This window comes from Rhodoferax sp. ZS1R8 (assembly GCF_056521325.1).
Window position 1 is genome coordinate 624,202 of sequence record NZ_JBWMBA010000002.1, and the last position, 114,126, is coordinate 738,327.

99 protein-coding genes and 4 tRNA genes (2 of these 103 cut by a window edge) are annotated in these 114,126 nt (G+C 61.4%); 64 read left to right on the forward strand and 39 right to left on the reverse strand.

Going from position 1 to position 114,126, the window contains the following annotated elements; genetic code table 11:
* Positions 1–470, forward strand: partial view of a DEAD/DEAH box helicase family protein gene (locus AC097P_RS08910; protein WP_479610038.1) — the 3' end only. Its footprint begins 2,164 nt before the window's first position; the window shows 470 of its 2,634 coding nt (coding positions 2,165–2,634); the start codon falls outside the window, past its left edge; it ends in the stop codon at positions 468–470.
* A gap of 69 nt (positions 471–539) precedes the next feature.
* On the opposite strand, the gene argG is transcribed toward AC097P_RS08910, so the two are convergent.
* The 3 genes from argG to AC097P_RS08925 all read right to left on the reverse strand — a co-directional run bounded on the left by argG (position 540) and on the right by AC097P_RS08925 (position 2,736).
* Complete coding sequence (gene argG / locus AC097P_RS08915) at positions 540–1,871, reverse strand: argininosuccinate synthase (RefSeq protein WP_479610039.1); 1,332 nt, start codon at positions 1,869–1,871, stop codon at positions 540–542.
* Between the two features lie 80 nt (positions 1,872–1,951).
* Positions 1,952–2,281, reverse strand: a complete 330-nt coding sequence (ppnP, locus tag AC097P_RS08920; protein WP_479610040.1) for a pyrimidine/purine nucleoside phosphorylase — start codon at positions 2,279–2,281, stop codon at positions 1,952–1,954.
* A gap of 104 nt (positions 2,282–2,385) precedes the next feature.
* Positions 2,386–2,736, reverse strand: coding sequence for an ArsC family reductase (locus AC097P_RS08925; protein WP_479610041.1), 351 nt, complete (start codon positions 2,734–2,736; stop codon positions 2,386–2,388).
* 183 nt (positions 2,737–2,919) lie between these two features.
* Here AC097P_RS08925 and AC097P_RS08930 point away from each other — a divergent pair, with 183 nt between their 5' ends.
* From AC097P_RS08930 to AC097P_RS08995, 14 genes are all read left to right on the forward strand, one after another.
* Positions 2,920–3,324 carry a GntR family transcriptional regulator gene (locus tag AC097P_RS08930; RefSeq protein ID WP_479610042.1) on the forward strand — a complete coding sequence of 135 codons (405 nt, stop codon included), beginning with the start codon at positions 2,920–2,922 and terminating at the stop codon, positions 3,322–3,324.
* Between the two features lie 25 nt (positions 3,325–3,349).
* Positions 3,350–4,255 carry an ABC transporter ATP-binding protein gene (locus AC097P_RS08935; RefSeq protein WP_479610043.1) on the forward strand — a complete coding sequence of 302 codons (906 nt, stop codon included), beginning with the start codon at positions 3,350–3,352 and terminating at the stop codon, positions 4,253–4,255.
* Positions 4,256–4,746: 491 nt separating this feature from the next.
* Positions 4,747–5,634 carry a hypothetical protein gene (locus AC097P_RS08940; protein WP_479610044.1) on the forward strand — a complete coding sequence of 296 codons (888 nt, stop codon included), beginning with the start codon at positions 4,747–4,749 and terminating at the stop codon, positions 5,632–5,634.
* A gap of 121 nt (positions 5,635–5,755) precedes the next feature.
* The gene (locus AC097P_RS08945; RefSeq protein ID WP_479610045.1) at positions 5,756–7,135 is read left to right on the forward strand and encodes a TldD/PmbA family protein; all 1,380 of its coding nucleotides are present in this window, start codon (positions 5,756–5,758) and stop codon (positions 7,133–7,135) included.
* A gap of 30 nt (positions 7,136–7,165) precedes the next feature.
* Positions 7,166–8,470: a metallopeptidase TldD-related protein gene (locus tag AC097P_RS08950; RefSeq protein ID WP_479610046.1), complete on the forward strand. Its 1,305-nt coding sequence runs from the start codon at positions 7,166–7,168 to the stop codon at positions 8,468–8,470.
* A 337-nt stretch (positions 8,471–8,807) separates the two neighbouring features.
* Positions 8,808–10,118, forward strand: coding sequence for a bifunctional tetrahydrofolate synthase/dihydrofolate synthase (gene folC, locus AC097P_RS08955; protein WP_479610047.1), 1,311 nt, complete (start codon positions 8,808–8,810; stop codon positions 10,116–10,118).
* 14 nt (positions 10,119–10,132) lie between these two features.
* Positions 10,133–10,960, forward strand: a complete 828-nt coding sequence (locus tag AC097P_RS08960; RefSeq protein WP_479610048.1) for an SPOR domain-containing protein — start codon at positions 10,133–10,135, stop codon at positions 10,958–10,960.
* Positions 10,961–10,990: 30 nt separating this feature from the next.
* Positions 10,991–11,476: a CvpA family protein gene (locus AC097P_RS08965; protein WP_479610429.1), complete on the forward strand. Its 486-nt coding sequence runs from the start codon at positions 10,991–10,993 to the stop codon at positions 11,474–11,476.
* Positions 11,477–11,492: 16 nt separating this feature from the next.
* The gene (gene purF, locus AC097P_RS08970) at positions 11,493–12,992 is read left to right on the forward strand and encodes an amidophosphoribosyltransferase (RefSeq protein WP_479610049.1); all 1,500 of its coding nucleotides are present in this window, start codon (positions 11,493–11,495) and stop codon (positions 12,990–12,992) included.
* A 15-nt stretch (positions 12,993–13,007) separates the two neighbouring features.
* Complete coding sequence (locus AC097P_RS08975) at positions 13,008–14,222, forward strand: O-succinylhomoserine sulfhydrylase (RefSeq protein ID WP_479610050.1); 1,215 nt, start codon at positions 13,008–13,010, stop codon at positions 14,220–14,222.
* Entirely contained in the window at positions 14,219–15,625 is a 1,407-nt protein-coding gene (gene gltX / locus AC097P_RS08980) for a glutamate--tRNA ligase (protein WP_479610051.1), read from the forward strand. Before AC097P_RS08975 ends, gltX begins: the two co-directional genes overlap by 4 nt.
* A 96-nt stretch (positions 15,626–15,721) precedes the next feature.
* Positions 15,722–15,797, forward strand: a tRNA-Ala gene (locus tag AC097P_RS08985).
* A 33-nt stretch (positions 15,798–15,830) separates the two neighbouring features.
* Positions 15,831–15,906, forward strand: a tRNA-Glu gene (locus AC097P_RS08990).
* 104 nt (positions 15,907–16,010) lie between these two features.
* Positions 16,011–16,087 (forward strand) — tRNA-Asp (locus tag AC097P_RS08995).
* Positions 16,088–16,165: 78 nt separating this feature from the next.
* Here the strand turns inward: AC097P_RS08995 and AC097P_RS09000 are convergent.
* A complete protein-coding gene (locus AC097P_RS09000) occupies positions 16,166–17,425 on the reverse strand; it encodes a methyltransferase (RefSeq protein ID WP_479610052.1) in 1,260 nt (419 codons plus the stop codon).
* Positions 17,426–17,526: 101 nt separating this feature from the next.
* Between AC097P_RS09000 and AC097P_RS09005 the strand changes: the two genes are divergently transcribed.
* From AC097P_RS09005 to AC097P_RS09025, 5 genes are all read left to right on the forward strand, one after another.
* Complete coding sequence (locus AC097P_RS09005; RefSeq protein ID WP_479610053.1) at positions 17,527–18,843, forward strand: replication-associated recombination protein A; 1,317 nt, start codon at positions 17,527–17,529, stop codon at positions 18,841–18,843.
* A gap of 274 nt (positions 18,844–19,117) precedes the next feature.
* Positions 19,118–20,047 carry a branched-chain amino acid ABC transporter permease gene (locus AC097P_RS09010; RefSeq protein ID WP_479610054.1) on the forward strand — a complete coding sequence of 310 codons (930 nt, stop codon included), beginning with the start codon at positions 19,118–19,120 and terminating at the stop codon, positions 20,045–20,047.
* A 13-nt stretch (positions 20,048–20,060) separates the two neighbouring features.
* Positions 20,061–21,146: a branched-chain amino acid ABC transporter permease gene (locus tag AC097P_RS09015; protein ID WP_479610055.1), complete on the forward strand. Its 1,086-nt coding sequence runs from the start codon at positions 20,061–20,063 to the stop codon at positions 21,144–21,146.
* Between the two features lie 14 nt (positions 21,147–21,160).
* Entirely contained in the window at positions 21,161–21,931 is a 771-nt protein-coding gene (locus AC097P_RS09020; protein ID WP_479610056.1) for an ABC transporter ATP-binding protein, read from the forward strand.
* A gap of 22 nt (positions 21,932–21,953) precedes the next feature.
* Entirely contained in the window at positions 21,954–22,679 is a 726-nt protein-coding gene (locus tag AC097P_RS09025) for an ABC transporter ATP-binding protein (RefSeq protein ID WP_479610057.1), read from the forward strand.
* A gap of 50 nt (positions 22,680–22,729) precedes the next feature.
* On the opposite strand, the gene AC097P_RS09030 is transcribed toward AC097P_RS09025, so the two are convergent.
* The gene (locus AC097P_RS09030; protein ID WP_479610058.1) at positions 22,730–23,782 is read right to left on the reverse strand and encodes a CDP-6-deoxy-delta-3,4-glucoseen reductase; all 1,053 of its coding nucleotides are present in this window, start codon (positions 23,780–23,782) and stop codon (positions 22,730–22,732) included.
* A 46-nt stretch (positions 23,783–23,828) separates the two neighbouring features.
* Between AC097P_RS09030 and AC097P_RS09035 the strand changes: the two genes are divergently transcribed.
* Positions 23,829–24,740 carry an NAD-dependent epimerase/dehydratase family protein gene (locus AC097P_RS09035; RefSeq protein ID WP_479610059.1) on the forward strand — a complete coding sequence of 304 codons (912 nt, stop codon included), beginning with the start codon at positions 23,829–23,831 and terminating at the stop codon, positions 24,738–24,740.
* Here the strand turns inward: AC097P_RS09035 and AC097P_RS09040 are convergent.
* Both AC097P_RS09040 and AC097P_RS09045 read right to left on the reverse strand, forming a co-directional pair.
* Positions 24,737–26,281, reverse strand: coding sequence for a DUF3369 domain-containing protein (locus AC097P_RS09040; RefSeq protein WP_479610060.1), 1,545 nt, complete (start codon positions 26,279–26,281; stop codon positions 24,737–24,739). The two genes, AC097P_RS09035 and AC097P_RS09040, sit on opposite strands and share 4 nt — an antisense overlap.
* Before the next feature lie 78 nt (positions 26,282–26,359).
* Positions 26,360–27,052, reverse strand: a complete 693-nt coding sequence (locus AC097P_RS09045; protein WP_479610061.1) for a phosphatase PAP2 family protein — start codon at positions 27,050–27,052, stop codon at positions 26,360–26,362.
* 157 nt (positions 27,053–27,209) lie between these two features.
* Between AC097P_RS09045 and rfbB the strand changes: the two genes are divergently transcribed.
* Genes rfbB through AC097P_RS09070 form a run of 5 tightly spaced genes read left to right on the forward strand, consistent with a single transcriptional unit; the run spans position 27,210 to position 31,149 of the window.
* A complete protein-coding gene (rfbB, locus tag AC097P_RS09050) occupies positions 27,210–28,286 on the forward strand; it encodes a dTDP-glucose 4,6-dehydratase (protein ID WP_479610062.1) in 1,077 nt (358 codons plus the stop codon).
* Complete coding sequence (gene rfbD, locus AC097P_RS09055) at positions 28,283–29,209, forward strand: dTDP-4-dehydrorhamnose reductase (protein ID WP_479610063.1); 927 nt, start codon at positions 28,283–28,285, stop codon at positions 29,207–29,209. The genes rfbB and rfbD overlap by 4 nt, the downstream gene beginning before the upstream one ends.
* A complete protein-coding gene (rfbA, locus tag AC097P_RS09060; RefSeq protein ID WP_479610064.1) occupies positions 29,196–30,104 on the forward strand; it encodes a glucose-1-phosphate thymidylyltransferase RfbA in 909 nt (302 codons plus the stop codon). The genes rfbD and rfbA overlap by 14 nt, the downstream gene beginning before the upstream one ends.
* Positions 30,101–30,649: a dTDP-4-dehydrorhamnose 3,5-epimerase gene (gene rfbC, locus AC097P_RS09065; RefSeq protein WP_479610065.1), complete on the forward strand. Its 549-nt coding sequence runs from the start codon at positions 30,101–30,103 to the stop codon at positions 30,647–30,649. Before rfbA ends, rfbC begins: the two co-directional genes overlap by 4 nt.
* 14 nt (positions 30,650–30,663) lie before the next feature.
* Positions 30,664–31,149 carry an META domain-containing protein gene (locus tag AC097P_RS09070; RefSeq protein WP_479610066.1) on the forward strand — a complete coding sequence of 162 codons (486 nt, stop codon included), beginning with the start codon at positions 30,664–30,666 and terminating at the stop codon, positions 31,147–31,149.
* Positions 31,150–31,260: 111 nt separating this feature from the next.
* Here the strand turns inward: AC097P_RS09070 and AC097P_RS09075 are convergent.
* Positions 31,261–31,345 (reverse strand) — tRNA-Leu (locus AC097P_RS09075).
* 41 nt (positions 31,346–31,386) lie between these two features.
* Here AC097P_RS09075 and cysM point away from each other — a divergent pair.
* The 3 genes from cysM to AC097P_RS09090 are packed head-to-tail and all read left to right on the forward strand — an operon-like array spanning position 31,387 to position 33,059.
* A complete protein-coding gene (cysM, locus tag AC097P_RS09080; protein WP_479610067.1) occupies positions 31,387–32,289 on the forward strand; it encodes a cysteine synthase CysM in 903 nt (300 codons plus the stop codon).
* Positions 32,286–32,822, forward strand: a complete 537-nt coding sequence (locus tag AC097P_RS09085; RefSeq protein WP_479610068.1) for an NUDIX domain-containing protein — start codon at positions 32,286–32,288, stop codon at positions 32,820–32,822. The genes cysM and AC097P_RS09085 overlap by 4 nt, the downstream gene beginning before the upstream one ends.
* A gap of 9 nt (positions 32,823–32,831) precedes the next feature.
* Positions 32,832–33,059, forward strand: coding sequence for a sulfurtransferase TusA family protein (locus AC097P_RS09090; RefSeq protein ID WP_479610069.1), 228 nt, complete (start codon positions 32,832–32,834; stop codon positions 33,057–33,059).
* 143 nt (positions 33,060–33,202) lie between these two features.
* Here AC097P_RS09090 and AC097P_RS09095 read toward each other — a convergent pair whose 3' ends face one another.
* Positions 33,203–36,406, reverse strand: a complete 3,204-nt coding sequence (locus AC097P_RS09095; RefSeq protein WP_479610070.1) for a valine--tRNA ligase — start codon at positions 36,404–36,406, stop codon at positions 33,203–33,205.
* A gap of 89 nt (positions 36,407–36,495) precedes the next feature.
* Here AC097P_RS09095 and AC097P_RS09100 point away from each other — a divergent pair, with 89 nt between their 5' ends.
* From AC097P_RS09100 to AC097P_RS09115, 4 genes are read left to right on the forward strand one after another with little or no spacing between them, the layout of a single operon-like run.
* Entirely contained in the window at positions 36,496–37,026 is a 531-nt protein-coding gene (locus tag AC097P_RS09100) for a GNAT family N-acetyltransferase (protein WP_479610071.1), read from the forward strand.
* Complete coding sequence (locus AC097P_RS09105; protein ID WP_479610072.1) at positions 37,023–37,694, forward strand: ABC transporter ATP-binding protein; 672 nt, start codon at positions 37,023–37,025, stop codon at positions 37,692–37,694. The genes AC097P_RS09100 and AC097P_RS09105 overlap by 4 nt, the downstream gene beginning before the upstream one ends.
* Positions 37,691–38,908: an ABC transporter permease gene (locus AC097P_RS09110; protein WP_479610073.1), complete on the forward strand. Its 1,218-nt coding sequence runs from the start codon at positions 37,691–37,693 to the stop codon at positions 38,906–38,908. Before AC097P_RS09105 ends, AC097P_RS09110 begins: the two co-directional genes overlap by 4 nt.
* Before the next feature lie 32 nt (positions 38,909–38,940).
* Complete coding sequence (locus AC097P_RS09115) at positions 38,941–39,507, forward strand: DUF3299 domain-containing protein (RefSeq protein WP_479610074.1); 567 nt, start codon at positions 38,941–38,943, stop codon at positions 39,505–39,507.
* Between the two features lie 19 nt (positions 39,508–39,526).
* Here the strand turns inward: AC097P_RS09115 and AC097P_RS09120 are convergent, their stop codons facing one another.
* From AC097P_RS09120 to AC097P_RS09130, 3 genes are all read right to left on the reverse strand, one after another.
* Positions 39,527–39,778 (reverse strand): hypothetical protein, encoded by a 252-nt coding sequence (locus tag AC097P_RS09120; protein ID WP_479610075.1) that lies wholly within the window; start codon positions 39,776–39,778, stop codon positions 39,527–39,529.
* Between the two features lie 152 nt (positions 39,779–39,930).
* A complete protein-coding gene (gene pdxH / locus AC097P_RS09125) occupies positions 39,931–40,569 on the reverse strand; it encodes a pyridoxamine 5'-phosphate oxidase (protein WP_479610076.1) in 639 nt (212 codons plus the stop codon).
* A 47-nt stretch (positions 40,570–40,616) separates the two neighbouring features.
* Positions 40,617–41,210, reverse strand: a complete 594-nt coding sequence (locus AC097P_RS09130; protein WP_479610077.1) for a bactofilin family protein — start codon at positions 41,208–41,210, stop codon at positions 40,617–40,619.
* 224 nt (positions 41,211–41,434) lie between these two features.
* Here AC097P_RS09130 and AC097P_RS09135 point away from each other — a divergent pair, with 224 nt between their 5' ends.
* The 4 genes from AC097P_RS09135 (at position 41,435) to AC097P_RS09150 (ending at position 46,731) form a co-directional block, all read left to right on the forward strand.
* Positions 41,435–43,366, forward strand: a complete 1,932-nt coding sequence (locus tag AC097P_RS09135; protein WP_479610078.1) for a dihydroxy-acid dehydratase domain-containing protein — start codon at positions 41,435–41,437, stop codon at positions 43,364–43,366.
* A gap of 40 nt (positions 43,367–43,406) precedes the next feature.
* Entirely contained in the window at positions 43,407–44,051 is a 645-nt protein-coding gene (locus AC097P_RS09140; RefSeq protein ID WP_479610079.1) for a bifunctional 4-hydroxy-2-oxoglutarate aldolase/2-dehydro-3-deoxy-phosphogluconate aldolase, read from the forward strand.
* A gap of 427 nt (positions 44,052–44,478) precedes the next feature.
* Entirely contained in the window at positions 44,479–45,534 is a 1,056-nt protein-coding gene (locus AC097P_RS09145; RefSeq protein WP_479610080.1) for a pectate lyase family protein, read from the forward strand.
* 24 nt (positions 45,535–45,558) lie between these two features.
* Positions 45,559–46,731: a hypothetical protein gene (locus tag AC097P_RS09150; RefSeq protein WP_479610081.1), complete on the forward strand. Its 1,173-nt coding sequence runs from the start codon at positions 45,559–45,561 to the stop codon at positions 46,729–46,731.
* 143 nt (positions 46,732–46,874) lie between these two features.
* Here the strand turns inward: AC097P_RS09150 and gloA are convergent, their stop codons facing one another.
* From gloA to AC097P_RS09165, 3 genes are all read right to left on the reverse strand, one after another.
* Complete coding sequence (gene gloA / locus AC097P_RS09155) at positions 46,875–47,273, reverse strand: lactoylglutathione lyase (RefSeq protein ID WP_479610082.1); 399 nt, start codon at positions 47,271–47,273, stop codon at positions 46,875–46,877.
* 82 nt (positions 47,274–47,355) lie between these two features.
* On the reverse strand, positions 47,356–48,612 hold the full coding sequence (fabF, locus tag AC097P_RS09160; RefSeq protein ID WP_479610083.1) for a beta-ketoacyl-ACP synthase II: 1,257 nt from the start codon (positions 48,610–48,612) through the stop codon (positions 47,356–47,358).
* Entirely contained in the window at positions 48,609–49,160 is a 552-nt protein-coding gene (locus AC097P_RS09165) for a PaaI family thioesterase (RefSeq protein ID WP_479610084.1), read from the reverse strand. Before AC097P_RS09165 ends, fabF begins: the two co-directional genes overlap by 4 nt.
* A 72-nt stretch (positions 49,161–49,232) precedes the next feature.
* On the opposite strand from AC097P_RS09165, the gene AC097P_RS09170 reads away from it, so the two are divergent.
* The 3 genes from AC097P_RS09170 to AC097P_RS09180 are packed head-to-tail and all read left to right on the forward strand — an operon-like array spanning position 49,233 to position 51,389.
* Positions 49,233–49,730 (forward strand): MarR family winged helix-turn-helix transcriptional regulator, encoded by a 498-nt coding sequence (locus AC097P_RS09170; protein ID WP_479610085.1) that lies wholly within the window; start codon positions 49,233–49,235, stop codon positions 49,728–49,730.
* A complete protein-coding gene (locus AC097P_RS09175; protein WP_479610086.1) occupies positions 49,723–51,009 on the forward strand; it encodes an MFS transporter in 1,287 nt (428 codons plus the stop codon). Before AC097P_RS09170 ends, AC097P_RS09175 begins: the two co-directional genes overlap by 8 nt.
* A complete protein-coding gene (locus AC097P_RS09180; protein WP_479610087.1) occupies positions 51,006–51,389 on the forward strand; it encodes a cupin domain-containing protein in 384 nt (127 codons plus the stop codon). Before AC097P_RS09175 ends, AC097P_RS09180 begins: the two co-directional genes overlap by 4 nt.
* On the opposite strand, the gene AC097P_RS09185 is transcribed toward AC097P_RS09180, so the two are convergent.
* Positions 51,386–51,934, reverse strand: a complete 549-nt coding sequence (locus AC097P_RS09185; RefSeq protein ID WP_479610088.1) for a Rossmann-fold NAD(P)-binding domain-containing protein — start codon at positions 51,932–51,934, stop codon at positions 51,386–51,388. The two genes, AC097P_RS09180 and AC097P_RS09185, sit on opposite strands and share 4 nt — an antisense overlap.
* A 22-nt stretch (positions 51,935–51,956) precedes the next feature.
* Positions 51,957–53,762: a DEAD/DEAH box helicase gene (locus tag AC097P_RS09190; RefSeq protein ID WP_479610089.1), complete on the reverse strand. Its 1,806-nt coding sequence runs from the start codon at positions 53,760–53,762 to the stop codon at positions 51,957–51,959.
* A gap of 293 nt (positions 53,763–54,055) precedes the next feature.
* On the opposite strand from AC097P_RS09190, the gene AC097P_RS09195 reads away from it, so the two are divergent.
* The 3 genes from AC097P_RS09195 to AC097P_RS09205 all read left to right on the forward strand — a co-directional run bounded on the left by AC097P_RS09195 (position 54,056) and on the right by AC097P_RS09205 (position 60,561).
* On the forward strand, positions 54,056–56,290 hold the full coding sequence (locus AC097P_RS09195; RefSeq protein WP_479610090.1) for a DUF1631 family protein: 2,235 nt from the start codon (positions 54,056–54,058) through the stop codon (positions 56,288–56,290).
* Between the two features lie 162 nt (positions 56,291–56,452).
* Complete coding sequence (ettA, locus tag AC097P_RS09200) at positions 56,453–58,114, forward strand: energy-dependent translational throttle protein EttA (protein WP_479610091.1); 1,662 nt, start codon at positions 56,453–56,455, stop codon at positions 58,112–58,114.
* 17 nt (positions 58,115–58,131) lie between these two features.
* Entirely contained in the window at positions 58,132–60,561 is a 2,430-nt protein-coding gene (locus AC097P_RS09205) for a DUF1631 family protein (RefSeq protein ID WP_479610092.1), read from the forward strand.
* 101 nt (positions 60,562–60,662) lie between these two features.
* On the opposite strand, the gene AC097P_RS09210 is transcribed toward AC097P_RS09205, so the two are convergent.
* On the reverse strand, positions 60,663–61,181 hold the full coding sequence (locus AC097P_RS09210; protein ID WP_479610093.1) for a flavin reductase family protein: 519 nt from the start codon (positions 61,179–61,181) through the stop codon (positions 60,663–60,665).
* Positions 61,182–61,269: 88 nt separating this feature from the next.
* Here AC097P_RS09210 and AC097P_RS09215 point away from each other — a divergent pair, with 88 nt between their 5' ends.
* On the forward strand, positions 61,270–62,142 hold the full coding sequence (locus tag AC097P_RS09215) for a M14 family murein peptide amidase A (protein ID WP_479610094.1): 873 nt from the start codon (positions 61,270–61,272) through the stop codon (positions 62,140–62,142).
* Between the two features lie 79 nt (positions 62,143–62,221).
* On the opposite strand, the gene AC097P_RS09220 is transcribed toward AC097P_RS09215, so the two are convergent.
* The 10 genes from AC097P_RS09220 to AC097P_RS09265 all read right to left on the reverse strand — a co-directional run bounded on the left by AC097P_RS09220 (position 62,222) and on the right by AC097P_RS09265 (position 73,907).
* The gene (locus tag AC097P_RS09220) at positions 62,222–64,615 is read right to left on the reverse strand and encodes an ATP-binding protein (protein WP_479610095.1); all 2,394 of its coding nucleotides are present in this window, start codon (positions 64,613–64,615) and stop codon (positions 62,222–62,224) included.
* Positions 64,616–64,810: 195 nt separating this feature from the next.
* A complete protein-coding gene (locus AC097P_RS09225) occupies positions 64,811–65,554 on the reverse strand; it encodes an amino acid ABC transporter ATP-binding protein (RefSeq protein ID WP_479610096.1) in 744 nt (247 codons plus the stop codon).
* A gap of 18 nt (positions 65,555–65,572) precedes the next feature.
* Positions 65,573–66,685 carry an amino acid ABC transporter permease gene (locus AC097P_RS09230; protein WP_479610097.1) on the reverse strand — a complete coding sequence of 371 codons (1,113 nt, stop codon included), beginning with the start codon at positions 66,683–66,685 and terminating at the stop codon, positions 65,573–65,575.
* A 6-nt stretch (positions 66,686–66,691) separates the two neighbouring features.
* Entirely contained in the window at positions 66,692–67,867 is a 1,176-nt protein-coding gene (locus tag AC097P_RS09235; protein ID WP_479610098.1) for an amino acid ABC transporter permease, read from the reverse strand.
* Between the two features lie 3 nt (positions 67,868–67,870).
* Positions 67,871–68,902 carry an amino acid ABC transporter substrate-binding protein gene (locus AC097P_RS09240; RefSeq protein ID WP_479610099.1) on the reverse strand — a complete coding sequence of 344 codons (1,032 nt, stop codon included), beginning with the start codon at positions 68,900–68,902 and terminating at the stop codon, positions 67,871–67,873.
* 123 nt (positions 68,903–69,025) lie between these two features.
* A complete protein-coding gene (locus tag AC097P_RS09245; protein ID WP_479610100.1) occupies positions 69,026–70,666 on the reverse strand; it encodes a methyl-accepting chemotaxis protein in 1,641 nt (546 codons plus the stop codon).
* 26 nt (positions 70,667–70,692) lie between these two features.
* Complete coding sequence (locus tag AC097P_RS09250) at positions 70,693–71,430, reverse strand: amino acid ABC transporter ATP-binding protein (protein WP_479610101.1); 738 nt, start codon at positions 71,428–71,430, stop codon at positions 70,693–70,695.
* Positions 71,431–71,472: 42 nt separating this feature from the next.
* Entirely contained in the window at positions 71,473–72,162 is a 690-nt protein-coding gene (locus AC097P_RS09255) for an amino acid ABC transporter permease (RefSeq protein WP_479610102.1), read from the reverse strand.
* Position 72,163: 1 nt separating this feature from the next.
* On the reverse strand, positions 72,164–72,886 hold the full coding sequence (locus AC097P_RS09260) for an amino acid ABC transporter permease (protein WP_479610103.1): 723 nt from the start codon (positions 72,884–72,886) through the stop codon (positions 72,164–72,166).
* A gap of 109 nt (positions 72,887–72,995) precedes the next feature.
* Entirely contained in the window at positions 72,996–73,907 is a 912-nt protein-coding gene (locus AC097P_RS09265; protein WP_479610104.1) for an amino acid ABC transporter substrate-binding protein, read from the reverse strand.
* Between the two features lie 311 nt (positions 73,908–74,218).
* On the opposite strand from AC097P_RS09265, the gene AC097P_RS09270 reads away from it, so the two are divergent.
* The 3 genes from AC097P_RS09270 (at position 74,219) to AC097P_RS09280 (ending at position 78,300) form a co-directional block, all read left to right on the forward strand.
* Positions 74,219–75,907 carry a long-chain fatty acid--CoA ligase gene (locus AC097P_RS09270; protein ID WP_479610105.1) on the forward strand — a complete coding sequence of 563 codons (1,689 nt, stop codon included), beginning with the start codon at positions 74,219–74,221 and terminating at the stop codon, positions 75,905–75,907.
* Positions 75,908–76,054: 147 nt separating this feature from the next.
* Positions 76,055–77,092: a methionine synthase gene (locus tag AC097P_RS09275; protein ID WP_479610106.1), complete on the forward strand. Its 1,038-nt coding sequence runs from the start codon at positions 76,055–76,057 to the stop codon at positions 77,090–77,092.
* Entirely contained in the window at positions 77,089–78,300 is a 1,212-nt protein-coding gene (locus AC097P_RS09280; RefSeq protein ID WP_479610107.1) for a serine hydrolase domain-containing protein, read from the forward strand. Before AC097P_RS09275 ends, AC097P_RS09280 begins: the two co-directional genes overlap by 4 nt.
* 71 nt (positions 78,301–78,371) lie before the next feature.
* On the opposite strand, the gene AC097P_RS09285 is transcribed toward AC097P_RS09280, so the two are convergent.
* Genes AC097P_RS09285 through AC097P_RS09295 form a run of 3 tightly spaced genes read right to left on the reverse strand, consistent with a single transcriptional unit; the run spans position 78,372 to position 80,938 of the window.
* Positions 78,372–79,244: an alpha/beta hydrolase family protein gene (locus tag AC097P_RS09285; RefSeq protein WP_479610108.1), complete on the reverse strand. Its 873-nt coding sequence runs from the start codon at positions 79,242–79,244 to the stop codon at positions 78,372–78,374.
* 3 nt (positions 79,245–79,247) lie between these two features.
* Positions 79,248–80,147, reverse strand: a complete 900-nt coding sequence (locus tag AC097P_RS09290) for an RNA polymerase sigma factor (protein ID WP_479610109.1) — start codon at positions 80,145–80,147, stop codon at positions 79,248–79,250.
* Positions 80,144–80,938 (reverse strand): YdhR family protein, encoded by a 795-nt coding sequence (locus tag AC097P_RS09295; protein WP_479610110.1) that lies wholly within the window; start codon positions 80,936–80,938, stop codon positions 80,144–80,146. Before AC097P_RS09295 ends, AC097P_RS09290 begins: the two co-directional genes overlap by 4 nt.
* An 845-nt stretch (positions 80,939–81,783) precedes the next feature.
* On the opposite strand from AC097P_RS09295, the gene AC097P_RS09300 reads away from it, so the two are divergent.
* Positions 81,784–83,040 (forward strand): HipA domain-containing protein, encoded by a 1,257-nt coding sequence (locus tag AC097P_RS09300; protein ID WP_479610111.1) that lies wholly within the window; start codon positions 81,784–81,786, stop codon positions 83,038–83,040.
* Positions 83,041–83,236: 196 nt separating this feature from the next.
* On the opposite strand, the gene AC097P_RS09305 is transcribed toward AC097P_RS09300, so the two are convergent.
* Complete coding sequence (locus AC097P_RS09305; protein WP_479610112.1) at positions 83,237–84,280, reverse strand: NADP-dependent oxidoreductase; 1,044 nt, start codon at positions 84,278–84,280, stop codon at positions 83,237–83,239.
* A 181-nt stretch (positions 84,281–84,461) separates the two neighbouring features.
* On the opposite strand from AC097P_RS09305, the gene AC097P_RS09310 reads away from it, so the two are divergent.
* From AC097P_RS09310 to AC097P_RS09325, 4 genes are read left to right on the forward strand one after another with little or no spacing between them, the layout of a single operon-like run.
* On the forward strand, positions 84,462–85,700 hold the full coding sequence (locus AC097P_RS09310) for a saccharopine dehydrogenase family protein (RefSeq protein ID WP_479610113.1): 1,239 nt from the start codon (positions 84,462–84,464) through the stop codon (positions 85,698–85,700).
* Positions 85,701–85,733: 33 nt separating this feature from the next.
* Positions 85,734–86,552: an SDR family NAD(P)-dependent oxidoreductase gene (locus tag AC097P_RS09315; protein WP_479610114.1), complete on the forward strand. Its 819-nt coding sequence runs from the start codon at positions 85,734–85,736 to the stop codon at positions 86,550–86,552.
* A 30-nt stretch (positions 86,553–86,582) separates the two neighbouring features.
* Entirely contained in the window at positions 86,583–87,350 is a 768-nt protein-coding gene (locus tag AC097P_RS09320; RefSeq protein ID WP_479610115.1) for a 2OG-Fe dioxygenase family protein, read from the forward strand.
* 20 nt (positions 87,351–87,370) lie between these two features.
* A complete protein-coding gene (locus tag AC097P_RS09325) occupies positions 87,371–88,972 on the forward strand; it encodes a GGDEF domain-containing response regulator (RefSeq protein ID WP_479610116.1) in 1,602 nt (533 codons plus the stop codon).
* A gap of 61 nt (positions 88,973–89,033) precedes the next feature.
* Here AC097P_RS09325 and bktB read toward each other — a convergent pair whose 3' ends face one another.
* Positions 89,034–90,218: a beta-ketothiolase BktB gene (gene bktB / locus AC097P_RS09330; protein WP_479610117.1), complete on the reverse strand. Its 1,185-nt coding sequence runs from the start codon at positions 90,216–90,218 to the stop codon at positions 89,034–89,036.
* A 201-nt stretch (positions 90,219–90,419) separates the two neighbouring features.
* On the opposite strand from bktB, the gene ppk2 reads away from it, so the two are divergent.
* A complete protein-coding gene (ppk2, locus tag AC097P_RS09335; protein WP_479610430.1) occupies positions 90,420–91,268 on the forward strand; it encodes a polyphosphate kinase 2 in 849 nt (282 codons plus the stop codon).
* Between the two features lie 102 nt (positions 91,269–91,370).
* Here ppk2 and recJ read toward each other — a convergent pair whose 3' ends face one another.
* Together recJ and AC097P_RS09345 are read right to left on the reverse strand one after the other, a co-directional pair.
* A complete protein-coding gene (gene recJ / locus AC097P_RS09340) occupies positions 91,371–93,080 on the reverse strand; it encodes a single-stranded-DNA-specific exonuclease RecJ (RefSeq protein ID WP_479610118.1) in 1,710 nt (569 codons plus the stop codon).
* Positions 93,077–94,039: a hypothetical protein gene (locus tag AC097P_RS09345; protein ID WP_479610119.1), complete on the reverse strand. Its 963-nt coding sequence runs from the start codon at positions 94,037–94,039 to the stop codon at positions 93,077–93,079. The genes recJ and AC097P_RS09345 overlap by 4 nt, the downstream gene beginning before the upstream one ends.
* Before the next feature lie 18 nt (positions 94,040–94,057).
* On the opposite strand from AC097P_RS09345, the gene AC097P_RS09350 reads away from it, so the two are divergent.
* The 7 genes from AC097P_RS09350 (at position 94,058) to tfpB (ending at position 100,162) form a co-directional block, all read left to right on the forward strand.
* Complete coding sequence (locus tag AC097P_RS09350; protein WP_479610120.1) at positions 94,058–95,317, forward strand: lipoprotein-releasing ABC transporter permease subunit; 1,260 nt, start codon at positions 94,058–94,060, stop codon at positions 95,315–95,317.
* Positions 95,318–95,360: 43 nt separating this feature from the next.
* Positions 95,361–96,089, forward strand: coding sequence for a lipoprotein-releasing ABC transporter ATP-binding protein LolD (lolD, locus tag AC097P_RS09355; protein ID WP_479610431.1), 729 nt, complete (start codon positions 95,361–95,363; stop codon positions 96,087–96,089).
* A 22-nt stretch (positions 96,090–96,111) separates the two neighbouring features.
* Positions 96,112–96,960 (forward strand): TatD family hydrolase, encoded by an 849-nt coding sequence (locus AC097P_RS09360; RefSeq protein WP_479610121.1) that lies wholly within the window; start codon positions 96,112–96,114, stop codon positions 96,958–96,960.
* 67 nt (positions 96,961–97,027) lie between these two features.
* Positions 97,028–97,300, forward strand: coding sequence for a type II toxin-antitoxin system ParD family antitoxin (locus AC097P_RS09365; RefSeq protein WP_479610122.1), 273 nt, complete (start codon positions 97,028–97,030; stop codon positions 97,298–97,300).
* A complete protein-coding gene (locus AC097P_RS09370; protein ID WP_479610123.1) occupies positions 97,300–97,605 on the forward strand; it encodes a type II toxin-antitoxin system RelE/ParE family toxin in 306 nt (101 codons plus the stop codon). Before AC097P_RS09365 ends, AC097P_RS09370 begins: the two co-directional genes overlap by 1 nt.
* A gap of 14 nt (positions 97,606–97,619) precedes the next feature.
* A complete protein-coding gene (locus tag AC097P_RS09375; RefSeq protein ID WP_479610124.1) occupies positions 97,620–98,378 on the forward strand; it encodes a class I SAM-dependent methyltransferase in 759 nt (252 codons plus the stop codon).
* Positions 98,375–100,162 (forward strand): type IV pilus assembly ATPase TfpB, encoded by a 1,788-nt coding sequence (gene tfpB / locus AC097P_RS09380; RefSeq protein ID WP_479610125.1) that lies wholly within the window; start codon positions 98,375–98,377, stop codon positions 100,160–100,162. The genes AC097P_RS09375 and tfpB overlap by 4 nt, the downstream gene beginning before the upstream one ends.
* 12 nt (positions 100,163–100,174) lie before the next feature.
* Here the strand turns inward: tfpB and AC097P_RS09385 are convergent, their stop codons facing one another.
* Complete coding sequence (locus tag AC097P_RS09385; protein ID WP_479610126.1) at positions 100,175–100,621, reverse strand: FKBP-type peptidyl-prolyl cis-trans isomerase; 447 nt, start codon at positions 100,619–100,621, stop codon at positions 100,175–100,177.
* 418 nt (positions 100,622–101,039) lie between these two features.
* Here AC097P_RS09385 and AC097P_RS09390 point away from each other — a divergent pair, with 418 nt between their 5' ends.
* The 3 genes from AC097P_RS09390 to AC097P_RS09400 all read left to right on the forward strand — a co-directional run bounded on the left by AC097P_RS09390 (position 101,040) and on the right by AC097P_RS09400 (position 105,111).
* The gene (locus tag AC097P_RS09390; protein WP_479610127.1) at positions 101,040–102,317 is read left to right on the forward strand and encodes an NRAMP family divalent metal transporter; all 1,278 of its coding nucleotides are present in this window, start codon (positions 101,040–101,042) and stop codon (positions 102,315–102,317) included.
* A 17-nt stretch (positions 102,318–102,334) separates the two neighbouring features.
* Positions 102,335–102,940, forward strand: coding sequence for a DUF4337 domain-containing protein (locus AC097P_RS09395; protein ID WP_479610128.1), 606 nt, complete (start codon positions 102,335–102,337; stop codon positions 102,938–102,940).
* Positions 102,941–103,149: 209 nt separating this feature from the next.
* Complete coding sequence (locus tag AC097P_RS09400; protein ID WP_479610129.1) at positions 103,150–105,111, forward strand: methyl-accepting chemotaxis protein; 1,962 nt, start codon at positions 103,150–103,152, stop codon at positions 105,109–105,111.
* Positions 105,112–105,209: 98 nt separating this feature from the next.
* Here AC097P_RS09400 and AC097P_RS09405 read toward each other — a convergent pair whose 3' ends face one another.
* The 3 genes from AC097P_RS09405 to AC097P_RS09415 all read right to left on the reverse strand — a co-directional run bounded on the left by AC097P_RS09405 (position 105,210) and on the right by AC097P_RS09415 (position 112,084).
* Positions 105,210–109,136 (reverse strand): translocation/assembly module TamB domain-containing protein, encoded by a 3,927-nt coding sequence (locus AC097P_RS09405; protein ID WP_479610130.1) that lies wholly within the window; start codon positions 109,134–109,136, stop codon positions 105,210–105,212.
* A gap of 14 nt (positions 109,137–109,150) precedes the next feature.
* Positions 109,151–110,851 carry an autotransporter assembly complex protein TamA gene (locus tag AC097P_RS09410; RefSeq protein WP_479610131.1) on the reverse strand — a complete coding sequence of 567 codons (1,701 nt, stop codon included), beginning with the start codon at positions 110,849–110,851 and terminating at the stop codon, positions 109,151–109,153.
* A gap of 345 nt (positions 110,852–111,196) precedes the next feature.
* Positions 111,197–112,084, reverse strand: coding sequence for an adenylate/guanylate cyclase domain-containing protein (locus AC097P_RS09415; RefSeq protein ID WP_479610132.1), 888 nt, complete (start codon positions 112,082–112,084; stop codon positions 111,197–111,199).
* 197 nt (positions 112,085–112,281) lie between these two features.
* On the opposite strand from AC097P_RS09415, the gene AC097P_RS09420 reads away from it, so the two are divergent.
* Positions 112,282–114,126 carry the 5' portion of a serine/threonine-protein kinase gene (locus AC097P_RS09420; RefSeq protein ID WP_479610133.1) on the forward strand. Its footprint extends 96 nt past the window's final position, so 1,845 of the gene's 1,941 nt are visible here — the first part of the coding sequence; the start codon lies at positions 112,282–112,284; its stop codon lies off the right edge, out of view.

Consider the following 114,126-nt stretch of genomic DNA (forward strand, 5'->3'; position numbering starts at 1 on the left):
CTGCCGAAGGCTCCGCCTATCACATGGACCTGGGGCAACACGACTGGTATGTTTTCGACGACTGCTTCGGTACGTCCGAGGAAAAGTTGCTCATCCAGTACGTGCAAAAGCGCCACAAGGAACTGGCTACTTCATACGCTCACGTGTACTTGGTGCGCAATGAAAAGCACTTCAAGGTTTATACCTTCAGTGATGGAAGGGCCTTGGAGCCTGACTTTGTGCTCTTCTTGATCGGCAAGGAGGCCGCGAACACGCGGCACTGGCAGGTGTTCGTGGAGCCCAAGGGACAACATCTGTTGCGCATGGACGAGTGGAAGGAGCGCTTCCTGTGCGCACTGAAAGACGAAGGGCGCATCGAGCAGTTGATGGAAAACCGTCAGTACATCGTATGGGGTCTGCCTTTCTTCAATCAGGCGGCAAGGTTGCCAGAGTTTGAAGCTGGACTCACCGAACTATTGAATATGAATTGAGAAATTGAAACGACAAAGCCCGCCAAGCTTACACTCGGCGGGCTTTGTCGTTGGGGCTCTAACCGGGGCTTACTTGCCTAGTTTCAAAAAGTCATCCCCCTTACCCAACTCCAGCATCCCAGCATTGGAATAAATCCCCAGCTTGGCCCGCGTATCCGTAATGTCCAGATTGCGCATAGTCAACTGACCAATCCGATCCAGTGGCGAGAACGGCGCATCTTCCACCTTCTCCATGCTCAAGCGCTCAGGCGCATACGTCAGGTTCGGCGACTCGGTGTTCAACAACGAGTAATCATTCCCCCGACGCAGCTCCACCGTCACCGTGCCGGTTATCGCACTGGCGATCCAGCGTTGCGCAGTCTCACGCAACATGATGGCTTGCGAATCAAACCAGCGGCCCTGGTATAGCAGGCGGCCCAGCTTGCGGCCGTTGTCGCGGTATTGCTCAATCGTGTCTTCGTTGTGGATGCCGGTGACCAAACGCTCGTAGGCGATGAACAGCAGGGCCAGGCCGGGGGCTTCGTAGATGCCGCGACTCTTGGCTTCGATGATGCGGTTCTCGATCTGGTCGCTCATGCCCAGGCCGTGGCGGCCGCCGATTTCGTTGGCCTTCAGGATCAGGCTGACCAGGTCGGGGTATTGCACGCCGTTCAGCGCGACCGGGCGGCCTTCTTCAAAAGTGATGCTCACTTCTTCGGCCTTGACGACGCAGTCGTCCTTCCAGAACGGCACGCCCATGATGGGGTTCACGATCTTCATGCCGCTGTTCAAGAACTCCAGGTCTTTGGCTTCGTGCGTGGCGCCCAGCATGTTGCTGTCGGTGCTGTAGGCCTTTTCGGCGCTCATCTTGTAGCCAAAGCCGTTGGCGGTGATGAAGGCGCTCATCTCGGAGCGGCCACCCAGCTCATCAATGAATGCCTGGTCCAGCCAGGGCTTGTAGATCTTCAGCGCGGGGTTGGTCAGCAGGCCGTAGCGGTAGAAGCGCTCGATGTCGTTGCCCTTGAAGGTGCTGCCGTCGCCCCAGATGTTCACATCGTCCTGCTTCATGGCGCTTACCAGCATGGTGCCAGTCACGGCGCGGCCCAGCGGCGTCGTGTTGAAGTAGGTCTGGCCGGCGGTGGTGATGTGGAAGGCGCCGCTTTGCAGCGCGGCAATGCCTTCGGCGGCCAGCTGCGGGCGGCAGTCCACCAGGCGGGCCTTGATGGCGCCGTATTCCATGGCCTTCTTGGGGATCTCGTCGTAGTCCGCTTCGTCGGGCTGGCCCAGGTTGGCGGTGTAGGCGTAGGGCAGGGCGCCCTTTTGCTTCATCCACAACAGCGCGGCGCTGGTGTCCAGGCCGCCAGAGAATGCGATGCCGACCTTTTGACCGACGGGGATGTTTTGCAGGATAGTGTTTGACATATTTGGCCTCTAGCCCCCGCCGGATGTGCGTGAGCAGCTATTAAAAATGTAGCGATGTTGAAGTGATGGGGGGGCCAGGATCAGCCGAAATGGCAGATGTAGTGGTAGGCGTCAAAGCCTTCGGTCACGCGGATGTCGAACTTGGCATTGCCCGGCACGCTGAATTTTTCACCGGCAGATGACTTGACCCACGCATCGGTGCCCGCCAGCTTGTATTCGCAGCTGCCGGCCACGCATTCCATGATCTCGGGCGCACCGGTGTTGAATGTCAGTGTGGACGGCAGGATCACGCCGACCGACTTCTTGCTGCCATCGGCAAAGGTGATGCCGTGGCTCACGCATTTGCCGTCAAAGTACACATTGGCCTGGGTGGTGACGGTCACATTCGGGATCTGGGTGGTCGTGGTCATGGTCGTTGCTGCGGTCTGAGAGGGAGAAGGGGGAAGGGGTGGGGTAGTCAGCCTGCGATTTTAGGCGAACCCCGTCCGGCGGCCGGATGGCCCGGCGATGCAGATCAGCCCAGGCGCTCGGCAAACGCCTCGGGCTTGAAGCCCACGGTCACCGTGCCATCCGCCCACACCACCACCGGGCGTTTGACGACGCTGGGCGCGTTCAGCACCACAGCGCGTGCGCTGGCCGCGTCCACCACCGATGCCTTGGTGGCGTCATCCAGCCCGCGCCACATCGTGCCCTTGCGGTTGACCACTGTTTCCCAGCCCACCGTTTTGAGCCAGTGGTCGAGCTGGCTTTCAGGCACGCCCTGTTTCTTGAAGTCGTGGAAGGTGTAGTCCACGCCGTGGTCCGTCAGCCAGGTGCGGGCTTTTTTGACGGTGTCGCAATTGGGGATGCCGTAGAGGGTGATCATGGGCCGATTCTGCCACGAATCCTTAAGCCAAATCGGGCTGCAGCCCCCGTGCAGAGAGCGTAAGCCGCTATGAATTTCATAGTCACATCGGCGCAGAGGCTGCATGGTGATCTACCCTGCATGCGCGCACAACACCTTAGTTTCAAGCGGTAGTGTATTATTGTAGTGATACACTAATGCGCAATGAATATAGACATCCTTCCGACCTCCACAACGCCGATCTACCGCCAGATCGTCGAGCAGGTCAATCGGCTTGTCGCCAGCGGTCAGCTTGCGGTGGGGGTGGATTTGCCATCCGTGCGCGCGGTGGCTGCGCAGCACGCGATTAACCCCATGACCGTCAGCAAGGCATATAGCCTGTTGGAGGCACAGGGTGTGCTGGAGAGGCGCCGCGGGGTTGGCATGGTTGTCGCGCGCCAAGGCGAGGGCGCTGATCAGGCCCGCGGAAGGATTGCCCTGCTCAAGCCAGCGCTGGCCCAGGCCGCCCAGATCGCTCAGCAGCTTGGGGTTGACAACGTCGCTGCTCTTGCGGCTTTCGAGCAAGCCCTGAATGACGCATCGCCTGCGGACAGTGCCGCAACTCCGTAACTCCTATCCGCTAATCAATACTGATATGACTCCCCAAACTGCACCGGACGCCGACATCGCAGTCTGCGCTAAAGGCCTGACCGTACACCGCGACGGCGTCACCATCCTTAAAGACCTTTCGTTGTCGCTTCCCGCTGGCTCGGTAGTTGGACTGGTTGGACGCAACGGGGCTGGCAAGTCGACGTTGTTGCGATGCCTGGCCGGTCTGGTCGAGCCCAGTAGCGGTAGCTGTGAGCTGCTGACTTGCCCCTCCTCTGGCCTTACGGACGCCATACGCGAACGACTGGGGTTTGTCGCCCAAACACCCGATCTCTTCGAATGGATGGAAGTGTTTGAGATGGTCAGGACCATCGGCCGCGCCTACCCACGGTGGGACGAGGCGCGCGCATTGGCGCTGGCACTGCAATTGGACTTGCCGTTGGGTGGCTCCGTGCGCAATTTGTCGGGTGGCGACCAACAAAAGTTGTCGGTGGTGCTAGCCCTGGCGCACGACCCCGACTTGCTGCTGCTGGATGAGCCGGTCTCCAGTCTGGACCCTCTGAGCCGGCGGGCGTTCATGCTGGCGCTGTTTGCCAGCCCCCTGCGGGCCGATAACAACGAGAGCGCGCCGATTCGTGAACGCACGGTGCTGATCTCCAGCCACTTGCTGGCAGATCTGGAGCGGGTCGTAACCCACGTTGCGTTCATCCGCGAAGGGCGCTTGCAGCTGTTCGACGCGTGGGACGCGATGCAAGAACATCTGCGACTGGTGCCACCGGTTGCAGCTGGTCACCAAAGCGGTCATCAGAGCGGCCCGGGGGCATCGCCATCTGTGGTGTGGACCCATCGCCAATCCGGCTACCGGGTGGTCGACACCCGTCTGGACCCGGCATGGGCGGGCGTCGGGCGCGCGCTGTTGCTCGACGAATTGTTTGTGGAACTGAACGCATGAGCACGACCAAACCTTGGCGCAGAGTGCGAGGCAAACCTGTCACGCCTCCGCTGACGATTGCAACTTGGGCACTGGGTTTGTTGTGGTTGTTCCTTGCGCCAGCGCGCTATGTGTTGCCAACCTCACTTCTGCACGTCATCGCGCCGGTGGCTCTGTTCTTCTTTGCCGCCGTCTGTTACTTGGCGGCATGGCAGGCCAACACACTGGTCGATTCCCTTGCATCCTGGGTCAAGGTGTTGGGGCAGCGACAAGTGCCAATGCGACTCTGGCGCCAACGGTTGCAGTGGGGTCTGACAGACGCGCTGAAACTGTGGGCGTTGTTGGGGCTTGCGGTCGCCACGGTGTCGTGGGCAGGGCCTACCCCCTGGCACTGGCTGACGGGCTTCGCTTTGGTTTCTGTGGTGCTTGGGGTGGCTGCCGCTGCTGCGCTTGCGACCGGGGGGTTGGTTCCCTACTATTGGCGTTGGGGACCGGCTATCGGAGTTGTGTGCGTGCTGATTGCTGGCAAACATGGTTTTTCAGACTCATTGCAGTGGATCAATACCTGGCCCGTCGCCGTACTCGTTGGTCTGGGGGTGCTTTGGCCATCGCTGAGCTGGGTACTGTGGTGTCAATGGTTGGAGCGCATGCCTGACACCCAAACGGTTGCTGCTATGCCGTCCGCCATCCTGTGGGTTTGGGGCAAAAAATATGTGCGTCGTTACGTTCCCTTGGCGATTTCGACGCGCTTTACGTTTGTCCCGCCTGGTCGGACACGCCGAACGGTCTGGCAGGCCGCTTATCCGCTCGCTTGGGTGCTGGTGAACCCGAGCATGTTCGGCTCGCAATGGGGCGGCGGGGTTGGCTGGGTGAAGCTCTGGACTCTTGGAATTTTTGCGTTGATTGCCGGGATGATGTTGGTCTGCAAAGACTTGCACTGGCGCATGTTATTGGCCCCGGCGGGCCTGCATCGGGGGCGATTGGCTTGGCATATTGCTTTTAGTACCGCGACGTTTTGGGCGTTGGCGTTGTTGTCTATAGCTACCGGTGCTGTCGCTGTGGCTTGGGGATTTTTGGACATTCCTTGGGTGAAGGTACTGGGCTACCTTTCCAATTTCTCCATGTTGCCGGTGCAGTTGATCTTTGCTATTTCGGTCGCGACCCTGTTGCGCGGTCTCTTCCAATCGATGTTGTGGTTTGTGTTGCTCGCAGTCTTGGTAGTGGGTTGGCCGGTGTCTCTGTATGTAGTCCTCCGAGAGTCAGCCCCGCCCTTCTCGTCGGCACTTTTCTATTGGGGCTGGGACAGCTTCGGCGTGATGCTGGCGCTAAGTGGCGTTGCCTTGTGGGCAGCCAATCGCGTGTGGACCGTAGACAAATTGATGCAATGTGCTCCTAAGTGAGTCTGCCCATCCCTTGGGGGTGGGTGGCACCACCCGAGCCCACACGGCTAATCGGGCGTGCTGCGTGTTTCACCAGGCGCTCGTCCCTAGAATGTCCGTTCACAACAAACGGGAGACCCACATGCCACAGACCGTAACAACGGCCAGCACCACCACCGATTATTTGGAGACCCGCCGCCACGAGCTGCGCAAGATGCGCATGCTGATGGTGGACGGCAACCTGACCACCAACCTGCGCAGCACCGAGGGCGGTGTCAGCGCACGTGCGCACCACGGCGGCTACTGGGGCTTCTCGGCCGTGCCGGGTGCTGGCGGCCCGGACCAGATCGCCCAGGTCGTGCAGCAAGCGCGCAGCAATGCCCAGGCCATGGGCCGCTTCGGCACCCGCTCCACGCTGGCGCTGCCGGGTGAGAGTTATGTGGGCCAGCACAGCTTCAAAGGCAAGCCCGAGCTGACCCCCGCCGAATGCAACGAGCGGCTGCGGGCCCTGCACAGCTTTTGTAAACAGCGTTACCCAGATGTGCGCAGCACGCGTTTTTTGCTGGCCGACGAGCACCACAGCAAGTGGCTCACCACCAGCCGCGGCGGCGATTCGCTGTCCAGCATCCAGCGCGCGATGTGTTACGTCACGCTGATGAGCAACAACGCCGAGGACGGCAGCCCCATTGAACTGGGTCTGCCTCTCTCCTGGAAGGGCAGCGCTGCCGATGGCTATCTGTCGCCCGAACACCTGGCCCCGCAGATCGACCAGCTCTACCAGCACCTGCAGGCCAAGCGCCACGCCGTGCCGGCCCGCGGCGGCATGCAGACCGTGGTGCTGGCGCCTGCGCTGGCCGGCATGCTGGCACACGAGGCCATGGGCCACCCTTGCGAGGGCGACATCGTGCTGGGCGGTGCAGTGACCGCCAACCTGTTGGGTCAGCGTGTGGCCAGCGAGCTGGTCAGCATGGTGGACGTCGCCCACACCTGGCAGGGCCAGGAGGCGCTGATGCCGGTATATGTGGACGACGAAGGCACGCCCGCGCGTGACGCTGTGCTGATTGACAAGGGTATTTTGAACGGCTTCATGCACAGCCGCGAGACCGCCGAGCGCCTGGGCCAGGCCCCCACCGGCAGCGCCCGCGCCTACGCGCCGGGCGACGAGCCGCTGGTGCGCATGCGCAACACCGTCATCCTGCCCGGCTCGTCCAAGCTGGAGGACATGATTGCCGGTGTGGACGACGGCTACCTGCTGGCCAAGACCGGCAACGGCCAGGCCGATAGCACCACCGAATTCATGTTCAGCGTCACGCTGGCGTATGAGATCAAAAACGGCAAACTGGGCTCCGCGATCCGCGACACCACCGTGTCCGGCTCGGCCATCAAGGTGCTGCAAAGTGTGGATGCCGTGTCCGACGACATGCATTGGGAGGCCGGTGGCTACTGCGGCAAGAAGCAGGTGATGGTTGTGTCCTCGGGCGGCCCCGCGCTGCGTGCGCGTGCGCACATGGGTGGTGAGTAAGCACGGACCATCTCAGGAAAGACCCACAACATGAACCTGCAACACATTGCCGAACAAGCCCTGGCCGCGCTCAAGAGCGAAGGCGCAGACGCATCACAAGCCACCGTCAACACCAGCGCGCTGACGGAGCTCAACATCAACCATAGCGAGCCCAGCCTGCTGCGCAGCACGCAGAGCCATAAGCTCAGCCTCGTCGGCATCTGGGATGGCCGCAAGGCCAGCACAGACTTGTCCGACCTGTCGCCAGAAAGCCTGACCGCCGCCGCCCGCGCCTTGCGGGGCGATGCCGCCGCCGCACCGCAAGACACGGCCCACGCCGTATCCAGCGGCCAGCACACGGCTATCACCCGCGGCCCGATGGCCGCAGATCTGACAGCCTTGGCCGACGCGGCGCACGACGTGCTGGATTTCCGCGCCAAGGCCACACCCACGATGAACATCGAAGAGGGCGCCGTCAGCCACACCCGGGCCGACACCCAGATGCTGACCAGCGGCGGCAGCCATCTGCAGAGCACGCTGGGTTGGTACGGCGTCAGCATATTCGGCACGGCACGTGGCCCAGGCCCGGACGGCCAGGTGCGCACCAGCTCCTTCAACGACGCAGGCGGCCAGACCGAAGACCTGCGGGGCGATCCGGCCCACAGCCGCTTTGGCATTGCCAACATGATGCGCGAGCTGACCCGCTCGGTCGTCACCCACGGTGTGGCGGATTGTTTTGGTGGCAAGTTTGTTGGCGATGTGGTGTTGACACCCGGTGCCGTAGCCACGCTGCTGGGCTGGCTGCACGGCCAGGTGGGCGACATGGCGCTGATCTCGGGCAGCTCTATGTATCGCGACAAAGTGGGCGATGTCGTGGCATCACCGCTGCTGAACCTGGCCAGCCGCTTCGACGCACCGGGCATCGCCGCATTGTCGGGCGACGCCTTTGTAGCGCCACCATTGCAGCTGCTGCAAGCCGGGCGTTTGCAAGCGCTAACCCCCAGCCTCTACGGCAGCCGCAAGACCGGCCTGACCCACGTGCCCACCGCAGCAGGCGGCTGGGAGCTGGCGGGTGGCACCACACCGCTGGCTGACATGCTGCGCGGCGTGCCGCGCGGTGCGGTGGTAGGGCGCCTGTCCATGGGCAACCCGGCGGCCAATGGCGACTTCTCCGGCGTCATCAAAAACAGCTTCGCCATCGACGGTGGCGTGGTCGGCACGGCTTTGTCGGAGACCATGATCAATGGCAACGTGGCCCAGATGCTGCGCGACGTGGTGGCCGTCAGCCTGGAGCGCATTGACACCGGCGGCTGGTGCATGCCGTGGGTCCGCGTGTCGGGGTTGCACTTTTCTTAAGCCAAATCAGGCTGCAGCCCCCGTACAGAGCGCGTAGGCCGCTACTGATTTTGTAGCGGTTTTAAAGCACTACGCGGACCACAGCCCCGGGATGGGATGCCTAGGGCGTTCTGCGCAGGTAAAGGAGGAGGCCGCAGGCCGGGGGACACGGAGCAGAACGCCCTAGGCATCCCATCCAGCGCATACCAAGGACGGACCAGATGGCCCGGACATTTTGCTCCGTGTCCCCCGCGCTGCGCGCTCCTCCTTTACCTGCGCAAAATGCCCGGGCCATCTGGTCCTACCGGAAGCCACACGCACACTGCCTGCGACGGGCTCAGCGACAATCAGTCCCGCTATGGAAACCCCAAACACACTAGAAGCCTGGCTCGCCCACTGCGAGCGCCTGCACCCCACCGCCATCGACATGGGCCTGGAGCGCGTGCGCACCGTCGCCCAGCGTATGGGCATCCGCTTCGACTGCCCGGTCATCACCGTGGCCGGCACCAATGGCAAGGGCTCTACCTGCGCCATGCTGGAGTCGATTTTGGGCCAGGCCGGCTACCGCACTGGCGTCTTCACCTCACCCCACCTCGTCCACTTTGAAGAGCGCCTGCGTTTGCAAGGACAGCCCGTGGATGCTACTAACCTGATAGCAGGCTTTGCAGCAGTGGAGAGGGCTAGAGCACTAAATGGCGAAGTGGTGTCGCTCAGTTACTTCGAATTCTCGATGCTCGCCATCTTCGAAGTGATGACGCGCAGCAACCTGGACGTGGTCATCCTCGAAGTCGGCCTGGGCGGCAGGCTGGACTCCACCAACATCATCGACACCGACTGCGCGATCATCACCAGCATCGACCTGGACCACATGGAAATTTTGGGCCCGGACCGAGAAAGCATCGGCCGCGAGAAGGCCGGCATCATGCGCACCGGCCGCCCGGTCATCGTCAGCGACCCGGTTCCGCCCCAAAGCGTGCTGGACCATGCGCTGGAAATCGGTGCCGACCTCTGGCGCGTGGGTGAAGACTTCAACGTGTCCGGCGACAAACAGCAGTGGGGCTGGGCGGGGCGCGGACGGCGTTACAGCGGCATGGCCTACCCGGCACTGCGCGGCGCAAACCAGTTGGTCAATGCCGCGGGCGTGTTGGCGGCGCTGACCGCGCTGCGCGAACGCCTGCCCGTCACTGCCCAAGCCGTGCGCAATGGTTTTGCGTTTGTCGAGCTGCCGGGTCGTTTCCAGATCGTTCCGGGTCAGCCCACGCTGGTGCTGGACGTGGCGCACAACCCCCACTCGGTGGCGGCGCTGGCGGCCAATCTGGATGCCATGGGGTTCTTCCCGACAACACACGCCGTGTTTGGCGCCATGGCCGACAAGGACCTTGCCAGCATGTTCAGCAAGCTGCTGCCGCTGCTGGACCGCTGGTATTTCACCGATTTGCCACTGCCACGGGCCGCAAAGGGTGTCGATCTGATGGCGCAATGGCAGGCCCTGAACACCCGCAAAGACACCCAGGCCGCGGCCTTTGCCGACCCCATGGGGGCATTGCAGGCGGCCATAGCTGTGGCAGACCCCGCTGATAGAATCGTCGTCTTTGGATCGTTCCACACCGTGGGCGGCGTGCTCGCAAACGGCGTGCCCCGGCTGCAGGCCAAACACCTGAATTCCTGAGAACACCCTCATCCATGGCTTTTTTCAAATTTCGCAAGGGTGGTGACGAGCATGCCACCCCCGCTCCCGCCACTGAGAGCGTAGAGGCCATGCGCACCCGCGCCCGCCACCGGCTCATTGGCGCGTCGGTGCTGGTGCTGCTGGGGGTCATAGGCTTCCCGCTGCTGTTTGACAGCCAGCCACGGCCGATTTCGGTTGATATCCCCATCGAAATCCCGGACAAGAACACCGTCAAACCGCTGGGCACTGCGGTAGCTGTCAAACCGGCGACCGATGTCGTTGTTGAGTCCGATGCCGGCAAAGAGCATGTCGTTGCTGCCGCCAAGCCTGCGGTAGTGCCCGCCGTGGTGCCTGCCGTTGTCGCCCCTGCGGCCGCGGCATCGCGCACGTCTGCAGGCACAGTGTCTGCCACTGCAACTCCCGCACCGCCCGCTCCGGTCAAGCCAGCCGCCAAGCCGGAGGTGAAGCCCGAAGCCACCAAGCCTGCCGAAAAACCAGCGGACAAGCCGCCCGCGCGCAACGACGACGGCGCGAAGGCCCAGGCCCTGCTGGAAGGCAAAGACACTACCGTGCAGAAGCCCGCATCCGCCCCCGCGGCCGCTGCGGCTGCCAGCAGCCGCTTTGTGGTGCAGATCGGTGCGTTCTCCGATGCGGTCAAGGCGCATGAGGCCCGCGTCAAGCTCGAAAAGGCCGGTATGAAGACCTATACCCAAGTTGTAAACCCCCAAGAGGGCAAACGCATCCGTGTGCGTGTGGGGCCGTTTGGATCCAAGGGTGACGCGGACAAGACCGCCGACAAGATCCGCAAGCTGGACTTGCCTGCCTCGGTGCTGGAGCTGTAAGCAGCAAGCGAAGCGCAAACCGTGGCCGCTATGCCCGTGTTGGATTGGATTTTTATCGCCGTATTGGTGATCTCGCTGGTCGTGGGCGCCTGGCGTGGTTTGGTGTACGAGTTGCTGTCGTTGGCCAATTGGATCGCAGCCTTTGTACTGGCCCAATGGTTTGCGCCGGACGTGGCGCACTATTTGCCGTTCAGTAACGCCACCGAAGTAGTGCGCTACGCGGCCGGGTTTGTTGTGGTGTTTATCGCGGCACTGTTTGCCGGCGGGCTGATCGCCTTTCTCGTGCGCAAGTTGGTGGCAGCCGTTGGTTTGCGTCCGGTGGATCGGGTGCTAGGTGCAGCGTTTGGCGTGGTGCGTGGCGTGGTGGTATTGCTGGCCTTGACGGTTGTGGCCGGCATGACGCCGGTGGTCAAGAGCCCGTGGTGGCAAGAGTCCACTGGCGCCGATGTTGCAATCGTGGTCTTGAAGGGCCTCAAGCCCGTGCTGCCGGAAGAGTTCGGAAAGTATTTACCTTAGAAATGAGAAACACACTATGTGCGGAATCGTTGGCGTTGTCAGCCATGCACCGGTTAATCAACTGATCTATGACGCCTTGCTGCTTTTGCAGCACCGCGGCCAGGATGCTGCAGGCATCGTCACGCAGCAAGAGCGCAAGTTCTTCATGCACAAGGCCAAGGGCATGGTGCGCGACGTGTTTCGCACGCGCAATATGCGCTCGCTGCCCGGCAACTGCGGCCTGGGCCAGGTGCGCTATCCCACCGCCGGCAATGCGTATAGCGAAGAAGAGGCGCAGCCCTTTTACGTGAATGCGCCATTTGGCATCGTGCTGGTGCACAACGGCAACCTGACGAACGCACACGCGTTGAAAAGCGAGTTGTTTATCACCGATCACCGCCACATCAACACCGAGAGCGATTCCGAAGTGCTGCTCAATGTGTTGGCGCATGAGATCGAGAAAACCACACGCGGCCTGCCACTGCAGCCGCTGGACATCTTTGCCGCCGTGCGCAATGTGCACAAGCGGGTCAAGGGCTCATACGCCGTCATCGCTTTGATTGCCGGCCATGGCGTGCTGGCTTTCCGTGATCCGTTTGGCATCCGCCCACTCTGTATCGGCAAGGGCCCTGAGGGCACTATTGTGGCCAGCGAATCGGTTGCGCTGGAAGGCACAGGCTTTCAGTTTGAGCGCAATGTAGATCCGGGTGAGGCTGTGTTCATCGCGCTGGACGGTACGGTGCACGCACAGCAGTGTGCGGACAACCCACAGCTAAACCCCTGCATTTTTGAGTTCGTTTATTTGGCCCGCCCCGACTCGGTGATGGACAACATCTCCGTCTACCAGGCGCGTCTGAACCTGGGCGAATCGCTGGCCAAGCGTGTGATTTCCACCGTGCCGCCGAACGAGATCGACGTCGTCATTCCCATCCCCGAATCCAGCCGACCCAGCGCGGCACAATTGGCGCATCTGCTGGGCCTGCCGTACCGCGAGGGGTTTGTGAAGAACCGTTATGTGGGCCGCACCTTCATCATGCCGGGCCAATCGGTGCGCAAGAAGTCCGTGCGCCAAAAGCTCAACGCCATTGCCAGCGAATTCAAAGGTCGCAATGTGTTGCTGGTGGACGATTCCATCGTGCGCGGCACCACGTCCAAAGAGATCGTGCAAATGGCCCGTGACGCCGGTGCCCGCAAGGTCTACCTGGCCAGCGCCGCGCCACCCGTACGCTTTCCCAATGTGTATGGCATTGATATGCCCACCAGCAGCGAGCTGGTTGCGCATGGCCGCAGCGTGGAAGAGATCCGCCAGATCATTGGCTGCGATGCGCTGATTTACCAGGACGTGGACGGCATGAAGAAAGCGATTGGTTCGCTCAATGCCAAGGTCAAGGGATTTGATGCCTCGTGTTTTGACGGTGTGTATGTCACAGGTGACATCACGTCGGACGACATCAATCGCCTGAACGAAAACCGCGTGGGTGGCGAAGAGACGCAAGAAGACACGTCCCGTCTGGCACTGCCCAACCACAACGACTAAGGGTTCGCCAGCACCATGATCCAAAGAAAGCTACCGGAGGGCCTGCACCCGGACACGCTGGCCATTCGCGAGGCCACAGAGCGCAGCCAATACGGAGAAAACTCCGAGGCCCTGTACCTGACCAGTGGCTACGTGCAGCCTACAGCCGAGGCCGCGGCACGCCGCTTTGCCGGTGAAGAAGAAGGCTTTACCTACGGCCGCTATGGCAATCCCACCGTGGCCAGCTTCGAGCAACGCCTGGCGAGCATGGAAGGCACCGAGGCCGCCATGTCTACCGCGTCCGGTATGTCCGCCATCTTGATGATGTGCATGGGCCTGCTGCAATCGGGTGACCACGTGGTGTGCTCGCAGTCCATGTTTGGCTCCACGATCAAGCTCATTGGTTCGGACTTGGCCAAGTTTGGCGTGCAGTCCACATTTGTGTCGCAGACCGATGTGGATGCGTGGCGCGCAGCCGTGCGGCCCAACACCAAGCTGCTGTTTGCCGAGACGCCCACCAACCCGTTGACCGAAGTGTGTGACATTGCCGCGTTGGCCGACATTGCACACAAGGCGGGTGCGCTGCTGGCAGTGGACAACTGCTTTGCGACCCCCGCGCTGCAGCGGCCGGTGGAGATGGGTGCCGACATCATCATGCACTCGGGCACCAAGTTTTTGGATGGCCAGGGCCGCGTCATGGCGGGCGCCTTGTGCGCCAGCCAGCAACTGGTGACTGAGAAATTTTTGCCCATACTCAAGAGTGGTGGCATGACCCTGGCGCCGTTCAATGCGTGGGTTGTGCTCAAAGGGCTTGAGACGCTCGGTATCCGCATGCGGGCGCAGTCGGCACAGGCATTGGCGTTGGGCCAGTGGCTGGAGTCCCATCCTGCGGTCGACCGCGTTTTTTACCCCGGGCTCGCCAGCCATCCGCAACATCGTTTGGCGATGGCGCAGCAGGGCGGCTTGGGTGGCGCGGTGCTGTCGTTCGCCGTCAAGGCCAGCCATGCAGACGAAGCGCGCAAGCGGGCCTTCCACGTGCTGGACTCCATGCAAGTCTTGTCACTGGCCACCAACCTGGGTGACACCAAGACCATGTGCGCCCACCCGGCTAGCACCTCACACGGCCGCATGACCGAGGCGCAGCGCCAGGCGGCTGGCATTGGCCAAGGCCTGGTCCGCGTGGCTGTGGGCCTGGAACATATTGAAGACATCAAGACCGACCTCGCGCGCGGCCTGGACACCCTGACATGACATCACGAAAAATTCGCACCCGCATCGCGCCATCGCCTACCGGCTTTTTGCACCTGGGCACTGCCCGCACGGCTTTGTATTCCTGGGCCTATGCCCGCCACTTCGGCGGCGAGTTTGTGCTGCGTATTGAGGACACCGATGTGGCCCGCTCCACGCAGGACTCGGTGGACCAGATATTGGCGTCCATGCAGTGGCTGGGCCTGGACTACGACGAAGGCCCGATCTACCAGATGCAGCGGCTGGACCGCTACAAGGCGGTCATTGACCAGCTGATCGCCGAGGGCAAGGCCTACTATTGCTACAGCACGCCTGAGGAGTTGGACGCCGTGCGCGAGGCCAAGAAGGCGCGTGGCGAGAAGGCCTTGTACGACGGCCGCTGGCGCCCCGCGCCGGGCAAGACGCTGCCGCCCATTCCCGCCGGTGTGCCACCAGTGGTGCGCTTCTGCAATCCGCCCGATGGCGACGTGACCTGGAACGATCTGGTCAAAGGCCCGATCACGATCAGCAACCGCGAGATCGATGACCTGATCATCGCCCGCACCGACGGTGTCCCGACCTACAACTTCGCCGTGGTCGTCGACGACTGGGACATGGAGATTAGCCATGTATTCCGTGGCGATGAGCACATCAACAATACACCGTGGCAGATCAATATCTTCCACGCGCTGGGCGCACCGTTGCCGCAGTTTGGCCATTGCCCGGTGATTTTGGGTGACGATGGTCAAAAGCTGTCCAAGCGCCGTGGCGCGGTCAGCGTGACGGCTTACGAGGAGGGCGGTTATCTGCCCGAAGCAATGCTCAATTACCTGGCCCGCCTGGGTTGGAGCCATGGCGATGAAGAGTTGTTCACCAGCGAACAACTGGTGGCCTGGTTTGATGGATCGCATTTGAACAAGAGTCCCGCGCAGTGGGACCCTGTCAAGCTGCTGTGGGTTAACGCGCAGTACATCAAGCAGGCGGATAACAAACGTCTGGCCGGCCTGGTTGCCGCGCAATTGGCCAAGCAGGGTATCGCGCTGGATGCGTCCACCATCGAGAATCATCTGCCGCAGGTCTGCGCACTGCTCAAAGACCGATGCGACACGACGGTGACCCTGGCCACCTGGGCGGCCAAGTTTTACAGCGACATCACGCCCGATGCGGCTGAACTGGCGCAACACGTGACCGACGCCGTGCGCCCCGCAGTTGCGATGCTGGCCGAAAAGTTGGCCACCTGCGCGTGGGACAAGGCTTCCATTGCAACCGTCATCAAAGAGGTGCTAACTGCCAACGCGTTGAAGATGCCACAACTGGCCATGCCGGTGCGCGTGCTGGTCGTGGGCACGGCGCAAACGCCATCACTGGATTCGGTGCTGGAAATGTGCGGAAGAGAAAAAGTAATTGCGAGACTTGCGAAAGCCTGATTTCTAGGGTTATAATTTGAGGCTCGGAAATTGAGATTACTTCAAAGAAGTTTTCTCAGGTTGCTACAGAGAAATCGGTAGTAACCTCAAGGTTTAGGGGGTATAGCTCAGCTGGGAGAGCGCTTGCATGGCATGCAAGAGGTCAGCGGTTCGATCCCGCTTACCTCCACCAAAGTTTTCGAGAGCGGAATTAGTCCAAGGTTTTGACCCCATCGTCTAGAGGCCTAGGACATCACCCTTTCACGGTGAGTACCGGGGTTCGAATCCCCGTGGGGTCGCCAAGTTTTTGCAGCAGTGCAAAACGGCACAAGTTGGTAACGGCTTTCGTAAGAAGGCGACTTGGCTCAACAGTTGAAAGACTTAGAGTAAATGGTTACCGCTACCAGGAGTGGTAGTTCAGTTGGTTAGAATACCGGCCTGTCACGCCGGGGGTCGCGGGTTCGAGTCCCGTCCACTCCGCCAAATTGGAAAGCCACCAGTCGCAAGATTGGTGGCTTTTTCTATTTCCGGGTCACTCTTTCCGCAGCTTTCTTCGCGGGCTCAGTCCGATTTCGCAGCCAGGCGCCATAGCGATGTGACTTCCGCAGCGCGTGCTGCGTGCAATGCATCGGTCGTATCACGCGCCTTCGGATGTAGGGGTTTGGCGTCCAGCCGCCCCACGACCGCCAAGCCGGCGTTGTCGATGGACTGCAACAGCTCCGAACGTGACCGCAAACCCAAATGCTCGGCCAGATCAGACATGATCAACCAGCCTTCGCCGCCGGGTGCCAAATGTGCACGCAAGCCGTTCAGAAAACCCAGCAGCATGCGGCTGCCCTCGTCGTACACCGCGTATTCAATCGGTGAACTGGGCCGTGCTGGCAACCATGGCGGGTTGCATACGACCAATTGCGCTTGACCTTCCGGAAAGAGGTCTGCTTTCACCACTTGAACCTGTCCGCTGACGCCTAAGCGTTTGAGATTGTCCTCACTGCAAGACAGGGCGCGCGGGTCCTGGTCAGTTGCGACCACTTGCGCCACACCGCTGCGCACCATGACGGCTGCCAACACGCCGGTGCCGGTGCCAATGTCAAACGCCTTATTCGCAGCGGGTGAAGAAGTCTTCAATGCCGCCGCAACCAGGTCCACATACTCGCCACGCACCGGCGAGAACACGCCATAGTGGGGGTGGATACGGTTGTTGGGGGCCGCACCCAACGCAGGAATCTCGACGCCTTTTTTGCGCCACTCGTGCGCGCTGATCAGGCCCAGCAGTTCCCGAAGAGAGACCACCGAGGCGCCGAGCGACGTATTAATGCCATCCGGATACCAAGCTTCAGCAAAGGCTTGCCGCGCATCGGGTGCACGCCGCAGCGGAATGCCCAGGTCCGCACCAACAGGTATCAGCACCATGCCCAAGACCCGTGCCCGTTGCGCCTGGGCTTGGCGGTGTAAATTGAAAGCACTCTCCGGGGGCTTGGTCGCAGTGCCTTCGGCGGCCATCGAGACCTTCGCGGATTGCTTGCGCTGCGTGCGTTTGGCGGGTTGGTCCACGCGACGTGCCATGGCTTGCAGCAGCTGGCGGGCGTTCTGGAAGTCGCCACGCCATAACAGTGCCGTGCCCTCGCAGGCCAGGCGGTAGGCTGAATCGGCGGTCAGCGTGTCATCGGCAAGCAACACTTTCTTTGGTGGTGTCGCGCCGCGTTCGGAGCGCCATAGCGCAGAGCACGGTGTATCGCCGTCGGTCCAGCGCAAGGCGGTAGCCGGATCGGCATTGTTGTCAGAGCCAAAAGGGGTAGTGGAAGAGGAGGCAGGGGGCATGGGCGCAATGGTTACAGATCGTTGCCACCCTTTTAACAGATGGAGGAGTGCAGAGCTGAGCCGCCCTATTAAACTGGAGTTCGTCTACTTACTGCTTTCCCGTGCCCAAGCCTACTCCGTCGTCCCACCAACCCCTGGCCGAACGCCTGCGCCCCAAGACTTTGGGTCAGGTGATTGGCCAGCAACACCTGTTGGGCGAAGGCATGGCGTTGCGCCTCGCGTTCGAGTCTGGCCAACCGCACAGCTGCATTCTGTGGGGGCCACCCGGTGTCGGCAAGACCACGATTGCGCGGCTGATGGCCGATGCGTTTGATGCGCAGTTCATCAGCATCAGCGCTGTGCTGGGCGGCGTCAAGGACATCCGCGAAGCCGTGGAACAGGCCCAAGTGGCGCTGGGCCAGGGGCGGCGCACCATCCTCTTTGTCGACGAGGTGCACCGCTTCAACAAAAGCCAGCAGGATGCGTTTTTGTCGCATGTTGAGAGCGGCCTGTTCACCTTCATCGGCGCCACCACCGAGAACCCGTCGTTCGAGGTTAATTCGGCCTTGCTGTCCCGTGCGGCAGTCTATGTGCTGCAGCCGCTCACCGCTGAAGATCTTAAGCAGATTGTGGCTGTAGCCCTCGCGGATAGTGCGCAACCAGCTATTGACAACATAGCAGTCGACCGGTTGGTCGCCTATGCCGATGGTGACGCCCGACGGCTGTTGAACACACTCGAAACACTGGCCGTGGCCGCGCAGCAGGAGCGGGTGGAGCTGGTCACCGACGCATGGCTGCTCAAGGTGTTGGGCGAGCGCATGCGGCGCTACGACAAAGGGGGTGAGCAGTTCTACGACTCGATCAGCGCGCTGCACAAATCGGTGCGCGGCTCGGACCCGGACGCCGCGCTGTACTGGCTGATCCGCATGCTCGATGGAGGTGCCGATCCGCGCTATATGGCGCGCCGCCTGATCCGTATGGCTAACGAGGATGTGGGTCTGGCCGACCCGCGTGCGCTGCGCATGGCATTGGATGCGGCCGATGTGTACGAGCGCTTGGGCACACCCGAGGGCGAGCTGGCCCTGGCGCAGTGCGTGGTCTATCTGGCCGTGGCACCCAAGTCCAACGCGGTCTACAAAGCCTTCAACGCTGCCCGAGCCCTCGTCAAGAAGGACGGCACGCGGCCCGTGCCCATGCACCTGCGCAATGCGCCGACCAAGCTGATGAAGCAGTTGGACTACGGCAAGGGCTACCGCTATGCCCACGATGAAGAAGACGGTTTTGCCGCCGGAGAGAACTACTTTCCGGACGGCATGGCTGCACCCGTTTTCTACCAGCCTGTAGAACGTGGGCTGGAGATCCGCATCGCTGAAAAACTGCGCCAGCTGAAGGCGCGCAATGCGGCCCAATCGCACGGCCGTGCCGATGATGCGGCATAAGTGAGTTGCTTGTTTTGCGCCGAGTATTAGCCCCGCTAACCCCTGCATGAATCGACTGATGCACACCAGTTGCTAGGGGTAAACCCAAGGGTATCGAGCCTCGACTTGCATGTGCCCTTGGCTACAATCCCTCCCACTCGGCTGTCGCAACATGGAAGATGGCAGGCTTTTTGCTAGCGGACACGTGCTGCCCACAAGGCCACGCCGGTCGTCTTCAAATGGCTGTCCAATACATTCGTGACTTACGTACCGGCCAAAAAATCGGAGAACTCAAATGGATATTTTGTTGCAGCAGATCATCAACGGTCTGGTGTTGGGCAGCATGTATGCGCTCATTGCCCTGGGCTACACGATGGTGTACGGCATCATCAACCTGATCAATTTCGCCCACGGCGAAGTCATGATGGTCGGGGCTCTGACCAGTTGGTCCATCATCACACTGATGCAGGAATCCATGCCCGGCACGCCTGGCTACGTCATCCTGATCATCTCCTTGCTGATCGCCTGTGTAGTCGCCGCCACGCTGAATTTTGTGATTGAAAAGGTGGCCTACCGCCCCTTGCGCAACAGCCCCAAGCTGGCCCCACTGATCACGGCCATCGGCATGTCCATCCTGCTGCAGACGCTGGCAATGATTTTGTGGAAGCCTACTTACAAGTCCTACCCCACGCTATTGCCCAACACGCCGGTTGAGATTGGCGGCGCGCTGATATCGCCGACGCAGATCATGATTCTGGTCTTTACCGCGGTGTCGCTGGCGGTGCTGATGTGGCTGGTCAACCATACCAAGCTGGGCCGCGCGATGCGGGCTACAGCAGAGAACCCACGCGTTGCCGGCCTGATGGGCGTCAAGCCAGACATGGTGATTTCTGCCACCTTCATCATCGGTGCCGTGCTGGCCGCGATTGCCGGTGTGATGTACGCGTCCAACTACGGTACCGCCCAACACGCCATGGGCTTCCTGCCCGGCCTGAAGGCTTTTACCGCTGCAGTGTTTGGCGGCATCGGCAACCTGGCCGGTGCGGTGGTCGGCGCGATCCTGCTGGGTCTGATCGAGTCCATCGGTGCTGGTTACATCGGTGCCCTGACCGGCAATGTGCTGGGCAGTCACTACTCCGATATTTTTGCGTTCATCGTTCTGATCATTGTGCTGACACTGCGACCCTCGGGCTTGCTGGGTGAGCGCGTGGCAGACCGGGCCTGAGGAGCACACCGACATGAAACAACAACAAAAAATCATTTTGTTCTTCCTGGCTGCGGCCGGCTTGCTGATACTGCCGCTCGTCCTGCAAAGCTTCGGCAATGCCTGGGTGCGGATTGCAGACATGGCTTTGCTGTTCGTACTGTTGTCGCTGGGCCTGAACATCGTGGTCGGCTATGCGGGCCTGTTGGATCTGGGCTATGTGGCGTTCTTCGCCATAGGCGCCTACACGTTTGGCTTGATGGCGTCGCCACACCTGACCGAAACTTTCCCTGCGCTGGCGGCGATGTTCCCCGATGGTTTGCACATGCCGTTATGGGTCATATTGCCAGTGGCGGCAGCGGTTGCGGGTTTGTTCGGCGTATTGCTGGGCGCTCCCACCTTGCGCTTGCGCGGTGACTACCTGGCGATTGTCACCTTGGGCTTTGGTGAAATCATCCGTGTGTTCATGAACAACATGGACCACCCCTACAACATTACCAACGGCCCCAAGGGCATCAGCCAGATCGACTCCTTCCATTTCTTCGGCCTGGACCTGGGCAAGAAACTGATGATTGGCGATTTCGAAGTGGCATCGGTGTCGCTGTACTACTACCTGTTCCTGGTGCTGGTCGTGTTCAGCGTGGTGATCTGCCACCGCCTGGAACTATCCCGCGTGGGCCGCGCATGGATGGCCATTCGCGAAGACGAAATCGCGGCCAAAGCCATGGGTATCAACACCCGCAACCTGAAGCTGCTGGCGTTCGGCATGGGCGCGACTTTCGGTGGTGTATCCGGCGCCATGTTTGCGTCGTTCCAGCGTTTCATCTCCCCTGAGTCCTTCACGCTGATGGAGTCGGTGATGATTGTTGCGATGGTGGTGTTGGGCGGTGTCGGCCACCTGCCCGGCGTCATTCTGGGTGCCGTGCTGCTGTCAGCCTTGCCCGAGGTGCTGCGCTATGTGGCAGGCCCCCTGCAGGACGCGACGGGTGGACGGCTGGATGCATCCATCCTGCGCCAGTTGCTGATTGCGCTGGCCATGATCATTGTCATGCTGATGCGCCCCCGTGGACTGTGGCCATCGCCCGAACACGGCAAATCCTTGCAGAACGCGAAGAGCTGAACGGAAGCACGAACATGACAGATACAGTACTCAACGTCTCCGGCGTTTCCAAGCGCTTCGGTGGTTTGCAGGCGCTCAGCGATGTAGGCATCAAGATCGAACGCGGCCAGGTCTACGGCCTGATCGGCCCCAACGGCGCCGGCAAGACGACCTTCTTCAATGTGTTGACCGGCCTGTACACGCCGGACAGTGGCAACTTTGAGCTGGCAGGCAAGATCTACCACCCCACCGCTGTGCACACCGTAGCCAAGGCTGGCATCGCGCGTACCTTCCAGAATATCCGCCTGTTTGCAGAAATGACGGCGCTGGAAAACGTGATGGTGGGCCGCCACATCCGCACACACTCCGGTTTGATGGGCGCGGTCTTCCGCACCGCCGGATTCAAGAAAGAGGAAGCGGAGATTGCCCAGCGTGCGCAGGAACTGCTGGACTACGTGGGCATTGGCAAGTTTGCAGACTACAAGGCCCGCACGCTGAGCTACGGCGACCAGCGCCGCCTGGAGATTGCCCGTGCGCTGGCAACCGATCCGCAATTGATCGCGCTGGACGAGCCGGCAGCCGGCATGAACGCGACCGAAAAGGTCATGCTGCGCGAGCTGATCGACCGCATCCGCAAGGACAACCGCACCATTCTGCTGATCGAGCACGATGTGAAGCTGGTCATGGGCTTGTGCGACCGCGTCACGGTGCTGGACTACGGCAAGCAGATTGCCGAAGGTACACCGGCCGACGTGCAGAAGAATGAAAAAGTGATTGAAGCGTATCTGGGCACCAGCGGCCACTAGGCGGCTTCAGGAGAACAAGACAATGACAGCAGCATCTAATATTTTGCTCAAGGTAACCGGCTTGAAGGTTTCCTATGGCGGCATCCAGGCCGTCAAGGGCGTGGATTTCGAAGTGCGCGAGGGCGAACTGGTGTCCCTGATCGGCTCCAACGGTGCCGGCAAGACCACGACGATGAAGGCCATCACCGGCACGCTGCCGCTGAATGCGGGCGACATCGAGTACCTGGGCAAAAGCATCAAGGGCCAAGGCCCCTGGGACCTGGTCAAACAGGGCCTGGCTATGGTGCCCGAAGGGCGGGGTGTGTTCACCCGCATGACCATCATCGAAAACCTGCAGATGGGCGCCTACATCCGCAATGACAAGGACGGCATTGCGGCGGATATGGAAAAGATGTTCACCATCTTCCCACGTCTGCGCGAGCGCAAGGACCAGTTGGCCGGCACCATGTCCGGCGGCGAACAGCAGATGCTGGCCATGGGCCGCGCGCTGATGAGCCGCCCCAGGGTGCTGCTGCTGGACGAGCCATCCATGGGTTTGTCGCCCATCATGGTGGACAAGATTTTCGAGGTGGTGAAAGACGTGTACGCGCAGGGCGTGACCGTGCTGCTGGTCGAGCAGAATGCCAGCCGCGCGCTGGGTATCGCCAACCGGGGCTACGTGATGGAATCCGGTATCGTGACGATGTCGGGCAATGCCGCAGATATGCTGACCGATCCACGCGTGCGCGCTGCGTATCTGGGCGAGTAGGCCGCACGGCCCGCACACAAAAAGCCACCTTCGGGTGGCTTTTTTATGCCTTAAGCCTGCGCCTTGTCGGCCTCAGATGTAAACGAGTCGGCAAAAAATTCTTCAGCCGGCAGTTGGGCCAGCGCAGCAAAATCCCGCCGCGCCGATTCAACAACAATGGGTGCGCCACAGGCATAGACCTGGTGGCCGCTGAGGTCGGGAAAGTCTTGCAACACAGCGCGGTGCACGAAGCCGTTGCGCCCCGTCCATTGGTCTTGCGGCGCCGCGTCCGATACCACCGGGATGTAGCGCAGGTGGGGAATGGTTTGCAGCTGTGCCTGCACCCAGTCTTGCATATACAGGTCAGCGGGTCTGCGGCCGCCCCAGTACAGGCTGACGCTGCGCGTGGTGCCCAGGTGCTGCATGTGTTCGATCAGGGCCTTGATCGGTGCGAAGCCCGTGCCGGATGCCAGCAGGATGATGGGTTTGTCGGAGTCTTCGCGCAGGAAGAAGGAGCCGAACGGACCCTCGACGCGCAGGATTTCCTTCTCTTTCATCGCACCGAAAACGTGGTCTGTGAACTTGCCGCCCGGCATGTGGCGGATGTGCAGTTCCATGCTGGGCCCCAGGTTGGGTGCGCTGGCCATGGAGTAGCTGCGCCGTGCACCGTCACGCAGTATGAATTCAACGTATTGGCCGGCGCGGTAGGCAAAGCTGTCGTTGGCGGGTAGTTGCAGCTGCAGCACGATGACATCGTCCGATTTTTTCGTCAGCGAGATCACGCGCGTCGGCATCTTCTTGATCGGCAATGCCCCCAGCTCGGTGACCTGGCGCGACTCCAGCACCAGATCCGTCTGCGGCTGTGCACAGCAGGTCAATACAAAGCCAGCGGCCTCTTCCTCCACGCTCAGTGCCTTTTGCTGGTGCGCTCCGTGGGTTACGGTTCCCGAGACCAGTTTGCATTTGCACGACCCACACGCGCCATCCTTGCAGCCATAGGGCAAACCAATACCCTGGCGGATGCCAGCGGCCAGCACGGCCTCGCCGGGCGCCACGTCAAATGTGCGGCCGCTGGGTTGCACCACGACTGAAAAAAGTGTGGCGTCTGAACTGCTTGCTGTCATCTTGTAGGTATCCTAGGAACACTCAAATTGGAACGGATCAGCGATTTTGCCTTCAAACCAGACACCCCTTGGCGCCTTGCCCGCGCGATTTCGCCGTGAACGCCTGCTGATTGTCGGCTGTGGCGACGTCGGCATGCGCGTGGCACAGCAGATGCGGGGCATGGTGCGCCTGTTCGCACTGACCTCGCAGCCCGGTCGCGTGGAGGCCCTGCGTGCCCATGGCCTGACTCCGTTGCAGGGCAATCTGGATACCGCGCACAGCCTGCGCAGACTGGCCGGCCTGGCTACGCGATTGGTGCATCTGGCGCCGCCACCGTCCGAAGGCTGGGCGGATACCCGCACGCGGGCGCTGGTACGCGCCCTGCGCCTGCGCAGCCAGCCGCGCAGCGCTGTCTACGGCTCGACCAGCGGCGTATATGGCGATTGCGACGGCGCATGGGTAACCGAAACCCGAGCGGTACGTGCGGGCACGCCCCGTGCGCAGCGGCGCACCCATGCCGAAGCGGCGATGCGGTTTTGGGGGCGGGCGAGTGGCGTACGCACCAGCCTGTTGCGCATCCCGGGTATTTACGCACTAGACCGCGAAGGCGGCACACCCCGCGCACGGCTGCTGAAAGGGACACCGGTGCTGCGCCCGCAGGACGACGTGTACACCAACCACATCCACGCCGATGATCTGGCGCGGGCCTGCTGCAGCGCGCTGTGGCGCGGAGCGGCCCAAAGGGTCTACAACGTCAACGACGACAGTGATCTCAAGATGGGCGACTATTTCGACCTGGCAGCTGATCTGTATGGCCTGCGGCGGCCCCCGCGCATTGCGCGAGAAGGGGCGTCCGAGCATCTATCGCTGGCACTGCTGAGCTTCATGAACGAATCGCGCCGCATGGTCAACACGCGCATGAAGCGCGAATTACGCCTGAACCTGCACTACCCCACCGTGCACCAGGGTCTGGCTTAAGCGGCAACCTGCGCGGGCACCTCGTCCGGGTGTTGTTGGCGCAAGGCGTTGAAGGCATCCAGATTGGCCAGCAGCAGGTCGACCAGCGCAGGCTCAAACTGGCGCCCGCTGCCCTCGCGTATGGCCTGAACCACCATCTCCTGCGACCAGGGTTCGCGGTAGCTGAGGTGCGAGCCCAGCGAATCGAAGACATCGGCCAGCGCGGTGATGCGGGCCGATATGGGGATGGCGGTTCCGGCCAGCCCGTTGGGGTAGCCGCTGCCATCCCAGCGCTCGTGGTGCGAGAGTGCGATTTCGGCCGCCAGCTTCATTAGCGGACGCAGGGAGCGCTGCAGAATGTCCAATCCAAACTGGGCGTGCTGCTGCATCAGTGCCCACTCGTCGGGATCCAGCTTGCCGGGCTTGTGCAGGATGGCATCGGGAATGGCTACCTTGCCAATGTCGTGCAGCGGCGATGCGTCCTGTATCAAAAGCACCTGTGCTTCGGGCAGTCCATACAAGCGCGCCAGCATTTCGCAGGCCAGCGCTACGCGCTTGACATGCGCACCAGTCTTTTGCGTGCGTGCCTCCACGGCATCCGCCAGTGTGTAGACCAGTTCCTTTTGCGTCTCTCGCAAATCATCCTGCAGGTTTATGTTCTCAAAGGTGATGGCAACACTCTGCGTGTAGAGTTCCAGCAGCTGCTGGTCCAGCTTGCCCAATTCCGTCGCGTGCTTCAGGTACAGCAGATTGCCGCCGCCGTTCTTGGCTGCGGTGTACAGCACGTAGGCATCGTCAAAGTGTTGCCCTGTTTTTTTGGCGAACACTTCGGCAAAACGTTTGGTCACGAGGTCGGGCAGGTTGCTGCTGTAGTCGACGAAATCGCCGGTGGCTGCAATGGTCTTGGTTTCGTGCGCACCATTCTCTGCGTTGGGCAGGATGATGCAGTACAGCGCCGACTTGTCCAGATGCAACAGCGAGGTCAGCTGGTCCAGCACGGCCGATGCAAAAACCGTCAACGATTCTGCCGTTTGCACCATGGCCGTCGCGCCCAGCACGCGGGCCAGCCCGTCGCGCTGGTATTCAATGATGCACAGGTCGCGGTAAGCCCGCAGCTTGCTGTACAGCAGCGTGCGCAGCTTCTGGATCGTCAGGTCGGTTTTTTCCTTGTAGTCGTCAATGTCATATTCGCGGATGACGCGATCCTCCGGGGCCTGTCCAGGCTGCCCAGTGCGCATGACCAGGCGTGTGCGGTGGTTTTCCAGCGTGTTGCGTACGTAGTGCACCAGGTCCAGACCTGCATGGTCAGTCTCCATGACCACATCAATGATGGCCAGCGCAATATCGTCGCGGCTGTTGAAGATTTCGCGGCCCGCTTGGCCGGAATGGGCGCTCAGGAGCTCCAGTTCTGCGCCCTGGAATTCGAAGCCCTTAAGTGCGAGCCGGGTGACGGCATGCACCTCAGCGTCATCGTCGACCAGCAAGATGCACCAAGGCTTCTTTTGCACTGCCCGGGCGTTGCCGGGGGGCGGTGATTCTTCGTCGGCAAAGATCAAATCCATGGGGTGGGTCCTGCAGTTTGTGCAAAGGGCACTCGGAGCTGCAGAAGATTCTACGCAGATTACTTACCCGCGGGGGTACTAGGCGGGGTACACGCGCAGCAGCAGGCGCCAGACCAGCCAACTCGTCACCAGCGTGATGGGGCCAGCCCACAGCACGTCACTCAACCAGTGCGCGCCGTCCGCCATGCGTGCAAAACCTATCGTCAACCCGGCCGCCACCCCTAGTGCACCCCAGAGATGTCGGCGCCTGCGGTCGATCAGCATCAGCGAGACCACAAAGAAGCCACAGGCCACATGGCCACTCACGAAGGAGCAGTTGTTGTTGCACTGGTCTGTCATCATCGCCGCGCGGGTGAACTGCTGTGTGCCACCGAATGGCTGGACTTGGTAGGGGCGGGCGCGTTGCCAGTTGTCCTTGAAGCCGATGTTGACCACCAGGCCCGGCCCCAGCGCACCGGCCAGCACAATGAAGGCCAGGCCCAGCCGCCACTGTTTGCCCTTGCTGCTGATGCTGGCCCAGATCCAACCGCCCAGCGCAACGGACACGAAAACCCTGAATACCGCGGGCACGTACAGGTTGATCAACTCCACCCACCACCAAGCGGCAACCCCTGTATAGGCTTCAGCCCCCAGGAACAGCGCGGCGGCCCGTAGATCCAGCATGGTCCACGCCGTGGGCAGCAGGGCCAGGGCGACGCCTGCGCCGACTATCCACCAGAACAACGGGGGCGTGAGGCTGCGGGGCAGGGCTGGTTCGGCATCGGTTGGCATGGGAAGGGCGTTCGGCGAAAGAGGCGCAATTGTCGGTGATTTGCGGCCCAGACAGCCCTGGCGCGGGCTAACACCTGCTTACAAAGGGCGCCGCCGATTGAATGCGAAAATGCCGGGCAGATAATATCTAGACTCCATTTGAACGGACCCTATCCCCATGACCATTCTCGTGACCGGCGGCGCCGGATTTATTGGCTCCAACTACGTGCTGGACTGGTTGGCCCAGTCGGACGAGACCGTCGTCAACCTCGACAAGCTCAGCTACGCCGGTAACCTGCAAAACCTGGACAGCCTCAAGGACGACCCGCGCCACGTCTTCGTCAAGGGTGATATTGGCGACGCCACACTGCTGCCGGCGCTGCTGGCCTTGCACCAGCCGCGCGCCATCGTCAACTTTGCCGCGGAATCGCATGTGGACCGCTCCATCCATGGCCCAGGCGAATTTGTGCAGAACAATATCGTCGGCACCTTTCACCTGCTGGAGTCGGTGCGCAACTACTGGAGCACGCTGGACGCTTCCGCCAAGGCCGATTTCCGCTTCCTTCATGTGTCTACCGATGAGGTCTATGGCTCGCTGCACAAGGGCGACCCTGCCTTCACCGAATCCCACACCTACGAACCCAACAGCCCCTACAGCGCCAGCAAGGCGGCCAGCGACCACCTGGTGCGCGCCTGGCACCACACCTATGGCCTGCCGGTGTTGACGACCAACTGCTCCAACAACTATGGCCCCTACCACTTCCCGGAGAAGCTGATCCCTCTGGTTATCGTCAACGCGCTGGCTGGCAAGACGCTACCCGTGTACGGCGACGGTCAACAAATCCGCGACTGGTTGTATGTCAAAGACCACTGCAGTGCCATCCGCCGCGTGCTCGAAGCCGGCAAGCCGGGCGAGACCTACAACGTCGGCGGTTGGAACGAAAAGGCCAACCTGGACATCGTGCGCACCATCTGCGGCCTGCTCGACAACCTGAAGCCCCGCACTGACGGCAAGCCCTACCAAGAGCAAATCGCGTTCGTCACCGACCGCCCCGGCCACGACCGCCGCTATGCCATCGACGCCCGCAAGATCGAGCGCGAACTGGGCTGGAAGCCGGCCGAATCCTTCGAGACTGGGATTGCCAAGACGGTGGCCTGGTATTTGGCTAACCAGGACTGGGTGGCCAACGTGCAAAGCGGTGGCTACCGCGACTGGTTGCAAACGCAATACGGCCCTACGGCAGCCCTGGCATGAAGATACTGCTATTGGGTACCGACGGCCAGGTCGGTTGGGAGCTGCAGCGCAGCCTGGCGCCGCTGGGCGAACTGGTGGTCATGGGGCTGGACCGCGCTACCAATCCCGGTGGCCTGAGCGGCGATTTCACACAACTGAACGCACTGGCCGAGACTGTGCGCACGGTGCGCCCCGATGTCATCGTCAATGCCGCTGCCCACACGGCTGTGGACAAGGCCGAGAGCGAGCCTGATTTTGCCCGCCTGCTGAATGCGCAAGCGCCAGGCGTGTTGGCCGATGAAGCGCAAAAGCTGGGCGCCTGGCTGGTGCACTACAGCACCGACTATGTGTTTGACGGCAGTGGCGAGCAACCCTGGAAAGAGGGCGACGCGACCGGGCCGTTGAGCGTCTACGGCCAGACCAAGCTGGAGGGCGAGCAGGCCGTGGCACGCTGCACGCGCCATCTGATCTTCCGCACCAGCTGGGTCTACGCCGCACGTGGCGGCAATTTTGCCAAGACCATGCTGCGCCTGGCCAAGGAGCGCGAGACGCTGCAGGTCATTGACGACCAGTTCGGGGCCCCTACCGGTGCTGATCTGATTGCCGATGTGACGGCCCATGCGCTGCGCCACGTCAAGGCGGTTGCGGGAGGCGGTGACGTGTCGCTGGCCGGCATCTACCACCTGGTCGCTGATGGCATCACCACCTGGCATGCATATGCAAAACACGTGGTAGCCCTCGCCCAGAGCGCGCAACCAGCTATCAAAATAATAGCAAATGAAATAAGCGCCGTCCCCACTTCGGCCTTTCCCACACCGGCCAAGCGCCCCCACAATTCGCGGCTGGACACTACCAAGCTGCAAACCACCTTTGGCCTGCAACTGCCCCACTGGCAAGCAGGCGTTACCCGCATGTTGAACGAGATTGACTATGGCCGCAACTAACTCCCCAGCATCCAACCGCAAGGGCATCATCCTGGCGGGAGGCTCCGGCACCCGCCTGCACCCGGCCACACTGGCCATCAGCAAGCAATTGCTGCCGGTGTATGACAAGCCGATGATCTACTACCCGCTGAGCACACTGCTGCTGGCCGGTATCCGAGACATCCTGATCATCAGCACGCCGCAGGACACACCGCGTTTCACGCAGTTGCTGGGCGACGGCAGCCAGTGGGGTGTCAACCTGCAATACGCCGTGCAACCCAGCCCGGATGGTCTGGCACAGGCCTTCATCATCGGCGACAAGTTCATCGGCAACAACGACAGCGCTCTGGTGCTGGGCGACAACATCTTCTATGGCCACGACCTGCAAATCCTGCTGAGCAATGCGCACCAGCAGGAGAGTGGCGCAACCGTATTTGCCTACCACGTGCACGACCCCGAGCGTTACGGTGTGGTGGCGTTCGACGAAAAAGGCAAGGCCCGCAGCATCGAGGAAAAACCTGTCAAACCGCAGAGCAATTACGCGGTGACGGGTTTGTACTTTTATGACAAGCAGGTCGTGGATATTGCCAAGGCTGTCAAGCCAAGCCCCCGTGGTGAATTGGAAATCACCGCCGTGAACCAAGCCTACCTGGATCTGGGCCAGCTGAGCGTGCAGATCATGCAGCGCGGTTACGCCTGGCTGGACACGGGCACGCACGACAGCCTGCTGGAAGCCGGTCAGTTCATCGCCACACTGGAGCGCCGCCAAGGGCTGAAGATTGCGTGTTTGGAAGAAATCTGTTGGCGCAACGGATTCATCGACAACGCACAACTCTACAAGCTGGCGCAGCCGCTGGCCAAGAACGGCTACGGCCAATATCTGCTGGGTCTGCTGAAGGAAGGCATGCACCCATGAAAGTCACACGCACTGCAATCCCTGATGTGTGTCTGATCGAGCCACGTGTTTTTGGCGATGCCCGGGGCTTCTTTTACGAGAGCTTCAACGCACGCGCGTTTTCCGAGGCCACCGGCGTACAGACCGAGTTCGTGCAGGACAACCACTCCCGCTCGGCCCGCGGCGTGCTGCGCGGCCTGCACTACCAGATTCAACAATCCCAGGGCAAGCTGGTGCGTGTGGTGGCCGGCGAGGTGTATGACGTGGCGGTGGACATTCGCCGCTCGTCGCCTACCTTTGGCAAGTGGGTGGGCGCGCATTTGTCCGGCGACAACAAGGCCCAGTTTTGGGTGCCGGCGGGCTTCGCCCACGGTTTTGTCGTGCTGTCGGAAACGGCCGAATTTTTGTACAAGACCACCGACTACTACGCGCCCGAGCATGAACAGTGCATCGCGTGGAACGATCCGTTTTTGAATATCCAGTGGCCCGATCTGGGCGAGGCGCCTAAGCTGTCCGCCAAAGATGCGGCAGGCAACACCTGGGCCACCGCCAAGTTCTTTGATTGAAGGAGAGAGCACTCATGGCATTTGCGCAACTGCGTTTGACGCTCACCGCCCTGTCGGTCGCGGTCGTATTGGGCGGCTGTGCCGTGGCACCGCGCAACACAGGCCCCGCGTCGTCGCCCGCACCCGTGGCGGCACCATCGGTACCTGCGGCGCCCTCGACATTGGTTTTGGCCGGAACAGAATGGGCGGCTTTCGCTATCGACGGCAAGGCCGAGGTGACAAACCCTAAACCCAAGCTGCGTTGGCTTAGCGCCGACAAAGTGTCCGGTACCGGCGGCTGCAATGGCTTCACCGGACCATCGGTCTCCGCCAGCCCCGGCAGCCTCGTGTTGGGCCCGCTGGCATCCACCGGCAGGGCTTGTTTGAGCATGCCCGGCTCGCAGGAAGACCTGTTCTTCAAGGCGCTGGAATTGACACGCAAGGTCCGTATGGAGCGCGACCAGTTGGTGTTGTCGGACGAGTCCGGCAAGCAACTGGCACGGTTTCTGAAGACGAACTGAGTGCTACACGTCCATGGCATAGGCTGTGCCGTGGGCGCGGTATCGAAATTTCAAGAGGGAAGTGCAGTGTGGTAGAAAACCACTGCTAGCTAGACCATAGCGTGCATGCTATGGTGCCCGGGGCCGGAATCGAACCGGCACGCCTTGCGGCGCGGGATTTTGAGTCCCGTGCGTCTACCAATTCCACCACCCGGGCGACGCTAAAACCAAGACCTAAATTATGGCACATTTAAGGGCATGAAATACCCAACTATTGAAGATGCGATCGGTAAAACCCCGTTGGTCGCCTTGCAACGCATCGGCGTTGACCACAACACTGCCCATAACAATGTGGTTTTGGGCAAGCTGGAGGGCAATAACCCCGCAGGCTCGGTCAAGGACAGACCGGCCCTGTCCATGATCCAGCGCGCCCAGGAGCGCGGCGACATCAAGCCCGGCGATACCTTGATTGAGGCTACCTCTGGCAACACCGGTATTGCACTGGCCATGGCGGCTGCCATCAAGGGCTACCGCATGGTTCTGATCATGCCCGAAGACCTGTCCATTGAGCGTGTGCAAACCATGAAGGCCTTTGGCGCCGAACTGATCCTGACGCCCAAGAGCGGCGGCATGGAGTACGCACGGGACCTGGCCGAGCAAATGCAGCGCGACGGCAAGGGCCTGGTGCTGGACCAGTTCGCCAATGCCGACAACCCGCGCATCCACTACGAGACCACTGGGCCCGAAATATGGGAGCAGACCGCGGGGCACATCACCCATTTCGTCAGTGCCATGGGGACTACCGGCACCATCACTGGTGTGTCGCGGTTCCTGAAAGAGAAAAATCCGGCCGTTCGCATCGTCGGTGCGCAGCCGTCTGAGGGTTCGCGCATTCCCGGCATACGCAAATGGCCGCAAGAATATTTGCCCAAGATTTATGACCCGGCGAATGTGGACGAGTTGGTGTATGTGAGCCAATCCGATGCTGAGGATATGTGCCGCCGCCTGGCGCGCGAAGAGGGCATTTTTGCCGGCATTTCCGCAGCGGGTGCCTGCTGGGTTGCGCAGGAAATCGCGAAGCGCGAGAAGAACGCGACGGTTGTGTTCATCGTCTGCGATCGCGGCGACCGCTACCTGTCGACCGGAGTGTTTCCCGCATGACGGCACCTGCATCTTTCAAGTTCTGCCCGCAATGCGCCACGGAGCTGGCTTTGATTGCGCGGGCGGAAGACGGCGGTGACAAGACGCGGCTGCGCTGCCCGGCCTGCGACTACACGCACTGGAACAACCCGGTACCTGTACTGGCTGCGGTCGTTGAATACAACGGGCAGATTTTGTTGGCCCGCAATGCGGCTTGGCCGGGCAAGATGTATGCGCTGATTACCGGTTTCATGGAAGCCGGGGAGACACCCAAAGAGGGCATCGCACGCGAGATTGCAGAAGAGACGAATCTGACCACCGACTCGCTGGACTTGATTGGCGTCTACGATTTCCAGCGCATGAACCAGATCATCATTGCCTACCATGCGGTGTGCCAGGGTGAGGTGCGCTTGTCGCCCGAACTGGTCGACTACCGGCTGTATGCGCCGCAGGATGTCAAGTGCTGGCCTGCGGGCACCGGCTATGCTCTGGCGGACTGGCTGACCGCACAAGGGCACACGCCAACCTTCATAGAATTTCCCAAGCGAGACTGATCAAACACCATGCAAGCCGACAAAGAAATCGATACCCGCGGCCTGAACTGTCCGTTGCCCATCTTGAAGGCCAAGAAGGCCTTGTCCGACATGTCCACGGGGCAGACGCTGAAGGTGGTTTCCACCGACCAGGGTTCCATCCGCGACTTCCAGGCCTTTGCCCGGCAGACGGGGAATGAGCTGGTGGGACAGGAGACGATCAACAACGAGTTTGTGCATGTGTTGCGTCGGCGATAAGTCGAACTTGTAGCGTTCGCACGCAATAGACCGTGGGCGGGTACCGCCGCTCGTGTCCCCCGCCCTTCGGTCTCCTCCTTTACCTCGCTTTGGTACCCGCCCCCGGTCTATTGCTGGACCGGTTGGCGGTGAAACGCCTCAGCTTAGACCAGGCGTGACAACTGCTCGCGCATTTTGGTCAGCGTGTCGGCAAAGTCGGCCACGCGTTTGCGCTCTTGTTCCAGCACGGCAGCAGGGGCCTTGGCTACAAAGGCTTCGTTGCTGAGCTTGACTTGGGCTTTGCTGATTTGCTCTTCCAGGCGGGCTACTTCTTTGCTCAGGCGCAGTTTCTCGGCGGCCACGTCAATTTCCATGTGCAGGCAGATCCGCGCCTCGCCGACCACGGCCACGGGCGCGGCCTGGGCTGCGGCTTGCCATGCGGCTTCGTCGTCGAAAAGGCGGACTTCATTGAGCTTGGACAAAGCTTGCAGCACGGGTGCTGATGCCTTCAGGAATGCGCTTTCGGCTCGCGTCTGCGCCAATACAAACAGTGGCAGCTTGGTAGAGGGCGAAACATTCATCTCACCGCGCAGGTTGCGGCAGGCGTCCACCAGTTGCTTTAGCTTTGCGACGTGGGCAATGGACGCCTCATCAATGCGCTCCGGCTGGCTGATAGGGTAGGCCGCAATGGCGATGGAAGGACCTTGGCGGCCCGCGACGGGCGCTACTTTTTGCCACAGTTCTTCGGTGATGAAGGGTGTGATGGGGTGGGCGAGGCGCAACAGAGTTTCCAGCGTGCGGATCAATGTGCGGCGGGTTGCACGCTGTTGGGACGGTGTGCCGGTCTGGATTTGCACCTTGGCGATTTCTAAATACCAGTCGCAGAACTCGTTCCACGCAAAGTCGTAGATGGTGTTGGCTACGTTGTCCAGGCGGTAGTCGGCAAAGCCTTGGGCCACGTTGGCTTCGGCCTTTTGCAGCATGGAGACGATCCAGCGGTCTGCGGGGCTGAAGTCGAGGTAGCCGTGGGCCTCGCCACCGACAGCGCATTGCTCCTTGGTGTGTTCCAGCAGGCCGCAGTCTTGGCCTTCGCAGTTCATCAGCACAAAGCGGGTGGCGTTCCATAGTTTGTTGCAGAAGTTGCGGTAGCCCTCGCAGCGTTTGCTGTCGAAGTTGATGGACCGGCCTAGCGATGCGAGCGCAGCGAAGGTGAAGCGCAGGGCGTCAGCGCCGTAGGCGGGGATGCCTTCGGGGAATTCTTTTTCGGTGTTCTTGCGGACTTGGGGGGCGGTTTCGGGTTTACGCAGGCCCTCCGACCGTTTGGCGAGCAGGGGAGCTAGTTCGATGCCGTCGATCAAGTCGACTGGGTCGAGCACGTTGCCTTCGGACTTGCTCATCTTCTTGCCTTGGGCGTCTTTGACCAGGCCGTGGATGTAGACGTGTTTGAACGGCACTTTGCCCGTGAAGTGGGTGGTCATCATGATCATTCTTGCTACCCAGAAGAAGATAATGTCGTAGCCTGTTACCAGGACGCTTGAGGGGAGGTAAAGGTCGAAGTCATCGAGGCTTTGTGAGCTGGCCCCGCTGGCGACCGTGCCGGTATCGGCCTTGCTCAGAGGCGCTTCGCTTGCCAAGTCGCTGCGGCCGACACCGGCACGTTCGCCAGCTGCGTCGGAGCCGAGCGCCGACAGGCCGCCCTTAGGCGCGAGAGCCCCCTCGGGGGGCAGCGAACCACGCGTAGCGGGGAGCGTGGGGGCAATATGCGGCCAGCCCATTGTCGAAAACGGGACAAGTGCGGATGAATACCATGTGTCCAGCACGTCTTCATCGCGGCGCAGTTGCGGGCCTACCGCCAACAGATTTTGCAAACGTGCGATGTCGGATGTTTGGTCGAGATTGCGCGCGGAAAGCAGGCTGTTCTCGGTTTCGCGCAACCAGTTTTGCTTCGCTTCGCATTCGTTACGTGCAACCCAGACATTGCCCTCTTGGTCATACCAGGCCGGGATCTGGTGGCCCCACCACAGTTGGCGGCTGATGCACCAGTCCTGGATGTTGTTCATCCACTGGTTGTACGTGTTGATCCAGTTCTCGGGCACAAACTTGACGTCACCGCTGTGGACTGCGTCTATGGCTTTCTGTGCGATGGACTTGCCGGTGGCGTCGCCTTCGCCGACCTTGTTGACGGCCACAAACCATTGATCGGTCAGCATGGGTTCGACCACCTGGCCGGTGCGGGCGCAGACGGGGACCATGTTCTTGTGCGGCACGGCTTTTTCGAGGAAGCCTTGTGCTTCCAGGTCCTTCAACACGGCGTTGCGGCAGTCATAACGGTCCAGGCCGCGGTAGGCGGCCGGGCCGTTCTCGTTGATCTTGGCGTCGAGTGTGAAGATGGTGATCAGCGGCAGGCCGTGGCGCTGCGAGCAGGCGTAGTCGTTGAAGTCATGTGCGCCGGTGATCTTGACGCAGCCGCTGCCGAATTCCTTGTCCACGAAATCATCCGCAATGATGGGGATCTTGCGGTCGCACAGCGGCAAGTCAACCATCTTGCCGATCAGGTGTTTGTAGCGCTCGTCGTCGGGGTGCACGCACAGCGCACCGTCGGCCAGCATGGTCTCTGGGCGGGTGGTGGCGATGTGCATACCGCGCAGGGGCGTGCCGTCCGCAGCGGTTTGCGGGCCGTCGCTGAACGGGTACAGGATGTGCCACATGAAGCTGTTGCGCTCTTCGTTCTCCACCTCCAGGTCCGACACCGCGCTTTGCAGCACCGGGTCCCAGTTCACCAGGCGTTTACCGCGGTAGATCAGGCCTTGTTCGTACAACTGCACGAAGGTTTCGGTCACGGTCTTGGACAGTTTGGGGTCCATCGTGAAGTATTCGCGGCTCCAGTCCACTGTGTCGCCCATGCGGCGCATCTGGTTGGTGATGGTGTTGCCCGATTTCTCTTTCCACTCCCAGACTTTCTTGACGAAGGCTTCGCGGCCCAGGTCGTGGCGGCTGAGCTTCTGGTCCTGCAACTGGCGTTCAACAACAATTTGTGTGGCGATACCGGCGTGATCGGTGCCGGGCACCCACACCGTGTTGGCACCCAGCATGCGGTGGTAGCGGGTCAGGCTGTCCATGATGGTCTGGTTGAACGCATGGCCCATGTGCAGCGTGCCAGTCACGTTGGGTGGCGGCAACTGGATCGCAAACGCTGGCTGACCCGCCTTTGGTGCCTGGGTGCCGCGGTAGCCGGCTACACCGTAACCGCGCTTCTCCCACTCGGGTCCCCAATGGGCTTCCAGCGCGACGGGCTCGAAGGATTTGGACAGGGACTGCAGGCCGGGCTGGATCGGTTGAGCGATGGGTGTGGATGCGGTGTCGGTCATGGTGGGGTATTTCGGTGGAGCCTGTGATTTTACCGGGGTACGATGGCGTCCCCACTCGCGCCCAATTCCCGACAGCCTGGAGCCCCACTGTGCAAATTTGCGAAACCCAGCGCTTGCAGCTGAGCCATTTCACCGAGGACGATGCGGCCTTCATCCTGCGTCTGCTCAACGAGCCGTCCTTCATCCGCCACATTTCCGACAAGGGCGTGCGCACGCTGGACGATGCGGTGGGCTATCTGCGCAAGGGTCCGATGGCCAGCGTCGCCATCCACGGCTTTGGGCTGAACAGGGTCACGCGCAAGGACACGGGTGAGGCCATCGGCATGTGTGGCCTGATCCAGCGGCCCGATTTCGCCGATGTGGATATCGGCTACGCCTTTTTGCCGGAACACTGGTCGCAGGGCTTTGCCATCGAGGCGGTGCGAGGGATTCTCGACACCGCTGCCAAAGTGCATGCCATGACGCGCGTGATTGCCGTCGTCAACCCCGACAACGCGGAATCCACCCGCATGCTGGAAAAGCTGGGCTTCACATTCGAAAAAATGGTCCGGCTGGCGGCCGGTGACCCCGAGATTCGGCAGTATGGCGTGCAGTTGCCGCTGGATGCTGCTGCGCAATGATTGCATCCACGCAGCTGTCATACCGTTACCCCGGCGGCGGCGCGGAGCTGTTTTTTCCGGACGTGGCCGTGGCCCACGGAGCGGTGCTGCTGCTCAGCGGCCCGTCGGGCTGCGGCAAGTCGACGTGGCTGGCTATGGTCGCGGGCCTGGTGGCGCCGACCGCGGGTACGCTGACCGTGGCCGGGCAGGCGCTGCATGCGCTGCCATCCGTGGCCACCGATGCGTGGCGAGCCAGAACGGTTGGCTTTTTGCCCCAGAGGCTGCACCTGAGCCCTGCGCTCAGCGTCTACCAAAACCTGGCGTTGGCACAGTGGGCGGCAGGGAGAGCCGAAGATGCTGCAAGCATCCACGCTGCGCTGCAGACCTTGGGTGTGCGGGACTTGTCCCTGCGAAAGCCTGCCCAGCTGTCCGGCGGCCAGGCGCAGCGCGTGGCGCTGGCGCGCGCCGTGCTGCTGCAGCCCCAGGTGCTGCTGGCAGACGAACCCACAGCCAGCCTGGACGATGCGGCCGCGGCCGACGCCGTGGGCCTGCTGCTGGACACCGCTACAGCGCAGAACGCCACGCTGGTGATCGCCACGCACGACGCACGGGTGGCGGCGCTGCTTCCACCCGAAATCATATGCCAAATCAGGCTGCAGCCCCCGCGAGACGCGCGTAAGCCGCTATGAAAATAATAGCACTCTCCTGGCACTACCTGTGGTCCCGCCCGCTGGGTGCGGCATTGAATGTGTTGCTGCTGAGCCTGGGGCTGGCGTCCATCAGCTTCCTGCTGCTCGTGGGTCACCAGATCAGCCAGGCGTTTGAACGAGACCTGGCGGGCATCGACGTGGTGGTGGGCGCCAAGGGCAGCCCGATGCAGCTGATTCTGAGCGGGGTGCTGCATGTGGACGTGCCCCCGGGCAATGTGCCGCTGCAGGCCGTGCAGGCGCTGCGCCAGCACCCGCTGGTGGCCAGCGTCATCCCCATCAGCCTGGGGGATACCGTGCAGGGCTTTCGCATTGTCGGCACCTCGCATGATTACCTGAACCTGTACCAGGCCAAGCTGGCCCAGGGCGCGCTGTGGGACAAGCCGCTGCAGGTGGTGCTGGGCGCCACGGCCGCCGCCCAACTGGGCGCCACGCTGGGCAGCCACTTCGACGGCACACATGGCCTGGGCGCGGGTGGCCACGCGCATGGCGAAAGCCACTACACCGTGGTTGGCATCCTGGCACCCAGCGGCAGCGTGATCGATCGGTTGGTGCTGACCGGCCTCGCTTCGGTGTGGCAGGTGCATGGCGATGCGGATGCGGACGAGGACCATGGCGACGCGGCCCATGGTGGGCCGGAACACGACGCCCAGCGCGAAGTCACGATGGCCCTGGTGCGCTACAAGACGCCGCTGGCGGCCGTCAGCTTTCCGCGCTTTGTGAACACCAGCACCGCCCTGCAGGCCGCAGCGCCGGCGGTGGAAGTGACCCGCCTGCTGCACATGCTGGGCCTGGGCACCGACGTACTGCGCGCTTTTGCCGGCGTGCTGCTGCTCACCGCGGCCTTGAGTGTCTTCATCGCGCTGTGGAGTGCCGTGCGCGAACGCAGGGGTGATTTGGCGTTACTGCGCATGCTGGGCGCGCCACCGGGCAAGATTGCGGCGCTGCTGCTGTGCGAGGCGTTGTGGCTGGGCCTGCTGGCGGCGGTGCTCGGTCTGCTGCTGGGCCAGGGCTTTGCGGCCGCGCTGGCCTGGTTTCTGCAGCTGGGCGGTAGCTTGCTGATCGGCGGCATGGTGTGGCCAGCCGCGCTGGCCGTCGTACCTGCGCTGGCGCTGGGCGTATCCTTGGGGGCGGCGCTGCTGCCCGCATGGGGCGCCTACCGTGTCAGCGTGCTGGAACTTCTGCAGGCCCGTTAAGTCACACGGATACCGTTTCAGAAAAAATGTTTATGAATAATAGGCCTCTAGCCCCCGTACTTATTGGTTATGCTGCTACGGTTTGCATAGCAGTGGCAGCGCCCTTTGCTGCGCTGGTGTCAGTGGCTGCGCACGCGCAGCAGGCATCCCCCAACGCCGGTCCCAGCGCGCTGGGCATACCCGCAGGCACCGGCGCCGGCGTGCACAGCCCCAACAGCCCGTTTGCACCGCTGCAAGAGCGCGCTGACGTGCTGGCCTGGTCGGTACTGACCGATGTCAAAACCAAGGTGGACAAGAACCGCATGCTGCCGGTGTTCCCGGCCCCGGTGCTGGCGCTGAACCAAAAGAGCCAGCGCATACAGGGCTTCATGATGCCACTGGAGCCGGGCGAAAAGCAAAAGCATTTTCTGCTGAGCTCCGTGCCCTTGACCTGTTCGTTCTGCGTACCGGGCGGCCCCGAGAGCATGGTTGAGGTCAAGACCAAGACGCCGATCAAATATTCGCTGGAGCCAGTGGTCGTTGAGGGGCAGTTTGCGGTGTTGAAGGACGACCCGTACGGACTCTACTACCGCATCAATGACGCGACGGTGGTGAAGTAGAGCCCTTTTTTGGTTGGATTCACTCGTCGTCTGTACGCCAGGAATCTTCCGCCAAACGCCAAGTAGTCAGCTTCGCGGTCATCCCTGCAAAAACCGTCGCCGCTGGGACAGTTTGTACGGGAGTCATCGGGGCGCCGGCCACCATTGCCTGGCTTGCATCTGCGTTGCGAAATGTTTGCAAGGCGTCGAATTGCGCGTCATCGAATGCACCGCCAGATACTGCACATTTGTGCTGCTGTTGGACGGAAGCGCTGTGGTGAGTAGTGCCCATGAGATTCTCCAAAAAGGTGTTTCGATGCCTCTATGTTTCCTTCAAAGGATGAGTTGCACTATCGGCCAAAGCCTGAATCTCGTGTGGGAGTTGTCCTACTGGGCAGCCGGCGCTGGTGCTCTGGATGCGCTTCATTACATAGCGCGTCGCTGCTAGGGCGCCAACCGCTCACGTTGCCACGCGCCGCCAGACACCAGCGTATACCGCAACCGGTCGTGCAGCCGACTCTTGCGCCCCTGCCAAAATTGCCAGCTGTCCGGCTTCAACCGGTACCCGCCCCAGTGCGGTGGCCGTGGGGGTTGCAGCAGAAACTGCGCAGCGTATTTAGCCGCATTGGCCACCAGCACACCGCGGCCGGATATGACCTCGCTCTGCGGTGATGCCCATGCGCCGATGCGCGAATCCAGCGGCCGGGTTTTAAAGTAAGCATCGCTCTCTTCGGCACTGATTTTTTCTACGACGCCTTCAATGCGCACGACACGCTCCAGCTCCACCCAGTGGAACTGCAAAGCGGCAAACGGGTTGCCCGCCAACTCGTGGCCCTTGCGGCTGTCGTAGTTGGTGAACCAAGTAATGCCCTGCGCGTCGTAGCCCTTGATCAGCACAATGCGGGTGGACGGCCGCAGGTTGCTGGCCACGGTGGCCAGCGTCATCGCGTTGGGTTCGGGCACCTCGGCGGCAATGGCTTCTTTGAGCCATTGGTCAAATTGCTGAAGGGGATCGGCCTGCGAGGCCGATTCATCAAGTTCGGCACGTTCGTAGCTTTTGCGGAGATCGGCAATAGAGGTCATGGGGCGCAGTATAAAAGCGCCCTTATAGCCCCTTAGACTCCTGCGGTCTACACGGCGGCCATCAGACCGCTTTTGACGGGTACGACCTTGGAGTCATTGGCAGCGCCGAATTGGATGTCGCCCATCAGCTGGCCGCCTTCCTGGATTACGACCTTGCCATAGCGGATCTTGCCGGTCACGCGGCCGGTGGCGTAGATCACCAGCTTCTGGCGCACGGTCAGGTCGCCATTGAACTCGCCATGGATCTCGGCATAGTCGATGTCGGCGGAACCCTTGAAGGCGCCAATCTCGGTAATGTGCATGACACGTGAATCCATTGTTGCCTCAACCGTGCCCTCAACCACCAATGTGTCGCAGTCGGTGATCTCTACGCCTTTGAGTTTGATGTTGGGGCCGACGGTAAGCTTGCTGCCACCTTCCTTGGTGGGCGCGCCAGATACGGGGATAGCGGCTGCGATGGGTGCGACATTGGCGGGTTCGGTGTGAGCTGCCGCAGCCTGGGACTGCGCAGTGCCAGTGGCGTTGCTTGATTGCAAGCCCGACATACCGTTCGTGCGGGCGCTGCCGATGGTGTTGCCGCTGTTGCTGTTGTTGGCCGGAGTCTCGGGGCGTTTACCAAAAAAAGGAGGTTGCATCGACATCAGGTTTCCTTCAAAAAATTGAGAAATTGATACTAGTCCTATAGCCCGGTGCAAGCCCTCTATTTATTGCAACATCCCTCACGCAAATGCCACCAAATGTTGCAAGCGCACAAAGCACGGCTTGTTCGGTGGCACACAAACTTGTTCTACGCTGGTAACTAAAGTCAGTGCCAAAGGAAAGTAACCAAGTTACCATCCAGTTTGTAATATTGTTACATCACGCTATGCCAAATACCGTTGCCATTCACCCTGTTGTTCTAGCCGTTACCGAGCGTATCCGTGCACGCAGCGCGCCCACGCGCAGCGCCTACCTGGAGCAGCTGGATGTGGCGGCCAATCGCAAGCCGGGCGCGGAGCGCATGGGCTGCGCCAATGTGGCGCACGCCTTTGCGGCCATGCCAGATCCTGACAAGGCCCGTGTAACCGGCATCGACAAATTCCGTATCGTGGCCGAGAAGGGTCCCAATATTGGCATCGTCAATGCATACAACGACATGCTGTCGGCGCACGCCCCGTTTCAGCATTACCCCGACCTCATCAAAGAAGAAGCCCGCAAGCACGGTGCTACCGCCCAGGTCGCTGGCGGCGTGCCGGCCATGTGCGACGGCGTGACCCAGGGCACGGCCGGTATGGAGCTGAGCCTGTTCAGCCGCGACACCATCGCCATGGCTACCGCGATCTCGCTGAGCCACGACGTGTTTGACTGCACGCTGATGCTGGGCGTGTGCGACAAAATCGTGCCTGGCCTGTTGATTGGCGCGCTGCATTTCGGCCATTTGCCTACCGTGTTTGTTCCGGCTGGCCCCATGACATCGGGCCTGTCCAACAATGACAAGGCCAAGGTGCGCGAGAAAGCCGCCCAGGGCCTGGTGGGCCGCGCCGAATTGTTGGAGGCCGAGTCCGCCGCCTACCACAGCATGGGCACCTGCACCTTCTACGGTACGGCCAACAGCAACCAGATGCTGCTCGAGGCCATGGGCCTGCATGTGCCCGGCACTGCCTTCATCAACCCCGGTGCCGATGTCCGCCAGGAGTTGACGCGTGAGGCGGTGCGCACCGTGCTCGGAAAGCAAGCGTCGCGCGTCGCCGAGCCGCCCCAAGACGCAAGTGCCCTCTCGGGGGGCAGCGCAGTACGCGCAGCGACAAGCGTGGGGGCGAAGTGCCCGCCCATCGGCAAGCTGGTGGATGAGCGCTGCATCGTCAATGCCATGGTGGCGCTGCTGGCCACCGGTGGCTCCACCAACCACCTGATCCACTGGGTGGCCGTGGCCCGCTCGGCCGGCATTGCCATCGACTGGAATGATTTCTCGGACCTGTCAGACGTCGTGCCTTTGCTCACCCGCGTCTACCCCAATGGCAGCGCCGATGTGAACCAGTTCCAGGCGGCCGGTGGCCCCGGCTATGTGATCCGCGAATTGCTGGATGCGGGCTACCTGCATGCCGATGTATTGACCGTGCGCTCCGGAGGCTTGCGCGAGTACACCGGCATCCCCAGCGCGGGTGCCGATGGCGCGTTGCAGTGGGCGGACCCGGGCGCAAGCAAGGACGATACCGTGGTGCGCCCGGCCACTGCGCCTTTCAGCGCCAGCGGTGGCCTCAAGCTGTTGTTGGGCAACTTGGGGCGTAGCGTCATCAAGGTGTCCGCCGTGCCACAGGACCGCCACGTCATTGAGGCACCGTGCCGCGTGTTTGATTCGCAAGACGCGCTGCACCAAGCCTTCCATGCAGACGAGCTGAACCAGGATCTGATTTGTGTCGTCCGCTGGCAAGGCCCGCGGGCCAACGGCATGCCCGAGCTGCACAAGCTCACGCCGCCGTTGGCAGTGTTACAGGGCAAGGGCTTCAAGGTGGCGCTGGTGACCGATGGCCGCATGAGTGGCGCATCAGGAAAGGTGCCGTCTGCCATCCACGTGTCGCCCGAAGCGGCGGCCGGTGGCCCCTTGGCCAAGGTGCGGGACGGTGACCGCATACGCTTGGATGCCACAACCGGCACGCTGGAGGTGCTGGTAGATGCCGCCGAGTGGGACGCCCGCCCGCTGGCCGCAATGCCAGAGGCTCTGCGCACGGCCAACGGCATCGGCATGGGCCGTGAACTGTTTGCCGGCATGCGCCGCAATGCGCTGACGGCCGAAGAGGGCGCCTGCAGCTGGCTCTAACCGCTCTCCAATATCTTGCTTGTTCCTTTCAAAAAACACCATGCCATCTGCCCCCGCCTTTACCGCCCTGCAAGTGATGCAGGACGCGCCCGTCATCCCCGTCATCGTGCTCAATGATGTGGCCCATGCAGTGCCCATGGCGCGCGCGCTGGTAGCCGGCGGCATCCGCATGCTGGAGGTGACGTTACGCACACCCCAGGCCTTGGCCTGCATTGAAGCGATTGCCCGCGATGTGCCCGAGGCCGTGGTGGGTGCCGGCACGGTGCGCACCCGCGCCGATGCCCAGTCTGCAGCACAGGCCGGAGCCCGCTTTGCCGTGAGCCCCGGTTACACCAGCACCGTGGGCCAGGCCTGCCGCGATGCGGGTCTGGCCTTGCTACCCGGTGTGGCCACGGGCAGCGAGATCATGGCCGCGCAGGAAGAGGGTTTCACCCAACTCAAATTCTTCCCGGCGATGCAAGCCGGCGGGCCGGCCATGTTGAAGGCATGGAGCGGACCGTTCTTCGACGTGAAGTTCTGCCCCACCGGTGGCGTCACGCTGCAGAATGCGCCCGAATTTTTAGCGCTGCCCAATGTGGTGTGCGTGGGCGGCTCGTGGCTGGTGCCGGCCGATGCGTTGGCCCAGGGCGACTGGGCACGTGTGGCGCAACTGGCGCGCGATACGCTGGCGCTGCGCAAAGCGTAGCTCTCCTGCGCCGAGTCAGGGCGATCCACGGCATCAGGGCACGCCCTGTGGACAGCCGTTTTGGGAAAATAGGCCAGAAGCCCTCGCTAAATAAGCAAAGTACGCTATCGATAAAATAGCAAACTAATCGTACCGGGTCAAGGTAGATTCTTGTGTCAGGGCTGTCACATGGCCGTTTTTGGCGCGCCGATATGCTGGTTTGTACTTAGTGGACCATCGTTTCAAAATTAATTATGAGTGCTACATTTGAAACAAAACACGGTTTTCTGTTTGCGCCGTGTTTTTCTTGGTGGCCATAACATCGCATTCGCTTCCTGTTGCCCGAGTTAAAGGGTTGACGACTGGTTTGTTGCACATTGGCTTACGGAGACCAATTCGGTAGCAAACGCGTGTTCCAACCATTATTTCGAATCAGGAGACAAAAACAATGAACCCACAACAACGCCTTCGCACAAGCGTGCTGCTCTCGGCACTCGCATTGGCTACGTCCGCGTATGCCGGCCCGGTAGGCTACGGGGCAGGCACCACAGGTGGTGGCGGCAAGACGCCTGTCACCGTGGCAACGCTGGCGGCTGCGCAATCAGCCATCGATGCGTATTCGGGCAGCGGCGGGCTGGTGCTCAATTACACCGGTAGTTTCAATTTCGCCAGCATCACCGACCCCTGTACACAGTGGAAGCTGGACCCCCAAACCCTGCTGATTAAAGATAAAAGCGACATCACAATCAAGGGTGCGAACGGCTCGTCTGCCAATTTCGGCGTGCGCATCCTCAGTGCGTCCAGCAATATCATCGTGCAAAACATGACCATTGGTCTGTTGCGTGGCGGCGAGGCTGCGGATTCAATTTCCATTGAGGGCGACAGCAGCGGCACGCCCCACAAGGTCTGGATTGACCACAACACCATCTTCAGCCATCTCGTCAGTTGCCCAGGCGCAGGTGATGCGTCATTTGATGGCGCCATTGATACCAAAAAGGGTGCCTACAACATCACCTATTCCTACAACTACATCCACGACCACCAAAAAGTGGCTTTGAACGGGCACAGTGACAGCGACACCACCAATGCCAGCATGCGCGTGACCTACCACCACAACCGCTTCGAGCATGTGAAGTCACGCCTGCCCCTGCAACGCCGCGGGCGCACCCACATCTACAACAACTACTTTGACAACGTAGGTACATCGGGTATCAATGTGCGCATGGGTGGGTTGTCGCTGATCGAATCGAACTATTTTGAGAACGTGGCAAATCCCGTTACGTCGCGCGATAGCTCCGCTGTCGGATACTGGGAGTTGCGTGACAACTTTGTTGGAAGTGGTATCACCTGGACCAGCCCCGGCAGCGGCGGTGTCAACGCCACCAACTGGGCTACCACCAAAGCTTTCGGTTCGACTGGCTACGCCTACACCCTTACGTCCGCCGCAAGTGTCAAAGCTAAGGTCTTGGCCACAGCGGGCGCGGGCAAGAACCTGGCCGAATAAGCGGCTGGGTTAGGAGGCGAGGTCGTGCGCAACCACTTGCCGAATCCGGGCTATCGGGGCGGGGCACTGCTCGCCCTGGTCCTGTTCATTGCGGCGGGTGGTTGGTGGGCGATAAGTGATGTGCCCTCTGCGCCAACACAGCAGGCGGCGCCTGTCGCGGTCTCCCGTCCGGAACCTGGGGCCACCAATTGGGATAACGCGCAGCCAATTCTGTCACTTGCTCCCGCGCTCGACACATTCGTTTCCAACACGGGGCTCGATATCTGCGGCTTGGAGCCTTCGATCGCGGCGCGGTCGGCGGCTGCTGAAGCGCCGCCCAGCAACGATTCCGACACCGAGCCAAAACTGGACATCTTGCCCGCACCGGTGGGCCGGGACTTGCTTGGCGCTGCCCGTAGCGCCATGTTGGCTGCACTGGGTGCAGGTGATGCCCGCGCACGGATGGCCGCCTTGGTTTTAAGCCCTCCAACGTCCGACAACTGGGCGGAGCGTGCGGCTTGGGCCCAGTCTCTGTTGCGCGAAGCGCATGCCAGCCACGATGGGGCTAGTCTGGCCGCCGCGGAGTCGGCGTGCGGGTATTTGCCAGACGCCCAAGCCTGCCGTTTGGGCTTGATCCGTGCGCGCTTGCGTGTCGAGCCCGACAACGCACGCCACTGGGCCGCATTAGCCGATGAGGATGCGAACGTACAAGAAGAGGCATGGGTCGGCTTGATGCAAGCCAAGTATTGGCATGAGGGCGAACCGGCGCTGGTACTTGCCAGCCAGGCGGCGCTACCCATCCACCTGCCGGGTTATCTGCGTTTGGCCTTGGGCTCAGAAGTACGCGCCCGCGTAGGCAACACGCCTACCCCCGGGGAAGGTTTTGTTCTGGAGCAATGCAGCCTGGAAGTGCCCCAACGGCGGGCACAGTGCGAGCAACTCGTACAGCTGATGGTCGAACGCAGTGACTCGCCTCAGACCTTGGTGCCAGCCCAAAGGCTGGCAGAGACATTGGGTTGGCCCCCGGAGCGCCAGCACGCTCTACAACAAGAATTGGGGGCGCTGCTGCGCAGCACCAGTGAAAACCGCCATCTCGACCGGCCCTGGGCGTGTGCGGCGGTAGACGCGTGGCAACAGCACCTGGCGCAGATCGCCAGCGTTGGTGAGCTTATCGCGCTGCGGGCGCGCCTACGAGGAGAGGTTCATGCGCGGCCGTGACTGCCGCGCTCGGGAATAGGCTGCGGGTTCCGCCGCGGTGAAAGACCAGTCCGGCACGCTGTTGCAGACCGATTAATATCGGTCCTTGGAATTTGCTATTTATTTGATAGCTGCTTACGCTTGTCCCACGAGGGCTACAGCCCTTATTGCTTTGCAATCTGGGGGCGCTGTATCAATTCAATCTTGTAGCCATCAGGGTCGGTCACAAAGGCAATCACCGTGGTTCCGCCTTTGACTGGACCGGGCTCGCGCGTCACATTGCCACCCGCTGCCTTGATGGCCGTGCAGGCCGCCGCCACGTCGGGCACGCCCAGTGCGATGTGGCCATAGGCGGTTCCCAGGTCGTAGGATTCCACGCCCCAGTTGTAGGTGAGCTCAATCTCGGCATGCTCGGGGTTGCTGCCGTAGCCGACGAACGCCAGCGAGTATTTGTACTCGGGGTTCTCCGACGTCCGGTTGAGCTTCATGCCCAGAATCTGGGTGTAGAAATTGATGGAGCGTTGCAGGTTGCCAACGCGCAGCATGGTGTGGAGGAGTTGCATGGGTCTTGGTCTTTCTCTTGGAAACGGACAGTGCTCCGGAGGAGCCAGCGGCCGAGCATACCGCGCCGCCAACTGGCCCGCATCAGTGGCGGCGAAAGACCAGGGTGCCATTGGTGCCGCCGAAGCCAAAGCTGTTCTTGGCGGCATATTCCATGGGCATGTCGCGCGCCGTGTTGGCGCAGTAGTCCAGGTCGCACTCCGGGTCGGGGTTACTCAGGTTAATGGTGGGCGGCACGGTCTGTTGGTGCAGCGCCAGTACCGTGAACACAGACTCCACGCCGCCCGCACCACCCAGCAGATGCCCTGTCATCGACTTGGTCGAACTGACGACGAGGCTTTTGGCATGGTCGCCGAAGACCTGCTTGATGGCCCGGGTCTCGTTGATATCGCCCGGCGGTGTCGACGTGCCGTGCGCGTTCAGGTACTGCACGTCCGACGGGTTGATTTGTGCATTGCGCAGCGCCGCCCGCATGGAGCGGCTGGGGCCGGAGACGTTGGGCATCGTGATGTGGTGTGCATCGCCCGTCATGCCGAAGCCGACCAGTTCGGCATAGATCTTTGCGCCGCGTTTTTTGGCGTGTTCGTATTCTTCCAGCACGAGTACACCGGCACCTTCGCCGAGCACAAAGCCGTCGCGGTCGCGGTCCCATGGGCGCGATGCGGCGGTGGGGTCGTCGTTGCGGGTCGACAAGGCCCGTGCCGACGCAAAGCCACCCACGCCCAGCGGCGTGATCTGGCTCTCGGTGCCACCCGCGACCATGACATCGGCGTCGCCATACTCAATCAATCGGCCGGCCTGGCCTATGCAGTGCAAGCCTGTGGTGCAGGCGGTGGCGATGGCCAGGTTGGGGCCGGTAAAGCCGAAGCGTATCGACACATGGCCGGACACCATGTTGATGATGGACGTGGGTACGAAGAAGGGGGATATGCGGCGTGCACCGCGCTCCAGGTATTCGCGGTGGGTTTCTTCAATTGCTGGCAGGCCGCCGATGCCGGAGCCGATCAGCGTGCCTATGCGTTCCGCTTGCTCTTCGTTGAGCGCGTCGCCGGTGGCGAGCCCCGCGTCCTGCACAGCCTGTATGGCTGCTGCCATGCCATAGTGGATGAAGCGGTCCATATGGCGGGCGTCTTTGGCCGGGATGTAGGACTCCACGTTGAAGTCCTTGACCTCGCCTGCAAAGCGCGTGCTCAATGCCGACGCGTCAAACCGCGTGATGGCGGCGATGCCCGAGCGGCCGGCGATCAAGCTGGCCCAGGCCTCCTGCACAGTATTGCCGACCGGGCTGACGATGCCCAGGCCTGTCACGACGACCCTGCGGCGCTGCCTGTACTGGGTCACTGCGGGGCTTTCAGCTCAAACACCAGGCAGGTGGTGGTGGCGTGGGCGTACAGCGTGCCGTCTGGCCCGACGATGCGGGCTTCGGCCGTTGCCAGTTGGCGGCCGCAATGGATAACGGTGCCGATGGCGCGTACGCGTGGTGCCTTGGCTGGATTGATGGCCTTGACCAGGTTCACGCCCAATTCGGCCGTTGTGTAGCCGCGTCCGGGTGGCATCAGGGTGTGGATGGCGCAGCCGAGCGCCGAGTCCAGCAGCGTCGCGTACCAGCCGCCGTGTATCGTGCCCATGGGGTTCAGGTGGGCGGGACCGGGCGTGCCCTGGAACACGGCGCGGCCAGCCTCAACCTCGATGATCAGGAAGTCCAGCGTCTTGGCAATGGCGGCATAGGGAATGTCGCCACGCAACATGGCCTGCATCACTTCCAGGCCGTTCAAGCCGGCGATCTGCTCGGGCTTGGCAACGCCGGGCCCGGGGCCTTTGTCGAGCAGCGCGCGCACGGCTTGTTCCTGTGCCAGCCAGGTGTCGAGGGCGTTGGGGGTGGTGTTCATGGTCTTCCTTCGCGAATGGTGGGTTAGTGCAATAACAGTTGCATATGCAATTATTGTAGCTACAATTGAAACATGAACACTGTCACAACCGTTACAGAAATTCCCGCTACGCAGGTCAAGCCGCGGGGTTGCACCAACTTGCAGCTGCGCCAGCTCACGCGCCGTGTGTCCCAGCGCTACGACGTGGAGATGGCGCAGATAGGCCTCAAGACCACGCAGTATTCGCTGCTGTCGTATGTGGTCAAGCTGGGGCCTATTCGACCGGCGGACTTGGCCAAGGCCATGGAAATGGAGCCGTCCACGTTGACGCGCAACCTAAAACCCCTGATCGGCGCAGGCTGGGTGGAGCTGACCGCTGGTGACGATGGCCGCAGCCGCTCCATACACGCCACACCAGCGGGGCGTGAGAAACGCGCCCAGGCGCAGCGCCACTGGAAGCTGGCGCAGCAGAGTCTGAACCAGACGCTGGGTGTTCAGCGGGTGCAGGCCTTGCATGACTTGATTCAAGAATCCTTGGCCTTGCTGGCCAACCCAGAAACCGATACCGAACCCGGAGCTGACGATGTCTGAGCCACGCAACCTGTCTTCTTCGCACAGGCCCTGGGCCGTCTGGCTGGTTCTGCTGGCTGCAGCCGGCACCTTTGCACTGACCATGGGTGTTCGCCAGACCATGGGTCTTTTCCTGAGCTCTTTGAATACCGCCACCGGGTTGGGCGTGGGCAGCATTAGCCTGGCCTTTGCATTTGGTCAGTTGTGGTGGGGTCTGACGCAGCCCTTTGCTGGAGCCTTTGCCGACCGCGTGGGTGCTGGGCGCGTGCTGCTGCTGGGTGTGACACTGGTGGCGCTGGGCACCTTCATCACGCCGTTCATGACAAGCACCGCTGGGCTGATCTTTGCGATTGGTGTGCTGGCCGCTGGCGGCGCTGGCATGGCCGGACCTGCGGTGCTGATGGCCGCCACCACGCGCCTGCTGCCGGCCGACAAGCGCGGCATGGCCACCGGTGTCGTCAATGCAGGCGGCTCGTTCGGGCAGTTTGTGATGGCGCCGATTGCTGGTGCGCTGATGGTCAGCGTGGGCTGGGGCAATGCGATGCAGGTGATGGCGGGCATTGTGTTGCTGGCGCTGCCTGCCGCCTTTTTCCTGAAGGGTAATACCGTGCAAGTGGCGGTGCCGGGCGTCAAGTCCATGGGTACCGGCGATGCCGTTCGGCTGGCCTTGCGCACGCCCAGTTTTTTGTTGCTGGCAGCGGGTTTCTTTGTGTGCGGTTTCCACGTGGCGTTTTTGGCCACGCACTTGCCGGGTGTGGTGGCGGCATGCGGTTTGCCAACTCAATGGGGCGCCTGGGCGCTGGGCATTTTGGGCTTGTTCAACATCGTCGGCAGCCTCGCCATGGGCTGGGCGGTAGGTAGGTGGCGCATGAAGTCGCTGCTGTCGCTGGTCTATGCCGTGCGGGCCGTGGCGGTGCTGGTGTTTTTGCTGGCGCCCAAGACTGGTCCGGTGGTGTTGGTGTTTGCCGCGGTGATGGGTGTGAGCTTTTTGTCCACGGTGCCGCCCACGGCGGGGTTGGTCGCAAAATTCTTTGGCACGGCCCATATGGCGACGCTGTTTGGCGTGGTGATGCTGACGCACCAGGTGGGTGGTTTCCTGGGGGCTTATCTGGGTGGCAAGGTGTTTGATGCCACTGGCAGCTACAACTGGATCTGGTACGTGGACATTGTGTTGGCGGTGGGGGCTGCGTTGATCCATCTGCCGATTCGGGAGGCTGAGTTGCCTGCGCGGGTGGTTGCCCCTCCAAGCCCCCCGCCAACGCCAGAAATGCAAGCGCCAGTAGTAAGCTCGCGGCTATGACTATGTTCCATAAAACCATTCTCTTCACCGACACCGATGGTCGCGCCAAGTTTCGTGAAGAGGCGCTAGCCTTGGACCTGGGAACCCCACAGTCCATGTTGTCCGAGGTATTTGCGTCGGGCGGTTACCAATTGCGCACCAGCCCAGTGGGTTTTCGCAGCCAGTTCCATTGCACAACCGCGCCGCAGTGGTGTTTCATCCTGGGTGGGCAGATGGAGATTGGCTTGCAGGGCGGTGTGTCACGCGTCTTCAAGCCCGGTGAACATTTTTATTCGGCCGATGTGCTGCCCGAAGGGGCTACGTTTGATCCAGAGGTGCACGGGCACTGGAGTCGCCAGGTGGGGGATGATCCTCTGATCACGCTCTTTGTGCGCGACTAGCCGCCCTGCATCTCGCCGGACATCAGCGTCACGACGCCGGGGACCCCGGCTTTGACATGGCGGATCAAGGCATGTGCAATGTCGCTGGCCTTGATGGCTTTGTAATTGGAAGGTAAAAAAGGGCTGAGGCCCCGCGCCAGTTTTAGGCCCAGACCTTCGCCAGCGCGTTCAGCTTGTCCCAACACAGCACGGTCGCCATCGATCAGCGAAGGGCGCGCAATCACCAGGCTTTTGAAACCCATGCGCGCGAGCGACAGTTCCATCTCACCTTTGATGCGGTTGTAGAAAACGCGGGAGTTGGAGTCGGCGCCCATGGCGCTGATTACTCCTAATTTTGCAGCGCCTGAGCGTTTAACGGCGAGGGCTACAGCCTCAACGGCCTTGAGGTCCAAGGCGCGGAAGGCATCCTTGCTGCCGGCCACCTTGATGGTGGTGCCCAACGCGATGAAGCATTCATCGACTTTGGGCAGGGCAGGCAGGGCTGCGAAGTCGACCACATGGGTGGTCAGCTTGGCATTGTTGATGTCTAGTGCTCGGCGGCCCACGCAGTGAACCGCCGCTACCGTTTTATCGGCTAAAAGGTCCGCGAGGATTTCCCGACCCACGAGGCCCGTTGCCCCCGCCACCAAAACCACCCGACCGTGATCCGCCGCCATTGCCGCCTCCGTTGCCTGAACCGCCGCGGTTGCCGCCATAGCCACCGCCGCCGCCACGGCGACCGCCGCGTTCAGCCATCATATCGACACTGGTACGCATCGGGTCTGGCTGACCACCGGGCGCAGAGCGGGGAGGGCGCTCGCCCATGCCGCTGCCGAATCCACCTTCATGGCTGCGCGGTTGCGCGTCACCCACGGGAGGGCGTCCACGACCTTGACCGCCGCCACCACCACCGCCATGGCCCTGCGGACCGCGTGCGCCTTGTGGGCGTGGGGCATGGTGTTCGCCACCGCGCCCACCACCGCCACCACCACCATTACCGCCATTCCCACCACCGTTGCCACGGGGGGCTTGTGCGCCACGGCCACCGCCACCGCCGCCGCCATTTCCACGTCCGCCGCCACCACCGCCCTGGCCGCCACCTTGGCCGGTCCGGTTGTCACGCACGCGTTGCAACATTTCAGTGCGGGCGGCCTTGGCGGCAGCCTGCATCACGTCGCGGCTAGGTGGCTTGCCTGCACCGCCCCAGATCGTCTGGCGACCCATGGCGATGGGCTCGCCCTTTTCACCAGCCTCGGGGCCAAAGCCTTCGATGATCTGGACCGGAATAGTCTGTTTGGTGAAGCGTTCGATGTCCTGCATGAAGCCTTCTTCGTCCAGGCACACCAGGTTCACGGCAGCACCATCGTTACCGGCACGGCCAGTACGGCCGATGCGGTGCACGTAGTCTTCGCTGACGTTGGGGATTTCGTAATTGACGACGTGTGGCAACTCGTCGATGTCAATGCCGCGTGCAGCAATGTCGGTGGCTACCAGGGCGCGCACATCGCCGCTCTTGAAGCCAGCCAGCGCTTGCGTGCGGGCAGCCTGGCTCTTGTTGCCGTGCAGCGCCATCGCGGTGATGCCGTTCTTTTCCAGAAACTCAGCCACGTTGTTGGCGCCGAACTTGGTGCGGGTGAACACCAGCACCTGGCTCCAGTTGTGCTCATTGATGATGTGGGCCAACAGGGCCTTTTTCTTGCCGCGGCCCACCGGGTGGATCACTTGCGTGATGCGCTGCACCGTGGTGTTGCGGGGTGTGACCTGCACACTTTGTGGGTCTTTGAGCAGGCCGGCGGCCAGTTCGCGGATTTCGTCGCTGAAGGTGGCCGAGAAGAGCAGGCTTTGCTTTTCCTTGGGCACCATGGCCAGCACTTTCTTGACGTCATGGATGAAGCCCATGTCCAGCATACGGTCGGCTTCGTCCAGTACCAGCATCTGCACTTGACCCAGATCCAGCATACCTTGCTGGGCCAGGTCCAGCAGGCGGCCGGGGGTAGCGACCAGAATGTCCACACCCTTTTTGAGTTTGGAGATTTGGGGGTTCATGCCCACACCGCCAAAAATCACGGTGGAGCTCAGCTGCAGGTATTTACCGTAGGTGCGGATGGATTCTTCGACCTGTGCGGCCAGTTCGCGGGTGGGGGTCAGTACCAGGGCGCGGATGCCGGTGCCGCCAAATTTGTTTTGTGCGCTGCGGCTCATCGTGAGGCGGTGCAGCAGGGGCAGGGTAAAGGCCGCGGTCTTGCCGGTGCCGGTCTGGGCGCCGCCCAGCAGGTCGCGGCCCTCAAGCACCAGCGGAATGGCCTGGGCCTGGATAGCGGTGGGAGTTTCGTAACCTTGCTCGCGCACGGCTTTAACGATGGCCGCAGCCAGGTTCAATTCTTCAAATGTCATGGGTAGTGGCGCCCATCCAGGGCGCTTGGGATATCGGCCTGTTCAGGTACCTGGGCACCAGATCAGTCAAAGGCAGATGGATTCAAAGGCGGGACGTTGGATGCAAATCCTGAATCCCCAGCAATGTGCTGACGTTGTGGGCAACTGAAGCGCCGCAACAGCGCGTATTGTCGCACGTTCCTCGGCAACTCGGCAAAAAGCTGCAACCGGGTGTTTCTGGGGTGTGACTTAAGCGTGACAATGCCGGTAAAACGCTGGTCATTGCGGTTGGCAACTGGGAGAATCTGCACACGATGAAAAAGTTCATGTTGCGAAGGTTGGGCGTAGCCCACGAACCCGGCAGTCATAAGCCGTCACTGCAGGATTGCATCGAAGCCGTGCTTGAGCAAAGCGATACGCTCGCGGACGACGTGCTGCTGGGGCTGAAGACATCCCTGTCGCAAACGCGCAGCAAGTCGGTGCAGTCTGTGCCCAATCCGGCGGCCAAGCCCACCATAGAACGCCTCTTCGCCAACGGACCCGCCTTCAAAGCCACTTTCGCCGAAAAATTGCGCGCGGCACTGTACGGCGGCGATACACACCGTGCCCAGACCCAGCCGCTACGCTTTGACGACTTCCAGTTTCTCGAAGAAGAGCAGATTGACGCCAACATAGAATTTGCGCTGACACAACAGGAGATTGCGCTGGCTGTGGACGATGCGCTGCCAGCGCTGGACGCGCTGATGAGCAGCCTGCTGGGCTGGATGACGGTACAGCCGTTGTCGAACCCGCTCAAACCAGAGTCCTTTGTCTATGCCTTGCGAGAGGCCTTGCTGGCCCATGTGCCCAGTGATGAGGCCCGCACCAGCATCATGACGCCTGCCGCCGGTATGCTGGGCATAGGGATGCGCCAGCTGTACAAAGAGGTATCTGAATGGCTGCGCTCTCAGGGCGTGGAGCCCGTAGGCCCAGCGCAACACCAGGGTGCAGCCCATGGCGCGCAGAAGCCGGCTGAAAATTCAGTCACCCGTACCTTGCTGACGCTGGACAAGTTGCGCCGCCTGCTGTCCGGCGAGCTGGACATGGGGCCACTGAACGGCAACATCAAGGACTTCACGCACACCGTACCGGCATCGTTCGTTGCGCTGGAAGACATGAAGCTGATGGAGCCGATGATGAAGCGCCTGCAGGAGCGCGCCAGCCAGGCTGCGGCTACTGCACCCAAAGAGGGGCCAAAGGACATGCTGGAGGGCGACGGCGCAGACCCGCGCAAAAAGTCCAAGAGCAAAAAGCTGGGTCGCGAGTTGGGCGAAGAAGTGGTGCGCATGATGCTGGAGAACCTCGCGCAAGACCACCGTATGCTGGGCGGCGTGCGCAAGAACCTGAAGCTGATGGAGCCGGTGCTGATCGCTTTGTCGCAATCGGACGCCCGTTTTTTCAGTGAGCGCCAGCACCCTGCACGCCAGTTCATGGACAAGATGACCAGCCGCAGCCTGGCCTTCACGTCGGAAGACCAGCCGGGCTTTGCGCATTTCCAGAAAACACTGGAAAAGTCGGTCAACATCTTGACTAATGGCCCGGGCGATGCATCCACGTTTGCCCAGGTTGTAAAGAAGCTGGAATCGGTGTGGGCCAAAGAAGAGTATGAGCAACGTCAACGCGCAGAAGAGGCTGCGCGCGGTCTGCTGCACGCCGAACAACGCAACCTGTTGGCACTGCGCCTGGCCGAAGATTTTGCCGAGCGCCTGAAGAACAAGAAGGTGCCCGACATCGTGGTGGCTTTCCTGCGTGGGCCGTGGGCGCAGGTGGTGGCAGAGTCCCAGCTGAAGTGCGCGGATGGCACGACGGACCCCGACGGCTACTTGGCCCTTGTGGATGACCTGATCTGGAGCGTGCAGCTGAAGCTGGCCCGGCGCAACCGCTCGCGCCTGGTGGACATGGTGCCCGGCATGCTCGTCAAGATGCGCCAGGGGTTGGGACTGATTTCTTATCCCGAAGAGCGCATTCCAGTATTTTTTGACGAATTGATCACCTTCCATGAGCAGGCCTTCGAAGGCGCGCGCCCTGCAGCGACTGCCGAGTCAACCGACAAGCCAGCGACGTCGGCGGCCGATATTGCAGTAGTGGACAGCGTGGGCCTGCCTGTGGAAGAGTTCTGGATGGCGGACGGCGAAGCGACCGACTCCAGCTACCTGCTCGCAAGCCACGAACGCATCCCCGAGGTCGAAGAAGACGAGGTGCCTGACCCCGCCGCGCAGATGGCCTGGAGCGCGCAGAATTTGCTTACGGGTTCGTGGGTCGACTTGGCGCTCGGTGGGCAGTGGGTGCGCGCCCAGCTCACATGGGCCAGCCCGCACAAGACGCTGTTCATGTTCATTTCTTCGGGCGGAATGGCGCATTCCATGTCCCGGCGCACGATGGACCGTTTGCGGGGCTTGGGCCTGATACGGCTGGTGTCGGATGGCCGGGTCGTCGACCATGCGCTGGACGCAGTGGCCCAGGCCGCACTGCGCAATGACGTTGAAAAAGCGGGTGGCGCGGCCCACTAATCGGGCCATCCGGCAGCGATTGGCGCGGCTCAGCCGATAATAGAGCCCATTCCAACGCTGAATCCGATTCCCAGCGGCCCCGCGTTGCAGCCAAAGTGCTGCACCCGCGTGGCTGGGTGGCGGCTTCACACCCCTTTTTTCTTACTTTTAACCGGTAACCCCATGGCCCAATACGTTTTTTCCATGAACCGCGTCGGCAAGATCGTGCCGCCCAAGCGGCATATTTTGAAAGACATCTCGCTGTCCTTCTTCCCCGGCGCCAAGATCGGCGTGCTCGGCACCAACGGCTCCGGCAAGTCCACGTTGCTGAAGATCATGGCCGGCATCGACAAGGAAATCGAAGGCGAAGCCATCCCCATGGCCGGCCTGAATATCGGCTATCTGCCCCAGGAGCCGCAACTGGACCCCACGCAGACGGTGCGTGAAAGTGTGGAAGCGGGCATGGGCAAGGTGTTCGCCGCCAAGGCGCGCCTGGAAGAGGTTTACACCGCTTACGGCGATGAAAACGCCGACTTTGACGCACTGGCGGCCGAGCAGGCCGAGCTGGAAGCCATCATCGCCACCGGTGGTACCGACTCCGAACACCAACTCGAAATCGCCGCCGACGCGCTGCGCCTGCCGCCGTGGGACGCCAACATCGGTGTGCTGTCCGGCGGTGAAAAGCGCCGTGTCGCGCTGTGCCGTTTGCTGTTGTCCAAACCCGACATGCTGCTGCTCGATGAGCCCACCAATCACTTGGACGCCGAATCAGTGGATTGGCTGGAGCAGTTCTTGCAGCGCTACTCCGGCACCGTGGTGGCTATCACCCACGATCGCTACTTCCTGGACAACGCCGCTGAGTGGATTCTGGAACTGGACCGTGGCTCCGGCATCCCGTACAAGGGCAATTACTCCGACTGGCTGACGCAAAAGGGAGCCCGCCTGGAAGCCGAACAAAAGGGCGAGGAAGCCCGTGCCAAGGCCCTGAAGAAGGAATTGGAGTGGTCGCGCCAGAACCCCAAAGCACGCCAGGCCAAGAGCAAGGCCCGCCTGGCGCGCTTTGAAGAATTAAGCGATTTCGAATACCAGAAGCGCAACGAAACGAATGAAATCTTCATCCCGGTGGCTGACCGCCTGGGCCATGAGGTGATCGAATTCGTCGGCGTTACCAAGTCCTTTGGTGACCGTGTGCTGATCGACAACCTGAGCTTCAAGATTCCGGCCGGCGCCATCGTCGGCATCATCGGTCCCAACGGCGCCGGTAAATCGACACTGTTCAAGCTGATTGCCGGCAAAGAGAAGGCCGATTCGGGCGAGGTCAAGATCGGCCAGACCGTCAAGATGGCTTTTGTAGACCAGCACCGCGATGCGCTGTCTGACGACAAGACGGTGTGGGAAGACGTCTCCGGCGGGCTGGACATCATCAACGTCGGCAAGTTCCAGATGGCCAGCCGGGCCTACTGCGGCCGCTTCAATTTCAACGGCGGCGACCAGCAAAAGAAGGTTGGCATGTTGTCGGGTGGTGAACGCGGCCGTTTGCATCTGGCCAAGACGCTGATCGCCGGCGGCAATGTGCTGATGCTCGATGAGCCATCGAACGATCTGGACGTTGAAACCCTGCGCGCGCTGGAAGATGCGCTGCTGGAATTTGCGGGCACCATGCTCGTGATCTCCCACGATCGCTGGTTTCTGGACCGTATCGCCACCCACATCCTGGCGGCCGAGGGCGACAGCCAATGGACCTTCTTCGACGGTAACTACCAGGAGTATGAAGCCGACAAGAAGAAGCGTCTGGGTGAAGAGGGCGCCAAGCCCAAGCGCATGCGTTACAAGGCACTGAAGTAAAGTTTTTCTCCACCGCCATGTCCGCTGCCGCCCAGCCAGCCCCTTCGCAATACCAGGCGCTCTACCGCGCCACGGTGCAAGAGGCTGCTGCGGGGGGCTACATGTTGATGGGCAAACTGGTGGCCGCTGCACGCCAGACTTTGCAGGAGCGCGAAGCTGCCTGCCGCGACCTGCGTGAGCGCGACGCATTGGCCCAGTCAGGCAAGCAGTTGCGCAGCTGGGAAGCCAAGCTGTGCGAGCGCTACCCGCATGCACTGCTGGATGCATTCACCCAGATGAAGCCAGCCAAGCATGCTGGCGTCGTCGTCAGCGCCAATGTAGGCTTTGACGAGTTGGAGCTGATGGACGAGGTGCAGGTGCTGACCAGCATCACGCTGGCCCGTACGCAGCAGGTGGCACTGCTCGCGGTCGAGGCCAGCCTGGCCGAACTCAATACCCTGATCTGCAGCACGCTGGGCCTGGGCTATGTCAACGCAGAACGCAATCCGCTGCGCCCCCAGCTCTACGTCAATGCGCTCAAGGCTGTCATCGAGCAGACCGGCCTGCCAGCCGCCACGCAACTGGATTGGCTGAATGCAATGGGCACGACGCTAGGCCAGGAATTGCGCGCGATGTACACCCAGCTTTCCGCTTCGCTGCACAGCCAGGGCGTGGTGGCTGCCGGCTATGTTGTGGTGCAGACGCCCAGCGCTGCAGGCGCAAGCGCAGCCGGTGTGGGCCGTGGCGTTGCGCAATATGCGTATCTGGAGCCAGGTCTGCAGACGCCTGCTGGCTTAGCGGCGCGTGTGCAGGCGCCGGCCGCGGGTGCACCAACCGAAATCGTAGCCCCGGCCAAAGACGCCACGCTGCTGACGCTGGACAAACTGCGCCGCCTGTTGTCCGGCCAGCTGGACGCCCCGCAGCAGCAGTTGTCCCCGATGGAGCAGTTCGCACAGCGGTTTTCGCGCGAGTTCGAGGACGGCAACGCAGTAGCGCCTGCTGCTGCAGTGGAATTCGATTCGACTGTGCCCGCCGCGCTGGAGGCGCTTAAAGAGATGCAGCAGGTCGACGAGGTGGTGCAGCGGTTGCAACAGCGGCGCATTGCCACGCCGGCATCTGTACCCGTGGGAGACAACTCGGTCGAGGCCGTCCGTGCCCATCTGCGCAGCCATTCCCGTGGGGTCGCCCAGTCGCTCAGCCTGGAAGTCATTACCCTGATGGTGGACAACATCGCTCGCGATGGCCGCCTGCTGGCACCCATCCAGCAACTGATACGCCAACTGGAGCCGTCGCTCTTGCGCTTGGCGCTTGTCGACCCTCGGCTGTTCACCAACAAGCAGCATCCTGCACGGGTACTGGTACAGGAAATTGCCGACCACAGCCTGGCCTATGCATCACCGCAAGCCAAGGGCTTTGCCGGATTTGTGTCGGGCATCCAGCAGGCCTTTGCCATTTTGAACGAGGCGCCCATTGAGAATGCCGAGCCCTTTGAGCAAGTGCTGCACGTCTTGCGTGAAGAGTGGAGCGACGCCGCACGCGCCCATGCGCGTCGCCGCGACGAGGCAGTGCAGGCATTGCAAAACGCGGAGGAGCGTAATTTGTTGGCTGAAAAAATCGCCCGAGACATTGCCGCCCACCGCGACGCCGAGCGGGTACCCGCCGTCGTGCTGGATTTCCTGTGCGGTCCCTGGGCGCAGGTGGTCGCGCAGGCGCGGCTGACCGGGCTGGCCACGCCCGGGAGCCCGGCTGACAAATACCAGTCACTGGTCTCGGCGCTGCTGTGGAGCACACACCCCGACCTGAGCCGCAAGGACACGCCCAAGCTGACCCGCCTGGTGCCACCGCTGCTGGGCACGCTGCGCGAGGGGTTGGAGACCATCCATTACCCATCCACCAAGACCAGCGCCTTCTTCGAAGCCCTGATGGGCCTGCACCAGCGCGCCTTCCGCGCCGAACACAAGCCACAGCTGCCCGCAGCGACCGTGGACGAGCCACCGGGCGGCACACCCACGTCGGGGCGCGCCCATCTGGTCGAAGACGACAACCCCTGGTTGGCGCCCGAAGAGGCACGGGCCTCCAACTTCATGGACCTGCCCGATGCGCCGGCCGCAGACACAACCAGCCCACAAACCGATGGCACCGAGCCTGCCGACATGGCCACCACAGTCATGGCGACGATGCCAGCCGGTGTCGAGCAAATGCAGGCGGCGCTGGCGCTGGGGTCCTGGGTGGAGCTGCTGGTCCACGACCAGTGGGTACGCACGCAGCTGACCTGGATCAGCTCGCACGAAAGCCTGTTCCTGTTCACCAATGCTGCGGGTGAGTCGCAATCCATGACCCGCCGCTCGCGCGACAAGCTGATTGCGACCGGTCATTTGCGCGTACTCTCCGGCCCACCAGTGGTGGATGGGGCCCTGAATGCCGTGGCGCAGATGGCGATGCGCAACAGCATCAATTCCACGTTCTAGGCTATCGTCTTAAGTATTTTGGGCCTGTAGCCCCCGTGGAATGTGCGTAAGCAGCTATTGTTTTGGTAGCAATTGCTAGCGGGCCACACGGCGGGATGCAGTCAGAGCGCGTGCTCCGCGTAGAACTTGCCGCCATGGAACAGCAGCGGTGACGCGCCCGCACGGTGGGCGCAGCGCTCCACCTCGCCAACAAAAATCACGTGGTCGCCTTCTTCGTAGCGGCTGCGGTTGAAACACTCGAAGGTGGCCGCAGCCCCGTCCAGCAGCGGTGCGCCGCCAGTTCCCTCTACAAACTGCACGCCGGAGAACCGGTCGCTGCCGCGGGCGGCGAACTGCCGGGCCAGATCCTGCTGGTCGGCACTCAGGATGTTGATCGCGTAGTGCGAACCGGTGCTGAACGCCGCCATCGACCCGGCCGAGCGGGCCAGGCTCCACAGCACCAGGGGTGGTGTCAATGAGACCGAGTTGAACGAATTGGCCGTCAGCCCGATGAAGGTGCCGTCGGCACTGCGGGCGGTGACGATGGTGACCCCGGTTGCAAACATGCCTAAAGCGTCGCGGAATTCGGTGGTCGAGAAATTGGGGGGGAGGGCCCCTGGCGGGCGGACTGGCGAAGGCATAGGAGGCCCAATTTACCCGATATTCATGGCGTTTTGCGCAAGCCCGCACAAGAAGCCCGGGCGACTACCGGCACCCTACAATCCCGGCATGCGATTCAGAACCCTCTGCCTGGTGTTGTTTGCTATCAATAGCGTAGCCGTCCACGCAATACCCATGCGGTCTTGCAATGACTATTCCGCCAAAATCCCGAACGTCAAACCCGCCCTGTGCGAGGCCGCGCAGTTGCAGGACAGCAAAGCCCGCTCGGTGCTGGGCCGCCCGCTGTGGAGCCGTGACGTGCCGGCCGAAGGCGCACCCCTGCGTGTGCTGGTGCTGGGCGGCATCCATGGTGATGAGGCTTCGTCCAGCTCGCTGGTCTTCCACTGGATAGCGCTGGCGCAGACACCGCCGGCCGACACACCCGTGCCCATCTCGTGGCGCTTCATCCCCACGCTGAACCCTGACGGCATGTTTGCCAAGCCGGCGCGCCGTGTGAATGCCCGCGGCGTGGACCTGAACCGCAATTTCCCCACGCCCAACTGGTCGCGCGACGCACGCCAGTATTGGGAGGAGCGCACCCGCCGCGACCCGCGCCGCTGGCCCGGCAACCAGCCGCTGTCCGAGCCCGAATCGCGCTTCCTGCTGGAGCAGATCGACAGCTTCAAGCCCAACCTGATCGTCAGCGTGCATGCACCTTACGGCGTGCTGGACTTTGACGGCCCATCCGTGCCGCCCAGCCGCCTGGGCCGCCTGTACCTGGACCAGGTCGGCATCTTCCCGGGATCGTTGGGTAATTACGGCGGCGTTCACAAGGGTGTGCCCGTCGTCACCATCGAGTTGCCCAGCGCCTCACGCACACCGCAGGACGCCGAGATGCGCCAGATGTGGCTGGACCTGCTGCGCTGGTCCACCGAGCGGCTGGGCTCTGCCACCGCGATTGCAATTCCAACCGCTGTACCAGACTCACACAGTCCGAAGTAATGGTCTTTCGGCCAGCTTTGTCCGCAGCTGTACCACTGGAAGGCTTATATCTTGCGAGCTGTGGTATCGATTAACGGGCTCAAGCCTTGCCTTGCACTGCGAGTTTCGCGGGTAGGCTGATGACCGTTTCAAATTGACGATATCCATCGGTGGAGCCTGTGCTTTCAGCACTAGGAAAGCGCAATTCAATGGTACCTGCTTCCCGCTCCACAAAGCTCTTTACCGCATCCATGCCAACCCCCCGTCCGGAAACCTCGGTGACCTGCGCAGCAGTAGAAAAACCAGGTTCAAAGATAAGTTGCGCAATCTCTTCAGGAGAAAGTTTTTGATCTTCGGTGATCAGTCCCTGTTCAATCGCCTTCTTTCGGATGAATGCAACGGCCAGTCCGCGGCCGTCGTCTTTCAGACTGAATTGCAATCGATCACCGGTCATCGACAGTTCTAATTGGATATGACCGGCCGGCGGCTTGCCCGCCGCAACCCGTTCGGGAGCCGTTTCAATACCGTGGTCTATTGAATTGCGATACAGATGCATGAAGACGTTTCGCACCAAGTCAGAGACCTGGCTCTTGATGGCAATGCCGTGGTCTTGGATGGTACTGTGCGGGACCTCTTTGCCCAACTCTTTGGCGAGGGACGCAAGCGAGTCAGAAATGCCAAGCAGTATGCTGTCGATGCTTTCTGTGCCTATAAGCGCTAGGCTGTGGTGCACCCGCCCGATGGCGTCACGAGCGGCGATCGGACTGTCCCAGTTTACCGTCTCCAATGTTTGCATCGCCTGTTGAATATGGTCTTTCTGGACCATAAGGAACTTGTCGACCCCGCCCCTGCGTCCAGGGCCCTTTCGGCCGAGTTTGGCCTCATTGATATGGGCATACTCTTCAATGGCAGCAAATGTCCCAGACAGTTGCCCCAGCAACTTCTCCTGGTCCCAGCCAATCTCGGGGTTTTTACGCAATTCGTCATAGGTTTGTTCGGCTTCGTGCACCATATTGGTCAAGTGCAGCAAGCCGTATGTCCGCGCGTTCCCCTTGATGGTATGCATGTTGCGGAACAGCTGGGTAATAACTTCAGGATCGGGCACGCCACCTGCCTCGCTGCCGATCGCGTCTATCAGTTGCTTATTCTCAGCCAAGAATTTTGCAGAACTGTCGACAAACTCGTGGAACTTCTCCTGGTTGATCGCCAGAATCTGGCCGATGATTTCCAACTCGCGTTTCTGTTGGCCTGCTTCCGCGGCCAGTTCCTTTATTTCTGTGACGTCCCTAAGGCATAACATCAACCGAACCACAGTGTCGGTGTCATCCGTTATCGGAGACCAATTGAGGTCAAGGATCTTGATTCGCCCGTCAGGCATTTTCTTCTCGACCTCGGCAACCAGCAGATGCTCGTTGAACTCGAAATTCATTGAATCCTCGCCAATACACGCAGTAATAGCTGCATCGACCTGCGACAAAATTTCAGCATTGAATTGGCTGCCCGCGAAGACCAGATCCATCACTTTGCGGCCAGCAATATACTGGGTTTCCAATATCGTTTCGAGGAAGGCCGAAAACTCCTGATGTACCGTTTCGCCTTGTTCGATCGTCAGAATGCCCTGGGGGATGTACTGCATCATTGCCTGGATGTCAGCAGTTTTCTGCTTGAGCTGCGCTGAACTCTCTTGGATTTTTTCAATCATGGCGTTGAACGCAACGAGAGAGAGTCCGATTTCATCCATTTGATCGACCGGTACACGCCGAGAGAAGTCTTGACTGCTCGCGATTTCTGTCACCGTAAACTGCATGCGGGTAATCGGGGTGGTCACGCTCTTGGTGATGCGCCAGGCAATGAGACCGCCCATTGCCAAGGCCACGACAACCAACACCCCTAACGTTACAAATACCTGTTTCTGTAGTGCAAGCACGGCACTGTTGGCTTCCTGGTTTATTTTGCTTTGCAGGTCTATGAGTTCGGTGACCTTAGCCCGCAGGATGGCCTCGGCAGGTCTCACCCGATTGCTCAATGTGAGGACAGCCGCCACGTTGTCCGCGTCAAGGGCTTGCTCCAGCGATTCTGCGGTCGACGGCAGCACCTTGCTCCCGGCAGCCAAAATATCGCTCATCAGCGCACGTTCCCTGTCCGTCGCGTTGTCGCCTATCAGCAACGCGTTGAGCGCATCCTCCGTCTTGAGAAAAGATTTCTCGGCATTCTTTGCCGCGTCGAATTCAACCTGAAGCTGTTTGCGGTCCATGTCCGTGAACAACGCAGCGGACCTCGCCCGAATTGCCAGGTCATTGATGTTTTCCATCAAATTATTGGCCAGCCTAGCTTTTACGTTGTTGACTTGGACAATACGCTGTACTTGGTTGCCCTGCAGTTTCAGCGCGTACGAGCTGGTGATGGCCACTGCCAGCAGAAGTACTAAAACACTGATAAAGCCCAAAGAAAGTCGACGGGCCAATGACATGGATTGAAAGAATGAATTGAACATTTTCTTTATTCCTTCATATGCTGTCATGCTGCCGAGTTCGAGCTCGAGGTAAAGACTAACAGGGGTGCCGATTTATTATGCTTCCAATATGGGGATGCACCTAACCCGTGCAAACCAGCGTGAGCTTAGTGTTGGCTAGGCTGGATACCCATTCCAGGGTGCTGATCCAGCAACTATTGTCGTGGCAGGTGTTAGTTAGTGTCCCAAAATCTTCGACAGGAAGTCTCGACTCCGCTCATTCTGCGGATGGTTGAAGAAGTCGTGCGGGTTGTTCTGCTCCACGATCTGCCCCTGGTCCATAAAGATCACGCGGTCGGCCACAGCCTTGGCGAAACCCATTTCGTGCGTCACACAAATCATCGTGATGCCGTGGCTGGCCATCTCGATCATCACGTCCAGCACTTCCTTGATCATCTCCGGGTCCAGCGCGCTGGTGGGCTCGTCAAACAGCATGATCTTGGGTGTCAGGCACAGCGCACGCGCAATGGCCACGCGCTGCTGCTGACCCCCTGAGAGTTGCAGCGGGTACTTGTGCGCCTGCTCTGCAATGCGCACGCGGGTCAGCTGCTCCATGGCTTTTTCCTCGGCTTCCTTCTTGGGCATCTTGCCCACCCACATCGGCGACAGCGTCAAATTTTCCAATACCGTCAAATGTGGAAACAGGTTGAACTGCTGGAACACCATGCCGACCTTCTTGCGCACGTCGTCAATCACCTTCACGTCGTCCGTCAGCTCCACACCATCGACAGTCAAGTGACCCTGCTGGTGTTCCTCGAGCCGATTGATGCAGCGTATCAGTGTGGACTTGCCGGAGCCCGATGGCCCGCAGACCACAATGCGCTCGCCTTTGGCCACCGACAAATCAATATCCCGCAACACGTGGAAATTGTTGCCGTACCACTTGTTGACTTTGTCGAAGGTGATGATGGGTTCGGACATAGGGTGACGGTGCTGCGGTTAGCGGAGCTTGCTCTTGTTGACCTGCTTCTCGACCCAGCGGCTGTAGCGCGACATCGAGAAACAGAAGATGAAGTAGATCGATGCGATGAATAAGTAGCCTTCGATCTTGAAGGGGCGCCAGTCGGCGTCTGAGTTCAGTGCCAGGCCCATCGAGCCGGTCAGCTCGTACAGGCTGACGATGGTGACCAGCGACGTGTCCTTGAACGTGGAGATAAACCCATTGACGATGCCTGGCACCACCATGGCCAACGCCTGGGGCAACACGATCTTGCGCTGGGTTTGCCAGTAGCTCAGCCCCAGCGTGGCCGCGGCCTCGACCTGACCCTTGGGGATGGCCTGCAAGCCGCCGCGAATGACTTCGGCCATGTACGCTGCGGCAAACAACGTGATGCCCACCAGCACGCGGATCAGCACATCAATTGTGAATCCCTGCGGCATGAACAGCGGGAACATGAAGGACGCCATGAACAGCACCGAGATCAGCGGCACGCCGCGGATCAGTTCCACATAAATGGTGCAGGCGCTGCGGATGGCCGGGAGGTTCGATCGCCGCCCCAATGCCACGATCAATGCAATCGGGAAGGCCATGGACACGGACAGCGAGGCCAGCAGAATCGTCAGCGGCAGGCCACCCCAGCGGTCGGTCTCGACCCGGGAGAGGCCCAGTACGCCACCAAACATGATTGTGAAGAAGGTGCCCAGCACGGCAATCCACAGGATCGCCAGCCAAGGCTTCCAGAAGGCGCGCATGCAGCTGGCCACCAGGAGCGCCACCATCATCAGCGTGGCGACCAGAGGGCGCCACTGTTGTTCAAACGGGTAGCGGCCGAACAGGATGAGGCGGTACTTTTCGGCGATCACGCCCCAGCAGGCGCCCGCACCGTCGATGCGGCAGGCGTCGGCGTTGGGCTCCCAGACGGCGCGCAGCAGCGTCCAGCCCAGCATCTTGGGCAGTATCCACAGCAGCAGCCCGCCCAGCACCAACGTGCCAATGGTGGTCTGCCAGTTGCCAAACAGGTTGACGCGTATCCACGGCAGCAGACCGTCGTTGTTGACGGGGGCAGGGCGCGCCGCGATCGGTTGGAAGGTTTGGCCAGTGGAGGACGACATAAGGGGTCAGCGCTCCTTGATGGCCGCGCGGGCGTTGTACCAGTTCATTAGCAGCGACGTGGCCAGCGATGTTGTGAGGTAGACCAGCATGATGACGGCAATGCATTCCACGGCGCGGCCGGTCTGGTTGATGGCCGTGTTGGCAATGGACACCACGTCCGGGTAACCAATAGCCACGGCCAGTGATGAATTCTTCGTCAGGTTCAGGTACTGGTTGGTCATGGGCGGGATGATGACCCGCAAGGCCTGGGGCAGCATCACCAGCCGCATCTCTTGCATAGGGCTCAGGCCCAGGGCGTCGGCGGCCTCGGCCTGCCCGCGCGGCACGGACTGGATGCCGGCGCGCACCACCTCGGCCACAAAGGCGGCGGTGTACACGGTCAGGCCCAGCAAGATCGACAGAAACTCCGGCGTCAGCGCGCCGCCGTTTTCAATCGCGAATTCGCCCTGCCTGGGGCTGTCCAGCTCGGTGGGGGCACCGCCCAGCAGCCAGCCCGCCAATGACGCAACAACAACGATGGTCAACGGCACCCAGAACAGGCTACGGGGTTGCCCCGTGCGTTCAAATGCCAGCACGGAGCGTTGGCGCTGCCACCAGGCCAGCACGAGGCCAGCCAGCAGGCCCCAGGCCGCCCAGGCATGGCCAGCAGCCCAGATGGGAATGGGAAAGTTCAGACCGCCCTTGCTCAGGTAGAACGGCCCGACGACGATGGGCTCAGTGGAGGCGGGCAGCAGCTCGGTGAACAGCAAATACCACATCAGCAGTTGCAGCAGGATGGGGACATTGCGAAACACTTCGATGTACACACTGCACAGGCCGCGCACCAGCGCGTTGCGCGAGAAGTGGCAAATGCCAATCAGCGTGCCGACGATGGTGGTAAGGATGATGCCCAACACTGCGACGCGCAAGGTGTTGGTCAGGCCGACCAGGAAGGCGCGCCAATAGGGCTCGCCCGAATCAAAGGGGTAAAGGCTTTCGCCAATGTCAAAACCGGCGGCGCTCGTCAGGAAATCAAAGCCACTCTGGATGCCCCGTATCCGCATATTGGTAGCGGTGTTGTGGGCCAAAAACCAGACGGCCAGGCCAATGGCCGTGACCGCCAGGATTTGGTACACCAGGCCCCGAAAGGCCTGGCTGCGCCAGGAGAACTTCTTCTTCCTGGGCGGGGCTTGCCGCGCCACGGTTTAGCGCACGGGGTAGGCGTACATGATGCCGCCCTTGTTCCACAGGTTGTTTAGGCCACGGGGCAGTTGCAGTGCTGATTTGGGGCCTACATTGCGTTCAAAGATTTCACCGTAGTTGCCGGTTGTCTTGATCGCGCGGGCCAACCATTCCTTGTCCAGGCCCAGCAGCTTGCCGGTGTCTTCGGTCGTGCCCAGGATGCGGCCCACTACCGGGTCTGGGCTTGTCTTCATCGCATCCACATTGGCCTGGGTTACGCCATATTCTTCGGCTTCTATCAGGCCGTAAATGACCCATTTGACAATCGCGAACCACTCATCATCACCGCGGCGCACCAGAGGGCCCAGCGGTTCTTTTGAAATAATTTCTGACAGGATGACGTGGTCGGCAGGGTCCTTGGCGGACTTGTTACGCACCGATGCCAGGCCCGACGCGTCGGTCGTGTAGGCGATGCAGCGGCCAGAGAAGTAGGCGCCCTCCACGGCTTCCAGTTTTTCAAACACCACGGGTTTGACGTTGAGGCCATTGGCCTTGGAGTAGTCGGTCAGATTCTTCTCGGTGGTGGTGCCGGACTGTACGCAGACGGTCTGGCCCTTGAGCTGCTTGGGGCTCTTGATTTTGCTCTTGACGGGAACCATGAAACCTTGGCCGTCGTAGTAGGTGACGGCGGTCTGGCTCAGGCCCAGCGAAGCGTCGCGGGTCAAAGTGAAGGTGGTGTTGCGTGACAACACATCAACCTCGCCGGACTGCAGTGCGGTGAAGCGGGCTTGCGCGGGCAGGGGCACGTATTTCACTTTTTCGCCATCGCCCAATACGGCGGCGGCAATGGCGCGGCAAACATCAGAGTCCAGGCCATTCCACTTGCCGCTGGAGTCGGCTGCAGAGAAACCGGCCAAGCCAGTGTGCACGCCGCAGATCACCTGGCCGCGGGCCTTGATGCCGTCCAGCGTTTTACCAGCCTGCGCAGGCGCGGCCCATACCAGGCCCAGGGATGCCACAACAGCGGCGGCGGTTTTCACGGTATTGAGTTTCATCTACAAGTACTCCGGTAAAGAACAAAGGAACCGCATCAGTTTACGCGGGTGCAAGGGGCACATTCCGTATGTGTATATGCGCTTGTGGAATATGCGCTACTGACATGCTGTCGGCTGCTTTGCTTACTGCGCCAGCAGGCGGGGCTGGCCAGCCAGCGCCGTACTCGTGAGGGGTGCGTCAGCATAGCCAGACTCGGTCCGGCTGAGGCGGAATGTGCTGACGATGTCCGTTAGGTTGCGTGCCTGCTCCTTGAGGTTTTCCGATGCAGCGGCGCTTTCCTCAACCATGGCGGCGTTTTGTTGCAACGTGTCGTCCAGCTGCGTGACTGCGTGGGATATGGAGCCTATGCGTCCGCTTTGCTCGCCGGTAGCGACCGCAATCTCGCCGACGATGGCCGACACGTCTTTGACCGACTGCACCATGTCCTGGATGATGTGGCCGGCTTGCGCGACCAGCGCCGTGCCGGCTTCCACCTGCTCGGTGCTGTTGCCGATCAGCGCCTTGATCTCCTTGGCCGATGCGGCGGCGCGCCCGGCCAGGCTGCGCACCTCACTGGCGACTACTGCAAAGCCACGGCCCTGCTCGCCGGCACGGGCGGCTTCAACCGCGGCATTCAGCGCCAGGATATTGGTCTGGAAGGCAATGCCGTCGATGACGCTGATGATGTCCGCAATCTTGCGGGAGCTGGCGCTGATGTCGTCCATGCGCTGCACGACCTTGTTGACGACTTCGCCACTGCGGGTGGCCGTCTCGGACGCGGCGGAGGCCAGGCGGTTGGCATTGCGTGCGGACTCGGCGCTGTGCTCCACCGTGGTGTTGAGGTTTTCGAGGTTGCCGGCGGCCGACTGCAGGTTGTGCGATGCCACCTCGGTGCGCTGGCTCAGGTCCAGCGTGGCACTGGCCACTTCGGCACTGCTGGACTCGATGTTGTTGGCCGTAACGCTGATATTGCTCACCAGCTGGCGCAGCTTGTCTTGCATCGTGGAAATAGCCTCCAGCAGGCGGCCGGTTTCGTCGTTGATGCGCACTTCCACCTGCGACGTCAGATCCCCATTGGCAATGCGCTCCGCAACCACCACCGCGCGGCCGATGGGTGCCGTGATGCTGAGCGTGATGCGCCAGGCGATGAAGGCCCCCAGTGCCAAGGCCGCTACCACCAGCGCACTGCCGGTGAACAGGGCCTGCGACTGCGTCTTCTCGGCCAGTTGGGTTGCCTCCTGGCTGCGCGCGTATTGCAGCTCGACCATGCCGGCCAGCTTCTGGTTCCAGGCCAGTTCGCCCGGGTTCACCCGCACCATCAAGGTCATGTTGGCCGCGACCGCATCGCCATCCAATGCCTGACCAACCGCCTCCTGCATCTCGGGACCCGTCTTGCGGCTGATGTCGGCGATTTCCTTCAACAGCTTCTGCTCGTCCGCATTGACCTCACCCTCTTGCACCAGCGCAGACAGGTCTTTCTCTTGCGTCTGGTAGCGTTTGAAGGTTTCGGCGAAACGCTTGGCCTGGTCCTTGGACCGGGCCGCATCCACGGCATCGAGCATCACAGCAGAGCGGCTCTCGATACCCAGCGCGTTGACGCTGGCCAGCATGGCATTGGCCAGCTTGGTCTTGGTGGCGTTGACCCCGGTGATTTCCTGCATGCGCTTTTGCACCGCCTTGGCCGATAACTGGCCAACGGCGGCAACCGCAATGAGCAAAATGAGAATGCCCCCGAAGCCCAAGGTCAGGCGAGAGGAAATGGATCGGTTGTTGGCGCTTGGCATGGCAGGTGATCCTCGTTCGGTGTTGCTCAGTGCTGCAAGATCTTGCTGAGGAAGTCTTTGGTGCGGGGCTGGCGGTTCTCGGGGTGGTTGAAGAACTCATCCTTGCCGCAGTCTTCCAGAATGTGGCCGCCGACATCGATAAAGATGACACGGCTGGCAACCTTGCGGGCAAAACTCATTTCGTGGGTCACGACCATCATGGTCATGCCTTCCTTGGCCAGGCCGACCATGACATCCAGCACCTCGCCCACCATTTCAGGGTCCAGCGCGGAAGTGGGTTCGTCGAACAGCATGACAATGGGGTCCATGGACAGCGCGCGGGCAATGGCCACGCGCTGCTGCTGGCCGCCGGAGAGTTGGCCCGGGTACTTATCCTTGTGTGCCATAAGGCCAACCCGGTCCAGCATCTTCAGGCCACGCACCTTGGCTTCGTCAGCGCTGCGACCCAGTACCTTGATTTGCGCAATGGTCAGATTTTCCGTCACGCTCAGGTGGGGGAACAATTCGAAGTGCTGGAACACCATGCCCACGCGGCTGCGCAGCTTGGGCAGGTCGGTTTTCGGGTCGTTCACAGCCGTGCCATCGACGGTGATGATCCCCTGCTGGATGGGTTCCAGCGCGTTGACGGTCTTGATCAGTGTGGACTTGCCCGAGCCCGAAGGCCCGCAGACCACCACCACGTCGCCTTTTTTGATGCTCACCGAGCAGTCTGTCAGCACCTGCACCGGGCCATACCATTTGGACACGTTTTTCATTTCAATCATGTGCGCAACCTCTTTGTTTTTTCTGAATTTGTCTGAATCAATTTAGCGGATGATGGCGATCTTCTTGTGCAATTGCTTAACCGCGAACGACAGGCTGTAGCAGATGACGAAATAGACGACCGCTGCCAGCAAGTAGGACTCGATGGGGCGGCCGAAATTCTTGCCAGCCGCGTCAAAGCCCTTGAGCAAGTCGTAGGCGCCGATGGCATAGACCAGTGACGTATCCTGGAACAGGATGATGGTCTGCGTCAGCAGCACCGGCAGCATGTTGCGGAAAGCCTGGGGCAGGATGATCAGCTTCATGTTCTGTGCGTAGCTCATGCCCACGGCCTGGCCGGCAAACACCTGGCCGCGCGAGATGGACTGGATACCGGCGCGCATGATCTCGCTGAAGTAGGCCGCCTCAAACGCTACAAAGGTAATGACGGCGGAAATCTCGGAGCGGTAGTTCTCACCCAGGCGCCAGGGAATGGCCGCGTAGAAAGAGCCCGGCACCAGCAGATAGAACCACAAGATCACCATGACCAGCGGCACACTGCGCATGCCGTTGACATAAAAAGTGGCCGGCACATCCAGCCACTTGCGGCCGGACAGGCGCATCATGGCCAGTAGCGTGCCGAATATGACACCACCCACTGTTGCAACGGCCGTCAGCACCACGCTGAAGTAAAAGCCCTTGATGATGAAGGTGCGGATGAGTTCCCAGTTGTAGAAAGAGAAGTCCAAATTCATGTCAGTGTCCTCCCCCGCCGGCCTGGACAATGAAGCCTGGTACCCGGGTCTTCTTTTCGATGTAGGCCATGATGCGATTGATGGCAAAGGCCGAAACCACATAGCACGCGGTAACGGCCATGTAAATCTCGATGCCGCGCGAGGTTTCTTCTTGCGCCTGCATGGCAAACATCGTCAGTTCTGATATGGACACAGCAAAGGCCACCGACGAGTTCTTGAAAATATTCATGGACTCGCTGGTCAGCGGCGGAATGATGATGCGGTAGGCCATGGGCAGGATCACGTAGCGGTAGTACTGCGGCGTCGTGAAACCCATGGCCATGCCGGCGTAGCGCTGGCCCTTGGGCAGCGTCTGGATACCTGCTCGTACCTGTTCGGCAATCCGCGCAGAGGTAAAAAAACCTAGCGCGAACACCACCAAGTAGAAACCGTGCACGTCTTTCATGGGTGGCACAAGTGCCGGAATCACGTGGTACCAAAGGAAAATCTGCACGAGTAGAGGGATGTTGCGAAACAATTCGACCCAGGCATTGCCGAAGCGCACCAGCCAGGGGCTGTTGGGCAGCGTGCGCAATATGCCGATGATGGAGCCGATGCTCAGCGCCAGAATCAGAGAGCTTACCGAGACCGTTACGGTCCAACCCCATGCTGACAACATCCACTCCCAGTAGGTCGGCTGCTTGCCGCCAGGGTCCATCAAGAAGATTTCCCATTGCCAATTCATTCAGGCTGCTCCTCTACTTTATGCACAAATCTTATACCTCCACAAGCCAAAAACAAAGCCCGCCACCAGAGTTCGGGCGGGCTTTGCGGCTTGGGTTTTGCGAACGGGATTATTTCTTCGCGTAGTCTTCAGCTGGCTTGTCGTTGGGGTTGGCCCAAGCCGCTTTGGTGGCATCGCTGGCGGGCAGACCAACTTTGGTGTTCTTCGGTGGGATGGGCTGCATGAACCACTTGTCATAGATCTTGGCCAGCTCGCCGGACTTGACCAGATCCTTCACGGTGTCGTCGGCCAGCTTCTTGAAGGCTGCGTCGTCTTTGTGGATCATGATGGCGATGGGTTCCACGTTCAGCACTTCGCCGACGATCTTGTAGTCAGCAGGTGCCTTGGAGGTGGCGATGTTGCCAGCCAGGATTTGACCGTCCATGACGAACGCATCGGCGCGGCCGGATTCCAGCAGCAGGAAGCTGTCTGCGTGATCCTTGCCGAACACTTCCTTGAAATCCACGCCATTGGCGCGCTCATGCTTGCGCAGCAACTGCACCGAGGTGGTGCCGGTCGTGGTGGCGACGTTCTTGTCCTTCAACTGGTTGATGGACGTGATGCCGGAGTTGGCCTTGACCGCGATGCGCACTTCTTCCACATAGGTGGTCACGACGAAGGACACGTCTTTCTGGCGTGTGGCATTGTTGGTGGTGGAGCCGCACTCAATGTCCACCGTGCCGTTTTGCACCAGTGGGATGCGGTTTTGCGAAGTGACGGCCAGGTACTTGGTCTCCAGCTTTTTGCCAGCAGCCTTTTCCAGGTTGGCAATGATGCGTTGGCAGATTTCGACGTGGTAGCCAGCGTACTTGCCGTCACCCAGCGTGAACGACAGGGCGCCGGAGGAATCACGCACACCCATGGTGACGGAGCCCGAAGCCTTAACCTTGGCAATGGTGTCCACGGCTTGCGCTTGCGCGCCAAAGGGAATCAAAGCTGCGGCGACGGTTGCGGCAGCAATGGCAAACAGATGTTTTTTCATGTCTTTTCCTAATAGTCTTCGGTTGATGTTGTATCCCAACGGTTTATGCGTTTTAAAACGTGACCCGGAACCAACCCGCTGATGTTAGTCCCTTGCGGGCCGATATAACCATGGGTTTTTACCGGGTCATCATGCAAAATGCGCATGCCCCAATAACGGCCAGGTTTTCGAGACGTTTACAGAGGCTTCGCAATTTCTGTGCCCATCACGTCGCGCAGGCGACTGTTTGGGGCCCGGTTTGGGGCCTACCCCGATGCGGTGGATGCTTGGGCGCGCTAGTCTTGCAGAATCCATTCGTTTGAGGAGTTTCGGTGCGCGCCCATTACACGTTTTGGCCCAAGCGGCTACCCCATTCCATCACCCCGCCGGCCACGTCCTTGTGGGACAACCTGGAGACCAATGCCCGTCGCTACCCCGACAAGGCGGCGCTGGTGTTTTTCGGCACGGTATTGACCTACACACAGCTGCTACAAAAAGCGGAGCGGCTTACGCGTGCCCTGTGCGGGCTGGGGGTCAAAAAGGGCGACAGGGTTGTGCTGTGCATGCAAAACTGCCCGCAACTGGTCATTGCCCATTTTGCGATCCTGCGGGCGAACGCCGTCGTGGTGCCGGTGAACCCGATGAACCGCGCGGAGGAGTTGAAGCACTACATCACCGACCCCGATTCACGCATCGCCATCACCACCGCCGACCTGGCGCCTGAGTGGGTGCACGCCAGCGACGCGCTGGACGCCAAGGAGCGTCTGAGCCACCTGATCGTCACACACTTCGCCGATGCGTTCGATACGGGCGTGGTAGGCGACGATGCACCCCCGGCTGCATGGAGCCAGTGGCTGCTGGGCCGCCACCGCCCCCCGGAATTGCAGGGGGGCCAGGTTCTGGACTGGAACGATGCCATGGCAGCCGACGGCGAACTGCCCGAGCTGACTGTAGGTCCCACCGACCTGGCCATACTGCCGTACACCAGCGGCACGACTGGCTTGCCCAAGGGCTGCATGCACCCGCACAGCAGCATCATGCACAACGCGGTGGCCAGCGGCATGTGGGGCAATGGCTCGGCTGAAAACGTGGTGCTGGTCGTGGTGCCCATGTTCCACATCACCGGCATGGTCAGCATCATGCACACCAGCATCCGCGGTGGTGCAACGATGGTCGTGATGCCGCGCTGGGACAGAGATCTGGCCGGACGCCTTATCTCGCGCTGGAAGGTGACGCACTGGACCAACATCCCGACCATGGTCATAGACCTGCTGGGCAGCCCCCATTTTTCCAGCTACGACCTGTCCAGCCTGGTCTACATCGGCGGCGGCGGCGCGGCCATGCCGCAGGCTGTGGCCCAGCGCCTGCTGGAGCAGTTTGGCCTGCGCTATGTCGAAGGCTATGGCTTGACCGAGACCGCCGCGCCCAGCCACAGCAACCCGCCCGATGCACCCAAGCAGCAGTGCCTGGGTATACCCTTCATGGGCACCGATGCGCGTGTCATTGACCCCGACACGTTGCAGGAAATGCCGGTGGGCGAGGCCGGCGAAATCATCATGCACGGCCCCGAGGTGTTCAACGGCTACTGGAAGCGCCCGGACGCTACGGCGGCGGCCTTCATCGAGATCGATGGCAAACGCTTCTTCCGCTCCGGCGATCTGGGTCGGGTCGATGAGGACGGATACTTCTTCCTGACGGACCGGCTCAAGCGCATGATCAACGCGTCGGGCTTCAAGGTCTGGCCGGCCGAGGTGGAGGCGCTGATGTACCGCCACCCCGCCATCCAGGAGGCTTGCGTCATCTCCACGCCCGACAGCTACCGTGGCGAGTCCGTGAAGGCCGTCGTCGTGCTGCGCTCCACCCACAAAGACTTGGTCACTGAGCAGAACATTGTGGACTGGTGCCGAGAGAACATGGCTGTCTACAAAGTGCCGCGCGTGGTGCAGTTTGTCGACGCACTGCCCAAGAGCGGTGCGGGTAAAGTCATGTGGCGTACTCTGCAAGAAGCTGAAGCAAAATAGCCCCCACGGTTGCGCCCGCAGCAGACCTGGGACAAGTACCGCCGTTCGTGTCCCCCGACCTGCGGTCTCCTCCTTTACCTCACTTTGGCACTTACCCCAGGCCTGCTGCTCGATCCGTGGCTGTTGGCGCTAATGAAGGAAATAACGATGTTTGAAACCGCCATCGCCGGAAGCCTGCCCAAACCTTCGTGGTTGTCGGAAACCGAAAAACTCTGGCCACAGTGGAAGCTGGCCGGGCCCGAGCTGCAGCAGGCCAAGGCCGATGCCACGCTGCTGTGGATCAAGGAACAGGAAGACGCCGGGCTGGACATCGTCGGCGACGGTGAGCAAAGCCGCCAGCATTTCGTACACGGCTTTCTGGAGCAGGTAGACGGCATTGACTTTGAAAACAAGGTCACGATGGGCATACGCAATAACCGTTACGACGCCCAGGTGCCCCAGGTCATTGCCGAACTGCGGCTCAAGGGCCGGGTCCACGCCTTCGAGGCGCAGTTAGCCCGTGCCCACACCAAAAAGAAGCTGAAGTTCACGCTGCCCGGTCCGCTGACGATTGTGGACACGGTGGCCGATCGCTTTTATGGCGACAAACGCAAGATGGCTTTCGCCTTTGCCGAACTGCTGAACCAGGAAGCATTGGCGTTGCAGGCCGATGGCGTGGACATCATCCAGTTCGACGAGCCTGCATTCAACGTCTATATGCAAGACGCGGCCGACTGGGGCGTGAAAGCCCTGGAGATTGCTGCGCGGGGCCTGACCTGTACCACCGCCGTGCATATTTGTTATGGCTATGGCATCAAGGCCAATAACGACTGGAAGGAAACCCTGGGCCAAGAGTGGCGCCAGTACGCACAGGTGTTCCCGGCGCTGGCTGCCAGTTGCATCCAACAAGTAAGCCTGGAGTGCTACCACTCACACGTGCCGCCGGATCTGATGGCGTTGTTGAAGGACAAAGACGTCATGGTGGGCGTCATCGACGTGGCCAGTGATGTCATTGAGACGCCCGAGCAGGTGGCCGATACGATTGGCGTGGCACTGCAGCACCTGCCGCGCAACCGCATTTTCCCGTGCACCAACTGCGGGCTTGCGCCGATGAGCCGCGAGGTTGCCGTCAAGAAATTGCAAGCTTTGGCCCAAGGTGCGGCGCTGGCCCGCCAACGTTACGGCCGGGCGGGAAGCGGCGCATGACGGCATCCGGTAGCAAACATCTGCCATTGGGCTCGGCCAAGGACCTGGGCTTTTGCCCGCAGCGCGTGCGCCACCTGGTCGAGACGCTGCAGTCCGAAGTGGCTGGTGCCCGTCTGCCCGGCGCTGTCGCGCTGATCGCCCGCCATGGCAAGGTGCTGCTGCACCAAAACGTGGGCCAGCAGGACCCCGCGCACAGCGTGCCCATGGAGCTGGATTCCATCTTCCGGATCTACTCCATGACAAAACCCATCGTCTCGGTGGCGGTCATGCAGTTGATGGAGCGCGGGCAATTGCTGCTCAGCGACCCGGTGGCCAAGTATTTGCCTGAGTTTGCCGATGTGCAGCTCAGTACGGTGATCGATGGCCAAGCCGTGCAGCAGCGCCCTATGAACGAGCCCACCGTGCAGGACCTGCTGCGCCACACCGCCGGGCTGACATACGAGATATTAGGCAACGAGCCCATCCAGTGCCAGTACGCGCAGGCCCGGCTGGCATCGCGCACGCGCAGCAACCGGGAATTTTCCAAAGCGCTGGCCGCGATTCCCTTGATGTTTGAACCCGGCACGGTGTGGGAATACAGCCGCGCCACGGATCTGCTGGGCGCCCTTGTGGAGGTGGTCAGCGGCCAGACGCTGGGCGCTTTTCTGCAAGACAACATCCTGGGCCCGCTGGGCATGGTCGATACCAGCTTCGTGGTGCCACCCGACAAACACCACCGCATCGCCGAGCCCTTTGCGGTAGACCCGGACGGCGGTATCGCCCCGCGTCTGATCGACCTGCGCCAGAGCGCCGCGCTGGAGGCGGGCGGTGCGGGCTTGGCCTCCACATCCGCCGACTACGCCCGCTTTCTGCAGTGTCTGCTGAGTGGCGGCGAACTGGACGGCCAGCGCATCCTCAGCACCGCCACCGTGCGCTACATGACGGCCGACCACCTTGGAAGCGTCGGTGTGCACCGGGCCGGCCGCTCGGGGGAACTGCTGCCGCCTGGCCACGGCTTTGGCCTGGGCTTTGCAGTGCGGCTGGAGGAGGGCGTTGCGGCCCAGGCCGGCTCCAAAGGCCTGTATTTTTGGGGCGGCATAGCTGGCACCACCTTTTTCGTAGACCCGGCCAAGGATTTCTTTGCGCTGATGATGTTGCAGGCACCCAACCAGCGGGACTATTACCGGCCGCTTTTCCGCAATCTGGTTTACGCTGCACTGCTGGAATAAGATTTTTTCCGCGTCGGTGCGCTGTAGCCCTCGTATTTATTGCGCTGTTAGCTATCGATTCAATAGCGTAGTCAGCCTGCCAATGGCATGCACTGCGCCATGTGCGGCCAGAGCTTTTGCTCCATATCCCGACGAAATGCGCCTACATGCCCTACGCGGGTAACACCCATCTGCTGCGGTGTGATCACCTCCAGGCGCGCAGCGGCGTGGGGTGTGGCGGCCAGCAGCTTGCGCGTGCATTCCAGGGTCATTGCTTCGTCGTCGCTGAAACTCAGCGCGTGGATGGGGTAGCGCGCCGTCTGTAGCACGGGCATCAGCTTGTCGGGCTCCGCGCCCCAAGCGAATTCAGGATGGCGGCACCAGCGGCTCCATTGCAGCATCACGCCGGCGGGTAGATCGCCCACCATGCCCAGGCGCTTGCCCGGAAAGTAGCCCAAGAGTGGTGTCAGCAAAGGCCCTGCCAGATGCAGCATCAGCGGTGCCTTGTTGCGCGACGGCGCAGCCCAGTCGCGCCAGTAGCCCGAACCCGCTGCCACCGACAGCAACTTGGCAATGCGAGCCTGCGTCTGCAATCCGGCCATCGCCGCATGGTGCGCGCCCAGGCTATGGCCGATCACGGTGATTTGGTCTACATCCGTCTGCTGGCAGAGGGTCTGCACAGCAGCCGCAAAGTCTTGTTGGGCCCAGGTCAGCATGTCGGCCTGCACATCGCACAGGTGCTGACCGGGCAGACGCGACGCGCCCATGCCGCGCACATCGAAGGTCATCACCCGCTGGCCCTGCGCGGCAAGCCATTGGGAAAACGGCAGGTAGAAGCGCTGGGCAATGCCCAAGCCACCGGCAATCAAAACTGGCGTTGCCTGCTTGACCGCGTCGCCAAACAGCGTACCCATCAGCGGCGCTCCATCGGCAGCGTGAAACGGCAATGGTGTGGATTGCGTCATGGCTCAATGCGTTGCACGGTCGTCGCCCCAAAAGCCTTCTGCGCTAAGCACGGCGCGAATGGCCGCCCGCTGGCTCTCGGGCGCTTGGTAGTCGGGGTGTGCCCGGAAGACGGCGGCAGCATCCCCCACGCGCACCAAGGCGTCGAAAGCGCCCGCGGCCTGTTCCCGCTCTGCAGAGTGGATGGCAATCAGCGGGGCGGCACTACCCGCGCCAGTTTGCGCGCCAGTCTGGCGCAGATGCGCCATGGCGGGCAACTGTTTTTCGCAGTGGCATGCAGCATTGGCGTTGGCAAGGCCGCAGGTGGTTGAAGCAAAGCCGTCGATGCGCGCCCGCGTGCGGGCCAGCCGCTGGCGGTAGGCGGCGGGCGTTGTCTCCAGCACCCGCGCCGCCTCTTGGGATGACAGGCCAAACAGCGTGTCCAACACATAGACCAGTCGCTGCTCGCGGTCCAGCGCCATCAGCATGTTCTGCGTGCAGCCCAATGCCACTTGCCGGGCTGCCAATTTGTCCTCGGGCGTGAGCGCCTGCTCTTGCGCCTGCTGGTCTGCCAGGCGGTTGCCATGTTGGTGGTAGGCCAGGCCCTGCTGCAACCGCTCTTCGATGGCTTCCAACGAGACCTCCGGGGACTCGCGGCTGCGCGTGCTGGCGTTCAGCAAGTGGTTGCGCGCGATCTGGAACACCCAGGTGGTGAACGCCGCCTCCGCCCGAAAGCCGCCCAGGTGCGTCACCACCTTGAGCAAGATTTCCTGCGATGCGTCGGCCGCATCGTCGCGGTTGCCCAGCATGCGCACTGCCAGGTTGAAGATGCCCGGCTGGATGGCCAACAGCACCTGGTCCAGCGCGGCGAGATCGCCCTGGGTGGCAGCGCGCAGTGTCTCGGGGGCAGGGGCAGTGATTTTCATGGTGCGGCAACGATTAGGGCGGGCGGGGCGATAGTGTTGGGCGCGTCCAGACTTGGCAACAGGATGGGCGCATCGAACCACTCGATTTTCGCGCTGTGCCCATAGGTTTGGGTGACGCGCTGGTGCCAGGCGGGATTGAACCAGGCTTTGGCACTGGCCTCGTCCCTCCACAGGTAAACACCACCAAATGTGCCATTGCTGCTATCGCCCTGGCTCAGGATGAAGTGTTTGCGCAGCAAACCGGGCACCTTCTGGTACTGTGGCACGGCGGCGTTAAATTCCGCCAGCATGCGTTCCCGGCCTATGCCCTTCGGTAGTGGTATCTCCACCAGCGTGGCAACCGCGCTGCCGTCGGTGCTGGCGGGGGTGCCAGATGGCGTGTTGTCAATGCTCACCGGTGCTTCAAAAATGCGCACCGAGGCATCGGCACCGCGCTCGGCCTTCACGCGGGCAAACCAGGCCGGGTTGAACCACGCCTGCGCGCTGGCCGCATCACGCCAGTAGTACACGCCACCATAGTCGCCGCTCTCGCGTTCAAACGAGAATGCCTTGAACGCCAGGCCCGAGAGGTGCGCGTATTGCGGGATGGTGTCGCGCATCTTGCCCGTAACCACCGCGCGTGGGGCATACCATGGCTTGGGTACACGCACGATCACCACCACGGGGGTTGGGGATGCGGTGGGTGGCACGTTTGCCATCTGCGGTGCGGTGGTTTGGGCCCAGACGCTGGTTCCCAAGGCGGCCGTGGCCAGTAAAGCTGCGCCCGCGCGCAGGGCTGTGTGGTGTGTCATATCCATCTCCAAATGTAGGGCAGCCCACCAAAAACGCTTCGATGCAGCGGTCCTTATCTATTTAGAGTGTTGGCGCACAGTTTTTGTGACAATGAGTGTAGGCACGAACTCTGGCCACCATGCTGGGGCATGTTGGTCTTTTAGGCACCTAGCCCTCGTCAGATGTGCGTGAGTAGCTATCAAATTTGCAGCATATTGGCGTAGAAAGGCCTATTTGATGAGCTTCAGACGGCGTCGCACGATGCCGCCTGGCACAAGATGGCGGCCAATGCCCATGGCATGGGAAGACATCATCCGCACGCTGCCAGAGACGGCGCAGCTGCGTTTCATTTAAAGTTAGGATTACCTAATATTTTGATCCCGTGGGGTCATTTATTCAGAGATTGCTTAATGTTTACGCGATATTGTTCTTTTGGGATCAGTTTTTAACTACCCCCTGGCGATACGGACTAAGTCGGCTCAAGTAGCGTTCACGACGCCGAAATACTTGCCCTCATAAGATCATTTTTTGACTATTTGCTAGTTAAGTAAGCTAAACTGACCCGTAGAGGTCAAAAAATGCAGGTCACCCCGGACTCAGTTACTGAACTAGCCAAACGGCTGCTTTTGGAGCGAAAGCGCCAGGGTTTGTCGCGTGCGCAGGCCGCATCGGTGTGCAATGTCAGCACCTCCTTCATTCGCGATGCAGAAGACGACCCAAGTCGGTGCTCATTTGCATTGCTGATGCAATTGTTTCAAGGCTTGGGGCTTTCTATGTCCGTTGACGGTTGGCAAGCTGCGGAAGTTGCACCCTCACCCCCAGAAGCACACAGTTCTGCCGACGCGGCAGATTCAGTGGGCGAGCCATGATCCGGTTGAGCGTTTGGGCCAATGTGCGACCCATGGGGTGGTTTGGCCACGCTGCCAGCGATTACTTTTTTGAATATGACCCGCAATGGATCGAGCAACCGGGTGGCTACGTTTTAGCGCCCCAGTTCCCTTTGCGGTTGGAGCGATTTGCAGGGGCGGCAGTCAAAACGTTTTTTCAGAATTTGCTGCCTGAGGGCGAGGCGCTGGAGGACATTCTCAGCGCCATTCATCTGCGGGGCGCGTCTTCATTCGAGGTGCTGGGCCGGTTGGGTGCCGAGTTGCCCGGGGTTCTTTCGTTGCTGCCCGAAAATGCGCGCCCCGACAACCAGCAGCAATACCGGCCCTTGAGTTTTGATGCATTGAGTGCCCGCTTGGCCGACCGCGGGCGCACGCCATTGCTGGTGTCCAATGTGGACGCAACCATGTCGCTCGCAGGTGCGCAGGACAAGATTGGCTTGCGCTTTGACAAACAGTCCAGGCGACTCAGCGACAGTCTGGGCCACTCTCCCACTACACACATTCTCAAGCCCGACACACGGCAGCCGCGCTATCAACCCAGCGCCATCAATGAATACGCTTGCATGAAATTGGCTCGCGCATTGAAACTGCCGGTGCCCGATGTGTGGCTGCTCCGGGTGCCGGAGGCATGCTATGTGGTGGAACGCTACGACCGTTTTACGGCTGCCGGAAATATTGTTGGTTTGCATCAGATCGATGGATGTCAGTTGCTGGGCCATGGCCCAGGCTGGAAGTACCAGCGCATGGGTGGATTGGTGAGCATTTCCAAGCTGGTGGATGCGATGCGTGCATTGCGTGTACGCGGCAACGATTTGCTGCAGCTCCAACGTTGGGTGATGTTCAACTACCTCATTGGTAACGCAGATGCTCATGCCAAGAATCTGTCAGTGCTGATCGACGAAAAAGGTTTCAAGCTCGCTCCCTTTTACGACCTGTTGTGTGTACGCGTATATGGCGACACCGGGCTGGCGCTGTTCATTGGGGATGAAGAAAGCTTTGACGCAGTGGGTGCCCATTCATGGGAGGCACTATGTGCCGACTGTGGATTCAGCTATGTGCAATTGCAAGTCGAATTCCGGCGTATGGCGTTGGCGCTCCAAGCAGCGTGGGAAAAGGTCTGTGAACCCATTCTCAAAGCGCGGGGCACAACCGCTGCTGAAACGGAAGTGCTGCGCAAGATGACGCAGGTATTCCAACTACATTGTGATCACGCAACATCAATGACCGAGCGCTGAAGACGCAGGCATTCAGGGAAGGCAATGGTGACAACATCCAATTTCTCTTTCCTGCAAGCTGAATGGCCTGCCTGGAGCACGTTCGAGCGACCGCGCTGGCGGCCTAATGGTTATTTAGGCCGCTAGCCCTCGTCGGATATGCGTGAGCAGCTACTAAAGATGTAGCAACTCACGCTCCAACCGTTCAGCGCAACGCTCAGTCCTTCGCCACTTCCAGCACCAGCTTGCCAAAGTTCTCGCCGTTGAACAGCTTGAGCAGTGTGTCGGGGAAGGTCTGCAGGCCGACGACAACGTCTTCCTTGCTCTTCATCTTGCCTTCGCGGATGTAGCCCGCCATCTCGGCCACGGCCAGGTGGTAGCGGGCGGCGTAGTCGAACACGACGATGCCTTCCATGCGCGCGCGGTTCACCAGCAGGCTCAGGTAGTTCTTGGGGCCTTGCACGGCGGTGGTGTTGTTGTACTGGCTGATGGCGCCGCAGATGATGATGCGAGCGCCGCGGGTGATCTTGGCCAGCACATCGTCCAGAATCTCACCGCCGACGTTGTCGAAGTAAATGTCCACGCCCTTGGGGCAGTGTTCTTTCAGGCCCGCGCGCACAGCGCCTGGTCCGGCTTTGTAGTCGATGCAGGCATCAAAACCCAGTTCTTTCACCACCCAGTCGCACTTGGCGGCACCGCCGGCAATGCCGACCACGCGGCAGCCCTTGAGCTTGGCGATCTGGCCTACGGTCTGGCCGACTGCGCCCGCTGCGCCAGACACCACGACCGTTTCACCGGCCTTGGGCATGCCCACATCCATCAGGCCAAAGTAGCCGGTCATGCCAGGCATGCCCAGCACGTTGAGCCATTGGGTCACGGTGCCGGCGCGCTGGTCGATCTTGAAGATGCCGTTGCGCTTGAATTCATCTGCGCCTAGCGTGGCGTATTCCTGTACACCCAGCGTGGCGCTGACCAGGTCGCCCACGGCAAACTTGTCGCTCTTGGAGGCGACCACCTTGCCGACACCGCCGGCGCGCATGACTTCGCCAATGCCGACGGGAGGGATGTAGCTTTTGCCTTCGTTCATCCACCCGCGCATGGCAGGGTCCAGCGACAGGGCCAGGGTCTTGACGACGATGCCGCCCTCTGCCGGCTCGGCGACGGCCTCAGTGGTATGGTTCCAGTCAGTAGGCTTGGGCATGCCCACGGGGCGTGCGGCAAGGCGGATCTGGTGGTTGACGAGGTTGGCGAGTGAGGACATGGTTCTATCTCCGCAGTGGGCTGGGGGTAACAAAATGGGCGGCTGGCAAGCAAACCGCACTGGAGCAGCATCGTAGCCCGGCTTGTAGCTGGCGCGCGTTGCCTAGGCGACAGGCCCTGTGTGCCGCCGGAGTTTGAATGGGTCTATGCTTAGACCCCCGGACAAAGGAGGGGAGTCAACGATGGTCACCAGTAAATCTTCGGCAAAAAAATACGATGTGGTGTTGTACGGCGCCAGTGGTTTCGTCGGCCGCCAGACGGTGGATTACTTCGCGCAGAGTGCGGATGTGCAGTCCGCAGGCTTGCGCTGGGCTTTGGCCGGCCGCTCCGCGGACAAGCTGGAAGCCGTGCGCAAGTCCAGCGGTGCCTTGCACGCTGGCATCGTGGTCGCAGAGGCGCACGACGCCAAGGCCATGGACGTGCTGGCCCGCAATGCAAGGGTCGTACTCAGCACCGCGGGCCCCTTCGCGCTGTATGGCAGCGAGCTGGTGGCGGCCTGCGTGCGCCACGGCACGCACTATGTAGACATCACCGGCGAGACGCCTTGGGTCAAGGGCATGATCGACCTGCACCACGACACCGCCCAGCGCAAGGGCGCGCGCATCATTCCGTTTTGCGGCTTTGATTCCGTTCCGTCCGATTTGAGCGCTCATCTGGCCAATGCCGCCATGCAAGAGCGCCATGGCGAGGTTTGTGTGGAGACCAAAGTCGCGTTCAGCATACGCGGCGGCTTCAACGGTGGCACGCTGGCCTCGCTGTTCAATATGCTGGCGTCGGGCCAGTCGCAGGCGATGGCCGACCCATTTTTATTGAACCCCTCCGACGCTCGCCCCGCCAACGCGGCGGCCCATGCCGACCCCTTGCTTCCGCGCCGCGATTCCGACTTTGGCGCCTGGCTGGGCCCGTTCATGATGTCGACTATCAACACCCGTGTCGTGCGGCGTAGCGCGGCCTTGCTGGCTTATGCACCGGGCTATGCCTACCAGGAGTATTTGCGTCTTGGCAAAGGCCCGGTCGCCGCGCTGGCGGCCACCAGTTTGAGTGTGGGTTCATTCACATCGCAGGCTGCCTTGAGGTTAAGCCCCATCCGCAAACTGGCGCAAAAGTTTGCACCGCCACCCGGCGCCGGCCCGTCGGAGGCCAGCATGGACGGTGGATCGTTCCGTGCGCTGTGGGTGGGCCACAGCGCCAGCGGCAAGACGGTGCGGGGCATGGTGGCCGACAAGGGCGACCCCGGCAACCGCGCCACCACCAAGATGCTGTGCGAGTCAGCGCTGGCGCTGGCCTTGCAAATGGACGAACTGCCGGGTGGCCGCAAGCACGGCGGACTGCTGACGCCCGCCAGCGGCCTGGGCGATGTGCTGGTGCAGCGCCTGCGCGCAGCCGGCATGGTGCTGCAGGTTGACCCCGCCAAGCCTTGAATCTTTCAAACAACCCAAAAAGAGGAAACGACTATGCCCAAGAAGAATACTTCTGCCTCCGGCAACCCCACTGCGCTGATCACCGGCGCATCCTCGGGCATCGGGGAGACGCTGGCTGGATGCTTTGCCGCCGCCAGGCACGACGTCATCCTGGTCGCTCGCAGCGAGGGCAAGCTCAAGGCATTGGCCGAGAAACTGGCCGCGCAACACGGCGTGGCCGTCAGCGTGCAGCCCGCGGATCTGTCGCAGCCTGGCGCGGCAGAGAAATTGCTGGCCGCACTGTCGCGCAAGCACAGCAGCAAGGTCGATGTGTTGGTCAACTGCGCCGGCGTGCTGGAGCAGGGCGCCTTTACCTCCATAGACCATGCCAAGCACCAGGCCACCATCGACCTGAACATCTCAGGCCTGACCGCGATGCTCAGCGCCTTTGTGCCCGGCATGGTGGAGCGCGGCCGTGGCCGGGTGTTGAACGTGGCCTCGGTCGCTGCCTTCCAGCCGGTGCCCACGTTGGCCAGCTATGCGGCCAGCAAGGCCTATGTGCTGTCACTGTCCGAATCGCTGTCCGAAGAACTTCGCGACACCGGTGTGACCGTCACCACGCTGTGCCCTGGCATCACCGCCACCAATATGCTGACCCAGGCAACCGGTGCCAACGCCAAGCTGGGCCAGCTGCCCAGCTTCCTGGTTGGTGAGGTGCAGGATGTGGCCGACATGGCGTTCGCTGCCACGATGCGCGGCGACGCTATTTGCGTGCCCGGCATCGTCAACCAGGCGGCGATGATTGCGTCGCGCAGCACACCCAAGTGGCTGGTGCGCCGCATCGGCGGCCTGATCGGGCGCAAGGCTTTGTAGGGCCTTTTTTGGGTTGTTAAGCTATTGGTCATGACGACCAATAGTTTTTCGCCGCCTTGCGTAGCACCCGATGCTGTAATTCCTGCTCTACGCCAGCAAGGCTATGCTGTACTCGATGCACCAAGCTTCGCCACGCTCGCCAAGCTAAGCCTGGCCGACCTGAATGCCCTGCTGCCCAGCTGGAACGATCTGCCGCCAGACCAATACCTGAAAGACGGTGGCCGCTACCGCCGTCGCCGCCATGCCAGCTACCAGGTGGATGGTGATACCGTAAAGGCCGTGCCCCACCGCGCGCACTGGCAACCGCTGGACTACAACGCACTGCATGGCGGCATGCAGCGTTGGTTTGAGCCGGTAGCTGCGGATACGGCAGCGCACACCGGCTGGAACGCGCTGCTGAAGGCCCTGGGCAGCATCGCTTCATCGCTCAAAGGCGCGCAAGCCTGGTTCGTTGAGGCGCACCAATTTCGCATTGACACCACTGACGGCATTGGCCGCCCCACGCCCGAGGGCGCGCACCGCGATGGCGTTGACGTGGTGGCGGTGTTTCTGGTCGGGCGCCACGGCATCAAGGGAGGTGAAACGCGCGTGTTTGAGGCCGCCGGCCCCAACGGCCAGCGTTTCACACTGACAGAGCCTTGGTCGCTGCTACTGTTGGACGATGCCCGCGTCATCCACGAGTCCACACCGATCCAGCCGCTGCAGGACGGTGGCCACCGCGACACACTGGTCATCACTTTGCGCGCACAAGGGTTCCAAGACGATAGGCAACCTAAAATGGGGGTAGAGCCGGACTAACCGGTCCAAAGAGGAAATTTATGTCGTGTTCGCCCGCTGAGCTGAAGAAGAAGAGCGACGAATTTTTATCCAAGTGGCAGGCTTGCAAAGACCACCCGGGCATTGATGGTTTTGTGGAGTTTGCGGTGGCTGTTTCTGCGTTCACCGAGTTTCTGGATGCCAAGGGCCTGCCGGGCCTGCACCAGACAGCGCGCACACTCGAGCAGCAGGTTCTGTCGCAATTTGACCGGTGGAACACCGACCCCATCCCCGACGCACCGATGAGCGATCTGGACGGCCAGATCACCGAGTTCAGCACCCGCATCGTCGAGTTTCTGCAAGACAAGAGCGACCTCAACCCTGAGCGCCGTCTGCACCAGGATAGCGAGGTTGTCTCCGAACTGTTGCCGGTGAAAAAGATCTGGCTGATCACCGCGGTTCCAGAGGCTTGGCAAGAAGTAGTCACCCAAGCCGGCTATTTCAATATTCAGGTCGAAGTCTGCGGACCGGTCTACGACCAAAAGGCCGCGCAAGACCCGACTATCGTTCTGGTCGATGCCAATGGCTTGCAGCCCACAGCTTTCATCGTTCGGGTACAGGCATTGCGCGGCCGTTTTTCAGCCAGCAGCATCGTGGGCCTGAGTCTGCCGTCTGATTTTGACGGCCTCAAGCTTGCACTGCGCGTGGGCTGCGACTTTTGTTTCCCGGTGGGTACTGCGCAGTCGGCCGTCATGGCCCGCATCGTCAAGCTGTGCGGGACCGAAGAGGAGCCGCCCTACCGCGTACTGGTCGTCGAAGATTCCGTGACTGCCAGCACGCTGATCCAGCGCACGCTCAAAGAGTCCGGTGTGGAATCCATGGCCATCTCCCAACCGCAGGATGTGCTGACGGCGCTGGCTAAGTTCCAACCCGATCTGGTGCTGATGGACATGTACATGCCAGGCTGCACCGGGGTTGAGGTGACCCGCGTGATCCGCCAGCACGAAGAGTTTTTATCGACGCCGGTGGTGTATCTGTCGGCCGACACCAGCATCGCGCTGCAGGTGGACGCACTGCGCCTGGGCGGCGACCACTTCCTTACCAAACCGTTCAATCCCGTCGTGTTGAACGCCGTCGTCAAGAGCAAGATTGACCGCTACCGCATCCTGCGCCGCTCCATGTACCTGGACAGCCTGACCGGCTTGCTCAACCACACCACATCCAAGCAGCGTGTGGACGCCTCCGTTAACACGGCACTGGCCGACAACACGCCGCTGTGTGTGGCCATGATCGATATTGACCACTTCAAGAAGGTCAACGACACCTATGGCCACCCGATGGGCGACCAGGTGATTCGCAGCATGGCTTGGCTGCTCAAGCAGCGTTTGCGCAAGACCGATTCAGTGGGCCGATACGGCGGGGAAGAATTCCTGGTGATACTGCCCCAGGCCGACGTTGAACGCGCCCACCATTTGCTGGACCGTATCCGGGTCGACTTTTCACAGTTTCACCACCCGGTGGATGCGAGCTCGTTTGCCTGCACTTTTTCCTGCGGCATTGCACAGTTGGCACCTGGCCAAAGCGGCCAGGCCCTGGTCAAACTGGCCGACGAGGCCTTGTACAAGGCCAAGAAGCAGGGGCGCAACCAGATTGTTGGTGGTTGAATCGGGCTGCAGCCCCCGTGCAGCGCGCGTAACGCGCTATCAATAGCGTAGCAATTTTCCGTCAGATACGCTCGAAGATGGCCGCAATCCCTTGGCCACCGCCGATGCACATCGTTACCAGCGCGTAGCGGCCCTGTATGCGGTGCAGCTCGTAAATGGCTTTTACCGTGATCAGCGCGCCGGTGGCGCCAATCGGGTGGCCCAGCGAAATGCCGGAGCCATTGGGATTGACCTTGGCCGGGTCCAGCCCCAGGTCGCGCGTTACGGCGCAGGCCTGGGCGGCAAAGGCTTCGTTGGCCTCGATGACGTCCAGGTCATTCACGGTCAAACCCGCCTTCTTCAGCGCGGCCTGCGTGGCCGGCACCGGGCCAATGCCCATGTACTTGGGGTCGACACCGGCGTGGGCATAGGCCACCAGGCGTGCCAGCGGCTTGGCGCCGCGGGCCTTGGCGGCGCCCGCTTCCATCAGCACTACTGCGGCGGCCGCGTCGTTGATGCCGGACGCGTTGCCGGCGGTGACGGTGCCGTTGTCCTTCAGGAAGGCAGGCTTGAGCTTGGCCATGTCAGCCAGCGTGGCGTTAGCGCGGAAGTGTTCGTCGGTCGCGTAAGCCACATCACCCTTTTTGCTCTTGAGCATCACCGGCACGATCTGGTCCTTGAAGTAGCCCGCTTCCGTGGCGCGTTGGGCGCGGTTGTGGCTTTCCACAGCGATCGCGTCCTGCTCTTCGCGGCTGATGCCCCACTTGGCGGCGATGTTCTCGGCCGTAACACCCATGTGGATCGTGTGGAAGGGGTCGTGTAATGCGCCAATCATCATGTCCACCATCTTGGTGTCGCCCATGCGCGCGCCCCAGCGCATGTTCAGCGATGCAAACGGTGCGCGGCTCATGTTCTCTGCACCACCGCCAATGGCAATGTCGGTGTCTCCCAGCAGGATGCTCTGGCTGGCATTGACGATGGCCTGCAGGCCGGAGCCGCACAGGCGGTTCACGTTGTAGGCGGGCGTGCCTTCACCGCAGCCACCGTTGATAGCGGCCACGCGGCTCAGGTACATGTCCTTGGGCTCGGTGTTGACGACATGGCCAAACACGACGTGGCCTACATCCTTGCCGTCCACGTTGGCGCGGGCCAGGGATTCGCGCACAACCTGGGCGCCCAACTCGGTAGGGGCGATGTCCTTTAGGCTGCCGCCAAAGGTGCCGATGGCGGTGCGCACTGCGCTGACGACTACTACTTCACGGGTCATGGGGATGCTCCTCAGAGATTTTTTGGGGGAGAGTTGGGGGCGTGGAGCCCGTCGGTCGTGATTTTACGACTCGGTTGCGTCATCTATTGTTCACACGTTTGACACAAGACTTATCTAGTCTCAACTGGTAAACACCCGCCCATGTAGGAGTAGCCCGTGAGTTCCAGCGAAGACGAATTGGTACGCCGCATCCAGAGCGACATGCTGGACAGCTACGACGAAGAGCTGGAGATGGAGCTGGACGACGGCGCTCCCCACAAGCTCAGTGCCGATGCGCGCGAGGAACGGCGCAACTACTTTAAAGAACTGTTTCGCATGCAGGGGGAGCTGGTCAAGCTGCAGGATTGGGTGGTCAAGACCGGCCACAAGGTGGTGGTGATTTTTGAAGGGCGCGATGCGGCCGGCAAGGGCGGCGCCATCAAACGCATCACGCAGCGACTGAACCCCCGCGTGTGCCGCGTGGCGGCGCTGCCAGCACCGAACGACCGCGAGCGCACGCAGTGGTACTTCCAGCGGTACGTTTCGCATTTGCCAGCGGCCGGTGAGATCGTGCTGTTTGACCGCAGTTGGTACAACCGCGCGGGGGTCGAACGCGTCATGGGCTTTTGCAATGACGAGCAGTTGGAGGAATTCTTCCGCACCGTGCCCGAGTTCGAGAAGATGCTGGTGCGCTCCGGCATCCAGGTCATCAAGTACTGGTTCTCTATTTCAGACGAAGAGCAGCACAGCCGATTTTTAGGCCGCATCCACGACCCGCTGAAGCAGTGGAAGTTGAGCCCCATGGACCTGGAATCACGCGCCCGTTGGGAAGACTACACACGGGCCAAAGAGGTGATGCTGGCACGCACCCACATCCCCGAAGCACCGTGGTGGGTGGTGCATGCCGTGGACAAAAAGAAGGCCCGCTTGAACTGCATCCACCACCTGCTACAGCAAATGCCGTATGAGGAAATAGAACATCCGCCGGTGGTGTTGCCGCCGCGGGTGCGCCATGATGACTATGAGCGTCAGCCGGTGCCGCAGGACATTCTGGTGCCTGAGGTGTATTAGAGAAAGCTAGAAGCCTGGGCGGCAAAGCGTTTTGCTCCGTGTCCCCCGCCCGCTGCGCGGGCTCCTCCTTTACCTGCGCAAAACGCTCTGCCGCCCAGGCTTCTAGCTCTGCGCGCCTTCGACCAGAAAACGGACGCGTCGCACACCATTCCATTCGTCGGCATCCAAACGGAATGCGAGGACGACTTTCGCGGGCAAGGGCTGGGTATGGCCGAACCAGATGCCGTCCACCGGCTGGCCCTGGTGTTTGAGTTTCAGCGCCAAATGCTTTTCGCCGACCAGGCGCTGCGACAACACTTCCACCTCTTCGCTGAAGGTTGGTGCTGCAAAGCCCTGGCCCCAGACTTCCTTGTGCAAGGTATCGACCAGGTCCACGCGGCGATACTCTGGGTTCAGCGGGCCATCGGTTTCCAGGCGGCGGGTCAGCGTGGCGGCGTCCAGCCATTCTTGCGCGACCTGGATCAGGCCTTGTTCAAACGTGTCCAGGCCGTCTTCGTGGATGGTGCAACCGGCCGCCATCGCATGACCGCCAAAGCGCAGCAGCACGCCGGGGTGGCGTTTGGCTACCAGGTCCAGGGCGTCGCGCAGGTGGAAGCCGGGGATGGAGCGGCCGGAGCCTTTGAGTTCGTGCTCTTTGCCGGGTGCAGCGCTGGCCGCAAACACAAAGGCGGGGCGGTGCAGCTTGTCCTTGATGCGGCTGGCCACAATACCGACTACGCCTTCGTGGAAGTCGGGATCGAAGACGCAAATGGCGGGCGGTGCTTCATCACCCTCGTCAAATAGCGACTCGGCAATCAGCATGGCCTGCTCGCGCATGTCGCCTTCAATGACGCGACGCTCGCGGTTGATGCCATCCAGCGTCTTGGCCAGCTCGTCGGCACGGGCCGGGTCGTCGGTCAGCAGGCATTCAATGCCTAGCGTCATGTCGCTCAGGCGGCCAGCTGCGTTGATGCGCGGGCCTAGTGCAAAGCCAAAGTCGAAGGTGGTGGCGATTGGGGCGGAGCGGCCAGATGCTACAAAAAGACTAGCTAGACCGCTAGGCATGGCGAGGGCTCGAACCCGTTTGAGTCCTTGGGCTACCAGTCGGCGGTTGTTCGCGTCGAGTTTGACAACGTCGGCGACCGTGCCCAGGGCAACCAGCGGCAAGAGCACGTCGAGCTTGGGCTGCGTCGCGGCATCGAACACACTACGTGCACGCAGTTCACCGCGCAAGGCCATCAGCACATAGAACATCACACCCACGCCGGCAATGGACTTGCTAGCAAAGCTGCAACCCGGTTGGTTCGGGTTGACGATGACATCAGCATTCGGCAATTCGGCTGCAGGCAGATGGTGATCGGTGACCAGCACTTGCAGGCCCAGCGCACGGGCATGCGCCACACCGTCCATGCTGGCAATGCCGTTGTCCACGGTGATCAGCACATCGGCACCACTGTCCTTGACGCGCTGGGCAATCGGCGCGGTCAGGCCGTAGCCGTCGACGATGCGGTCCGGAACGATATAGGCCACGTGCTGGGCACCCAACAGCTTGAGGCCGCGCATGGCGACCGCGCAGGCGGTGGCTCCATCGCAGTCGTAGTCGGCGACGATGCACAAACGTTTGTTCTGTGCAATGGCGTCGGCCAGCAGCGTGGCGGCTTGCGGCAGGCCCAGCATCGTGGAAGGTGGCAGCAGCTTGGCCAATGCATCGTCCAGCTCTTCGGTGCCGATAACCCCGCGCGCCGCGTACAGCCTGGCCAGCAGCGGGTGTATGCCAGCCTGCTCCAGCACCCACACGCTGCGCGGCGGGATGTCGCGGGGGATGATGTTCACAGTGTCTGCAAGAGTTGCTGTGATGACGCGGTGGAGAAGCGCTGCTGAATGCGACCCCACCAGGGCTTGTCCTGCGTTTCCAGCGTGACGGCGGTGCGTTCGCCACACAGCGTCAGTTGCTCAGCCTTGCCGGCCTTGATGCTGCGCAGCAGTTCGGCCAGACGGGTGCTGTCCAGTTCCTGCCAGGCCTGCATCCAGCCATGGGCGTCATCCTGCAGGGCGGCCTTGCGCAGATTGTCCAGGTAGTCCATGCGCACCGGAGGCTTGGTGGGGGCGGGGCTGGGGGTGCCGGTGCCGCTGATCCAAAACGCATTGATCGTCGGCAGGCCGCGGGCCGTGCGGCTGTCGTTCACGGCGTGGGTGTAGAGCAGCATCTGCATTTCGTTTTGCAGGCGGCGCAGGTGCTTGGCATGCTCTTGCTGCGGCATCCACGCATCTATGCTGTTGCCGGCCACGCGCTCCAGCGATGCGGTGGGAAGGTCCTTGAAGATAGCGCCAAAGGCCAGCCAGGTGCCGTTGGTCAGCGGGTGCAGCGTGATCTTGTCTTCTTCAAAATAGCGTTTCATCGCGCTGCGGAGCGTCTCGCACTCTGGCGTGCTGATGTGCAGCTCGTTCGGGTCGTCCATACGCACCTGGTTGGACTGGGGGGTCAGGTGGCAGGGCGTGATCCAGGCCCACCCGGCGTCGCCGTGGATCTTGGTCAGGCCCAAATGCTGCGCATCGGTGGCGGCCCAGGGTATCAAACCGTCCGGTCCCTGCAGGCCCAGTCCGTTGGCGCGGATGCGCTCGGCCAGGGGCGTCAAAGTGTCGGGTGAGCCCAGCATGGGTGGCGTTGGCGTCAGCTGACCCAGCAGTTCATTCAGGTTGGGCAGGCTCAGTTCGGCAATGGCGGCTTGGCAGTTTGGGCCCGTCGGGGCCGCATGGGAAATAAACAGGTGCATGGCTAGATTGTCCCGCATGGATGCCACAATCCGGGAATGTCGAAATTTCCTTATGAGTTGATCATCGGTTGGCGCTACACGCGGGCCGGACGCAGCACCCGGCGCAACGGTTTTATCTCGTTCATCTCGGGTGTATCCATGCTCGGTATCGCGTTGGGCGTGGCAGCACTCATTATCGTACTGAGCGTGATGAACGGCTTCCAGAAAGAGGTGCGGGACCGCATGCTCGGCGTCGTCTCCCACATCGAGGTCTATGCCCAGGGCGGCCAGGCCTTGCCAGATCTGGCGCTGACGCTGCGCCAGGCCCGCGCCAACCCCGAGGTCATCGGTGCTGCACCTTTCATAGCAGCACAAGCCCTATTGGCGAGGGGTGAGGACATGAAGGGCGTAATGGTTCGAGGCGTGGATCCGGCCCAAGAGCCCGCCGTGACCGACCTGACCAGCGGCGCCCAGGCCGCCGTGCTGGCCCAGCTGCTGCCGGGTGGGTTTGGTGTGGTGCTGGGCAGCGAGCTGGCCCGATCGCTGGGCGTGCGCAGGGGCGACAAGGTCACTCTGGTTTCGCCCAGCGGCCAGGTCACACCGGCCGGCGTGGTGCCACGCCTCAAGCAGATGACAGTCGTCGGTACTTTTGATTCCGGCCACTTTGAATACGACTCGGCACTGGCCATGGTCCATGTCGATGACGCTGCCAAGGTTTTCCGGCTCGAAGGCCCATCCGGCGTGCGCCTGAAGCTGCGCAACCTGCACGACGCCCGCCGCGTGGCCGACGAGCTGAGCCGCAGCCTGACGGGTGATCTCTATATCCGCGACTGGACCCGCCAGAACCGCACCTGGTTTGCCGCCGTGCAGGTCGAGAAGCGCATGATGTTCATCATCCTGACGCTGATCGTGGCCGTGGCCGCCTTCAACCTGGTCAGCACGCTGGTAATGACCGTCACCGACAAGCGCGCCGACATCGCGATCCTGCGCACGCTGGGTGCCAGCCCGGGCAGCATCATGGGCATCTTTGTCGTGCAGGGGGCCATGGTGGGCGTGATCGGCACGCTGGCCGGGCTGCTGCTGGGGCTGGGTGTGGCATTCAATATTGATGTCATCGTGCCGGCACTGGAGCATGTGCTGGGCGCCACCTTCCTGCCCAAAGACATTTACCTGATCAGCCGCATGCCCAGCGAACCGCAGCAGGCCGACATTTTGCCGATCGCCATCATCGCGCTGATCATGGCCTTTGTGGCCACCCTGTACCCCAGTTGGCGTGCCAGCCGCGTCAACCCCGCCGAGGCCCTGCGTTATGAGTGATTCCGTTGTTGTTCCGGCGGCCATTGGCGCCGCGCATTACCGCATGGTTGCTGGAATGGGAGGGGCTGCCCCGGAGCCCGTGCGCGCGGGAGAGGTCGTGCTGCAAGCCCAGGGCCTGACCAAGCGCTTCAGCGAAGGCCGCCTGGATGTCACCGTGCTGCACGGCGTCGACCTGCAGGTGCGCGCCGGCGAAACGCTGGCCATCGTCGGTGCATCCGGCTCCGGCAAGAGTACGCTGTTGCATTTGCTGGGCGGGCTGGACGCCCCCACCAGTGGCACCGTGCACCTGCACGGGAAAGACCTGGCCAGCCAGAGCGCGGCCGAGCAGGGCCGGCTGCGCAACCTGCACCTGGGCTTTGTCTACCAGTTTCACCACCTGCTGCCTGAGTTCAGCGCGCTGGACAACGTCGCCATGCCATTGACGATTCGGCGTCTAGCCCCCGACCAGTGCGCGCAAGCAGCTATGAAAATGCTAGCAAGCGTGGGCTTGGAACACCGCATGCACCACCGTCCTGCCGAGCTGTCGGGCGGCGAACGCCAGCGTGTCGCCATCGCCCGCGCGTTGGTCACGCAGCCCGACTGTGTGCTGGCCGACGAGCCCACCGGCAACCTGGACCGCAGCACGGCCGATGGCGTTTTCGACCTGATGCTGGAGCTGGCCCGCGAACACGGAACGGCCTTTGTGCTGGTGACGCACGATGCCACGTTGGCAGCGCGTTGCAGCCGGCAGCTCACGCTGGTGTCGGGGCGCTTGGCGCTCGCAGGAGCCTGAGCACTCCCCTTCCTGGGCGACCATGGTCTGGATAGACACCCACTGCCACCTGGACGCGCCAGAGTTCGATGCTGATCGCTCAGCGGTGCGCGCCGCCGCCCACGCCGCCGGCGTGGCCCATTGTGTGATACCAGCCGTGGAGCGCAGCAATTTCGACACCGTGCGCGCGTTGGCCCACGCTGGGGGCGACAGCTACTGCCTGGGCATCCACCCGCTTTGCAGCCAGCGGGCCACAGTGGAGGATCTGCTTGCGCTGGAAACCCAGCTGCAGGCCCACCATGCCGATCCACGTCTCGTGGCTGTGGGTGAGATCGGCCTGGACTACTTTGTGCCCGAACTGTCGCAAAGCCCGCTGCGCGAACAACAAGAGCAGATCTACCGCGCACAGCTCAAACTGGCGCGCCAGTTCGGCCTGCCCGTGGTGCTGCACGTGCGCCGCTCGGCCGACCGCGTGCTCAAGCACCTGCGCGACCTGGCCCACAGCGGGCCGGCCTGGTCCGGCATCGCCCATGCCTTCAATGGCAGCGAAATACAGGCCCGCGAGTTCATCAAGCTGGGCTTCAAGCTGGGTTTTGGTGGCGCTGTGACGTTTGAGCGCGCGCTGCAGCTGCGCCACCTGGCCCAGACGCTGCCGCTGGAGTCCATCGTGTTGGAGACCGATGCCCCCGACATTCCGCCGCATTGGCTTTACACCACGGCTAGTGAGCGCCAGACCGGGGTAGGGCAGGGCCGCAATGCACCGGGCGAATTGCCCCGCATTGCCGCTGTGGTGGCGCAGTTGCGTGGCATTTCAGTGGACGCACTCGCGCAGGCCGCAATGGCCAATGCGTGCGGTGCTTTGCCGCGTTTGGGTGTGCTGTTGTGGCGTTAGAGTAGAGATGGTGGCTTAACCCGATACGGCATAAAATGGCAAAGTCTGCCATTCACAGGAGTAAGCTATGTCGCTCAATATATCGCTGCCCATCGAATTGGAAACGCGCGTGCGTGAGCATGTTGCGTCTGGACTCTACGGCTCTGCCAGCGAAGTGATCCGTGAAGCGTTGCGACTGTTTGAGGCTTACCAGTCGGTACAGACCTCGAGCTTGCTGGCGTTAAAGGCGGATATTGCCCAAGGCTTGGCTGATGTGCAGGCGGGCCGCGTCGAATCGATGGACATAGCATCCATCAAGGAGAAAGGTCGAGCGACGCTGAAGGCGAGATCGAACAAATAATGGCTGCCGTCCTGTTTGCGCGCAGCGCACAGACCGATTTACTGGAAGCCTGGCTCTTTATCGCTGAAGAAAACCTGGAGGCTGCAGACCGTGTACTCGATGCGATCGAACGCGAAGCCAATATCCTCGCGACACAACCCTTGATGGGACGTGCACGTCCTGAGTTGGCAGACGGTGTTCGCAGCTGGCCGACAACTACCACATACATTCTGTATTACACAGTCACCACAGACGGCATAGTGGTGGTTCGTATCCTGCACCATGCACGAGATGTACGCCAAGCTGCTTTTGAAACCCAGCACTGATTGTGAATACGTCCATGGCCCGCAAAGAATCGCCCACGCTACCCGAAGTCAATTTTTCCGACGAAGGCCCGATACGCCACCTGCACCTGGACAGCATCTGGATCCAGGGCTCCATGTTGATCGACGCCCCCACCGTGCTGGTGCACGAATACATTCAGCGCATGATGGCCTGGCTGCTGTTTGTAGACCCTAGCGCCGTGTCCAAACGCCAAGCGCTGCAACTGGGCTTGGGCGCCGGGTCGTTGACCAAGTTTTGTCACAAAATTCTGCGCATGAAAACGACGGCGATAGAGCTCAATCCCCAGGTACTTGCAGCGTGCCGCGGCTGGTTCAAGCTGCCGCAGGATGACAACCGCCTGCAGGTCATACTGGCCGATGCCGAGCAGGAAATCAAACAACCCCGCTGGCTCGGCGCGGTCGACGCCCTGCAGGTGGACCTGTACGACCAGGAGGCCGCAGGTCCGGTGCTGGACAGTGCCGAGTTTTATGCCGACTGCCGCAAAGCATTGACTGATGACGGCTGCATGACGGTCAACTTGTTCGGTCGCTCCTCCAGCTTCCAGCGCAGCGTGGACAATATGGCCAGCGCTTTTGGCAGCGATGCGCTGTGGGCCTTCAAGGCCACGCGCGAGGGCAACACCGTGGTGCTGGCCCAGCGCACACCGCTGCGCCCTACGCGCGCCGTGCTGATGGAGCGTGCCGACACCATACTGCGCCAATGGGGCCTGCCAGCTGACAAGTGGGTTCGCGTCTTTAAACCGGTGACACCATGAACACTAAAACACATCCCCATCCCCCAGCCAAGACTGCGCACGCCGGGCCTCTGGGTTGGCGGCAGTTGGTCGAGTGGTTGCACGCAGACGGCGTGATTTCCGAAGAACAGGCCAGCAAAACGATCGCCCGCTGCGCCCAGGCCGAAAGCGTGCAGCACCCCTTGGTGCGCCTGACCGCCGTCTCCATGCGCCGCGCCTCGGACAACAAGCTGCTGGATATCGAGCTGCTGACCCAGTGGCTGGCCGAGCGTACAGGTATGGCCTATCTGCGTATCGACCCACTGAAGGTCGACGTCAGCAAGGTGGCCGACGCCATGGGTGCCATGTATGCCGAGCGCCACCGCATCCTGACCGTGGCCATCAACGCCAGCGAGATTACGGTGGTGACCTCCGAGCCCTTCATCGTGGACTGGGTGGCCGAGGTAGAGCGCCAGTCCCGCCGCAGCGTGCGCCGCGTGCTGGCCAGCCCACAAGAGATACACCGCTACACGGCCGAGTTTTATGCCTTGGCCAAATCGGTTAGGGCCGCCAACAAGTCCGGCGTCAACAACGGTGCCAGCTTCGAGCAGCTGGTGGAACTGGGCAAGTCCAACAAGCAGCTGGATGCCAACGACCAGAGCGTCGTGCAGGTCGTGGACTGGCTGTGGCAGTACGCCTTTGACCAGCGGGCCAGTGACATCCACTTGGAGCCCCGGCGCGAACAGGGCGTGATCCGCTTCCGTATCGACGGCGTGTTGCACCAGGTCTACCAGATGCCGATGGGCGTGCTCAATGCGATGACGGCGCGCATCAAGCTGCTGGGCCGCATGGACGTGATTGAAAAACGCCGCCCGCTGGACGGCCGTATCAAGACCCGCAACCCCAGTGGTGACGAGGTCGAAATGCGGATATCCACGTTGCCCACCGCCTTTGGCGAAAAAATGGTGATGCGGATTTTTGACCCCGACAACACCGTCAAGGATCTGGAGGCGCTGGGCTTTTCCAGCCACGATGGCCCGCGTTGGGAGGGGCTGGTCAAGCGGCCGCACGGCATCATCCTGGTCACCGGACCTACCGGCTCCGGCAAGACGACGACGCTGTATGCCACGCTCAAACGCGTGGCGACCGAAGAGGTCAATGTCAGCACGGTGGAAGACCCGATTGAAATGATCGAGGCCTCGTTCAACCAGACCCAGGTGCAGCCGCAGCTCGATTTTGGTTTCCCGCAGGGCCTGCGCGCACTGATGCGCCAGGACCCGGACATCATCATGGTCGGCGAAATCCGCGATCTTGAAACAGCCGAAATGGCGGTGCAGGCCGCGCTGACGGGCCACCTGGTGTTCTCCACTTTGCACACCAATGACGCGCCATCGGCCATCACGCGCCTGATGGAGCTGGGCATACCGCAATACCTGATCAACGCCACGCTGCTGGGCGTTCTGGCCCAGCGTCTGGTGCGCACGCTGTGCAAAAACTGCAAGGTTCGCGACGAAGAAGCCAGCCGCGATGCGTTGACCGAAATGATCAAGCCCTGGAACATCAACGGTGGCTACAAACCCTACAAGCCTGTGGGCTGTGTGGACTGCCGCATGACTGGTTTCATGGGCCGCATGGGCTTGTACGAGCTGCTGGTCGTGTCGGATGCCTTCAAGGCCAAGGTCACCGCCGACCCCAGTATCGACATACTGCGCAAGCAGGCCATTGCAGACGGCATGCGTCCGCTGCGGCTGGCCGGTGCGCTGCGTGTGGCCGAAGGTCAGACGGTCATCGAAGAGGTGCTGACCTCCACTCCGCCCTTGACCTGAGGCGCCCGTTGTTTACTGGGCGACCAACAGCTCTACGGTAAACACCAGGGCCGCGTTCGGCGGTATGGCGCCTCTGACCCCCGCACTACCGTAAGCCAATGCACTGGGGATGATGAGCGTACGGGAGCCGCCGACCCGCATGCCAGCTACCCCCAGGTCCCAGCCCTGTATGACTTGACCCGCGCCCAGCTTGAACGAGAAGGGGGCTTTGCCTACCGATGTGTCGAACTGTGCGCCGCGAAAATTGGGGGCTGACGCGTCATACAGCCAGCCGGTGTAATGGACTGTAATGGTCATACCCGCTGCTGCACTGGTGCCGGAACCCGCCACCGTATCGGATATCTGCAGCGTCGTGGGGCCTGTTGCGACGGGTGCGGGCGGGGGCGAGTCGCCGCCGCCGCCACAACCACTGGCGAGTAGTCCAAGGACTAGAAAACTTGCTAAGAGTATGCGTTTCATCTGGATGTGTCCGATTTTTTAAGGGTCGGTGAATTCTAGGGTTGCAAATGCCTACGGTGTCGCAATTATGGGCTTTACCCCAGGTTTACAAACCAGGTCCGCCCAGGCCCACCCAGGGCCGGGGCACTTCGCTATACTCCGGCCGTTATTCACAACGGGCCTTTTCTATGAACACAGACAGTTCCAGGCCTCCCCCGCAACGGATTAGCGTCTCAACATAGTTTTGTTTGGCAGGCGTATCCCGGTCGGCACGGAGGCTTACATGCTAGAAGTGCCTGGCAGGCGATGCGCAAATTCTCTTGGGTCTTAACGATCCAGGTACCGCGGTCACCCCCAGGTTTAAAAAAACAGACGCTCCGATGGGCGTCACGGCCTTTGCGTGCGTATGCATGCAAGCAAGGGCGCAAGGGGAATAGCTATGGTGACCCAAAAAGCAAAAGCATTTGTTCGCAGACTCGGGCCTGGCCTGATCACCGGTGCGGCGGATGACGACCCAAGCGGCATTGCCACCTACTCGCAAGCCGGTTCGCAATTCCGGTTCTCGATGGTCTGGACACTGCTGATCACCACGCCGCTGATGATTGGCATCCAGATGCTGTCGGCCCGCATTGGCTGGGTCACGGGTGAAGGCCTGGCGGCCAATATCAACAAGATGTGCCCGCGCTGGCTGACCACGGCCTTGGTGACCCTTTTGGTGGTGGCCAACACCATCAACATTGCGGCTGACATTGGTGCCATGGGTGAGGCCGCACGGTTGTTCGCCGGTGGCTCGCAGCCCTTGTATGTGGTGGGCTTTGGCGTGCTGTGCATCGCCATGCAGGTGTTTTTTTCGTACGAGAGTTCGGTGCGTATCCTCAAGTGGTTGACGCTGGCCTTGTTTGCCTATGTAGCAGTCATCCTCACCGTGAATGTGCCGTGGCGCCAGGCGCTGTCCGAATCGGTGCGCCCATGGGCTTTTGTACCTAAAGATATTTCGCTGAAAGATTACGCGTCCATGGTGGTGGCCGTGCTGGGCACCACGATCAGCCCCTATTTGTTCTTCTGGCAGGCCTCGCAAGAAGTAGAAGACAACCACCGCCGCCCGGAAGCGCAGGCGCTACGGCTGCACCCCGAATATGCCGCAGAACACTTGTCCCGCATCAAGCAGGACACGGTGGTGGGCATGACGTTCTCCAACGTGATAGCGCTGTGCATCGTCGTGGCCACGGCGGTCACACTGAACATGCAGGGCATTACCAACATCCAGACTTCAGCGCAGGCTGCAGAGGCGCTGCGGCCCGTGGCCGGCGAATTCGCGTTTGCTATTTTTGCGCTGGGCATCATCGGCACGGGCTTGCTGGCGGTGCCGGTGCTGGCCGGCTCGGCGGCCTACGCGGTCAGCGAGCTGTATGGCTGGAAGGCCGGGCTGTCCCAAGGCTTTCGCGAGGCACGCGGCTTCTACCTGATCATCGTCGCGGCCACCGGCATTGGCACGGTGATGGGCTATCTGGAGTTGGACCCGCTCAAGGCATTGGTCTGGAGTGCGATCGTCAATGGCGTGATCTCGGTGCCCATCATGGCGGTGCTGATGTGGATAGGGCAGTCCGAGCGGCTGATGGGCGAATACACGATCACGCTGCGACACCGCTGCTTTGGCTGGGCCGCAACGGCTGTCATGGCGGTGGCAGTTGTGGTTATGCTTGCGACCAGTTTTTGAACCACAAGGAATCACCCATGGACATCGACCCTATGAGTGCGGTGGAAGCCGCCAAAGCCGAAACTGCCGCCGCAGCCAAACGGGCTTGGCTCAACCCGGCAGTCGCCATTACCGTGGCCCTGTTGGCAACCTTCATGGGCATCTGCAAGGTCAAGGACGACAACATTGTCCAAGCCATGCAGCAGGCCCAGGCCGACAAGCTGGATCACTGGCAGTTTTACCAGGCGCGCAACGTCCGTGAAGAAATCGCCAAGTCCACGCTGACCCAGTTGCGGCTGCAGGCCGCTGCCGCTGCGCCCAAGATGGAGGCGGCGTACCAGGCGCAGATCGCGGCCTACGAACAACTGGCGGCGGAGCAGCACAAGAAAAAGGACGACTTAAAAGTTCTGGCCGAGAAAGCGCAGGCGACCTACGACGCGCTCAATTTCAAGGACGACCAGTTTGACCTGTCGGATGCGCTGATCGCCATTGCCATCTCTTTGTTGGCAGTGGCATCGTTGACCCAACTGCCGTGGTTGTTTGGCCTGGCCCTCGTGCCGTCGGGCTTTGGCGTGTTGATGGGCCTGTCGGGCCTGATGGGCTTGGGCATCCATCCGGATTCACTGATCAGACTTTTGAGCTGACGGGTGTGCGTGCCAGCGGAGCGTAACCTGTTGTCCAGCAGCCACTATGGGACCCATAGCCATTGCCCATCATTTGATTGACTGAATTCGAGGATAACCACCGGACAATTCAGGCTGTCCGGTGAAAAACGCAGCGCCATACTGCGGTTGTGCCGCTCTCAAGGGTTTATTTCCCGATGGGTTCCCGGTTGTTATGCGAAAGAATTTTCATGTTGATGCAGCGCGTGGGCTCCAAACTTTCTGTTGCCTCTTTGGCACTGTTCACCCTTATTCTGGGTGGATTCATTGTTACAAGTTCGGTTCTGACCTCACGGCTGATCGAGCAAAAAGTGGAAGCCGGCGTGCAAGAGAGCGCCAAGCTGCTGGCCGGGCTCATCGATTCAACCGATCGCGATTTGCGGGGCCGGGTGCAGATATTCGCCCAGGGTTTCCGCAAGGGCTTGCAAGGCCCTATCCAGATCAAACCTGACATGGAGATCGACATCCAGGGCAAGAAGACGCCAGCCCTTTTGGTGGGCGATCAGCCCATCAATATGAATTTTGGCATCGTCGACCGATTTACCGAGACTACCGGCGCCGTGGCCACAGTTTTTGTCAAATCAGGCGAGGATTTCGTTCGCGTCACGACGTCTGTCAAGAACGAAAAGGGCGAACGGGCTGTGGGCACTTCGCTCGACCACGCGCACCCGGCATACGCGGCCATACGTTCGGGCAAGCCTTTTACCGGGCTTGCCAAACTCTTTGGCCGCCAGTACATGACCCATTACGAACCCTTGCTGGATGACAAGCAGCAAATAGTGGGTATCAGCTTCATTGGGCTGGATTTTTCTGAGTTTTCGGCCAACCTGCGCAAGACAGTATCGGATCTCAAAATCGGTAAAACCGGCTACTTCTTCATCCTGGATGCCAAGCCCGGCAGCGGCTACGGTTCCATGGTCGTGCACCCGGTTACCGCCGGAAAGAACGTGTTGGAAGAAAAAGACTCCCAAGGTCGAACCTACATAAAAACCATACTGAACCAAAAGGAGGGAGTCACCACATACGGCTACCGCAATCCCAACGACCCTGGTGCGGACGAGCGAGAAAAAATTGCTGCGTTTACCTATGTGACCAATTGGGACTGGATTGTTGTCGGCAGCGCATATTCGGACGAGCTAACGCAAGAAGTTCGCACACTGACTATTGGCTTCATTGTTGCCGGCGGTTTGCTGATCCTGTTATCCGCCGCCATGTCGCAAGCGTTGATCGGCAAGATCGTGGTGCGGCCCATTCAGCGTGCGGTGGAAACATCCAAGGCCATTGCACGTGGCGATCTGACAGAGCGCATAGCCGTGACATCACAGGACGAATTGGCGGACTTGGCCACCAGTATCAATGGCATCAGCACCGACTTGGCGAATGTCGTACGCAACGTCCGCCAAAGCGCCGAAGCGGTCGCGATTGCAAGCTCGGAGATTGCGAAGGGCAACACCGATCTGTCGGCCCGCACCGAAAGCCAGGCCAGTGCGCTGGAGCAGACCGCCTCGTCGATGGAGCAGCTGAGTGCCACGGTGAAGCAGAACGCAGACAGCGCGCTGGAGGCCAACCAACTCGCACAGAGTGCATCTGCCGTCGCACTACGGGGCGGTGAAGTGGTCGCCAAAGTGGTGCACACGATGAAAGACATCAACGACAGTTCCAAGAAGATTGCCGACATCATCAGCGTCATCGATGGCATCGCTTTCCAGACCAATATTCTGGCGCTCAACGCGGCAGTGGAAGCGGCTCGGGCGGGCGAGCAGGGCCGTGGCTTCGCGGTTGTGGCCAGCGAGGTACGTAGCCTGGCAGGGCGATCTTCGCAAGCGGCGAAAGAGATTACCGCGTTGATTTCAGCCAGTGTGGAGCGGGTGGAGCAGGGCAGCGCCCTGGTCGATCAGGCCGGTAACACGATGGGCGAAGTGGTGTCCAGCATCCGCCGGGTGACTGACATCATGGGGGAGATCAGTTCCGCAAGCGCCGAGCAGAGCGCCGGCGTTTCCCAGGTGGGTGAGGCAGTCAACCAGATGGACCAGGCCACGCAGCAAAATGCGGCTCTGGTCGAGGAAATGGCCGCTGCTGCCGGCAATTTGAGTGGTGAGGCTCGAGAGCTGGTGCAGGCGGTGGCGGTATTCAAACTCCCTCAGGAATTTTGATGAATCGGGCTGTAGCCCTCGTGGGGAGTGCGTAAGCCGCTACAAATAGTGTAGCAAATTTGAGGCTGGCCGCTGCTGCACCATGCCACGGGCGCGCGCTAGGGCGGCTTGCTGCGCAGCCTGTCAAAACGCTTGTTGTACAACACGTCCAGGCTGGCAACTGCGCCGCCACGCAGCACGACGGACCAGTGTGGCGTCAGTTCGTAGATCAGTTTGAGCACGCTCTCGGCACCGGAGAGGCTCTGTTCATAGCCGATATACAGGCGCTCTGATATCTCCTTGCCCAGGCTGACCACCTGCGCGCCGGGCATCCCGTACTTGCTCTCGCCAATGGCCAGCGTGTCCAGCCCCAGACTCTGGGCGGCGCGCCCGGCTCCGAACTTGTTGAGCAGGCCCACAGCGGCGCCCTGGACGGCAGATTGCGCTTGTCCCGCTTCGCCGCCCCCATCACTGCGTCCGAACACCAGCCACGAGAGTTTCTGTTCCTGTGGCAGGTCTGGCTCAGACACCAGTTGCACACGTGGGCTGCGCACGGTGCCGCTCACACGCACCCCCGCGGCCACGTCCTGCTGACGGCGCATTGCCAGGATATTCAGGTTGGGATTGCGCAGCGATCCCTGGAAATTGATCACCCCGCTTTCGATGGCCAGCTGCGTGCCAAACGCCTCGTAGCTGCCATCCACTACGCGCACGCTGCCGAAGGCCTGCGGCGTTGCGCCCGGCTCGCTGCGCAGCGCCAGCGTACCGGCCAAATGCAATTTGGCCCCGGAACCCCTGAAGGACAAGTTGTCGCCCAGGCCCAGTTCTACATCGATGCGCGGGGTGAACGCGCCGGCGGGGCGCTCGGCCGGCGCTCCCTGGCTGCGCGCAGCTGTCCGCGCCTGGCCGCTACGGACGACCACTACGTCGGCATCCAATTCGGGTGCCGACTTTTCAGGCAGGCTGAACAACCCTTGGTCGACGTCAAACTTTCCTTTGACCAGGAGCTGGCCACCTATGTTGCTGGCCACAGCTTGGCCGGAGACAGTTAACTGTGCGGACGGGCTGGCGAGCAATTGCAGCTTGCTGGCTACGATATTCGCGCCCAGGCCGCGTGTTGTGCCGTCCAAAGCCACGCGGCCGGTTGCGCGCAAGGTTCCATCGCCGCCCTGAAATTGCAATTGCTGCAGTTCGACAATGTTGTTGTCCAGCCGCAGGCGCGCCACCCCGTCGCGCAGGCGCACACCCTGGTCGTACAGCGTCAGCGCCAGGCGGTCTCCCTCCACGGTGCCCGACAGCAGTGGCTCGCCCAGTGTGCCGCCCACGGTCAACGCCATGCGGGCACTGCCTTCCAGCGCAATGCTGGGCCCGGCCAGCGAGGCAATGGTCTGTAAGTTGGGCAGCGATGCATTGATGCTCCCCGATACCGGCGAGCGCGGGGCCAGCGTGAGCTTGTTGTCTTCTCGCTGCAGCCCGATCTGCCCCGACCCGGAGACGGTGCCCAGCCGGGTCGCGCTGACCCGTGCGTCGACCGCGATATGGCTGTTTTGCAGCTTGGCGTTCAATGCGAGCGCATCCAACCCCAGCGCGCTCTGGCCAGCCAAACGCACGTCGCCGCTGCGCCGGTTGATCTCGACAAAGCCGTCGGCGCGGTCGGCCAAGGTCACGTTCCACCGGCCGTCCAGTACCAGGTCGGTAGCCAATGCAGGCGCCTGACCACCGAATTGCTTCCACAGTGCGAGTATCTGGCCTACGTCCAGCGCCTGTACGCTACCTTCCGATCTGAGCTGGGCCTCGCTATAGACCAGACTTTGCAGATTGATCGAGGCTTTGGCGACAGTGAGGCGACCGCTGCCCAGCTCTATGCGGCCGCCCCCCACCGCCACCTGCAACGGAGCCTCCAGCTGTATACGGGGTGACGCCCGGTTTTCCAGCGTGCGCAGCACCCCGTCCCACGCCATGCCCTGCGGCAGTTCACGCAGCCGGCCAGACGCAGCCAGCACGAGCTGAACAGGCTGGTTGCGCATGCGGCCGTCGGCGTTGACGCGAACCGCATGGTCGGCATAGGTTCCGTCGACGTTGGCTGTGAGTTTGCTGAACTGAAGATCGCCGCTTTGCAGGCCGCGGGCGTCGATGTTCACCACGACCCGTGCGTTTGGGCTTTTGCCGGGTACGCCTTGGGTGTTGGCTTGTCCGGATAGCGAGGCAAGGCGGTAGGAGCCAACCGCGAGGTTCTCGGCCCGGTATTGCACATCCGCAATCGGGCGGTCCAGCGTGCCGCCAACCGTTCCGTTGACTTGCAGCATCCCCGACAAGCCAAAGCCCATACGCTGCAGCGCCGGTGCGCGGATGTCCAGCGCCAACCGATCTGAAGGCGTACCGAAACTGCCCTTGAGCTGCACGGTGTTGCCCGCGACGGAGAGCTGAGCCTCGCTTGGCAGCAGTCGCTTGCCCAGCGTTTGCAGGGTGCCACCGCCCGTCATAGGCAGGCCGTCGTATTCGCTGTCGTGCACCGTGAAGCGCAGCGTGGTGCTGAGCGCGGGTTGCAGTGCCCCCTGTGCGCTGAAATCGGTGTTGATACGCGCATTGCGGCTGGTAGAGCGGGGCGCTGCTGCAAAAAACAACGCCGGGTTGAAATCGCTCAGGCTACCGCTGAATGCGTACGCGGCCTTCTCATCACGCGCCAAAGTGCCAGTGATCGCAAGCCGCGCGGCGCCCGAGCGCAGTTGTGCCGTGTGCAGCGTGATTTTTTGCGGGTTCAGCGTCGCCTGTGCAGTTACCGATAGGGCCGGTCCGGCAAGTTTGACGTCCACCTGCTGCGTGTCGCCCGCTATTTGAACGGTGAGGGGGCCGCTGAGCTGTGAAGGCTTGAGCTGGGTGTGCAAAGTGTTCAGGTTCAGGCCCTGGGCCTGCAGCGCAAGCCGTCCCTCGCCGTTACCATGGATTTCACCGCCGCCCACTACCGTGGCCTTGCCAGTTAGGCGAATCGCCAGCTGTGAGATTTGCTGCGTGCGCCCGCTCAGCAAGACCTGCGCCGTGGCCGACTCCAGCGGCAGCAGGCCGCGGTCAATAGGGCCGGGTAGCGCATTCTTGAGCAATACCGGCCCGGTGACAGTGAGCTGCGACAAGTCGCCGCTCGCTGCGCCGGATGGCGTGAGCGTGGCATTCACATCCAGCTTGGCGTGCGGCCATTGCGCGTTGAACACCCGCGGGTCTAGCCCACGGATCGTCACTTGCGCCCGCCGGACGGGTATGGCTTCAAACGGTGTTGCATCGATGCTTGCGCGACCCTGCAGGTCGTTGCCGGCCACGTCAAGTTGCAGGCCCAGCGCCTGCAGCGTGCCTGATAGCCGGGTATCCAGTCGGTACGATGCATTGCCATACTGGCTGGTCAGGCCTATCGTGCCCGCAACGGTGAAGGGGGCCGTGCCCTTGACTTGCAGCGTACCTGCGGCCACGCCCACAGGAGTTTCTGCATGTTTTACCGTGAGCACGTGCTCTGCGCCGTCGTACGCCGCCTGCAGCCGGATGTTGTTGAAGCGGCTTAGTTCGCCGCCGTCGGCCTCGTCGATAGCAAGCTGCTGCAGGCTTGCGTCGTGCACCTGGATCGCCAGCGGCAGCGTGAGTTGAGTGGGTAGCGTGCGGGGAGTAGATGGCGACGGCAGCAGGGTTACCTCGGCATTGCCCACGTGGAGGTATTGCACCACCAGTGCCAGTGGCGCGCGGGTCAAACTCCAACCAGAGTCGAGTCTGTCAATGCGAATCTGCGTGGTGTCGTTCCGGTAAACGATATTGCGTAGCCCTACGCCGTCGCGCAGCGTGCCGCCAACCAGCTCGCCCGACAACTGACCCGGCACAAAGGATGGAGCCGCCTGCCATAGCAGGCGCGTACCCCACTGGGTCTGAACAGCCACCACGGCCCAAGCACCCAGCAGCAATGCCAAGGCTGCAAGCCCGCCAAGGCTCCAAACCAGCCAGCCTGAGACGCGCGTTTTGCGCCTCTTGACGGGCCCTGGTTGATCAGCAATCGCCGCGGATTCTTGCATGGCTTGTCCAGCAATCAAAATGCGACACCGAGTGAAAAATGTGGCCGAATCTGTTGCTTCTGGAACCCATAAGCCAGGTCCAGGCGGACCGTGCCGACCGGGCTGCGCCAGCGCACGCCGGCACCCACCGCGTGGAACAGCGGTTTGTCTTCCAACGTATCGCTTGCCATACCGACGTCATAGAACACTGCGCCGCCCCAGCTCGCGGACAGCCAGTGCTGGTATTCGGCGCTACCGGTCGCCAGGTAGCGGGTAGGGTAGACCGTGCCGCCGCGGGCGTTGCCAATGCTCTGGAATGCGTAGCCACGTACCGACTCGGTGCCACCGGTGCGAAACAGCAATGACGCCGGAATGGCCGCGTTGCCGCTCTCCGACAGGACTGCGCCCAGTTCGGCGCGCAGAATTACAACGTCGCGCCGACCCACGGGAAGGTATTCGTGCAACTGCCCATCCAACCGGACAAAACTCTGGTCGCTCAACACGCCCTTGAGTGCCACGCCGGCCTGGGCCGCCACTATGCGCCCCTCGCGCGGAAACACGGGGTTGTCGAGCTGCCGCCAGCTCTGGCTGAGACTGGCTACGAGGGCCTGGTGGCTTCCCGGTTGAACCAGCGTATCCGGTGGCGGTGTCGCGTCGTCCAACTGCGCGAGCCGGTCGCGGTACAAGTCAATCGCGTAGATGTCTTCGCGCCGGTCTGTGGTGCTGGAGCGGCGCATGCCGAAGCGCTGGCTGCGCAGGTCAATGCCTTCCAGCGCCGTTCGTTCAAACGAACTGTGCAAGCTGTCAACCGTGGCGCCAGCCGCCGGCGGCATGGCCAGCTTCAGTGAACCCCGTTGGCGCCGCTGGTCTAGATCAATCTGCGCGTCGAAGACCCAGGCACGTCGGAACAGGTCATTGTTCGAGTACAAGCCTCCAATGTGAGCGCCCGTGTCCGTGGTGTACCCCGCGGCGCCGCGGATGCGCTGCGTCGGATACTCCGTGACCTGGACGTTGATGGGAGCCAGGTCCGCATTCGACGCGTCCCTGTCGATATCAATCACCACGTTGCTGAAGTAGGGGGTTCTGAGGATTTGGCGCTGGAACTCAAGCAGCCGGTCGCTGCTGTATTCCTCACCGACGGGCACCGGATTGACGTTGTGAACAATGTCTGCGGGATAGCGCTGAGTGCCGCCTACCCTGGGTGCGCCCAGCGTGAAGAGTGGGCCGCTGTCGTACTCCACCGCTAGCTGGGCCGCGTGTTCGTCGGCCAGGATGCGGGCCTCAGAACGCGCGATACGTGCCGCCGGGTAGCGGCGCTGTTGCAGTATCTGCAGGCCGTCTTCTTTTGCCGTTGCCCAGTCCGGCTGGCGAAATACGCCTCCCTGCTTCAGCGACCAACGCCTGCGCAGCGATTCCACTTGCGCGGGTGAACGGGCTGTGGCTACACCGCTCACATCCACGCGCACTTGCGATACCTGGGTTGCAGGCCCCGGGTTCACCACAATACGCACCACGGTTTTCTCGCCCTGCGTGTCGGTTGTGACCGTGGTGACCGGGGAGAAGTAGCCTTCGGTTGATGCGAGTTGCGTGACCTGTGCGGACGCGGTGGCAAGCATGAAGTTCAACTGGTCGGCGTTGATGTCCTTACGGGTGTTGTATCGGTACAGGTCGAGGTGTTCGGACAGTAATTTCTTGAGCGGCTCCGGAGCGCTCAACTCAACTTCGTAGGCATACACGAGTGGGTTCCCCAAACATAGCGAGAGGCATGCCACAAAAAGATAGATTCGCAATTGGGGGTGAGGTTTTCTAGGTGTTTTCCCATACAGCATGGGCAAGTTCAGCAACTTTTATACCAATGGTGCGTTCGCCAGCGCAGGTGAAACAGTAGCGGGTGCGCTTTATGCTTAGCCGCAAGCGCCGCAGGTTTCACGTAACGATGCACTGCTGGGCTGGTCTGACAAATGGCCAGCCGGGTAAGTTGTTTCCGTAAATTTTACCAGGCTCTGTAAATTTTACGCGCCGCACAAGCCGCTGGGTGCGCTGTCCGGCTAGTAGGCCCTGTGCACCGCGGGGTGCCAGTGTCAGCTGACTTCAAAAGCCACCAGTGGCGCTTTGTCGGCTTCGATCTTGCAGCCCAGTGACAGCTGGCCGAAGCCCACCAGGAAGCACTCGGTACGCCGTAGCGCCACGGCTTCTGCCTGGTTGCCGAAATACACCCAGGTGCCGAAGCTGGAGGCATCGGCCAGCACGATCTGGCCGCCGCGGCTGCGTATCGTGGCGTGCACCCGGGAAACACGCGGGTCGAGCACCGGCAAAGATGCATCGGTGGACCGACCGATCGTGATACCGGTAGCCGTTAGCTGGAAGACCTGCGTGCGCCCTTGTACTGTGAGTGCCAGCGTCTGGCGCAGGTTGGGCGTGTACATGGACATGCCCATGGCAGTGACGTCCACATCGCGGCCGCTTTGCCATTCCACACGGTAGATGTGCGAGGTTTGGGTCTTGCCGCGCAGGTGCATGGGCCCCAGGCTGCGCAGCATCGGCCGCTGGGCCGCCACCAGTTCGTCCCACACATTTTGCGTCGTCAAAATTTGGTCGGCGCCGGCCAGGTCGGCGAGTCGCGATGCGCTATTGACAGCATCACCAAAACAATCGCCATCGATCTCCACCAGTTCGCCGGATTCGACGCCCATCTGCATCTGTATCGGCTGTGTAGCGCCGGCGGGGATAACAGGATCGTTCTGGAAACGCGACTGCAACGTCACGCATGCGGTGACGGCACTACCCGCATTTGGGAAAACGGCAAACACGCCATCGCCCAACAGCTTGACGACGCGCCCCTGGTGCTGCTCAAACACCTTTCCCAGTAAACCGGTCAGGCTATTCATCAATAGGGAGGCGTTGGCATCGCCCATTTGCTCAAATAAACCGGTGCTTCCAACGATATCGGCAAAGACAACGGTAGGCATCAATGGGCTTTCGACAGGGAGGTGTAAGGCGTGGGGCGCCTACTCGGCAGTGGTTGGCTGATCGTATCTGGTTCAACTGCCCCACGCAATAGAACCCTGAACGCCCCCGATTTGACTGGCTTGGGCCAGCGTCTGTCTGCTAGCATGCTTGTAGCTGGTCCGGCTTTTTAAGGAATTCTGAGGTTCTCGAACCCAATATGGCGGAAATTGAAAAACTAGGCAGATACGACATCGTTCGCGTGCTCGGTAAAGGCGCGATGGGCGTCGTCTATGAAGGGCGCGATCCCAACCTGGACCGCCAGGTGGCCATCAAGACCATACGCGTGCAAAGCTTGTCGCCGGACGCCGCGGTCGAGTACGAAGGCCGCTTCCGCACCGAGGCCCGGTCTGCTGCACGGCTGCACCATCCTAATATCGTCAGCGTGTTCGATTCCGGTCAGGATGGTGACGCTGCCTACCTGGTCATGGAATTCATCCAGGGGCAGGATCTTAAGCACCACCTGGAGTGTGGCGCCCGTTTTTCGGTGCGCTCGGCCATCACGATGGTGCACGATCTGCTGATGGCGTTGGACCATGCCCACCGTCAGAATGTTGTTCACCGCGACGTCAAACCCGCCAATATGCTCATCGAGCTCAGCGGCCGGGTGAAGCTGACCGACTTCGGCGTGGCCCGCATCCAGGAACCCGACGAAACCAATCTGACGCAGGTGGGTGGGGCCGTGGGCACGCCCAAGTACATGTCACCTGAGCAGGCCAAGGGGCTGCGGGGCGATTCGCGCTCGGATGTGTTTTCGGCTGGTGTCGTCCTGTATGAACTGCTGACCGGCGCGCTGCCCTTTAACGGGGAAAACCAGTTTGTCATCATCCACCAGATCGTCGGCAATGACCCCACGCCACCCAGTCAGTTGAACCCCGAAGTTCCTGCTGCGATGGATGAGGTCATTGCCCGTGCGATGGCGAAGAACCCCGACGAACGCTATGCCACGGCCCGCGAATTCGGGCTGGCGTTACGGGTGGTGGCCCAGGGTATCGGGGCGGCCTCTGGCAACCATGAGCCCGATGTGGCGGCCGAGTTGGGCCGTATCGTAGCTGGTCGGGGAGAAGCGCCGTCACCGGCTGCGCTGCGAGACGGCTCCAGCACTGGCATATTTGGCCCAGCACCGGATGTTGCGCTGGTAGCTACGGTCAACCACGAGGAAGAACTGGGCATCTGGAGCGGCATCAAGGATTCCACGGTGCCACAGGACTTACTGAACTATTTGGCGCGTTTTCCGGCCGGCATTTACGCCCGGCGCGCCCAGCAACGCCTGGAACTGTTGGCGCTGGATAACTCGTTCACCCGCGCCAAGACAGAGCCGCAATTTCGACCCATGGCGGACCAAAACGACCTTGACTCGACGGTGGGCCCCTCTGCGGCTGCGGAGCCTCTCCCGTCCGGGTCTAAACCTGAAAAAGCTAAGCCGGCGGTCAGCCGGGCGGCGGTTGTCGACGAATCGACGTCGGCCAAGCCTGGGCTCAGCCGTTTGGGCTGGCCGGTGCTGGCTGGAGGTGTCGCCTTGTGCGCCGTGGTGGCCGTGTACGTGGGGTTGCGGATGACAGCCGCACCGGTCGTGACGAATGTTGCAACCCAGGACGTACCCGCGGTGGCCGCCCCCACCGTGGCGCCGCCACAGCCAATGATTGAGGAAAAGGAATCCGACTCGGTACCGCTTCCGGCATCGCAGACCGTAGCGGTGGCGACAAAGCCTTCCGCCGCGGCCTCCGCGACCGAGCCCAAGGCCTTCCGACCCCTGGCCGCCGCGTCTGCCGGCGCCCCAAGTCCGGCTAAGCCCAGGGTAGTTGCCAGCGCAGCTTCCTCGCTGCCTTCCAATCAGGTAGTCCAGGCTCCACAGCCTGCACCCGTCGTTCAACGTGAGGTGGTGCCAGCGCCTGCGGCACCCGTTTTTCACAGCGGCAGCAGCAGCAATATCGGTCCTTCTGCCAACGGGCAAGTCTGTTCAGACAAGGTGTTCGTCTTCCGCATCGCCTGCATTGCCGAGCAG

Coding starts and splice junctions, on each gene's coding strand:
- argG (WP_479610039.1), bottom strand. CDS start 1,871: ATGTCAAACACTATCCTGCAAAACATCCCCGTCGGTCAAAAGGTCGGC.
- ppnP (WP_479610040.1), bottom strand. CDS start 2,281: ATGACCACGACCACCCAGATCCCGAATGTGACCGTCACCACCCAGGCC.
- AC097P_RS08925 (WP_479610041.1), bottom strand. CDS start 2,736: ATGATCACCCTCTACGGCATCCCCAATTGCGACACCGTCAAAAAAGCC.
- AC097P_RS08930 (WP_479610042.1), top strand. CDS start 2,920: ATGAATATAGACATCCTTCCGACCTCCACAACGCCGATCTACCGCCAG.
- AC097P_RS08935 (WP_479610043.1), top strand. CDS start 3,350: ATGACTCCCCAAACTGCACCGGACGCCGACATCGCAGTCTGCGCTAAA.
- AC097P_RS08945 (WP_479610045.1), top strand. CDS start 5,756: ATGCCACAGACCGTAACAACGGCCAGCACCACCACCGATTATTTGGAG.
- AC097P_RS08950 (WP_479610046.1), top strand. CDS start 7,166: ATGAACCTGCAACACATTGCCGAACAAGCCCTGGCCGCGCTCAAGAGC.
- folC (WP_479610047.1), top strand. CDS start 8,808: ATGGAAACCCCAAACACACTAGAAGCCTGGCTCGCCCACTGCGAGCGC.
- AC097P_RS08960 (WP_479610048.1), top strand. CDS start 10,133: ATGGCTTTTTTCAAATTTCGCAAGGGTGGTGACGAGCATGCCACCCCC.
- AC097P_RS08965 (WP_479610429.1), top strand. CDS start 10,991: ATGCCCGTGTTGGATTGGATTTTTATCGCCGTATTGGTGATCTCGCTG.
- purF (WP_479610049.1), top strand. CDS start 11,493: ATGTGCGGAATCGTTGGCGTTGTCAGCCATGCACCGGTTAATCAACTG.
- AC097P_RS08975 (WP_479610050.1), top strand. CDS start 13,008: ATGATCCAAAGAAAGCTACCGGAGGGCCTGCACCCGGACACGCTGGCC.
- gltX (WP_479610051.1), top strand. CDS start 14,219: ATGACATCACGAAAAATTCGCACCCGCATCGCGCCATCGCCTACCGGC.
- AC097P_RS09000 (WP_479610052.1), bottom strand. CDS start 17,425: ATGCCCCCTGCCTCCTCTTCCACTACCCCTTTTGGCTCTGACAACAAT.
- AC097P_RS09010 (WP_479610054.1), top strand. CDS start 19,118: ATGGATATTTTGTTGCAGCAGATCATCAACGGTCTGGTGTTGGGCAGC.
- AC097P_RS09015 (WP_479610055.1), top strand. CDS start 20,061: ATGAAACAACAACAAAAAATCATTTTGTTCTTCCTGGCTGCGGCCGGC.
- AC097P_RS09020 (WP_479610056.1), top strand. CDS start 21,161: ATGACAGATACAGTACTCAACGTCTCCGGCGTTTCCAAGCGCTTCGGT.
- AC097P_RS09025 (WP_479610057.1), top strand. CDS start 21,954: ATGACAGCAGCATCTAATATTTTGCTCAAGGTAACCGGCTTGAAGGTT.
- AC097P_RS09030 (WP_479610058.1), bottom strand. CDS start 23,782: ATGACAGCAAGCAGTTCAGACGCCACACTTTTTTCAGTCGTGGTGCAA.
- AC097P_RS09040 (WP_479610060.1), bottom strand. CDS start 26,281: ATGGATTTGATCTTTGCCGACGAAGAATCACCGCCCCCCGGCAACGCC.
- AC097P_RS09045 (WP_479610061.1), bottom strand. CDS start 27,052: ATGCCAACCGATGCCGAACCAGCCCTGCCCCGCAGCCTCACGCCCCCG.
- rfbB (WP_479610062.1), top strand. CDS start 27,210: ATGACCATTCTCGTGACCGGCGGCGCCGGATTTATTGGCTCCAACTAC.
- rfbD (WP_479610063.1), top strand. CDS start 28,283: ATGAAGATACTGCTATTGGGTACCGACGGCCAGGTCGGTTGGGAGCTG.
- rfbA (WP_479610064.1), top strand. CDS start 29,196: ATGGCCGCAACTAACTCCCCAGCATCCAACCGCAAGGGCATCATCCTG.
- rfbC (WP_479610065.1), top strand. CDS start 30,101: ATGAAAGTCACACGCACTGCAATCCCTGATGTGTGTCTGATCGAGCCA.
- AC097P_RS09070 (WP_479610066.1), top strand. CDS start 30,664: ATGGCATTTGCGCAACTGCGTTTGACGCTCACCGCCCTGTCGGTCGCG.
- cysM (WP_479610067.1), top strand. CDS start 31,387: ATGAAATACCCAACTATTGAAGATGCGATCGGTAAAACCCCGTTGGTC.
- AC097P_RS09085 (WP_479610068.1), top strand. CDS start 32,286: ATGACGGCACCTGCATCTTTCAAGTTCTGCCCGCAATGCGCCACGGAG.
- AC097P_RS09090 (WP_479610069.1), top strand. CDS start 32,832: ATGCAAGCCGACAAAGAAATCGATACCCGCGGCCTGAACTGTCCGTTG.
- AC097P_RS09095 (WP_479610070.1), bottom strand. CDS start 36,406: ATGACCGACACCGCATCCACACCCATCGCTCAACCGATCCAGCCCGGC.
- AC097P_RS09105 (WP_479610072.1), top strand. CDS start 37,023: ATGATTGCATCCACGCAGCTGTCATACCGTTACCCCGGCGGCGGCGCG.
- AC097P_RS09110 (WP_479610073.1), top strand. CDS start 37,691: ATGAAAATAATAGCACTCTCCTGGCACTACCTGTGGTCCCGCCCGCTG.
- AC097P_RS09115 (WP_479610074.1), top strand. CDS start 38,941: ATGAATAATAGGCCTCTAGCCCCCGTACTTATTGGTTATGCTGCTACG.
- AC097P_RS09120 (WP_479610075.1), bottom strand. CDS start 39,778: ATGGGCACTACTCACCACAGCGCTTCCGTCCAACAGCAGCACAAATGT.
- pdxH (WP_479610076.1), bottom strand. CDS start 40,569: ATGACCTCTATTGCCGATCTCCGCAAAAGCTACGAACGTGCCGAACTT.
- AC097P_RS09130 (WP_479610077.1), bottom strand. CDS start 41,210: ATGTCGATGCAACCTCCTTTTTTTGGTAAACGCCCCGAGACTCCGGCC.
- AC097P_RS09135 (WP_479610078.1), top strand. CDS start 41,435: ATGCCAAATACCGTTGCCATTCACCCTGTTGTTCTAGCCGTTACCGAG.
- AC097P_RS09140 (WP_479610079.1), top strand. CDS start 43,407: ATGCCATCTGCCCCCGCCTTTACCGCCCTGCAAGTGATGCAGGACGCG.
- AC097P_RS09145 (WP_479610080.1), top strand. CDS start 44,479: ATGAACCCACAACAACGCCTTCGCACAAGCGTGCTGCTCTCGGCACTC.
- gloA (WP_479610082.1), bottom strand. CDS start 47,273: ATGCAACTCCTCCACACCATGCTGCGCGTTGGCAACCTGCAACGCTCC.
- AC097P_RS09165 (WP_479610084.1), bottom strand. CDS start 49,160: ATGAACACCACCCCCAACGCCCTCGACACCTGGCTGGCACAGGAACAA.
- AC097P_RS09170 (WP_479610085.1), top strand. CDS start 49,233: ATGAACACTGTCACAACCGTTACAGAAATTCCCGCTACGCAGGTCAAG.
- AC097P_RS09175 (WP_479610086.1), top strand. CDS start 49,723: ATGTCTGAGCCACGCAACCTGTCTTCTTCGCACAGGCCCTGGGCCGTC.
- AC097P_RS09180 (WP_479610087.1), top strand. CDS start 51,006: ATGACTATGTTCCATAAAACCATTCTCTTCACCGACACCGATGGTCGC.
- AC097P_RS09190 (WP_479610089.1), bottom strand. CDS start 53,762: ATGACATTTGAAGAATTGAACCTGGCTGCGGCCATCGTTAAAGCCGTG.
- AC097P_RS09195 (WP_479610090.1), top strand. CDS start 54,056: ATGAAAAAGTTCATGTTGCGAAGGTTGGGCGTAGCCCACGAACCCGGC.
- ettA (WP_479610091.1), top strand. CDS start 56,453: ATGGCCCAATACGTTTTTTCCATGAACCGCGTCGGCAAGATCGTGCCG.
- AC097P_RS09205 (WP_479610092.1), top strand. CDS start 58,132: ATGTCCGCTGCCGCCCAGCCAGCCCCTTCGCAATACCAGGCGCTCTAC.
- AC097P_RS09210 (WP_479610093.1), bottom strand. CDS start 61,181: ATGCCTTCGCCAGTCCGCCCGCCAGGGGCCCTCCCCCCCAATTTCTCG.
- AC097P_RS09215 (WP_479610094.1), top strand. CDS start 61,270: ATGCGATTCAGAACCCTCTGCCTGGTGTTGTTTGCTATCAATAGCGTA.
- AC097P_RS09220 (WP_479610095.1), bottom strand. CDS start 64,615: ATGTTCAATTCATTCTTTCAATCCATGTCATTGGCCCGTCGACTTTCT.
- AC097P_RS09225 (WP_479610096.1), bottom strand. CDS start 65,554: ATGTCCGAACCCATCATCACCTTCGACAAAGTCAACAAGTGGTACGGC.
- AC097P_RS09230 (WP_479610097.1), bottom strand. CDS start 66,685: ATGTCGTCCTCCACTGGCCAAACCTTCCAACCGATCGCGGCGCGCCCT.
- AC097P_RS09240 (WP_479610099.1), bottom strand. CDS start 68,902: ATGAAACTCAATACCGTGAAAACCGCCGCCGCTGTTGTGGCATCCCTG.
- AC097P_RS09245 (WP_479610100.1), bottom strand. CDS start 70,666: ATGCCAAGCGCCAACAACCGATCCATTTCCTCTCGCCTGACCTTGGGC.
- AC097P_RS09250 (WP_479610101.1), bottom strand. CDS start 71,430: ATGATTGAAATGAAAAACGTGTCCAAATGGTATGGCCCGGTGCAGGTG.
- AC097P_RS09255 (WP_479610102.1), bottom strand. CDS start 72,162: ATGAATTTGGACTTCTCTTTCTACAACTGGGAACTCATCCGCACCTTC.
- AC097P_RS09260 (WP_479610103.1), bottom strand. CDS start 72,886: ATGAATTGGCAATGGGAAATCTTCTTGATGGACCCTGGCGGCAAGCAG.
- AC097P_RS09265 (WP_479610104.1), bottom strand. CDS start 73,907: ATGAAAAAACATCTGTTTGCCATTGCTGCCGCAACCGTCGCCGCAGCT.
- AC097P_RS09275 (WP_479610106.1), top strand. CDS start 76,055: ATGTTTGAAACCGCCATCGCCGGAAGCCTGCCCAAACCTTCGTGGTTG.
- AC097P_RS09280 (WP_479610107.1), top strand. CDS start 77,089: ATGACGGCATCCGGTAGCAAACATCTGCCATTGGGCTCGGCCAAGGAC.
- AC097P_RS09285 (WP_479610108.1), bottom strand. CDS start 79,244: ATGACGCAATCCACACCATTGCCGTTTCACGCTGCCGATGGAGCGCCG.
- AC097P_RS09290 (WP_479610109.1), bottom strand. CDS start 80,147: ATGAAAATCACTGCCCCTGCCCCCGAGACACTGCGCGCTGCCACCCAG.
- AC097P_RS09295 (WP_479610110.1), bottom strand. CDS start 80,938: ATGACACACCACACAGCCCTGCGCGCGGGCGCAGCTTTACTGGCCACG.
- AC097P_RS09300 (WP_479610111.1), top strand. CDS start 81,784: ATGATCCGGTTGAGCGTTTGGGCCAATGTGCGACCCATGGGGTGGTTT.
- AC097P_RS09305 (WP_479610112.1), bottom strand. CDS start 84,280: ATGTCCTCACTCGCCAACCTCGTCAACCACCAGATCCGCCTTGCCGCA.
- AC097P_RS09310 (WP_479610113.1), top strand. CDS start 84,462: ATGGTCACCAGTAAATCTTCGGCAAAAAAATACGATGTGGTGTTGTAC.
- AC097P_RS09315 (WP_479610114.1), top strand. CDS start 85,734: ATGCCCAAGAAGAATACTTCTGCCTCCGGCAACCCCACTGCGCTGATC.
- AC097P_RS09320 (WP_479610115.1), top strand. CDS start 86,583: ATGACGACCAATAGTTTTTCGCCGCCTTGCGTAGCACCCGATGCTGTA.
- AC097P_RS09325 (WP_479610116.1), top strand. CDS start 87,371: ATGTCGTGTTCGCCCGCTGAGCTGAAGAAGAAGAGCGACGAATTTTTA.
- bktB (WP_479610117.1), bottom strand. CDS start 90,218: ATGACCCGTGAAGTAGTAGTCGTCAGCGCAGTGCGCACCGCCATCGGC.
- ppk2 (WP_479610430.1), top strand. CDS start 90,420: ATGCTGGACAGCTACGACGAAGAGCTGGAGATGGAGCTGGACGACGGC.
- AC097P_RS09345 (WP_479610119.1), bottom strand. CDS start 94,039: ATGCGGGACAATCTAGCCATGCACCTGTTTATTTCCCATGCGGCCCCG.
- AC097P_RS09350 (WP_479610120.1), top strand. CDS start 94,058: ATGTCGAAATTTCCTTATGAGTTGATCATCGGTTGGCGCTACACGCGG.
- lolD (WP_479610431.1), top strand. CDS start 95,361: ATGGTTGCTGGAATGGGAGGGGCTGCCCCGGAGCCCGTGCGCGCGGGA.
- AC097P_RS09360 (WP_479610121.1), top strand. CDS start 96,112: ATGGTCTGGATAGACACCCACTGCCACCTGGACGCGCCAGAGTTCGAT.
- AC097P_RS09365 (WP_479610122.1), top strand. CDS start 97,028: ATGTCGCTCAATATATCGCTGCCCATCGAATTGGAAACGCGCGTGCGT.
- AC097P_RS09370 (WP_479610123.1), top strand. CDS start 97,300: ATGGCTGCCGTCCTGTTTGCGCGCAGCGCACAGACCGATTTACTGGAA.
- AC097P_RS09375 (WP_479610124.1), top strand. CDS start 97,620: ATGGCCCGCAAAGAATCGCCCACGCTACCCGAAGTCAATTTTTCCGAC.
- tfpB (WP_479610125.1), top strand. CDS start 98,375: ATGAACACTAAAACACATCCCCATCCCCCAGCCAAGACTGCGCACGCC.
- AC097P_RS09385 (WP_479610126.1), bottom strand. CDS start 100,621: ATGAAACGCATACTCTTAGCAAGTTTTCTAGTCCTTGGACTACTCGCC.
- AC097P_RS09390 (WP_479610127.1), top strand. CDS start 101,040: ATGGTGACCCAAAAAGCAAAAGCATTTGTTCGCAGACTCGGGCCTGGC.
- AC097P_RS09395 (WP_479610128.1), top strand. CDS start 102,335: ATGGACATCGACCCTATGAGTGCGGTGGAAGCCGCCAAAGCCGAAACT.
- AC097P_RS09400 (WP_479610129.1), top strand. CDS start 103,150: ATGTTGATGCAGCGCGTGGGCTCCAAACTTTCTGTTGCCTCTTTGGCA.
- AC097P_RS09405 (WP_479610130.1), bottom strand. CDS start 109,136: ATGCAAGAATCCGCGGCGATTGCTGATCAACCAGGGCCCGTCAAGAGG.
- AC097P_RS09415 (WP_479610132.1), bottom strand. CDS start 112,084: ATGCCTACCGTTGTCTTTGCCGATATCGTTGGAAGCACCGGTTTATTT.